Annotated in this window: 87 protein-coding genes, 3 tRNA genes and 1 pseudogene (1 of these 91 running past the window's edge); 37 read left to right on the forward strand and 54 right to left on the reverse strand. The window is 39.8% G+C overall.

Going from position 1 to position 115,343, the window contains the following annotated elements:
• Positions 1-161 precede the first annotated feature (161 nt).
• The 3 genes from BGO84_RS04695 to BGO84_RS04705 form a co-directional block, all read right to left on the reverse strand.
• A tRNA-Val gene (locus tag BGO84_RS04695) sits at positions 162-236 on the reverse strand.
• Between the two features lie 172 nt (positions 237-408).
• Positions 409-1,596, reverse strand: coding sequence for a DUF5009 domain-containing protein (locus BGO84_RS04700; RefSeq protein ID WP_291027997.1), 1,188 nt, complete (start codon positions 1,594-1,596; stop codon positions 409-411).
• A 115-nt stretch (positions 1,597-1,711) separates the two neighbouring features.
• Entirely contained in the window at positions 1,712-3,994 is a 2,283-nt protein-coding gene (locus BGO84_RS04705; RefSeq protein ID WP_291027999.1) for a GH92 family glycosyl hydrolase, read from the reverse strand.
• Between the two features lie 487 nt (positions 3,995-4,481).
• Between BGO84_RS04705 and BGO84_RS04710 the strand changes: the two genes are divergently transcribed.
• The 3 genes from BGO84_RS04710 to BGO84_RS04720 are packed head-to-tail and all read left to right on the forward strand — an operon-like array spanning position 4,482 to position 7,893.
• Positions 4,482-6,800, forward strand: coding sequence for a TonB-dependent receptor (locus BGO84_RS04710; protein ID WP_291028001.1), 2,319 nt, complete (start codon positions 4,482-4,484; stop codon positions 6,798-6,800).
• A gap of 5 nt (positions 6,801-6,805) precedes the next feature.
• Positions 6,806-7,615: a DUF4249 family protein gene (locus BGO84_RS04715; RefSeq protein ID WP_291028003.1), complete on the forward strand. Its 810-nt coding sequence runs from the start codon at positions 6,806-6,808 to the stop codon at positions 7,613-7,615.
• A 47-nt stretch (positions 7,616-7,662) separates the two neighbouring features.
• The gene (locus BGO84_RS04720) at positions 7,663-7,893 is read left to right on the forward strand and encodes a DUF4834 family protein (protein ID WP_291028005.1); all 231 of its coding nucleotides are present in this window, start codon (positions 7,663-7,665) and stop codon (positions 7,891-7,893) included.
• An 8-nt stretch (positions 7,894-7,901) separates the two neighbouring features.
• On the opposite strand, the gene BGO84_RS04725 is transcribed toward BGO84_RS04720, so the two are convergent.
• The 3 genes from BGO84_RS04725 to trpS form a co-directional block, all read right to left on the reverse strand.
• The gene (locus BGO84_RS04725) at positions 7,902-8,843 is read right to left on the reverse strand and encodes a glycosyltransferase family 2 protein (protein ID WP_291028006.1); all 942 of its coding nucleotides are present in this window, start codon (positions 8,841-8,843) and stop codon (positions 7,902-7,904) included.
• A gap of 7 nt (positions 8,844-8,850) precedes the next feature.
• Positions 8,851-10,203 (reverse strand): DUF4026 domain-containing protein, encoded by a 1,353-nt coding sequence (locus BGO84_RS04730; RefSeq protein ID WP_291028008.1) that lies wholly within the window; start codon positions 10,201-10,203, stop codon positions 8,851-8,853.
• Positions 10,204-10,369: 166 nt separating this feature from the next.
• Positions 10,370-11,359: a tryptophan--tRNA ligase gene (gene trpS / locus BGO84_RS04735; RefSeq protein WP_135104563.1), complete on the reverse strand. Its 990-nt coding sequence runs from the start codon at positions 11,357-11,359 to the stop codon at positions 10,370-10,372.
• Between the two features lie 276 nt (positions 11,360-11,635).
• Between trpS and BGO84_RS04740 the strand changes: the two genes are divergently transcribed.
• From BGO84_RS04740 to BGO84_RS04755, 4 genes are all read left to right on the forward strand, one after another.
• Positions 11,636-12,520 carry an alpha/beta hydrolase gene (locus BGO84_RS04740; protein WP_291028009.1) on the forward strand — a complete coding sequence of 295 codons (885 nt, stop codon included), beginning with the start codon at positions 11,636-11,638 and terminating at the stop codon, positions 12,518-12,520.
• Positions 12,521-12,549: 29 nt separating this feature from the next.
• The gene (locus tag BGO84_RS04745) at positions 12,550-13,776 is read left to right on the forward strand and encodes an isocitrate dehydrogenase (NADP(+)) (RefSeq protein ID WP_006843862.1); all 1,227 of its coding nucleotides are present in this window, start codon (positions 12,550-12,552) and stop codon (positions 13,774-13,776) included.
• Positions 13,777-14,191: 415 nt separating this feature from the next.
• Positions 14,192-15,316 carry a DNA polymerase III subunit beta gene (dnaN, locus tag BGO84_RS04750; RefSeq protein ID WP_006843861.1) on the forward strand — a complete coding sequence of 375 codons (1,125 nt, stop codon included), beginning with the start codon at positions 14,192-14,194 and terminating at the stop codon, positions 15,314-15,316.
• Between the two features lie 91 nt (positions 15,317-15,407).
• Entirely contained in the window at positions 15,408-16,178 is a 771-nt protein-coding gene (locus tag BGO84_RS04755) for a 3'-5' exonuclease (protein ID WP_291028011.1), read from the forward strand.
• Positions 16,179-16,326: 148 nt separating this feature from the next.
• Here BGO84_RS04755 and BGO84_RS04760 read toward each other — a convergent pair whose 3' ends face one another.
• The 8 genes from BGO84_RS04760 to BGO84_RS04795 form a co-directional block, all read right to left on the reverse strand.
• The gene (locus BGO84_RS04760) at positions 16,327-18,270 is read right to left on the reverse strand and encodes a glycoside hydrolase family 97 protein (RefSeq protein WP_291028013.1); all 1,944 of its coding nucleotides are present in this window, start codon (positions 18,268-18,270) and stop codon (positions 16,327-16,329) included.
• Between the two features lie 80 nt (positions 18,271-18,350).
• On the reverse strand, positions 18,351-20,999 hold the full coding sequence (locus tag BGO84_RS04765) for an alpha-L-rhamnosidase (RefSeq protein ID WP_291028015.1): 2,649 nt from the start codon (positions 20,997-20,999) through the stop codon (positions 18,351-18,353).
• 7 nt (positions 21,000-21,006) lie between these two features.
• Entirely contained in the window at positions 21,007-22,485 is a 1,479-nt protein-coding gene (locus BGO84_RS04770; protein ID WP_291028017.1) for a glycoside hydrolase family 125 protein, read from the reverse strand.
• A gap of 21 nt (positions 22,486-22,506) precedes the next feature.
• Complete coding sequence (locus tag BGO84_RS04775; RefSeq protein ID WP_291028019.1) at positions 22,507-23,694, reverse strand: glycoside hydrolase family 76 protein; 1,188 nt, start codon at positions 23,692-23,694, stop codon at positions 22,507-22,509.
• A gap of 6 nt (positions 23,695-23,700) precedes the next feature.
• Positions 23,701-24,852, reverse strand: a complete 1,152-nt coding sequence (locus BGO84_RS04780; protein ID WP_291028021.1) for a glycoside hydrolase family 76 protein — start codon at positions 24,850-24,852, stop codon at positions 23,701-23,703.
• 86 nt (positions 24,853-24,938) lie between these two features.
• Positions 24,939-26,066 (reverse strand): SusE domain-containing protein, encoded by a 1,128-nt coding sequence (locus tag BGO84_RS04785; protein ID WP_291028022.1) that lies wholly within the window; start codon positions 26,064-26,066, stop codon positions 24,939-24,941.
• A gap of 39 nt (positions 26,067-26,105) precedes the next feature.
• The gene (locus BGO84_RS04790; protein WP_291028024.1) at positions 26,106-27,734 is read right to left on the reverse strand and encodes a RagB/SusD family nutrient uptake outer membrane protein; all 1,629 of its coding nucleotides are present in this window, start codon (positions 27,732-27,734) and stop codon (positions 26,106-26,108) included.
• A 19-nt stretch (positions 27,735-27,753) separates the two neighbouring features.
• Complete coding sequence (locus BGO84_RS04795) at positions 27,754-30,879, reverse strand: TonB-dependent receptor (RefSeq protein ID WP_291028026.1); 3,126 nt, start codon at positions 30,877-30,879, stop codon at positions 27,754-27,756.
• Between the two features lie 373 nt (positions 30,880-31,252).
• On the opposite strand from BGO84_RS04795, the gene BGO84_RS04800 reads away from it, so the two are divergent.
• Positions 31,253-35,299: a two-component regulator propeller domain-containing protein gene (locus BGO84_RS04800; RefSeq protein WP_291028028.1), complete on the forward strand. Its 4,047-nt coding sequence runs from the start codon at positions 31,253-31,255 to the stop codon at positions 35,297-35,299.
• Positions 35,300-35,384: 85 nt separating this feature from the next.
• Here the strand turns inward: BGO84_RS04800 and BGO84_RS04805 are convergent, their stop codons facing one another.
• The 16 genes from BGO84_RS04805 to dut form a co-directional block, all read right to left on the reverse strand.
• The gene (locus BGO84_RS04805) at positions 35,385-35,888 is read right to left on the reverse strand and encodes an OmpH family outer membrane protein (protein WP_006843850.1); all 504 of its coding nucleotides are present in this window, start codon (positions 35,886-35,888) and stop codon (positions 35,385-35,387) included.
• Between the two features lie 55 nt (positions 35,889-35,943).
• Positions 35,944-36,459, reverse strand: coding sequence for an OmpH family outer membrane protein (locus tag BGO84_RS04810; protein WP_006843849.1), 516 nt, complete (start codon positions 36,457-36,459; stop codon positions 35,944-35,946).
• 89 nt (positions 36,460-36,548) lie between these two features.
• On the reverse strand, positions 36,549-39,224 hold the full coding sequence (locus BGO84_RS04815) for a POTRA domain-containing protein (protein WP_135104578.1): 2,676 nt from the start codon (positions 39,222-39,224) through the stop codon (positions 36,549-36,551).
• 67 nt (positions 39,225-39,291) lie between these two features.
• A complete protein-coding gene (locus BGO84_RS04820; protein ID WP_291028030.1) occupies positions 39,292-40,041 on the reverse strand; it encodes an isoprenyl transferase in 750 nt (249 codons plus the stop codon).
• Positions 40,042-40,058: 17 nt separating this feature from the next.
• On the reverse strand, positions 40,059-40,763 hold the full coding sequence (locus BGO84_RS04825; RefSeq protein WP_135104580.1) for a DUF6089 family protein: 705 nt from the start codon (positions 40,761-40,763) through the stop codon (positions 40,059-40,061).
• 87 nt (positions 40,764-40,850) lie between these two features.
• Entirely contained in the window at positions 40,851-42,233 is a 1,383-nt protein-coding gene (locus BGO84_RS04830) for a DUF6242 domain-containing protein (protein WP_291028032.1), read from the reverse strand.
• A 93-nt stretch (positions 42,234-42,326) separates the two neighbouring features.
• Positions 42,327-43,373 carry a bifunctional diaminohydroxyphosphoribosylaminopyrimidine deaminase/5-amino-6-(5-phosphoribosylamino)uracil reductase RibD gene (gene ribD, locus BGO84_RS04835; RefSeq protein ID WP_291028035.1) on the reverse strand — a complete coding sequence of 349 codons (1,047 nt, stop codon included), beginning with the start codon at positions 43,371-43,373 and terminating at the stop codon, positions 42,327-42,329.
• 74 nt (positions 43,374-43,447) lie between these two features.
• A complete protein-coding gene (locus tag BGO84_RS04840) occupies positions 43,448-43,825 on the reverse strand; it encodes a RidA family protein (RefSeq protein WP_291028037.1) in 378 nt (125 codons plus the stop codon).
• Between the two features lie 26 nt (positions 43,826-43,851).
• A complete protein-coding gene (gene rlmB / locus BGO84_RS04845) occupies positions 43,852-44,592 on the reverse strand; it encodes a 23S rRNA (guanosine(2251)-2'-O)-methyltransferase RlmB (RefSeq protein WP_006843842.1) in 741 nt (246 codons plus the stop codon).
• Between the two features lie 77 nt (positions 44,593-44,669).
• Positions 44,670-46,355 carry an amino acid permease gene (locus BGO84_RS04850; protein WP_291028039.1) on the reverse strand — a complete coding sequence of 562 codons (1,686 nt, stop codon included), beginning with the start codon at positions 46,353-46,355 and terminating at the stop codon, positions 44,670-44,672.
• An 87-nt stretch (positions 46,356-46,442) separates the two neighbouring features.
• The gene (locus BGO84_RS04855; RefSeq protein WP_291028041.1) at positions 46,443-47,378 is read right to left on the reverse strand and encodes a GNAT family N-acetyltransferase; all 936 of its coding nucleotides are present in this window, start codon (positions 47,376-47,378) and stop codon (positions 46,443-46,445) included.
• A complete protein-coding gene (locus BGO84_RS04860) occupies positions 47,368-48,096 on the reverse strand; it encodes an FdtA/QdtA family cupin domain-containing protein (protein ID WP_291028043.1) in 729 nt (242 codons plus the stop codon). Before BGO84_RS04860 ends, BGO84_RS04855 begins: the two co-directional genes overlap by 11 nt.
• Positions 48,097-48,101: 5 nt before the next feature.
• Positions 48,102-49,403, reverse strand: coding sequence for a peptidoglycan DD-metalloendopeptidase family protein (locus tag BGO84_RS04865; RefSeq protein ID WP_291028045.1), 1,302 nt, complete (start codon positions 49,401-49,403; stop codon positions 48,102-48,104).
• Positions 49,400-50,245 (reverse strand): DUF4292 domain-containing protein, encoded by an 846-nt coding sequence (locus BGO84_RS04870; RefSeq protein WP_291028047.1) that lies wholly within the window; start codon positions 50,243-50,245, stop codon positions 49,400-49,402. The genes BGO84_RS04865 and BGO84_RS04870 overlap by 4 nt, the downstream gene beginning before the upstream one ends.
• Positions 50,242-52,023 carry a tetratricopeptide repeat protein gene (locus BGO84_RS04875; protein ID WP_291028049.1) on the reverse strand — a complete coding sequence of 594 codons (1,782 nt, stop codon included), beginning with the start codon at positions 52,021-52,023 and terminating at the stop codon, positions 50,242-50,244. Before BGO84_RS04875 ends, BGO84_RS04870 begins: the two co-directional genes overlap by 4 nt.
• A gap of 19 nt (positions 52,024-52,042) precedes the next feature.
• Positions 52,043-52,477, reverse strand: coding sequence for a dUTP diphosphatase (gene dut / locus BGO84_RS04880; protein WP_006843835.1), 435 nt, complete (start codon positions 52,475-52,477; stop codon positions 52,043-52,045).
• Positions 52,478-52,677: 200 nt separating this feature from the next.
• Between dut and ribH the strand changes: the two genes are divergently transcribed.
• From ribH to BGO84_RS04905, 5 genes and pseudogenes are all read left to right on the forward strand, one after another.
• Positions 52,678-53,175, forward strand: a complete 498-nt coding sequence (gene ribH / locus BGO84_RS04885; RefSeq protein WP_291028051.1) for a 6,7-dimethyl-8-ribityllumazine synthase — start codon at positions 52,678-52,680, stop codon at positions 53,173-53,175.
• Positions 53,176-53,210: 35 nt separating this feature from the next.
• A tRNA-Tyr gene (locus BGO84_RS04890) sits at positions 53,211-53,293 on the forward strand.
• A 25-nt stretch (positions 53,294-53,318) separates the two neighbouring features.
• Positions 53,319-53,391 (forward strand) — tRNA-Gly (locus BGO84_RS04895).
• A gap of 743 nt (positions 53,392-54,134) precedes the next feature.
• On the forward strand, positions 54,135-54,572 hold the full coding sequence (locus tag BGO84_RS04900; protein ID WP_291028052.1) for a hypothetical protein: 438 nt from the start codon (positions 54,135-54,137) through the stop codon (positions 54,570-54,572).
• A gap of 263 nt (positions 54,573-54,835) precedes the next feature.
• A pseudogene (locus BGO84_RS04905) lies at positions 54,836-55,081 on the forward strand (hypothetical protein); the annotation flags it as partial.
• Between the two features lie 95 nt (positions 55,082-55,176).
• On the opposite strand, the gene BGO84_RS04910 reads toward BGO84_RS04905, so the two are convergent.
• Positions 55,177-56,427: a DUF5018 domain-containing protein gene (locus tag BGO84_RS04910; RefSeq protein ID WP_291028054.1), complete on the reverse strand. Its 1,251-nt coding sequence runs from the start codon at positions 56,425-56,427 to the stop codon at positions 55,177-55,179.
• 404 nt (positions 56,428-56,831) lie between these two features.
• Between BGO84_RS04910 and BGO84_RS04915 the strand changes: the two genes are divergently transcribed.
• On the forward strand, positions 56,832-58,094 hold the full coding sequence (locus BGO84_RS04915; protein WP_291028055.1) for an ABC transporter permease: 1,263 nt from the start codon (positions 56,832-56,834) through the stop codon (positions 58,092-58,094).
• 13 nt (positions 58,095-58,107) lie between these two features.
• Positions 58,108-59,373: an FtsX-like permease family protein gene (locus BGO84_RS04920; protein WP_291028057.1), complete on the forward strand. Its 1,266-nt coding sequence runs from the start codon at positions 58,108-58,110 to the stop codon at positions 59,371-59,373.
• A gap of 115 nt (positions 59,374-59,488) precedes the next feature.
• On the opposite strand, the gene BGO84_RS04925 is transcribed toward BGO84_RS04920, so the two are convergent.
• Entirely contained in the window at positions 59,489-61,156 is a 1,668-nt protein-coding gene (locus tag BGO84_RS04925) for a nucleoside kinase (protein WP_291028059.1), read from the reverse strand.
• 112 nt (positions 61,157-61,268) lie between these two features.
• Positions 61,269-62,306, reverse strand: a complete 1,038-nt coding sequence (gene asnA, locus BGO84_RS04930; RefSeq protein WP_291028061.1) for an aspartate--ammonia ligase — start codon at positions 62,304-62,306, stop codon at positions 61,269-61,271.
• A 748-nt stretch (positions 62,307-63,054) separates the two neighbouring features.
• Between asnA and BGO84_RS04935 the strand changes: the two genes are divergently transcribed.
• The 4 genes from BGO84_RS04935 to BGO84_RS04950 all read left to right on the forward strand — a co-directional run bounded on the left by BGO84_RS04935 (position 63,055) and on the right by BGO84_RS04950 (position 68,975).
• Positions 63,055-66,459 carry a SusC/RagA family TonB-linked outer membrane protein gene (locus BGO84_RS04935; protein WP_291028063.1) on the forward strand — a complete coding sequence of 1,135 codons (3,405 nt, stop codon included), beginning with the start codon at positions 63,055-63,057 and terminating at the stop codon, positions 66,457-66,459.
• Between the two features lie 18 nt (positions 66,460-66,477).
• Positions 66,478-66,687, forward strand: a complete 210-nt coding sequence (locus tag BGO84_RS04940; protein WP_291028065.1) for a hypothetical protein — start codon at positions 66,478-66,480, stop codon at positions 66,685-66,687.
• Between the two features lie 6 nt (positions 66,688-66,693).
• Entirely contained in the window at positions 66,694-68,385 is a 1,692-nt protein-coding gene (locus BGO84_RS04945; RefSeq protein WP_291028067.1) for a SusD/RagB family nutrient-binding outer membrane lipoprotein, read from the forward strand.
• A gap of 158 nt (positions 68,386-68,543) precedes the next feature.
• Positions 68,544-68,975: a hypothetical protein gene (locus BGO84_RS04950; RefSeq protein WP_135104601.1), complete on the forward strand. Its 432-nt coding sequence runs from the start codon at positions 68,544-68,546 to the stop codon at positions 68,973-68,975.
• 66 nt (positions 68,976-69,041) lie between these two features.
• On the opposite strand, the gene BGO84_RS04955 is transcribed toward BGO84_RS04950, so the two are convergent.
• From BGO84_RS04955 to BGO84_RS04970, 4 genes are all read right to left on the reverse strand, one after another.
• A complete protein-coding gene (locus tag BGO84_RS04955; protein WP_291028069.1) occupies positions 69,042-69,476 on the reverse strand; it encodes a copper resistance protein NlpE in 435 nt (144 codons plus the stop codon).
• Positions 69,473-69,802, reverse strand: a complete 330-nt coding sequence (locus tag BGO84_RS04960) for a heavy metal-associated domain-containing protein (protein WP_291028071.1) — start codon at positions 69,800-69,802, stop codon at positions 69,473-69,475. The genes BGO84_RS04955 and BGO84_RS04960 overlap by 4 nt, the downstream gene beginning before the upstream one ends.
• 164 nt (positions 69,803-69,966) lie before the next feature.
• Complete coding sequence (gene gcvP / locus BGO84_RS04965; RefSeq protein ID WP_291028073.1) at positions 69,967-72,819, reverse strand: aminomethyl-transferring glycine dehydrogenase; 2,853 nt, start codon at positions 72,817-72,819, stop codon at positions 69,967-69,969.
• Positions 72,820-72,836: 17 nt separating this feature from the next.
• Positions 72,837-73,478: an MBL fold metallo-hydrolase gene (locus BGO84_RS04970; protein WP_135104605.1), complete on the reverse strand. Its 642-nt coding sequence runs from the start codon at positions 73,476-73,478 to the stop codon at positions 72,837-72,839.
• 514 nt (positions 73,479-73,992) lie between these two features.
• Between BGO84_RS04970 and BGO84_RS04975 the strand changes: the two genes are divergently transcribed.
• Positions 73,993-74,295, forward strand: coding sequence for a hypothetical protein (locus tag BGO84_RS04975; protein ID WP_291028075.1), 303 nt, complete (start codon positions 73,993-73,995; stop codon positions 74,293-74,295).
• Between the two features lie 184 nt (positions 74,296-74,479).
• The gene (locus BGO84_RS04980) at positions 74,480-75,529 is read left to right on the forward strand and encodes a methylated-DNA--[protein]-cysteine S-methyltransferase (protein ID WP_291028077.1); all 1,050 of its coding nucleotides are present in this window, start codon (positions 74,480-74,482) and stop codon (positions 75,527-75,529) included.
• 66 nt (positions 75,530-75,595) lie between these two features.
• On the opposite strand, the gene BGO84_RS04985 is transcribed toward BGO84_RS04980, so the two are convergent.
• From BGO84_RS04985 to BGO84_RS05005, 5 genes are all read right to left on the reverse strand, one after another.
• On the reverse strand, positions 75,596-76,249 hold the full coding sequence (locus BGO84_RS04985; RefSeq protein ID WP_291028079.1) for an NAD(P)H-binding protein: 654 nt from the start codon (positions 76,247-76,249) through the stop codon (positions 75,596-75,598).
• A gap of 70 nt (positions 76,250-76,319) precedes the next feature.
• Positions 76,320-76,730: an Rrf2 family transcriptional regulator gene (locus tag BGO84_RS04990; protein ID WP_135104609.1), complete on the reverse strand. Its 411-nt coding sequence runs from the start codon at positions 76,728-76,730 to the stop codon at positions 76,320-76,322.
• Between the two features lie 155 nt (positions 76,731-76,885).
• Entirely contained in the window at positions 76,886-77,326 is a 441-nt protein-coding gene (locus BGO84_RS04995) for a hypothetical protein (RefSeq protein ID WP_291028081.1), read from the reverse strand.
• 43 nt (positions 77,327-77,369) lie between these two features.
• Positions 77,370-77,990 carry a 16S rRNA (guanine(527)-N(7))-methyltransferase RsmG gene (gene rsmG / locus BGO84_RS05000; RefSeq protein ID WP_291028083.1) on the reverse strand — a complete coding sequence of 207 codons (621 nt, stop codon included), beginning with the start codon at positions 77,988-77,990 and terminating at the stop codon, positions 77,370-77,372.
• Positions 77,990-78,718 carry an RsiV family protein gene (locus BGO84_RS05005; protein ID WP_291028085.1) on the reverse strand — a complete coding sequence of 243 codons (729 nt, stop codon included), beginning with the start codon at positions 78,716-78,718 and terminating at the stop codon, positions 77,990-77,992. The genes rsmG and BGO84_RS05005 overlap by 1 nt, the downstream gene beginning before the upstream one ends.
• Before the next feature lie 513 nt (positions 78,719-79,231).
• Here BGO84_RS05005 and folD point away from each other — a divergent pair.
• Positions 79,232-80,113 (forward strand): bifunctional methylenetetrahydrofolate dehydrogenase/methenyltetrahydrofolate cyclohydrolase FolD, encoded by an 882-nt coding sequence (gene folD / locus BGO84_RS05010; RefSeq protein WP_291028087.1) that lies wholly within the window; start codon positions 79,232-79,234, stop codon positions 80,111-80,113.
• Between the two features lie 111 nt (positions 80,114-80,224).
• On the opposite strand, the gene BGO84_RS05015 is transcribed toward folD, so the two are convergent.
• The 4 genes from BGO84_RS05015 to BGO84_RS05030 all read right to left on the reverse strand — a co-directional run bounded on the left by BGO84_RS05015 (position 80,225) and on the right by BGO84_RS05030 (position 84,694).
• Complete coding sequence (locus BGO84_RS05015; RefSeq protein ID WP_291028089.1) at positions 80,225-82,126, reverse strand: carbohydrate-binding domain-containing protein; 1,902 nt, start codon at positions 82,124-82,126, stop codon at positions 80,225-80,227.
• A 169-nt stretch (positions 82,127-82,295) separates the two neighbouring features.
• Positions 82,296-83,168 (reverse strand): ribonuclease III, encoded by an 873-nt coding sequence (rnc, locus tag BGO84_RS05020; RefSeq protein ID WP_283686734.1) that lies wholly within the window; start codon positions 83,166-83,168, stop codon positions 82,296-82,298.
• Positions 83,169-83,173: 5 nt separating this feature from the next.
• Positions 83,174-84,436 (reverse strand): beta-ketoacyl-ACP synthase II, encoded by a 1,263-nt coding sequence (gene fabF, locus BGO84_RS05025; RefSeq protein WP_135104616.1) that lies wholly within the window; start codon positions 84,434-84,436, stop codon positions 83,174-83,176.
• 21 nt (positions 84,437-84,457) lie between these two features.
• Positions 84,458-84,694 (reverse strand): acyl carrier protein, encoded by a 237-nt coding sequence (locus BGO84_RS05030; RefSeq protein WP_135104617.1) that lies wholly within the window; start codon positions 84,692-84,694, stop codon positions 84,458-84,460.
• 154 nt (positions 84,695-84,848) lie between these two features.
• Here BGO84_RS05030 and purN point away from each other — a divergent pair, with 154 nt between their 5' ends.
• On the forward strand, positions 84,849-85,421 hold the full coding sequence (gene purN / locus BGO84_RS05035; protein ID WP_291028091.1) for a phosphoribosylglycinamide formyltransferase: 573 nt from the start codon (positions 84,849-84,851) through the stop codon (positions 85,419-85,421).
• Here the strand turns inward: purN and BGO84_RS05040 are convergent.
• The gene (locus tag BGO84_RS05040; protein ID WP_291028094.1) at positions 85,418-86,425 is read right to left on the reverse strand and encodes a hypothetical protein; all 1,008 of its coding nucleotides are present in this window, start codon (positions 86,423-86,425) and stop codon (positions 85,418-85,420) included. The genes purN and BGO84_RS05040 overlap by 4 nt on opposite strands.
• Before the next feature lie 220 nt (positions 86,426-86,645).
• Between BGO84_RS05040 and BGO84_RS05045 the strand changes: the two genes are divergently transcribed.
• On the forward strand, positions 86,646-88,286 hold the full coding sequence (locus tag BGO84_RS05045) for a fumarate hydratase (RefSeq protein ID WP_291028096.1): 1,641 nt from the start codon (positions 86,646-86,648) through the stop codon (positions 88,284-88,286).
• A 102-nt stretch (positions 88,287-88,388) separates the two neighbouring features.
• On the opposite strand, the gene BGO84_RS05050 is transcribed toward BGO84_RS05045, so the two are convergent.
• A complete protein-coding gene (locus tag BGO84_RS05050) occupies positions 88,389-89,468 on the reverse strand; it encodes a hypothetical protein (RefSeq protein WP_291028098.1) in 1,080 nt (359 codons plus the stop codon).
• Between the two features lie 228 nt (positions 89,469-89,696).
• On the opposite strand from BGO84_RS05050, the gene BGO84_RS05055 reads away from it, so the two are divergent.
• Positions 89,697-90,140, forward strand: coding sequence for a carboxymuconolactone decarboxylase family protein (locus tag BGO84_RS05055; RefSeq protein WP_252638358.1), 444 nt, complete (start codon positions 89,697-89,699; stop codon positions 90,138-90,140).
• 80 nt (positions 90,141-90,220) lie between these two features.
• On the opposite strand, the gene BGO84_RS05060 is transcribed toward BGO84_RS05055, so the two are convergent.
• Both BGO84_RS05060 and BGO84_RS05065 read right to left on the reverse strand, forming a co-directional pair.
• Positions 90,221-92,644, reverse strand: a complete 2,424-nt coding sequence (locus BGO84_RS05060) for a sodium-translocating pyrophosphatase (RefSeq protein ID WP_291028099.1) — start codon at positions 92,642-92,644, stop codon at positions 90,221-90,223.
• Between the two features lie 425 nt (positions 92,645-93,069).
• A complete protein-coding gene (locus BGO84_RS05065; RefSeq protein WP_291028101.1) occupies positions 93,070-93,831 on the reverse strand; it encodes an amidohydrolase in 762 nt (253 codons plus the stop codon).
• Positions 93,832-94,001: 170 nt separating this feature from the next.
• On the opposite strand from BGO84_RS05065, the gene BGO84_RS05070 reads away from it, so the two are divergent.
• The gene (locus BGO84_RS05070; protein ID WP_291028103.1) at positions 94,002-94,874 is read left to right on the forward strand and encodes a helix-turn-helix transcriptional regulator; all 873 of its coding nucleotides are present in this window, start codon (positions 94,002-94,004) and stop codon (positions 94,872-94,874) included.
• A gap of 164 nt (positions 94,875-95,038) precedes the next feature.
• On the forward strand, positions 95,039-95,428 hold the full coding sequence (locus BGO84_RS05075; RefSeq protein ID WP_291028105.1) for a nuclear transport factor 2 family protein: 390 nt from the start codon (positions 95,039-95,041) through the stop codon (positions 95,426-95,428).
• A 94-nt stretch (positions 95,429-95,522) separates the two neighbouring features.
• On the opposite strand, the gene BGO84_RS05080 is transcribed toward BGO84_RS05075, so the two are convergent.
• From BGO84_RS05080 to BGO84_RS05095, 4 genes are all read right to left on the reverse strand, one after another.
• Positions 95,523-96,755, reverse strand: a complete 1,233-nt coding sequence (locus BGO84_RS05080) for a TlpA disulfide reductase family protein (RefSeq protein ID WP_291028107.1) — start codon at positions 96,753-96,755, stop codon at positions 95,523-95,525.
• A 74-nt stretch (positions 96,756-96,829) separates the two neighbouring features.
• A complete protein-coding gene (locus BGO84_RS05085; protein WP_135104628.1) occupies positions 96,830-97,942 on the reverse strand; it encodes an Mrp/NBP35 family ATP-binding protein in 1,113 nt (370 codons plus the stop codon).
• Positions 97,935-98,696, reverse strand: a complete 762-nt coding sequence (trmB, locus tag BGO84_RS05090; RefSeq protein WP_291028109.1) for a tRNA (guanosine(46)-N7)-methyltransferase TrmB — start codon at positions 98,694-98,696, stop codon at positions 97,935-97,937. Before trmB ends, BGO84_RS05085 begins: the two co-directional genes overlap by 8 nt.
• Positions 98,697-98,786: 90 nt before the next feature.
• Positions 98,787-100,628 carry an ABC transporter ATP-binding protein gene (locus BGO84_RS05095; RefSeq protein ID WP_291028111.1) on the reverse strand — a complete coding sequence of 614 codons (1,842 nt, stop codon included), beginning with the start codon at positions 100,626-100,628 and terminating at the stop codon, positions 98,787-98,789.
• Positions 100,629-101,166: 538 nt separating this feature from the next.
• Between BGO84_RS05095 and BGO84_RS05100 the strand changes: the two genes are divergently transcribed.
• The 10 genes from BGO84_RS05100 to BGO84_RS05145 form a co-directional block, all read left to right on the forward strand.
• A complete protein-coding gene (locus tag BGO84_RS05100) occupies positions 101,167-101,736 on the forward strand; it encodes an RNA polymerase sigma-70 factor (RefSeq protein WP_291028113.1) in 570 nt (189 codons plus the stop codon).
• 130 nt (positions 101,737-101,866) lie between these two features.
• Positions 101,867-102,826, forward strand: coding sequence for a FecR family protein (locus tag BGO84_RS05105; RefSeq protein ID WP_291028115.1), 960 nt, complete (start codon positions 101,867-101,869; stop codon positions 102,824-102,826).
• Between the two features lie 145 nt (positions 102,827-102,971).
• Positions 102,972-106,319: a TonB-dependent receptor gene (locus BGO84_RS05110; protein ID WP_291028116.1), complete on the forward strand. Its 3,348-nt coding sequence runs from the start codon at positions 102,972-102,974 to the stop codon at positions 106,317-106,319.
• A gap of 48 nt (positions 106,320-106,367) precedes the next feature.
• Entirely contained in the window at positions 106,368-107,945 is a 1,578-nt protein-coding gene (locus tag BGO84_RS05115; RefSeq protein ID WP_291028117.1) for a RagB/SusD family nutrient uptake outer membrane protein, read from the forward strand.
• Positions 107,946-108,275: 330 nt separating this feature from the next.
• Positions 108,276-108,701, forward strand: coding sequence for a Holliday junction resolvase RuvX (ruvX, locus tag BGO84_RS05120; RefSeq protein WP_006843792.1), 426 nt, complete (start codon positions 108,276-108,278; stop codon positions 108,699-108,701).
• Positions 108,702-108,708: 7 nt separating this feature from the next.
• Positions 108,709-109,272 carry a peptide deformylase gene (gene def / locus BGO84_RS05125; protein WP_283686754.1) on the forward strand — a complete coding sequence of 188 codons (564 nt, stop codon included), beginning with the start codon at positions 108,709-108,711 and terminating at the stop codon, positions 109,270-109,272.
• An 11-nt stretch (positions 109,273-109,283) separates the two neighbouring features.
• Positions 109,284-110,096 carry a polysaccharide biosynthesis/export family protein gene (locus BGO84_RS05130; RefSeq protein ID WP_006843790.1) on the forward strand — a complete coding sequence of 271 codons (813 nt, stop codon included), beginning with the start codon at positions 109,284-109,286 and terminating at the stop codon, positions 110,094-110,096.
• A 1-nt stretch (position 110,097) separates the two neighbouring features.
• Positions 110,098-110,841, forward strand: a complete 744-nt coding sequence (locus BGO84_RS05135) for a polysaccharide biosynthesis/export family protein (RefSeq protein WP_135104636.1) — start codon at positions 110,098-110,100, stop codon at positions 110,839-110,841.
• Between the two features lie 49 nt (positions 110,842-110,890).
• Positions 110,891-113,287: a polysaccharide biosynthesis tyrosine autokinase gene (locus BGO84_RS05140; RefSeq protein WP_291028118.1), complete on the forward strand. Its 2,397-nt coding sequence runs from the start codon at positions 110,891-110,893 to the stop codon at positions 113,285-113,287.
• A 109-nt stretch (positions 113,288-113,396) separates the two neighbouring features.
• Positions 113,397-115,343: the 5' portion of a tetratricopeptide repeat protein gene (locus BGO84_RS05145; protein ID WP_291028120.1), read on the forward strand. It continues 114 nt past the right edge of the window; 1,947 of the gene's 2,061 nt are visible here — the first part of the coding sequence; the start codon lies at positions 113,397-113,399; the stop codon falls past the right edge of the window.

Raw genomic sequence — 115,343 nt, forward strand, 5'->3', positions numbered from 1 at the left:
ACGAATATTTATGCCTAGTCCACAACTTTTAGGGAAGAGCCGTTTCTTTCTCTGACTTTTATAGGCTTGGATGAAAAAGAAAAAAGTCTGCTAATCTACTGACTAACAGACTTTATGTCTTTGTTTGGCATTTTGTGGCTTTTGACCTTTTTACCATTTTGTGGGCGTTGACGGATTCGAACCGCCGACCCTCTGCTTGTAAGGCAGATGCTCTGAACCAGCTGAGCTAAACGCCCTTGTTGGGGTTACATTTTCTCTCAAATGCGTGGCAAAGGTATGCAATTTTTTTATTCTACAAAACAATTTCCATACATTTTTTAGAAAAAGTATCTAAATTTTGATGCGCTATTCAGAGGCTGCTTTTTATTGCTCTATTTTCCAATTATTTACTAGAAATACAACGAATGACTATATTTTTAATTTTATATGTATTTTTCCCAATAGAGCAGTAATCCCGATAGTCAAAAATGAAAAAATGATACATTTTACTAATCCGATAGGAGAGGTTGTCAGCGATTCGGGAAGAGAAAATGGCGTTAATACGAAAATAGCATATAAAAAATAAGGGATCAGATAGCAGGTAAGCGTGGCAGTCCCTGCCGGTTTTATAATGCCAAACCAAGATGCTTTGTTCTCGATGTCTGTCAACCAATACATCAATACGTATAAAAGAATGGAGATTCCTGTGCACAAGAATAGCCATGTAGGTGTCGCTTGTATTTTGGAGATGATCCAAAAGTTGTGAGCTGCAAATCCGCCTAGAATGAATATAATACCGATAAAGGTCGATGTTAGCATTTTTTTCTTTATACCGATACCCAGTTCAGATTCATTGAAAAGCAGAGATATGAGCATCCCACTCATCGTAAAAGCATGAAAGCATCCATTGCCTGGGATAATTCCATCAAAGATACCTAGCCAATGATTCGACCCGCCAATGCATAGTAGTATAAAAGCAAAGAGGGCAACAATGAGGTAACCTTTATTTTTGTTTAGGAATAGATATACAATAGCACACAGCAGGTATGTCCATCCGATAAGTCCCAGTATGCCCCACCAACGAGGTTGAAAAACTCCTCCATCCGCATCTCTAAATATAAAAGCTAATATAGCCAGAATGACTATACCTATAATTTTCAATCCGGAATATAAATTTTGTCTTGTTCTATTCTCTGTTTTGGGGTATACATTCCAGATAAAGAAAAAAGCCAGAAGCATGATCAATGTAAATATAGGTTTGCTGATGCCTATGCTCGCCGCTACGCCCGATTCAAGGTTTACGGTAAACATACCCATCACCAAAAGAGCGATAGAACGAATAATGATGTGCTTCAAAATTCCTCTGTTCGAATCACCTTTCTTCTTCCTTATCTCAATAGCCAAAGGAATAGACATTCCTAGAATGAAGAGAAACGAAGGAAAAACAATGTCCGAAAAGCCGAGCATGTCTTCATTCGCTGCCGCATGTTCGAGCCAGTGGGGTACATTGCTTACACTCCATAGGTCGTTCACAAAAATCATAAAAAACATTGTCAAAGCTCTGTATACATCTATCGATGCTATACGTTTGGGTTTTTCTGTGAGCGCAGAAGTCATAAAGTGGTCAGATTAGATTATTAAGATTCTATTTTGCTAAAAAACAAAGATATAAAAAAAGAAAAGCGAAAGTTTATACTTTCGCTTTTCTGATATAAATAATTATCGTATTTGCTTATTTCGCACTTGCTTGTATAACATCTACAGTTGTACCCCAAGTTTCGGAAGGTTTGTCACCCATTGTAAACTCTAGTGTACCACCATTGATAATATCATTGAAGTTGATATAATATTTGTCGTAAGGCTGTCCGTTAAGAGTTACGCTCTGGATGTACTTGTTTGCAGCACTGTTGTTTTTTGCTATAATGTTCAATACCTTGCCATCTTTAACCTTCACAGTAGCTTTGTCTACAATCGGACTACCGAAGATATATTTTCCTCCGGCAGGCTCAACCTGATAGAATCCAAGAGCAGACAATACATACCATGCCGACATTTGTCCAACGTCTTCATTTCCTGAAAGACCTGCAGGTTGATCATGATACATTACAGACATCACTTCACGAGCTCTTTCTGCTGTTTTCCATGGTTGACCTACGTATGGATACATATAGATTACGTGGTGGCTCGGTTCGTTTCCGTGAGCGTATTGACCGATCAATCCACTGATGTCAGGAGAAGCATCTTTTCCTAGCGACCCTTCTACGATGAATAAAGAATCCAGTTTTTGTACAAATTTTTCCTTGCTTCCAAACAGGTCTACAAGTCCTTGTACATCATGAGGAACTAACCATGTATATTGCCAAGCATTTCCTTCTGTATAGTCGTTTTCGCGATGAATAGATTCGAACGGATTAAATGGTGTTCTGAATTTACCATCAGAAGAAAGACCTCTCATAAAGCCTGTTGACTTGTCAAAAAAGTGAGTGTATGCTTTACTGCGTTTCAAGAAATATTCGTAATCTTCAGTTTTTCCCATTTTTTGAGCTACCTGAGCAATAGTCCAGTCTGCAATAGCATATTCCATTGTTTTAGCAACACTTTCGTTTCCTTTATCGTAAGGGATATAGCCGTACTGCTTTAGATAGTTCAAGCCTCTTTCGTCCAGCATAGCCGACTTTTTCATAGCTTCATACGCCAGGTCTTTATCAAACCCGTCATAACCTTTCAAGATAGCATCTGCCACAACAGATATACCCGGGTTACCAACCATACAGTCTGTTTCGCAACCCATCAAGTGCCATACAGGAAGCTTGCCTTGTTGCTGATATATTGTAAGCATTGTATTGATGATATCGCTCATCTTTTCAGGATGAATAATAGTCATCAATGGGTGAGCAGCTCTGTAAGTATCCCACAAAGAGAATGTAGTGTAATTTTTGAAAGCTCCCTTCTGGTGCATTTGCCCGTCAGAACCTCTGTAATCGTTATTTACATCGCAAAATTCGGATGGAGCAATCATTGTGTGATAAAGAGCTGTATAGAACACACGTTTAGCGGCAGCATCGTTTGTTTCTATCTGTATCTTGCTCAATTCTTCGTTCCATGCTTTGTCTGCATCTGTAATTGTTTGCTCAAAGTTCCATCCCGGTAGTTCGGCTTGCATGTTTAATTTTGCATTTTCGATGCTTACCGGAGAAATAGCTACCTTAACATATACATTTTCTTTATCCTTTGTATCGAACAATACCTGTCCATATGCTTTTCTCGCATTGATGCTATTTCCCGCTTTCACCTCTGTAGAATCTGATACTACAAATTGCTTCATTGGTTTAGAGAATACAGCTGTGAAGAATATGCGTTGGTCTACAGCCCATCCTTTCGAATAGCGGTATCCTGATATTACAGAGTCGTTTTCTTGAACAAGGTATCCTTCCATTGGGGTGTCCCAACCGATACCATGTTGTAGGTCGATGATTACCTTTGCTGAGTCTGATTGAGGGAATGTATATTTGTGGAACCCAACTCTTTTGGTTGCGGTTAATTCCACATCAACATTAAATCTGTCGAGATGAACAGCATAGTATCCAGCTTTTACCTTTTCGGTCTCACGTCTGAATAAAGAATATATTCCTGATTTAGGGTCTTTAAGATCTCCTCTTTTTAGAACTACATTACCTGTTGCAGGCATAAATGATATATCTCCCAAGTCGCCGATACCGGTTCCACTTAGGTGCATATGTCCAAAACCGATAATGGTAGAATCTGAAATATGATATCCCGAGCACCAATCCCATCCTTGCGAATAGTTTGTTGGTCCTAACTGAACCAATCCGAAAGGTACATTCGCTCCTACAAATACGTGCCCATGGTCGCCGGTTCCGATATATGGATCGACAAATTGAGTAAGATTAGGTGTCGCATCCAATTGTTTCGTCCCCTCGCAAGAACTTAAAAATCCACACAAAATAAGCCATATTGAGATGGCCTTCGTCATTCTGATTAAATTAAATGTCATTGTTCTATTAGATTACTATATTAAATTATTTAATTATTAACATATTGTTTGCCTGTAAATACAGACAGAATCATTAGGCAATTTATTTGAGATTGTAAAGTTATTTATTTTAATTAAAAAATATTCGAATAATCGATTTATTGCTTTTTTTTAACCAGTTCTTAGGCTTATTGAGCCGAATTAACTATTTGAAATAAATCAGAATTGTATTTAGAACATGTTATTCTCCATCTTTGATTGCTTATGAAGTAAAGATGAAAAGTATTTCATTTTTGGTACATATTTTTTAAATGTTAAAAAGGGGCAAGGGGTGAGAGAAAATTTTGATAATTTTAGAAAAAATAAAAGTTTGTTCGAAATGAAATAAACAGGTTCTTAATAATTTAATTTTATCTTTGTGTTATTCCGGCCTCAAAATATGTCATTGGAAAATAAGACAGTTTCTGTTCCGTTTGATATATAAATTCCACGGATGAAGTAAGCTAATATGAAGCATCTCTTTACTGTCATTATATTGTTTACTAGCATTGCCGCTTTTTCTCAGAAAAAATATGTGTTTAGTGGCAAAATATATAGTGAAGGAGATAATACTCCGCTCGCCGGAGTTGCCATCGCTGCAAAAGAACATACTCAATCTGCCGGTTTTAGCGATGCTGCCGGCAGCTTCTCTCTGCAATTACCTTCGGGCGAGTACAGTATTATATTCAAGCTGTTAGGCTATGATACCAAACACTTTAAGATCAGAATAGATAAGGATCTCTCTCAGGATATTGTTTTGACAAAAGACATTGTTTCTCTCAAAGAAATAGAGGTGCTGGCTGTAAAATCGGACGATAACGTGAAGCGGGTGCAGTCGGGTGTCGAAAAATTGGAAATAGAATCGATGAATAAAATCCCTGTGTTATTTGGCGAAAGAGATATCTTGAAAACAATTCAGTTGTTGCCCGGCGTACAAACTGCGGGAGAGGGCAATATCGGATTTTATGTGCGGGGAGGAAGCAGTGACCAAAATCTGATACTGCTCGATAATGCAACAGTGTATAACCCTTCTCACCTTTTTGGGTTTTTCTCAACATTCAATTCCGATGCTGTAGATAATATGACTATCTATAAGGGTTCTATGCCTGCCCAATACGGAGGACGACTGTCTTCGACACTCGATGTGAGCATGCGTGATGGTGATTTGAAAAACTATCACATGAATGGAGGCATTGGGCTTATCTCCTCCCGGCTTACATTAGAAGGCCCCATACAGAAGGAAAAATCATCTTTTATTGTTTCTGCCAGACGTACTTATGCTGATGCCTTGGCTCGTACGGTCGGCGTAGAGCAGGTAAAAGGGTCGACATTATACTTTTATGACCTGAATGCAAAGCTTACTTACGCTTTGTCGAATAAAGATAAACTGATACTGACAGCTTATCATGGAAAGGACAAGCTAGGTCTTGATCAGATAGCAACAATGGATTGGGGGAATACAATCGCCGCTCTGAAATGGAATCATATCTTTGATTCGAAAAAGGTTTCGACCACCACTCTTTCGTATACCGACTATAAATACAATGTAAGTGTAGATCTCACGACAGGGCTTAATGTTATGTCGCGGATAAGGGATATCAATTTCAATCAGGATTTTGTGTTCTATCCCAACGAAAAGAATTTGATACGCTTCGGCTTCAACTCTATCTATCACCAGATTGTACCCGGAGAATTGGTAAGTAAAGACCCATCTCAACTAAAAGTATCGCCGTATGCCCATCGTTATTCATGGGAGAATACACTGTATGCCTCTAACGATATGAAGCTTAGCGATAAACTGGAATTTAGTTATGGTGTTAGGCTGTCTTCTTTCAGTGTGCTGGGCGGAAGCGACTATTATACTTTCAACGAAGAAGACCAGTCTATAAAGGATACAATTGCCACCAAAAGGGGAGAGTTTCTGAAAACATATTGGAGTATAGAGCCACGACTTTCGGTGGCATATCAGCTAAACGAGTCGTCGTCTATTAAGGCTGCTTATGCGCTTACAAGGCAAAACCTGCATCTGCTCACTACATCGAATATGTCTAGTCCGATTGATCGCTGGATATCGAATACCGATTATATAAAACCCGAAGTGGCGAATCAAGTTTCGTTGGGTTATTTTCGCAACTTCCAGAATAATATTTTTGAGTTTAGTGCAGAGGTGTATTACAAAGATCTGAAAAATCAGATAGATTATAAAGATGGCGCAGATGTAAGGGCTAAAGAAGTTATAGAAACCGAACTCTTGTTTGGTAAAGGAAGAGCCTACGGATTGGAGCTTTTCCTGAAAAAGAAATACGGTCGTTTTAATGGTTGGGTAGGTTATACCCTGTCTCGCAGCGAACGCAAAATAGATAAGATAAATGACGGTAAATGGTATGCAGCCAATCAGGATAGGACGCACGATATTTCTGCTGTCGGTATTTATGAACTGAGCAAAAAGTGGACATTGTCGGCTACGTGGGTTTTTGCTACGGGCAGCCCTATGACATTTCCTTCGGGTAAGTATGTTATTGATGGGCATGCTATATATTATTACGAAGGCAGGAATCATTATAGAGCCCCTTCTTATCATCGGCTCGATTTGGGAGCTATGTGTGTCTTGAAGAAGACAAAGAAATATACATCCGAGCTTTCGTTCGGCTTGTATAATGCATACGCCCGTAAAAATCCTTATATGTTTGGCTTTAGACAAAACGAAGATGACAGGTCAGCGTCAGAGTCGTATATGATTTATTTATTTAGTGTTGTACCCTCAATTTCGTGGAACTTTAAGTTCTGAAAATTATGGTTATTGTAAATAAATGTCTTTATATAATTTTTCTTCTCACATTGCTCACGGCATGTGAAGAGGTTGTTCAGCTAGACCTTGCTCAGGCTCCGCCCAGAGATGTAATTGATGCTTCTATAAAAGAAGGGGCTCCGTGTTTTGTGTTGTTGACTCAAACAAAAGGTTTTTATGATAAAGAATCTTATAACCGTTTGTCGGGGGCTAAGGTTGAATTGACTGACGATAAAGATAATGCTGATATACTCATAGAAAGCCAGCAAGAGGCCGGTTTCTACGTTTCTTCAATTGTAGGCAGGGTAGGACGCGCATATAAATTGAAGGTTACCATAGGAGATAATATTTATACATCAGAGGCTAAAATTCCCAATATCGTACCCATCGATAGTGTTTATATTTATAAGGTTACGGTAGCCAACGAGGCTATTTATTCGCCATGTGTGGTTTTTTATGATCCTGTAGATGTAGAGAATTATTACTATACAACACTCTATGTAAACGAAAAGGCGATGAAATCCTTATACTTAGATAGCGATAAATACCGCAACGGGCTGAAAGTCGAAAATATTCTGCTGTTTGATAAGGAAGATAATAATGACGAAGCACTCAAGGCAGGTGATAAACTAAGAATTGAGATGCAAACATTGGATAAGGGAATGTATACTTTCTATAGATCATTGAGCAGTGTTGCCGCCGGAGGGGGGACAAATCCTCTTACGAATATTGTTGGCGGTGCATTGGGTTGCTTTAAGGCTTACAATTCAGTTTTTGTTAATTATACAGTTACCGAAGACGATATGAATAAATAATAATTTCCGTATCTTTGTTCTCATAGTCTATAAATATTGGTAACTATATGTTTAAATTTCTTGGATTCTTATTACTTATCGGACTTTTCGGTTTCCTTATTTTAGGAATATTTTTGGGCAGGGTTATTCGTTTCTTTGGTTCATCTTCGGATAGGGCTAAGAGTAATCGTCGTCAGACCAATAACAATTCACGGTCGGCTGCTGAGGATACCACTCAAAAGAAATTCTCGAAAAATGAAGGCGAATATGTCAATTACGAAGAAATAAAAGAAGAATAACCAATTGGTTATTCTTCAAAGTTTATTTTTTCATCTATAATATACTCCGGCCTGCTTTTTACTTCATCAAAGAGTACCCCGATATACTGTCCCAGCACTCCGATTGTTATTAGTTGTACACCACCAAAGAATATAATTATAATTATCGTAGAAGTCCATCCTGTAATCACATTCGTGAAGCCCAAAAGATGCCCGAGCCACACCCACAATCCATAAATAATTCCGATAAAGAAAGCGATGGAACCCAGACTGATGGATAACATCAAAGGCTTTTTGGAAAAATAAAGAAGAGCTTTTTTTGCGAAAGAGAGCATTTTCTTGAGTGGATATTTTGTTTCTCCGGCAAAGCGTGCGTCTCTGTTGTAATAAAATGGAACTTGCTTGAATCCTATCCAGCTGATAAGTCCACGAATATACTTTCCTTTCTCTTTTAGTCCGTTGAAGGCATCTATCGCTTTTCTGTCTACGAGTCGGAAGTCGCCTGTGTCTTCCGGGAATTCTACTTCCGATAGATTATTCATTGTTCTGTAAAAGAGTTTGGCTGTCGCTTTCTTAAAAGCAGTTTCACCCTCTCGTTTTTTCCTTACACAGTAAACAACGCTGGCTTCTTCCTTGCGTTGCGTTTCAATGAGATCAGGAATCAATTCGGGGGGGTCTTGCAAATCGGCATCAATAATTACTGCGAAGTCCGTCTTACAGAGATTCATTCCGGCTGTTACAGCGGGTTGATGCCCAAAGTTGCGAGAGAAATGAATAACTCTCGCTTTATCATCTTGCGATGCTATATGATCGAGTATATATCTCGTATTATCTTTGCTACCGTCATTTATAAAAATTATATATCCCACTACATCATCGAGTGAGTTTAGAACCTCTTTTGTTCTCCTGTAAAACTCCTGTATAACTGCCTCTTCGTTATAACAGGGGACAATAACGGATAGTGTTTGCATCTTTTATCTAATCTATTAATAAATATATTGAATCTGGGGTATATGTATTATCCGGAGAATAGATAACCCAATCGGTGAGAAGATCCAGTGGGTATGTTTTTATGTCGCCTTCGTTGAGGGCTGCAATCCAATAAGGCTGATTCAGTAGCTTTCCTTCTATCTGATTACCTGCTATAGATATGACTTCGTACCACAGATGCTCTTTATCCGTTTCCGAGTCTGAATTATCTACAATGAGTCCCAGCTTAACAAGGAATGTCCAACCCGCTTCATCCTCTTCTTTCTTTGAGTTGAACAGGCTCTTTAAGAATGATTTCTTTTCAGGCTGCTTATGTTCTTTGCTGAACACGTTGGCAAATACTCCGAAACGTTCTTTAGCCAAAGCACTCATCCTGTTTGTTTCTTCTGTAGTTATATAGTAAATTGGATTCTCGGCAAGTGTAGAGGTATATATCTCGGGTGAAATCATATTGCCGTCTTCTACTGCAAACAGTATGCCCGAAGGTTCAGCATGTACATTGTCCACCTCGTCGCGGTCGCCCGCACCTCCAAGTATATTTTGGGGAAGGTCTTTCAATGCCTCTTCCCATCTTAGCCAGCAGAGGTTTATGCCCATGCCGTCGTAGCCGATGGTAAATCTCTCTTTTTCTTTTGCCGGGTCGGTCAGGAATTTCTTTACTGTCATATTTATCAGCGTATTCATTTGCTCAGCACCCTGACTGAAGTTGAGCATTTCCAACTCTACCGACCCGCAACGATGCAGGCCATGTGTATGGAACCAATAGCGTCTGTTTCCGTTTTCGCCGTCTTCGTCATACACACAGTGCAGCGTGTATAGATAGTCGGGTGAAGGGGGTACAGGTGATTTTGCTGTGATGCTTAACCATTTAGCCGATAATAGTCTGTACGACATGAAGTCAAGAACCAGACTGGCATCAGGAGCAATGGCGTTCATTATTTTTAATTGCAGATGAAACGAATCCAGTGGGTTTAGTTCGAAGTATAGAGAAGTCTCCAAGAAGTATTCCTGCTCCATTGCTACCTGTAGCGATTCTTCGTCTATTGCATTGGCAAAACCGTAATCGTTTAGATTTATATTTTTTGTGTCGCTGATATATAGATCGACATTAAAAATAGCTTCTTTGTATTCTATTTCGGCATGAAAACTCATTATTGAGTATTCAATATCTACTTCTACCTTGTTGAAAGATTTTAAATTGAAATCTGAGTTTTGTGCTAAGGATTTTTCTATCTGCGCAGCATCGAACTTGAAGTCTTTGCTTCTGGGGTATATACCCATTGCCGAGGCTAACCCCGTTTCGCCTTCTGCCAGCAGATTATATTTTTCACTATTATCCATGTTAGTAAGTTCTGTTGAGTATTCTTTTCGTATTCTATTTATATAATATACAAACTTAATGAAAAAAATAGTAGGTGTATGCTATTCAAAAAGAATATGTGACGTCTAAAAAATAAAAGTCTGAGAGAATTATCCTCAGACTTTTATTTTTTATTTCGCAGAAATCTTAGAATTTCTTAAATCCCATTATTTCACGTACTTCTCTAACTGTTTTGCGTGCGCTTTCACGTGCTTTTTCCGCCCCTTCGGTTACTACTTTGTGCAGATAGGCATCATCATTTTGAATATCCTGTATGCGCTCACGTATCGGTGTCGTTACCTTGATAATATCTTCGGCTAATTGTTTCTTAAGATCACCGTAACGAATTTCGCATGTATTCCATTTGTCTTCGAAATGTTGCACCACTTCGTCAGTAGAAACCACCTTTAATATGGTGAACAGGTTTTCGATATAGTCCGGTTTTACTGAGTTCGGTTCTTTTGGTCCCTCGTCGGTAAGTGCACGTTTCACCTTTTTCTCGATGCTTTTAGCGTCTTCGTCCAGATAGATGCAATTTCCTTCCGATTTTCCCATCTTGCCGCTACCGTCCAGTCCCGGTATTTTTATCAGCTCTTCACCAAAGTTGTAAGCTACAGGCTCTTTGAAGTACTCTACACCGTACATATTGTTGAAGCGACGGGCAAATTTGCGTGTCATTTCCAAGTGTTGTTCCTGATCTTTTCCTACAGGTACTTTGTCTGCATTGTGCATCAAGATATCGGCAGCCATCAGGGTAGGGTATGTCAATAGTCCGGCGTTTACATTATCGGGATGTTTGCGGGCTTTTTCTTTAAACGAAACGGTTTTCGAAAGTTCGCCCATATAGGCGTGCATGTTCAGTAGCAAATATAGTTCGCATACTTCGGTCACATCGCTTTGTACGTATATCGTCGATACTTCAGGATCGATACCTGCCGCAAGATATTCTGTCAATACGTTCTTTACGTTTCCGTGTAGTATTTTCGGATCGGGATGAGTTGTCAGCGAATGATAGTCGGCTATGAAGAAGAAGCATTTGTTTTCATGTTGCATTCTTGTGAAATTCCTCAAAGCACCGAAGTAGTTTCCTAGATGCAGTTTTCCGGTAGAACGGATACCGCTTAGTACTGTTTCCATGTTTTAAATATTTTTTTAAGGCACAAATATAGTCAAAATCTATAAATGGGTTGGTATATATTCACAACTTGTGCAATACAAATGGATGAAATATTCCACGGTGAAATTTTCGTTCTTAGTACCTCGGAATGGCAAAAGAGCGCTGAAAGGAGAAGTTTTGGAAAGAATTCTCAAAAATTCCTTCCGTAAAAAATCTAAACAGGCAGTCATGTGTATTTGATTTAAAACCTAATTTCTTTATCTTTGAACAATGTCATGTCATTAATCAAAAGATATATGTTGAAGAGCAAGAGAATATTCGTGTTTGGGGGCATCCTGTCTCTGTTTTTATCCGTGTCTGTGAGTGCACAAAGAGTAGTGAAACTATGGGAAGAGAATCCGCCAACAGTTAATGGTATCACCGAACCTGAGAAGTATGACAAAGGTAGCGGGTGGCTTACCAATGTTTCTGTTCCCGAGCTTCATATCTACTTGCCTGATGGTGCGAATAACACAGGTGCTGCAGTCGTTATCTGCCCCGGAGGAGGATATGCAGGGCTGGCTTTCGATCACGAAGGGGTACAATTTGCCCAATGGCTCAACAAACAGGGTATTGCAGGTATCATACTCAAGTATCGGATGCCGAACAAGCATAAAGAAATTCCGTTAGATGATGCATGGCAAGCAATGCGCTACGTAAGATCGCATGCTGCTGAATTGGGAATAAAATCAGATAAAATCGGTATTGCGGGGTTTTCGGCCGGAGGACATCTTGCGGCAACGGCTTCTACCCATTTTGCAACATCGGGAGTAAGTACACGCCCCGACTTTTCGATTCTTTTTTATCCCGTTATTACCATGCAGGTAGCCACACATGGCGGATCTAAATATAATCTGTTGGGAGAGAATGCTTCACAAGCGGATACTTATACTTTTTCGAATGAGAAGCAAGTGAATGTAAATACCCCTCCTGCAATATTGTTGCTTAGCGACGATGACGATAGTGTGCAACCGGCAAATAGCATCGGCTATTACGATGCTCTGAAAATGAATAATATTGCGGCTACAATGTACATATTTCCCGAAGGAGGACATGGTTGGGGAATGAGAGAGAATTTTAAATATCATACACAGATGCTCACCTTGCTGCAAATGTGGCTGAAAGATATACAAGCAAAATAAATAATAATATCACTTAAATAAATATCAATATGCAAAAGATAAAAGTGACGAATCCCGTTGTGGAGATGGACGGGGACGAAATGACCCGTATTATATGGAAATATATAAAAGATAAGTTGATACTCCCGTATGTGGATGTAGATCTCAAATATTTTGACCTGGGTATAGAAAACCGTGATGCGACAAACGATCAGGTGACAATAGACAGTGCAGAGGCAACTAAGAAATATAATGTAGCTATCAAGTGTGCTACAATTACTCCGGATGAGGCTCGTGTAGAGGAGTTCGGATTGAAAAAAATGTGGAAATCTCCGAACGGGACAATCCGTAATATCTTGGGCGGAACAGTATTTCGTGAACCTATTATTATGAGTAACATTCCTCGTTTGGTGAATACATGGGATAAGCCAATTATTATAGGGCGTCATGCGCACGCCGATCAGTATAAAGCGACTGACTTTGTTACAAAAGGAAAAGGGAAGCTTACTATTACTTACACACCCGAAGGGGGAGAGCCTCAAACCCATACTGTGTACGATTATAATGGGGATGGTGTAGCCTTGGCAATGTACAACACCGATGAGTCTATCTATGGATTTGCTCATTCGTGTTTCAAACTGGCGTTACAAAAGAAATATCCATTGTACCTTTCTACAAAGAATACTATATTGAAAGCTTACGACGGACGCTTCAAGGATATTTTTCAGGAAGTATATGAAAAAGATTATAAGGAAGCATACCAAAAAGCAGGCATTACATACGAACATCGTCTGATAGATGATATGGTTGCTGCTGCCTTGAAGTGGAACGGCGGTTTTGTTTGGGCATGTAAGAATTACGATGGAGATGTTCAATCCGATACAGTAGCACAGGGCTTTGGCTCGTTAGGATTAATGACTTCCGTATTGCTTACCCCTGACGGCAAGACGATGGAGGCTGAGGCTGCTCACGGAACAGTGACACGTCACTATCGCCAACATCAACAGGGGAAAGAAACATCAACCAACCCTATAGCCTCAATCTTTGCATGGACAAGAGGATTGTCTCACAGAGGAAAACTGGATGAAAATTGGGCGCTTGTTGATTTTACCAGAAAACTGGAAGAGGTCTGCATAGAAACTGTAGAGAAAGGGAAAATGACAAAAGACCTTGCTTTGCTAGTATATGGCGATACCATGCACAGAGGCGATTATCTGAATACAGAAGATTTCTTAGATGCGATAGCTGAAGGCTTGAAAGAAAAGCTGGGAGTGTAATCCTATTAATAAATAGGAAGTAAATTATCTTAATGTAGATTAAGTGGTATAAAATGTTTACACTCGTCCCTTTGAATTTGCAATCCGAAACTCGTCCCTTTGGATTTGCAATCTGAAGGATAATGAAAATAAATAGTATTGCGATTGCAAATCCCCTAAGACGATGAAAAAATACGACAACTATTTTCATTAAAGACTTAGTTGTGGCCAACAAAAGAAAAAGTGACAGTAGAAAATATATAAAATACCTGTCACTTTTGTCACCTTTTAATAAAGGAAGGAAAATAAGTCGGTAGTTTTACAAGTTCATTTTTATGGTGATTATAACAAAATAAAGATGACAGAAGTAATAAAAAATAACTATATTTGCTCTATTAATATTATTAGAAAATAAAACTTTAAACATACTGAAAATATGAGATTTGTTGTTTCCAGTACAGCATTATTAAGTCACTTGCAGGCAATAAGCAAGGTGATCAATTCAAAGAATACATTACCTATTTTAGATTGTTTCTTGCTCGAGCTCGAAGGTTCTACCCTCTCTCTTACAGCAGCAGACTCTGAAACACGTTTGGTTACTTCTCTTGAAGTGAACGAGGCTGACGGTAATGGAAAGTTCGCAGTGAATGCAAAGAATCTGTTGGATCCATTGAAGGAATTGCCTGACCAACCGCTTACATTTGAGATCAATAGCGACAATCTGGAGACATTTATTTTCTTTCATAACGGTAAGTATAACTTTATCGGACAAAACGGTGAAGACTATCCTCAACCTAAACAGTTGAAAGAAACAGCCGTTAGCCTGACTATCGAGCCTCAGGTTTTATTTTCTGGTATCAACCGCACACTGTTTGCCAGTGCTGACGATGAGCTTCGTCCGGTGATGAATGGCGTTTACTTCGATATTAGCACCGAAGATCTTACTTTCGTAGCATCTGACGGACACAAGTTGGTACGTTGCAAAACATTGTCGGCAAAGGGAGCTGAACGTGCTTCGTTTATTCTACCAAAGAAACCGGCAAACTTACTTCGTGCTATTCTGCCAAAAGAATCGGAAACAGTAGAAATCAAATTCGATGAGAATAATGCCTATATAAAAATGTCGAGCTATACAATGACTTGCCGTTTTATAGAAGGTCGTTATCCGAACTACAATTCGGTAATTCCACAGAATAACCCGAACAAAGTAATTCTCGATCGTTTGTCGTTCCTCAATGCTTTGAAACGTGTTTCGGTATTCTCTAACCAGGCAAGTAACCTCGTCAGATTGCAACTGTCCGACAAGAATATTATCGTTTCGGCTCAGGATATAGATTTCTCTACAGCAGCCGAAGAAACTATTTCGTGCGATTATACAGGAACACCGATGAGCATAGGTTTCAAATCAAGTTTCCTTATCGATATTCTGAATAATATCCCATCGTCTGATATCTCACTCGAACTGTCAGACCCTTCACGTGCAGGACTTATTATCCCTGCCGAAAATGAAGAGAACGAAGATTTGTTGATGCTGCTTATGCCAATGATGCTCAACGACTAAGGAACGTTATAAATAACAAATATAGATATATGACAACTTTATCATTCTTCTGTAAAAGAGAGGGATGATAAAGTTTTTTAATAAAAAGCTTATGGAACTAAATCTGAGGAATCCGATAATATTCTTTGACTTGGAAACCACCGGAACGGATACGGTGAAAGATCGTATTGTAGAACTATCCTACCTGAAGGTATATCCGAATGGGAAAGAAGAGATGAAGACCAGACGTATCAATCCTGAGATGCCAATCCCCGCAGGTGCAACTGCTATACATGGTATATCCGACGAAGATGTGAAAGATTGTCCGACCTTCAAGCAGATTGCCCGATCTTTGGCCGATCAGATGGAAGGTTGCGACTTGGCAGGGTTCAACTCGAGCCGTTTCGATATTCCTCTCCTTGCGGAAGAATTTCTTCGTGCTGATGTGGATATCGACTTCTCCAAACGTAAAATGATAGATGTACAGATCATCTTCCATAAGAAAGAGCAACGCACGCTCGAGGCTGCATATAAGTTCTATTGCGACAAGGATTTGGATAATGCTCACTCGGCTGAGGCAGATACACTTGCTACTTACGAAGTGTTGAAGGCGCAGTTGGATAAATATCCTGATCTGGAAAATGACATGGAAAAGCTGGCTGCGGAATTTTCTTTCTTTAATAATAATGTAGACCTTGCAGGACGTATTATAAGAGACGAGAATGGCATAGAGGTGTTCAACTTTGGCAAACATAAAGGAAAGCCGGTAGCTGAAGTACTCAAGAAAGAGCCTAGTTTCTATGCGTGGATGATGGATGCCGATTTTCCATTAAACACCAAGCAAGTATTAACGAAGATCAAGTTGAGGGAAATACAAAAGTAATCGCCTCATTCAATGATATTAAAAAGGCTGTCTCTTCTAACAGGGACAGCCTTTTTGATCGTTTAAGCATGGAGCTATCCTTTTAAGACAGCTCCTTAAATAACCAATATCGCTCTTTATTTACAAAGAGTTACCTAAATAACTCACCTTATTCTATTACGGCGGCAAAACCTCCGTTTCTAGCCATCTTTATCTGTATCTTATCACCCGATTTTACGTGAGATTCTTTTCTGCGATAGTCCATAGCCTGACGTCCGGCATTGATTCCGTCTTCGAACGAAGTCATATTATATGATGTTCCGGCATTGAGGAAGTCAAGGCTTATCTCAAGTTGTCTTTCTGTGTTATTTGTCATACCGCCTATATACCACTTATTGCCTTTGCGTTTTGCTACAAGCGCATATTCTCCCGCTTTGGCTTCCAGTGCACGAGTTTCGTCCCATGTAACAGGCACATCGGTGATAAATTTGGTGCAATCTTCATTTCTGTAATAAAGAGTAGGGTTGTCTGCCAACATTTGAAGTCCGCTTTCGAAAATAACGAACAGTGCCAACTGGTAAGCTCTGGTTCCGATGCTTGCCGAGTTCGGGCGATGACCACAGTATCTTTCGGGTTGCATGCTGATCATTGCTCCCGGTGTGTAATCCATAGGACCTACCGCATTGCGCATGAATGGGAAATAAACACTGTTTTCAGGGGTGCAGCCTTCCATTTGCTCCATGCCTCTTACTCCTTCGTAAGAAAGGATATTCGGATACTTGTATTCGATTCCCGCAGGCTTGAACGAGCCATGATAATCAACCAGAATATTATATTTTGCGGCTTCTTTGGCTATACGTTCGTAGTAGTTCACCATCCATTGGTCGCTTCTATCCATAAAGTCGATTTTAACACCCTTAACACCCCATTCGCTGAATGTTTTGAATATATCGGGATTGTTTTCTACCACTAACCACGTTAGCCATAGTATGATGCCTACATTCTTTTCTTTTCCGTAGCGGATAAGTTCGTGTACATCTACTTTCGGATTTGGAGTGTAAGGGTCGCGTGTGCTTTTTGCCCAACCTTCGTCCATAATAATATACTCGATACCGTATTTGGATGCAAAATCGATGTAATATTTATAGGTGTCGAGATTGAATCCGGCTACGAAATTCACATCCGGGCCATAAGGTGATGCTTCGTTCCACCATTCCCAACTAACTTGTCCCGGCTTGATCCACGATACGTCTTGCAGTTGGCTTTTGGTAGCCAGCCTGTATGTCATTGTGTTTTCTATAAGCTGCTTGTCGTCTTTTGTAATGACGAAGTAGCGCCACGGAAAATTTCTTTTTCCTGTTGTTTTAGCTATATAATCCGCTTCCTTCACAATCTTCAAGCTACGGTCTCCATCTTCTCCAAATTCGAGTGGAGCTTTTGGAAATGTAGATTGTACTCCGTTTGCTCCATTCCCTTTAAGGAACATGCAAGGATAATCCGACAGGTCTGATTCGGATATCAGTATTTTGTATTTTTTCTTTGTATCTATCAATACCGGCAATACAGACATTCGGTCTGTTGCTTTCCACTCATTGCTCTCAACGTGTGTATATGGTTCTTCGTAGGCCGTTTTAAATCCACCGGGCTGCTGTAAATGAAGTAAATAATTTGCAGGGAAATTGATAGTAAAATCTTCTCCTAAAACTTCTACATCTCCCTTTTTATTGGTTATGAAACGGTAAGCAATACCATCATCAAAGGCTCTGAATTCGACAGAATAATCTCCTTTGAAAGTGAGCAAGAGCGAATTGTACTGATTTTTTACAGATGAATATTTTAAGGGAACAACAGGAGTAAGAACCTCGTTTACTTTGTTTGTTTTTTGCCCTGATAGTTTGGGATTGAGCCCGAGCGTTTCATTTCCGAGGTTTAAACTCAAATGATTCTTTTCTAATAGCACATCATTGTTATAAGATATTGTGTAATATATCTTATTTGAAATACTAAGGGATACTTTTATCTCTCCGTTAGGCGATTGTAATTCAGCTTTTTTCTGAGCGCTTAGGCTGAATGCAATACTTAGAAATAGTAATAACAATAGGTTGTGTTTCATGTTTATTATAGATTAATGTTTAGTTTGTTTTATTTGTTCCAACAAGGGATTCGAACGGGCATTTATCTCCTGCTTATATCTTATTTATTTTCTTTTATTGTATATTGGTGAACGCCTGAACCTACAGTATATTCTTTGTCTGCATATATCGTTGCAGTAGATCCGGCAGGAATGGTTACCGAAAGATTTATCTTATCTCCCTCTCTCTTCCACTCCGATTTTATCAAACCTCTCACAGAATTATATTCGCCTTTAACCCATTCCAAGTCTTTCACAAAATGAGGTCTGATGATTACGTTCTGAAATCCGGGTTGGTCTCTATCGAGATTGATCCCCGCTAACGTGTTGTACATCCATGCACTGATATCTCCCATAAATACATGGTTGATAGATGCATCGCGAAACTCAGGGCTAAGTGTCCATGTTTCGGCAAGGGTGCTGTATCCCTGTGTTTCTACCCAGTATCCCCACGATGGAGCTTCGGTCTTGGTTGCCATTTTGTATGCATCTTCTACATATCCGTATTTGGTAAGCATAGCAGGAACGGTTTTGCTGCCCAATAGTCCAAAGTCGAGGAAGTAATTATTTCCTGAAACGGTTTTGTGCAAATTGTCGGCAACGAGCTGTTCTTTTCCTTCGGGAACTATTCCCATATACAGAGCTACCGCCTGAGCTGTTTGAGTACCATTGGCATAAATACCTGTTTCGGCATTGAAGAACTTGTTGTTTATCAGTTTTTTAAGCTGCTCTGCTTTTTGTTGATATGGAGTGGCATTTTTTCCTAAGAGTTTGGCAAAGCGTGCCATCAATACATAGTCGTGATAATAGTAGAGTGTCGATGTATACTCATTCGGTGTTTGAGCTTTATAAAACACCCAGTCTCCCAATCCAAAGTTCAGGTATCCTCCGTCTACTTCTTTTGTTTTCAGATAATCCAGATATTTGACCATAGTAGGGTAGAGGTGTTCTATGCTTCGGGTCTCGCCATAGTAGTCGTACAGCGCATTGGGAATGATAAACATCGCAGCATCCCAAACAGGTCCCGGCCAGTCGCCGAATCCCCATCCCGAAGATGGAATAATACCGGCAATCACACCGTCTTCACGTTGGTTGTCGATGAAGTCGTTCATCCATTTTTCGTATAAGGTGATTCCATTAAAGTTGAGTAATGCCAAGTCGATAGCAACATGTGCATCTGCCGTCCATCCGTTCTTCTCACGCTGAGGACAATCGGTAGGAATACTGTGTAAGTTACCTTGATAACTTTGGTTTGTTGCAGCCCATATCTTGTTCAACAGGTTGTTTGAACTGCTGAAATTACCCACCTGTGGTATATCTGTATGTAGGAACAATCCTGTTAGGTTATCCACTGTAAGTGTTACAGGGCGATCACTTTCCACTTCTATATACTGGAAACCATGATAGCTGAACTGAGGTGTAAATTCTTCTTCTTTTCCTGTTCCTTTCAGGATGAAAACATCTTCTTGAAATACTTCTCCTTTTTTCTCAGGGTGATAATAAACATTGATGTTGCCTTGCTCGAGTCGCCCGTCTGCTTTTAGGAGTTCTCCGTGGCGTAGTTTGAATGTTGTGCCTGCCTCTCCTTTTACCGAGAAACGGCAAACCCCTGCAATGTTTTCTCCCAGATCGAAGAGGTATATCTTATCTCCGAATGATTTTACCGATTTAGGCTTGATTTCTTTTACAGCACGGATTCCCGGCATTTGCTGAGCAACCAGTATAGGAGCCTGTTCTTTTGACGCTTGTACTTTGTTCCACTTAGAGTCGTCAAATCCGGCAGTGTTCCATCCTGTTTCTTCGAGGCGGGCATCGTACCTGTCGCCACTGTATATGTTGTTATATGTGTAAGGTCCTGTGTTGGTTTTCCACGTTTCGTCTGTGGATATGATATCGGTAGAACCGTCATTGTATACAAGCCTTAGTTCGCTCAACAAACTAGGACGTTCACGCCAGCGGGCTCTTTCGAAGTCCCATACGGCTTTGCTCTGGCAATTGTAAAAACCATTTCCGAGAACTGCCGCAATGGCGTTGTCTCCTTCGGTGATAAGTGATGTTACATCGTGTGTAACATATAATATACGTTTGTCGAAATGTGTGTAACCCGGATCAAGGAAGTTTTCACCTACTCTTTTTCCGTTTATAAACATCTCGTAATATCCTGTGCCGCTTACATAGACACGGGCTGATATTAATTTCTTTGCAGTCTTAAATTCTTTTCTGAATAATGGCGCAGGTTCAAACTCTTTGTCGTGCGAATCTGTGATCCATTTTGCCTGCCAATCCGCTTTCGACATTTTAGCCATTTCGAAATAGCTGACAGGTGATGTGTGGGTTTTTCCTTTCTTGTCCCATACTGTCACAGTCCAATAGTAACGGGTATGTGAAGATAGTTTTGTACCTCCGTTGTATATGGTACGGGGAGTTGTGCTTTCTATTTTGTTGGAAGTCCATATATCCGCTTTGCCCGAAGCAAGTAGTTCTTCGCTGCTGGCTATCTGTATCTGGTAAGCTTCTTGCCTGAAATTTTCAGTATCACTACCGAACACCCATGTGAAGCGCGGATGTTCGGCATCGATACCTATAGGGGAATCTAAATACTCGCATTGAGTTTTTACTATCTTTGTACTTTTTGAAAAACTGCCACAAGCACTTGCCAAAAAGGCTAAAATAACGGAAACTGCAATCAGGAGCTTTAGATTCTTTTTCATTAAAGGTTTATTTTATTGCGTTTAACATATCAATTCTGCCTTCGTTTACCTGCTTTAAGATCAATTCACCAAAAAGTGTATTTTGCCATGCAAACCATGCGCGGGTAAACTTCTCAGGGTTGTCTTTATTGAACGATTCGTGCATAAATCCTGTTCCGGCATCGGTATCCATAAGCATTTTTATACATGTCTGAATTTCTTTTTCGTCACGGCTAGTGAATGCTTTCATCATGATACTCATAGGCCATATCATATCATATCCGATATGGGGACCACCAATACCTTCCCCTGCTGTTCCTTTGAAGAAATATGGATTATCTTTACTCCACACATATTTTCGTGTGTTCTGATAGATAGGGTCATTAGCATCCATATCTCCTAAATAAGGCATTGCCAATAAACTGGGCACATTGGCATCATCCATAAAATACTGGTTTCCAAATCCATCTACTTCGAAAGCATAGATCTGACCGTATTTAGGATGGTTAAAGATAGCATATTTTTTTAAGGCTGTCTCAACTTCCTGTGCCAAATTTCCACATTTTTCTGCTAACTCAGGTTTCTTGTTTACTGTTGCCAATATTTCGGCTGCTTTTCTTAACGAAGTAACAGCAAAAAAGTTAGATGGAACTAAAAACTGAAATGTTGTGGCATCGTCCGACGGGCGGAAAGCCGATGCAATAAGTCCTACAGGTTTGACAGGGTTGCCCCATCCGTCGTTATTCATTGTATCCAGTTGACGCTCTGTTTTGCGTTGGAATTTGTACGGGCCATTATCATTCTTACGTTGTTGTTCGTGAAACGTTTGTAGTACCAGTTCGATCGCTTGCAGCCATTCTTCATCAAAAACGCTTGCATCTCCTGTTGTTTTCCAGTAATGGTATGCCAGGCGTATCGGGTAGCAAAGTGAGTCGATCTCCCATTTGCGCTCGTGTAACTCCAGCTTCATATCCGTCATGTCGCTCATCCATTGGTGATCGGGATTCGGGTCGTGCGGATCAAGAAAAGCATTGGCGTATGGGTCGATAATGATACATTTAAATTGTCGGCGGATAACTCCGGCAAGCATTGCCTTCAGTTCGGGATCACTGTTTGCCAATTGCACATAAGGCCACACCTGAGCACCTGAGTCGCGAAGCCACATGGCGTGTATATCTCCGGTGTAGACAACCGTGTCGTCTTTGCCGTTGGTCTTGCGATAGCGGACAGTGGTGTCCAGCGTGTTTGGAAAACAGTTTTCGAACATCCATGCCAGTTTCGGATTTTTAATCATTTTCTTAATCCGTACTATCTCACTTTCTACAGCCTTCGATTTGAATAATCTTTGATCAACGGGTGGGCGGTTGCTTTTAAAGTCGGTAGGAACGTTATAGCTTACCACGGTATTATCCTTTCGGATAGTCATGTCATGAGCCGTTGCTTTTCCTCCCATTAATAATGTTGCAGCCGCTACGGCGCATAATCCAATGTTTTTCTTTCTTTTCATATCTTCTTTATGTTGATTTTTTCATTTATTGATAGATGCAAGCTTGCCATACATTTCTACCATTGCGGCTTGTGTAAGCAACCACTTTTTCTCATCTTTTTGCTTTCCGCTCCAGTCTGTATTGAACAGTCCGTTGCCTTCACGCATGTTGCTCCATGCATAATCCATATTTTTTTGGAAAGCATCTATATATGTTTTGTCATTATCCAAATGATATAATTCAACAAATCCCCTCAGCATAACAGCAATAAACCATACATCACTTTTCTTCAACAGCTTGAATTGTTGCCCGTCAGAAGTCGTAAAATCTGTAAAGAAATAATTATATGCAGATTTTGCTATGTTCTGGGCATCGGTAAGATAAGCTTTGTCTTTTGTGAGCTTATATAACAAAGATGCAGATTGTAGCATCTGCCCGCTATTGTATGGAAATTTAGCCTCACCTATTTTTCCGTCCAGCCTTATGTTGTCAAAGTACAAATAGTCGGAAGGGTCTTGCAGGTGTTTTTTTGTCCATTCATACAGACTTTTACCTTGTTGAAAGTAAGTGCTGTCTTTGGTAGCTTCAAATAATTTGAGAGCAAAAACTGCTCCGGGTGCATTCGAACATGTGTTTTTTGATTCTCTTTTTTGTTCGCACCAATAGATTCCGCCACCCAGATTGTCATCGATACCACTGGCTACGAATTCCCATATCATTTTAGCTTTTTGCAGATATTTGTCTTCTTTGGTTAGCATGTAAGTATCAGTAAAGTCGATCCCCAACCATACATTATCATCATAAAACCGGTCGGACTGAGGTGCCGTGTTTATGTATGATGCATACGCCGACGGATTCCGCTTTTGGTCGAAATATTCTTCCAGTCCGGGCAGTACTTTCGAATCAAGGATTTCCTGATATTTCTTATCCTTGGTTGTTTCAAACAAGGCGTTTACAGCAGAGAATGTTCCTGAGTAAGGCCATAGATACGAATATTGGTTTGGAATATTCGCTTGCTCTTGCGATGCCAGATACGTAGCCGTATACTTGTCATCGAAAGGATAGTTTTCACGCAGCAACTTGGTATCGGGTGCCGAATAATTTTGATACAGAGAGTCCAGCGTTAGCCGGGCTCTCTGTAGGTTAGAACTCGTATTGCCTTTATCTTTTGGGCTACAGCCTATTGTGGCAACACTAATTGCAAATAAAAAAATGTACGTAAGTTTCATTATCTTTTACTTTTTCAAATTCTCGTATGCAGCTTTTGCCTCTATCAGCATACAACCACTGGCCTGTGATGTAAGTTGGGTAAAGCTTACCGGAGAAGAATCCCACGAAGAACCAAACAGAAGGTTGTCTTCATATTCTCCTTTTTTGTATACACCGGTAGTCCAAAGTACATAGGCATTGTTGTTTAAGAAAGTGACAAATTTATGACGGTATGCTTCATCCAAGTCGTTCACTTTGATAAGCTCGAGGAAGTAGCGGATGAATATTCCTTTAAACAGACCGTTGTCTCCTGTTCCTTCGTCTCTCAATACATTGCTGCTTGAGTTTGTAAGGGTAGAGATGGTATAATTGGCTGCTCTTTTTGCATCATTCAAATATACTACATCTTTGGTGATATTATATAATTCTACTCCTGCTCCCACGTAGGTACCTTCATTGTATGTAAGAGCCGAGCCTTTTACTTCTCCCGATTCTACAATGATATTGTCTTTCACCTCACCTGTCGAAGATACTACCAGCGTTTGTTTTTGCCAGTCGTATATTTTCTTCGCCCATTCGAGGTCTTCTTCGTTCTGAGTTATTTGATACAGACGTGCTCCGATGATAGCTGCGGGAGCATTTGAGCAGGCATTCTTTGTAAATTCTACCCACGATCCGGTACACCATCTGATACCACCGCCTACATCTTCAGACCAGGCATCTTTGATCCAGCCCCACAACTGCTGAGCAGCATCTAAGTATTTTTGATCTTTTGTGATATTGTATAGGCGGATCATAGTCAATGCATTCCACTCCATATCGTCAACATAGGCATTCTCATAAGTATTTCCGTTTTTTATCTTAATGCCTGCAAACCATTTGTCGAAATAAGCACTGTATTTGCTATCGTTTGTGCGCAGATAAGCATCTATCACTACATCCATAGCATGAGCATTGGGCCAATAGTGGAATGTAAGTTCCTTGTCGTCGTTTCCGTAGTTGAAATAGTTGCCTGTTTCGTTCCAGAATTTATTTATCAAAGCATTCGATGCGCTATCAGCTGCGGCATTCCAATCGTATTCTATCAAAGTTCCGTACGAATACTCATCCTTGGGATCGCTGCAAGATGATAGGGCTAGCAAAACAAATGCTATAAATCCGAAATATATATTTTTCATAAGCTTCATATTCTTTATATCTAAGGAGATTGACCCTACGGTTTTCTTTCGGGTCAATCTTCCCGATTAATATCAGATTTTATTTATCAGAGAGAAACCTCATGTGTATAAGTATCTCCTGTCATTTTTACAGTAAGATTAACGGTTTTTCCGTCAAAGTCGCTTGCAAATTTCCATTTGTGATCCCATTGAGATATAGAAGTGTATATAGCCAAGTTGTAATAGCTGGCTGTTCCCGAAGGTGTACCATCTTCGTTTGCATTAGCCGGACCCCAGTCTTCTAAAGATTCTGTTCCTTTCGTATCTTTGAGTGATACCCTGAATTTGTAACGTTGGTCTCTACCCCACGATTCTTGTTTGAATGTAACAGGACCTGCTCCTTTCCAAACACCTTTTCCTTGGTAAGACAGTTTCCATTCAACACTATTTGTTGGGCAGAACCAGAATCCTACTTCTGTAATTTCCACAGGGGTAGAAGCTGAAGCCGATCCGAAATCAATTTTGATGCGATATACTCCATTCAATGTATTGGCTGTACCTTCAGCACCTTCTTTTAACTTACCGTCTGCAATATAATATTCAGCAGGACTTCCCGATTTGGAGTCTACAAATTTGTATGTGCCGCCCGCAACAAGCTTAACATATACTTCGTATTCACCTTCTCCCAAACGGTGCATTGGCAAAGCATTGCCCAAGTCGCTTCCTGCCTCAGAACCTTCTCCTGTGATGAAAACCTGTCCCGGATCTTCCAGTCCTTCGATTCTTGTAACTGTAATCTTATTGCTCACTTTGCTTATTTTCTGGTTAATACCTCTCGATGAAGCTACAGTCCAAGCCAAGGTTATTGTTTCACCCGGTTCGGCTCCTGCTAATGCTGCTACCTTGTTTAATATTTTGTGAGAGATATCTGCTCCGCTGGAATATCCATTAAGATCTGATGAAAGTACGAAAAGCGGACTCGAAAAATCTCCTCCATCTTTGTCAAAGTATACTTCGTACAAAGGTGCGCCGCCGTCTTGGGCAATGGCAGGCTCCCAAGAGAAATAAAGAGAACCGCTTGATGTAAGGTTTATTGCTTTTTCGGTAGCCGGCTCATATAGCTTTTTGACTTCGGTAACATCTGCGTTTTTAAATTCCATGTCGTCCGTTCCGCAGGCAGTCATTAGCATAACAAATGAAAGCAATACGAATATGTTGTAAAATATCTTTTTCATAATAGTATGTTTTTTCTATTTAATTAATCTTTAGGTTATTTATTCGGAGTAACCGGGATTGTTTGGTTTTAGGTTCGGGTTCTTAACTATTTCTTCGATAGGAACCGACCATAGATAGTCTTTTCCTTCATTGAATTTTCTTGAATCCAATGTTATATACGAAGAATTGTTATTGGCGAATTTAGCTCCGTTCACTACTCCATTCAGATATTTTGTTCCTTCTTTCCATCTTACGATGTCGTAGTAGCGCAGTCCTTCGAATACTAGTTCTATGCGGCGTTCACGATGAATTAATTCACGCATTTCGTCTGTAGACAATGTTGAAGGGTAGTTTAGAGCACTCGCTGCTGTGAATCCTGCTCTTGTGCGTATTTTCTTAATGGTAGCATCCCATACCGATTGGTTCATCTTGTTTTGTTCAAGCATTGCTTCTGCGTACATTAATAAAACGTCGGCATAACGGAACATGATAATATTGTTCTCTTGTGCATAGTCTCTTAATGTCTTTCGGGATTGCGGATCAAAATACTTACGCATATAATAACCTGTAACCGACTTGTTGGAGCTTACACTTTCCCAAGAGTCTTTCGTTCCTGTTCCATAAGCAGTACGTATCGTTGATACCTTTCCATTCTCATCTACCCATTTGAAACCATCGTAAACAACACTGGCTGTCAGGCGTGGATCTCTGTTGGTATATGGAGAGCTTGGGTTGTAAGCAGGGTCTTTGCTGATTGCATAACCATTGATTGTCCAATAGTCGTCTACAAGAGCTTGTGTCGGTGCACATGAGTTTAAGAAAGCTCCCAAAGTCATCGGTACACGTGCATACATCTCAGTCCATGCGCGGATTGTCGTTGCATAGCCATAGTCGAGGATAACCTCATTGTTATATTTGTTTTGAGATTGGAACAAGCTTTCGTAATCGCCAAACAGTTCATAAATACCATATTTACCTTGCTGATTAATAAGCATATCAGTATATTTTTCGACCATTGGCCAATTGTTTTCATACAGATAAGCTCGTGCCTGAAAAGCAACAGCTGCAGCATTGGTTATACGTCCTTTGTTGGTGATTGCACCTTTTGAAGGCAATATGTCTCTGATTTCATCGAGCTCGTCGTGCACAAATTGCAAAACAACAGACTTTTGTGTGCGCGATATGGTCTTTGCCTGAGCCAGCGTAATATCTTCTGTGAAAAAAGGAACGTCACCGTAAAAATAAGCCAAGCGGAAGAATAGAAACGCTCTGATGAAGCGAATCTCAGCTTTTCTTGTTGCTTTAAGATTTTCGTTCATTTCGGGGACACGGTCTATGTTCTCTAAATATTTATGGCATGTTTTTATTCCTTCATAAGCCCATTTCCATTCGCTGGCAAATAGCCCAAGAGAAGGTGTTGCCATGCCATTACGGATTTTTCGTGGATCATTATCATCTCTGGCCTGAATTACATTGTCAGTCAAGGCTTCGTCTGTCCACATCTTTTCGGAGTTATACATTTGGTTGTATGCCATATTGACCAATAGTTCTGAGTTTTCAACTGATTGCCAGTATGTTTCATCTGTATGCTTGTCGTAAGGCATTTGGTCGAGGTTGTTACACCCTGTGAATATAAACGCTCCTATTGACAATAAGAACAGATATTTTATTGTATGTCTTTTTTTCATTTTTGTATCGTTTCTTTTGTTAGAATTCAATGTCTAATCCAAAGCCAAAATACTTGAGGGCCGGGTAGTTACGTGCGCTATTAGCATTGCCTTTCATATTTGAGTCAAGCTCGGTAGATTCGGGATCGATCCAAGAGTTTTTACTTAATGTAAACAGATTTTGAGCATTTACATATGCACGTACTTTTTGCAGCATCAGTTTATTTGTCAAGCTTTTAGGAATTGTATATCCTAGCTGTATATTTTTCAGTCTTAGATATTTTCCATCAAATCGATTGATTTCTGACCCCATGCCATAATTATTCGAATTGGAAACTGAGCCTATTCCTGCCAAACGAGGGTAAGTGGCATCGGTATTCGTTGGAGACCAGAAGTCTAGTTGATGTTTGTAGATCGTATACGAATAGTTGGAGTGGAATGGTTCTACCAGCTCACCACGTATCATCATATCACGTTTTCCAACACCTTGGATAAAGAAGTTAAAGTCAAATCCTTTCCACTCAAGGTTATAAGTGAAACCGAATGTGTAACGTGGAAATCCATTTCCTATAACAAAACGATCTTTCTCATCAATCACTCCGTCGTTGTTGCGGTCTACATATTTTACATCACCCGGGCGAAGATCTGAAGCTGAAATACCTACTGGCAAGACTGATGCCTGGATTTCTTCCATTGTTTTATAGAGCCCGTCAGTTTTATATCCATAATATGAATGGAATGGTAGCCCTACTTCATTAATAAAGAAATATTCGTCAACTTTTATAACTTCTCTTCCTCCTACAAGCTTTGTAATCTTATTTTGAGTATCTCCTATATTTCCTGAAAAATCATGGGAGAATTCTCCTGTTTTCAGGTGATAGTTTAATGTAACTTCCCAACCGTGATTTTTCATTTCTCCAATATTTTCCGAGTTAAGAGTTGTCCCGAATACTGTTGGAACCTGTGGTGGTAATAAGATATCTGATGTTGTTTTATTGAAATAATCGAATGTTCCGGATAAAGCCCCTCTTAGGAACGAGAAGTCTGCTCCGATGTTGAATGTTTTTGATTTTTCCCACTTCAGGTTCTTGTTTCCAAATTTATATCCGGCTCCACCAACAACGTCATTGTCGAATGCGTATGTGTTTGAATATAACTCGTAAGTGACGATGGTCTGATACGAAGGGATATTCTGGTTTCCTAATATACCGTATGATCCACGAATTTTAAGATCTCCCAGTTTGTTTTTATAGAAATCCATAAATGACTCATCGGATATTCTCCATCCCAAAGATAAAGAAGGGAAGAATCCCCAACGGTTCGCTTTCGCAAACTTTGAAGAACCATCTTCTCGGAAACTGAATTCAGCATAATATCTTTCCAAATAATTGTAAGAAGCACGTCCGAGTATTGAAGTAATACTTTCTTTGCTTCGATTTTGTAGTGAAGAACTTCCAGATTCAGGAGTTTCTGTCGGAACACCTAAAATAGGATCTGTATTAATGAATTTTACTTCATTGTTTTTGAATGTATATGACTCGTTAGTTGCTCCGAATAACAAGGATAGATTGTGAGAATTGTTGAATGTCTTTTGATAATCCGCCAAAAGCTGATAGTTCATCAATCGTTTATTCTCATTGTAATCTTCTGTATTCCTCTTAGCGTTCATTTTCATGTCGGGGATTGTATTGTTCTCGTTGTTATACAAATCCACCTCTTTTCTTCTAATGAAACGATGATAAGCGTATATATCAGCTCCCACAACTCCACGCAACTTCAATCCGTCGATGATTTTTACTTCAAGATTAATGTTTGCATTAATGTAGTCGGTATTTCCTTTCTCGTATCCCGATTCTTTTAATCCTGCCAACGGGTTCTGGTCTGTAAGCAAGCTGTTTACAAGATATTTTCCATTGTCGGCTTGCATTTTAGTCCAGTAGTATGAAGGTATACGCGATGAGTTGATAATTGCATTTCCATCAACCGATTTCTTTCCGTCGTCGCGGGTATATGATAAAATTGAAGAAAGCTTGAAGCGTCCTACTTCTGTCGAAAGATTTGAACGCAGATTGTAACGTTGTTTTCCATAGTTAGGCCCAACAAAGTTACTCTTCTGATCAAAGTACGCTCCAGAGAACAAGTAAGTCGTATTCTCGTTACCACCCGAAACGCTCATATTGTACGACTGTTGCATTGCCGATTGTATAATCTTGTCAAAGTTCCAGTACTCTTCGCTTCGGTGATCGTATAGGTCACGTACTTCTGCAGGTGAATACATTGCGCTTTGCCCTACATTTGTCAATGACAGGTTCTTCAATATCGCATTTTGGTATCCTTCTACGGGTCTGTACAGAATGGTAGGGTCTTGTGTACCAAGTTGCATTCCGAGACGAACGGTAGGACGTTGATTTTTCTTTCCGCTCTTGGTTGTAACCAGTATGACCCCATTCGCTGAGCGTGATCCATAGATGGCAGCTGTTCCCGCATCTTTCAGTACCGAAACATTATCAATATCGCCGGGGCTTAGTTTGTTCAAACTGGCATTATCGGTTACTAATCCATCAATAACGATCAAAGGAGAATTGTTATTCATTGTAGATAGTCCTCGAATGTTGATATTCAGATTATTGTCATTCGGGTCCATGCTGCGTTGTTGGATTGTCAAACTAGGTGAAGCTCCTTGTAAGGCTTGAGTAACATTGGCCACAGGGCGTTCTTCTATCGTTTTTGCCTTTACCTGATCAACGGCTCCCACTGCGCTTTTGCGGGTAGTAGTACCGTAACCGATCACAATAACTTCATCCAGAACCTTTTGGTCTTCCTTCAGTTTTATCTGAAAGTTGGAGTTGTTTCCTACTGTAATATCTTGTGTCAAAAATCCGACATAGGATATTTGTAATACATCATTTTTGTTACACGAAATAGAAAAATTACCGTCCAGGTCGGTCATTGTTCCATTTGTTGTCCCTTTTATTACTACACTAACACCAACAAGAGGCTCTCCTGTTTCATCTTTCACAGTTCCTTTTACTGTGTTTTTTGCAGAAGGTGATTGTTGATGCTCATTAATATTGCCAGTCTGGGCATTTAAGATGCATGGCGTCCCGATGAATAACAGGGACAAGACTAAACTGACAAAGTTTTTTTTGTACTTTCTCTTAATCATACCATAGTTAGATTTAAATAAAAGATTGTTTTTGATTAATTCGCTTTAGGTCTAAATTTGAAATAGACATTCTGAGCATTTTGATTAAATTAGATTCGGATTAGGTTGATCACTCTTTAGGTTATATTTTTCATTTTTACAGGTTTTAGAGGTTAGTGGTATTAGTCATCTTTTCCGAAAGCAAATATATCTTCTTCTTAAAACTTGCAACAATAGTACAAAAGTAATTCTGTGGGCATGTCTTAAATATATACTACATTGTCTCAAATCTATATCCGTGGCTTCTGTTAATACGGATTTGTTTCTCGTTTACTATATGTAAGATATTTATCTTTGTCATAATCTTATATCAGAATTAGGACAAAATACATCCATGAAAAAAATCGTATTAAACGCTTCATTTTTTCTGATCGGTCTTATATTGTGTCAGAATATAAATGCATATAATCTCCGCCAGATATCCAATCATGATGGATTGTCAAACAGTGCGATACTCTCTATTTGTCAGGATAAAGACGGCTTCTTGTGGTTTGGCTCTTGTGATGGGCTCAATATGTTTAACGGTCTTAGCATTCGGGTATACAAACCAACGGATGAAAAGAACAACTTGTCGGGTAATCTTATCGAAAATGTATTGGAAACAGAGGATGGTATCCTTTGGGTGTACACAAACTATGGGCTCAACAGGTTGGATAAACGCACTAAAAAGATTGATTCATTCAATCAGTTCAAAGGGCGCTATCTGATACAAAAAGATAAGAACAATCATATCTTTATTATAAAAGAGGATGATTGTATCTATTATTATAAAAAGGAGACCAAAACCTTTGAGAAGATAATATTAAGAGGATTGAAATACAATGATATTCTCAATTTTGTGATCACTTCCGATAACAAGCTTCAGGTATTTACAAAAGATCAGTCTAATCCCGCATACGTTATAAAAGAGAGTAGAGAAGGAGATATAAATCTGGAAAAAGAAAAGCTGTTTTCTCATAATGAAAATCTCTTGTATTGTTTCTACGAAAGAGGCATCTCGGATGTTGTGTACTTTATAGACAATGCCTACACCTTGTATGAATATCATTTCGCCGATAAGAAAAAATACTATGTCAGGAATCTTAAAGAGATTATACAGAAGAATGGTGAGATATCTTCGGTAATAAAACATCATAACGATTACTTTATCGGATTCAAGACCAATGGGCTGTTGAGATTGAAATATGTATCCGATAAGCTGGATAATTACCAGCCTGAAGATATAGGAATCAAATCGGGTATTTTCTGTTTGATAAACGACCGCTATCAGGACTTGGTTTGGATAGGTACCGATGGACAAGGGGTGTATATGTATTCGAATGATATGTACTCGATCAGGTCTGCGGTGTTCAATACATTTACGGCGAATATAGAAAAGCCGGTGAGAGCTTTGTTTTTGGATAAAGAAAAAACATTGTGGATAGGAACAAAAGGGGATGGGATTGTGAAAATAAAGAATTATGATTTCAATCAGGCTCCTTCTAAATTCTCACTCGAATATAGTAATACAGGAAATTCTGCCCTGACCGATAATTCTGTATATGCCTTTGCAAAGAGTAAGAAGAATATATTGTGGATTGGTTGCGAAGAAGGACTGAGTTACTATTCGTACAGCGACAGATCGATAAAGCGAGTACCGCTGATAGCGAACGGAGAACCCGTAAAATATATACACTCTATCTGTGAACTTAACGACTCTACGCTATGGCTGGCGACAGTGGGTACGGGGATTGTAAAAGTATCAGTCTCAGGAACTCAAAATGCTCCTGTATTCAAAAATGCAAGCCGTGTTACGATAAGAGACGGCAGGGACTCTCAGAATTATTTTTTTACAATCTATCAGGAAAACGATTCCATATTATGGTTCGGAAACCGAGGATATGGTGCATATAGCTTAAATACAAATCAACATAAACTGGATACGCTTGTGCCCGATAAGGGGATAAATCAAACGTTGAATGATATATTCTCTATTATTAAGGATTCGAACAATGCATTTTGGTTTGGTACTAGTTTTGGTCTGGTTAAGCACGTTTCAGGTAGAAGTGACAAGATATTTAATGAAAGAAACGGCTTTCCGAATAATACGATTCATGGTATATTGGCCGATGAGAGAAATAATCTTTGGCTGAGTACCAATAGAGGAATTATCAAATTTAATATAGAACAAGATAATTTTCAAACATATTCAAATCTCAATGGCTTGCAGATTATAGAGTATAGCGATGGAGCTTATTTCAAGGATGAGGAATCCGATATCTTATTCTTTGGTGGTATCAATGGTTTTGTGGCTATCTCGGAGACGGGTATGGCTCAGCCTGAGTATTTTCCTCGCATTCAGTTTGACAATCTGATGATTTTCGGTCAGGAGAAAAACATATTCGACTTTTTACAATCGAATGGAGAAAATGAGACGCTTGAACTTAATTACAATCAGAACTTCTTCTCTATATCTTTTACTGCACTCGACTACGTAAACGGGAATAATTACACCTATTATTACAAACTGGATGACCTGAGTAAGCAGTGGATTGATAATGGAACGTCCAATAATATTTCCTTTACAAGTTTATCGCCCGGAGAATATACATTGTTTATAAAATATATGAACCGCCTTACCGGAAAGGAAAGTCCTGTATATTCGATAACAATAAAGATAACACCTCCGTGGTATCTTTCGCCATTGGCGTATGTGTTGTATGCAACAATGGTGATATCTGTTATATATTTGCTTATACGGGCAGCTATTATAAAAGACAAGAAGAAAAAATATAAGGCGATGATGAAAATAAAGCAACGTCATCAGGAGGAAGTACACGAGTCTAAGCTGCGTTTCTTTACCAATATCGCCCATGAATTTTGTACTCCGCTGACGTTAATATATGGGCCTTGTAACCGTATCTTGTCGCATGCCGGTTCCGATAGTTTTGTGAGGAAATATACACAGCTTATACAACGGAATGCCGAGCGTCTGAATGACCTGATTCAAGAACTTATCGAGTTTAGGCGGATCGAAACCGGTAATAAATCTCCTCAGATAGAGCCGCTCTCTATAACAGATATAGCACATGATATAAGCGACTCGTTCAACGACTTGGCCGAGTCCAAAAACATACAATTCAGCAAGGATATTGAAGACTCTTTGGTTTGGAATTCAGACCGGGGATTTATATATACGATCTTGTCTAATCTAGTGTCGAATGCATTCAAATATACGGCTATCAATGGATTTATAGAGGTTGAAGTATATCAGGAGAACGATGAGCTGTTGATGATTATATCCAACACGGGGAAAGGGATTAAAGCAGAAAATATAACAAGGATCTTCGACCGATATAGTATCCTCGACGATTTTGAAAATCGAGAAGGGAAGAGAGAATTCTCCCGCAATGGTTTGGGATTGGCCATTTCTTATAGTATGGTGAAGTTGCTGGATGGTACAATTGAAGTAAACAGCATACTCGATGAGCGTACCGACTTTATTGTGAAACTACCGCAAAAGGAAGTCTCCGATGTATTGATTGATAAGAATCAGGCTTTACCCGAAATCACGATAAGAAAGGATTATGAGCCAATGATGGAGCTCCCCAAATATGCCTTTGATAAGTTGAAGCCAACCATTTTTATTATTGATGATGATGTGGAAATTTTATGGTTTATCAGTGAGATATTTGCCGATGAGTATAATGTTATTCCTATAGATAAGCCATTGCTCGTGGATGAGATGCTGACACAGATACATCCCAATATTATCATTTGTGATGTTATGATGCCCGGCAGGGATGGAATCTCTCTTACGAAGGAAATAAAATCGGATAAAAAGACAGCACACATTCCGATGATATTGGTTTCGGCAAAACATACAATTGAGGAACAAATAGAGGGATTATCGTCGGGCGCAGAGATGTACCTTGCTAAGCCTTTTAATGCAGACTATTTGCGCACATCTGTAAAGCATCTTATTTCGCGCAAAGAAACACTGAAGGACTATTTCAGTTCACCGTTGAGTGCATTCGACCTATCGGAAGGTAAGATGACTCACAAGGAGAATACAAAGTTTATTCAGGATATCTACAATATCATCGAAAAGAATATAATGAATAGCAAACTCTCGGCTCAGTTTATTGCCGCAGAACTGAATATGAGCCCACGTCACTTGTATCGTAGGTTGAGCGAAGTAGAAAGCGATAGTCCGGCAGATATGATAAGGGAGAGCCGTTTGTACATAGCCCGAAACTTACTGTTAAATACCAAAATGACAATTGATGAGATAATTTATAAATCGGGATTCTCCAACAGAGCGACCTTCTTCAGGCAGTTTGCTCAAAAGTATGGTTGTACACCTAAGGAATATAGAGATAGGGAAATGTATGATGTGTAGTGTGAAAATATAAAGTAAAGTCACAATAAAAAAGCTCTGATAATTTTATCAGAGCTTTTTTTGTATGATTTATAACTAACGAAGATTAGTTAGTAATGCCTAATTTAGCTTTTACTTTAGGTGAAGCATCTACAGCAGTTGTAGGGCTTGTATAAAGAGTTGCCGCAAAATTAAAGATATAAGTATAGCCATTTTCGTCGCCAACATCTTTGATCGCTTTTCTCAATTTTTCTTGCAATGGAGTGATCAATGCTTGTTGTTCTTTTTCGTATTCTTGTTGGCTTGTTTGCAAGAATGTTTGATATCTGTTTTGCAGATCTTCCAACTGTTTTTGTCTGTCAAGTACGATTGATTCGGTAAGTCCGGTTGTGTCTCCCTTGAAAGCCTCAACTTTATCGTTGTACTCTTTTTCTAAAGCTGTCAGATTTTTTCTTATCGTTTCGCTTTTTGTTGCAAGTTTAGATTCAACTTCTTTTAGTTCCGGCATTTTAGAGAACACCTCTTCTGCATTTATAAATGCCAATTTATCTTGTGCAAATATTGAAACCGGAGCAACAATCAGCAGCAATAAAAATAGTTTTTTTAACATAGTGTATAAGTCTATTTGATTAGTTATTCTTTATTTAGGTGACAAATATAAATAATTATTTTGAATATCCGAGCTTTGCTAAAACTTCATTACTTATATCTATTCGGGGGGAAGCAAAAATAACACTTTCGGCTGATGATCTGTCCATCACTAGCTGATATCCTTTGGCTTCCGATATCTCTTTTATTGCGTTGTAAATGTCGTCCTGTATGGGTTTTACAAGGGCTTCTCTTTTCTTGAAAAGTTCGCCTTCGGGTCCGAAATATTTACGATTCAATTCTTGTAAACTCTTTTCTTTTTCTACAATTTCGTTTTCTCTTTTAGTCTTTTGCTCTCCCGATAGAAAAACAAGGTCAGACTGGTACGACTTGTACATGTTTTTTACTTCCTGCTGCACCTTGTCAACTTCTCCCTGCCATTTTTTAGACATTACGTTTAGTTGTTCCTGAGCAGTTTCGTACGTGCTTATATTTTTTAATATATATTCCATATCTATCAATGCAAACTTCTGAGCATAGCTTCCGGCTGCAATTCCGATAAATAGAGCAAATAGTAATAATAATCTTTTCATAACTGTCAAATTTAATGTATTATATCTATTAGACGCACAGTTAATCTTTTAGTTTAGTAACTTGCTTATAAATAATGTTAAAAGGCTTTTTAGAACTCTTGTCCAATGATAAAGTGGAATTGGCTTCCGCTGTTATCACGAGATCCATTGATCGGGTCGAATCCGTATGCCCAGTCTATACCCATTAGTCCAATCATCGGTAGCATGATACGTGCTCCAAATCCTGCCGAACGTTTAAGATCGAATGGATTGAATTTATTCAGATCGCTCCAAGCGTTACCTGCTTCAACAAAACCCAGTAGATAGATCGTAGACGATGGTTCGAGGATAAGCGGATATCTCAACTCAAGAGCCAGACGAGAATATGCACTGGCCTGTGTGCCCAACGATCCGTTTTCATATCCACGAAGTCCGATTGTTTCTGTTGCGTATGTGCTCGAATATCCCGACATACCATCACCCCCCATATAGAATGTTTCGAATGGAGATTTCTTATTCTTGTTGAAATAACCCACAAATCCATACTCGGCACGAGTCATCAATACAGGAGTTTTCACCACATCAGATAATGATGTATATGTTCTTGCTTTAAATTTCCATTTGTGATATTCTATCCATGTGAATTTTTCGCTTGGCTCATAATAACCATCGATTTTCTTCATCGACGCATAGTCTTTGCCATCCCACAACGAGAATGGAGGTGTTACCTGTAAGCTAAGAGATAGATCTGTTCCGCGACGTGTGTATATAGGATTGTCGGTAGATCTTCTGCTCAATGTAAGATTCAAGCTTAGGTTGTTTGCAATACCATCTTTAACGATGAAGTATGCCCAATCTTTCATGCTATATCTTTGATAAGACAACTCTGTTTGGAATGTAAAATAGTCATCAGGCCATGTCAAACGTTTTCCGTAGCCTACCGATAGTCCGATCATTGTTATCGATTTGTTCGGGTCGGCTGCAAAGCTGTAATCTCCATAACCACTACCATAGCTACTACCATAGCCACCATAATAGCTGCTTAGAGCAGAATAACCATAACTGTTGTTTATGTAGCGGCTGTTTATATCTGTTTGACGAGAATAGTAAGCACCTACAGATAAGGAGTTAGGACGTTTTCCTCCAAACCAAGGATCGAAGAATGAAACGGAATATGATTGATAATACTTAGCATTTGTTTGAGCACTAAGAGTCAATGTTTGTCCTTCACCTTGAGGAATAATTCCTTTGTATGTACCCGGGTTGAATAAGTTTTTCAAAGAAAAGTTTGTAAACTTCAAACTTAATTTACCTATAATACCTGTTTGTCCCCATCCCGCAGAAAACTCTACCTGGTCGTTTGCTTTAGATACCAAAGGTAAGCCTACATCAACTGTTCCTGAATCTTGATCCGGTTCTATTTTCGGATTATTTAATTGCTCAGGGTCAAAGTGTCCCATTTGAGCTATTTCACGTATCGAACGGATAATGTCATCACGACTGTATAGAGCTCCCGGTTTTATTCTTAATTCGCGGCGTACGATATCTTCATATACTCTATCGTTACCCGATATTGTTACTTTACGGATTTTAGCTACAGGGCCTTCTGTAATACGTATCTCCAGGTCAATAGAGTCATTCTCTATGTTCACCTCTACAGGGTCGGCATTAGAGAATAAGTAACCATGATTTTGATAGAATACATTCATCACAGCTCCTTCGTCTACCGAAAGACGTTCGGTTAGTTTCTTCTGATTGTAAACATCACCCGGTTTCATATTCAACTGTGTTTGCAATTGCCATGTTTGATACACGGTATTACCTACCCATTTGATGTCTTTAATGAAGTATTGTTTACCTTCATCAACTTTTATGTCGATGTTTACCTTGTCAGGTTTACCTTCTGCATCAGCCGTATATACTGTATCCCAAAGGATTGTAGCATCACGGTAACCCAACTCGTTATATTTGGCTATCAAGTTGTTCTTGTCTTCTTCAAAGCTTTCAGGTACATACTTTGTAGAACGGAGGAAGTTGGCAAGCCAAGACTTAAAATTGCTTTTATGTCTGGTCTTTTTCATCGCTTTTTCGAGCGTTCTGGTGGCTACCTCTTCATTCCCTTCTATGGTGATTCTGTTCACTTTGGTCTTGTTTTTCTTAACTACATCTATGTTAAGAATAACATGATTTTCTTTCGACAAGTCAGGCGTTTCAGTCAGAGATATTTCTGCTTTGTTGAATCCTTTTTCGTCAAAGTATTTTTTTATGATTGTTTTGGCTCTGTCCATTTGGTATGGCGTGATTTGCAGATTTTTCACCATACCTACCTTAGCGGCGATATCCTGACGTTCCGACTTTTTCATTCCTGTATACACGATATCAGAAATACGAGGCCTTTCTTTCAGGTTGATTTCGAGCCATATTTTATTACCTTCTATTTTTGTAGCGGCAATTTTCACATCCGAGAATAATCCTTGTCTCCAAAAGCGGCGAACTGCATTTGTTACTTCAGGGCCGGGTACCTCTATTATATCTCCGACTTGTAGCTGTGCAAAACCAAACAATGTGTAATCTTCATACATCGGATTCACTAAACCGGTGAGTTTAAGGTCGGCAATTTCATACTTCTTACTGGAGTTGTATGTAATTAGCGGTAAATCCTGAACATTTGCTTCAAGAGCCTTATTCACATTTTTGATTTCGGTGCTGTCTACCCCTTGTGCTTGTATTCCTGTGGATACAAGGCATAGAATAACAGTCAGAAAGAATAAACCTTTATTTAACATATTTGGTCTAAGAATTATTATCGAATAATATTTTTATTAGTATTAATGTTACTCTTGTTTTGTGAACTTATGGTTTTGTTGATACCTGTTCACTGGTTTTACCAAAACGGCGTTCCCGATTTTGGAAGTCTACAACGGCCTTAAATAACGATTCTTCGTTAAAGTCGGGCCAAAGCTCATCTGTGAAATAAAGTTCGGAATAGGCTATTTGCCAAAGAAGGAAATTGCTGATGCGTAGCTCGCCTCCGGTTCTTACTAATATATCAGGATCGGGAATTCCTTTCGTAGACAAATACTGTGGAATTAGAGATTCTTCGATGTCTTCCAATTTTATTTTTCCGGCTTTCACGTCACTCGCTATTGTCTTCATGGCCTTTGTCAATTCCCACTTCGAAGAATAACTCAGAGCCAGCACAACTGTGGTGCCTGTACATACCGATGTTTCATTCAAGCAGAAATCCAGCGCTTTCTGTGTGTCCGCGGGCAAACGGTCTATATCACCTATCACCTTTACCCGTATATTGTTTTTTATCAGATCAGGGGTTTCGTTGGCTACAGCCTGTATCATCAATGCCATCAGTGCCTTAACCTCTTCTTCGGGTCTCTTCCAGTTTTCGGTAGAGAATGTGTAAAGGGTTATATAGGCTATCTCGGCTTTGGCCGCTGCCTCAATTGTTCTGCGTACAGCAACAATGCCTTCTTTGTGCCCAAAAGAGCGATCCAGATTTTGACTTTTCGCCCAACGCCCGTTGCCATCCATGATTATGGCTACATGTTTGGGTATTTTAGTTTTATCTATTTGGTCAAAATATGACATTTATATTTTATTTTAAATTAATCAGAATTTAAGCAAGGACATACTCTACGTCCGAAATCCCATGTTATAGTAAACATTGTAAGGGAATACCAATCGTTGTTTTTGAATATGCTACCTTTTATCCCATAAGGGCTATCGAGGTCAAATTTACTGTTTTTCTCGGTCACGTCAAATGAGTCGCTGAATAATTTCCTGAAAGAGAATTCAAATCCTATATTCAAGCGATCTTTCATTTTGTATTTCAGCCCGATGCCTATAGGTATATTTGCATCTAAGAATTTCTTCTCTCCCGAAGCAAAAGTTATTCCTACACCTGTAAACACGTATGGTGTTATCCGTTTGGTGCCAAGGTAACTGAACTTATCACTATAATTAAATAAATTGAACTCAATCTGGCTTCCTAATTCGTAAAACATCCTGCTGAAGGATGCTTGCTGATCATGCGGAAATTTATTTCCCATGTTTTTGGTGTCGCCCGATACTTTGCCTATTACAAAGTTGTTTTTTACAGACCATCTTAAGTCTTTATTATATCTGAAAATAACGCCGGCCGATAATCCCGGGTTCTGATATAATTTTGTCTTATTGGCATCTCCCATATAGAAAGATGTGCCTGCCATTCCGCCAATCTCATATTTGTAGTCGTCTTGTGCGTTGAGTGTGATAGACGAGAAGAGAGAGGCTGAAATAAGTATAAAAATTAAAAGTATCTCTTTTCTCATTATAAATTTATTATTCAATATCTATCTTTATCTAACGCAAAAGTAAGACAATAAGTATATCGACTGCCAGTTTTAATCTGGGAGAACTTACGGATTAAGACGATTTAAGCGACCTCTCCAAATCTCTTTGACTGGTGTAGATCCTGTTTTTGGTATTCCGCCGAATATCCAAATATAGTTCTCACTATCTACTATTACCGATTGCCCCGAGGCTTTAGGTATACTTGTACTTAAACTTTCTTTGGATGGAGCTAAAATCCATTTAACGCCCATGCTGTCACTTTTATATAGTATATTTCCGGTTAGCGCAAACAAGTAGGTGTCGTATGAGAAACAACTGATACCGTCATTCGCACCGAATAGTAAGTTAACTTGATTTGAACCTAGTTCCAGAAGATTGTCATCTCCCGCACGTAAAGACCATGTAAGGTTCGATTGCTGATTGTTGAACCCTCTACCTCCTGTGATTGTCAGCACATTGCTGCTCAGATTTGCCCTGTTGATAAAAGTAACCGGAGAGAAATCTGAAACCGGAAAGCTTTGGCTTATTTCGTTCGAGAATGGATTGCTGCTTAAGTTCTTCACAAGAACCAACGTTTGCATGTCTGCCGTTTTAGCGAAGTAGTATTTACCGCCTTGCTCCGTAGCTACTAAGAGTGAATCTTTTGCTGCAGTGGCTCCCGGTAATACGCCATAAATAGCTTTTACTTCGTTATTCTTGGCTGTCCAATTGATACCGTCGTTAGAACTGTATGATTGATTGTTCTTGTCTACAACATAGAACGTATTGTTGAATAGTGTTATACTTTCTATTACAATATTTGCAGCCGAAGGCCCTGTTGTTATTGGATTTTTAGACCATGCAAGAGCTCCTTTTGATGCTTTATATACAGCTAGATTACCGTCTGCAATAGTAAATGTATAGAAATCGTTATCTTTCAATACTGTTTTTTGTTGTATTCCAACTGCATCTGGTAGTGTGGCTACCTTGTGCCATATAATTGTATCGGGGTCTATCTTGTGTATTCGTATATCGATTGTATATTCTCTGCTGTCGAGACCATTTGCCGCATATACCTTGATTTTAGGATTTAATGCATAGTTTATAGAATCTGTACCGTTCCATTCTGCAATAGAATCGGGATATACAAGCTGAAGCTTACCGATACCGTAAGACGAATATGTGAGCGTTGTGGCAAATTTCTTTATTTTTGTTTTGTATGGCAATGAGTCTATGTTGTAAATGAGATTTCGACTCTGATCGATTGAAAATTTGGTGCTTGCCATTATAGGATAGTTGACAGAGTCGATAGAAGATACCGCTATGGCTGACAACTTGAACGAATAAATCTGAGCATCGGCAGAACCGCCTTCAGTTGTAGTAGTCGTATTATTATCATTACAAGAACTTAATGCAATGAGTGAAAAAGTTACGAAAAGTAGTAGGTAAGAAAATTTCTTCAACTTCATTATTTTAATCAGTTTTATTCAATATCAATGTGCAAAAATAGAAAGAATTTCGGCTTATGCGTCAACAAATCTAATATTTATATAATTTTATGGTTAGGCTAAACGTATATGAATGTGTTTAGAAGCCCCCCAATTTATCTCATTTAAGATATGCCCCGCAATGATGGGAGCTCGTACTCCATTGTTGAACGTAATGCCCGAAATTTCAATGAAGGCTTCATCCCACAATCTTTTATCTATAATACTTTGAAGCAGTTCTTGTCCTCCCTCAACGAGTACCGAAATGATTTTCCGCTTTTTGAGTGTCGTGAATATATTCTCCAACAGGTTTTCGTCGAATGGAATTTGGATGAAAGTAACTTTCTCCAGCTTCGGAAAAGACTCTTTTTCGGTGAATACAATCGTTTCTACTTTTCCATCAAAAATCGTATAATTGAGCGGTATGCGTCCTTGCCTGTCGAGTATGACACGTACGGGGTTTTTTCCATACCAATGTCGTGTTGTGAGCGACGGATTGTCTTTTATTGCCGTATTTGTACCTATCATAATTGCAGGAACAACTGCTCTTTTCTTATGTACAAGCATTTTCGAAAACTCATTCGATATCGGCGTTGGCTGAGGAATGTCTTTCTCGTCTCTGGCTTTGTCTATAAAACCATCCTGAGTCTGTGCCCACTTGAGGTATATATATGGTCTGCCTTTTGTTTGTATGGTAAAGAACTCTTTGTTTAGCTCCCATGCTTCCCGCTCTAATATTCCTACATCAACCTTTATGCCGGCATCTTGCAGCATTTTTATTCCTCGTCCCGAAACAGCAGGGTAGGGGTCGAGGCATGCGATTACTACATGCGGAATCTGGTTGTCGATAATCAGTTGTGCACATGGAGGTGTTTTTCCTTGGTGTGCACATGGTTCGAGTGATACATAGATGGTAGACTCTTTGAGTAATGATTTGTCTTTCACGCTGGCGATGGCGTTCACTTCGGCATGGGCTTTGCCATACTCACGGTGGAAGCCTTCTCCTATTATCTTATCGTTGTGAACTACCACAGCACCCACCATCGGATTGGGACTTACAAATCCTTTTCCATTGAGCGCCAGTTGCAGGCAACGATACATATATTTTTCGTCAACAGTCATTCTTTTGAGTTTCTACAACAGAGAAACGCAATTATTACGAGGTTATTTTACTGTAAAGATTTTTTTATAAAATATTATTTGGCTGCGATTACTTCTATCTCCACCAATGCTCCTTTTGGCAGGTCTTTGACAGCAAAAGCCGAACGTGCGGGGAATGTTCCCGAAAACTGTGTAGCATACACCTCGTTCATTGCCCCAAAGTGAGCTATGTCGTTTAGCAATACGGTAGTTTTTACGATATTATCGGTTGTAAGACCTGCTTCGGCAAGGATTGCTTTAATGTTTTTGAAACATTGTTCGGTTTGTTCCTTAGCGCCGCCTTCGGGAAAATCACCCGTTGCCGGATCGATAGGAAGTTGTCCCGAAAGAAATACCATCCCATTTAATTCTACAGCCTGACTGTATGGCCCTATTGCCGCAGGTGCATTATTCGTTGAAATTATTTTTTTCATTGTACGCTGAGTTTGAATGATGAATATTATTTTATGCCCTTCTGGCGTATCACTTCATAGATCAGTACTCCGGCGGCAACAGATACATTGAGTGAACCTATTGTGCCGAATTGAGGTATTTTTACAAGATTGTCTGCTATTCGCAAGTTGTCGTTCGATACTCCGGTGTCTTCCGCACCCATTACAAAAGCTATAGGACCCGAGTAATCAACAGCTGTATAGTCGTCAGCACCACGTTCGGTGGCTGCAACTACTTTTATTCCGCTGTTTTTCAGGAACTGAATTGCATTGGTAAGGCTTTGCTCCTTGCATACAGGGATTTTGAGCAATGCTCCTGCTGATGTCTTTATGGCATCGGCATTTACGGTTACACTACCCTTTGCCGGTATAACGATTGCATCTACACCCGCTACTTCACACGTACGTGCAATGGCTCCGAAGTTGCGCACATCGGTGATTCCATCCAGCACTAGAATGAAGGGGTCTTTCCCCTGCTCATACAAGAAAGGAATAATATCTTCGATATGCTCGTATGTGATAGCCGAAAGGAAGGCAATTACCCCCTGGTGGTTTTTGCGTGTAAAACGGTCGAGGCGTTCGTTGGGTACACGTTGCACCGCAATGTCTCGTGATTTTAGCAAAGCAAACAATTCTTTCGAAAGGTCTCCTTGAAGTTCACGTTTTACAATTACTTTATCTATTTCTTTTCCGGCTTCTATGGCTTCTATTATAGCACGTATGCCGAAAATCATTTCTTTCTCTTTCATTCTGTTATATTTAGGGTCGCAGACCTATTTGTTATTTTTGTATGTGTGGCAACTACTATTCGTTGATAATGATAATGTTATACTAAATTTTTCGGGTTGCCTACCTCTCGTCTTTGCAATGCTAATTTACTTTTTTTGTATCCATATCCAAAATATATAATCAATCCGATTGCAAGCCATATAAGGAACATTACCCAGTTTGACCATCCCAACTCTGTCATCAGATATAAATTGGTAAGGATTCCCAATACGGGTAGCAACGAAAACTTATACCTGAATGCCGCAACAGACAATCCCAGCCATATAGCCCAAAAGACTATCAGTAAGGGTTTGCTGACAATAACTTCTGTATAATCGGTTTTACCAATAAACAAAGATACTCCAACTATGAATAATATAAAAATGATATATTGCCCATTTATGTAGGGAACCTTAAATTTAGCCTTTTTACTTTCCCCTTTATGATCGAGAAACAGCACTCCCGAACACACAAGGATAAATGCAAAGAATGTACCTACGCTGGTAAGATCGACTACAAATTGCATGTCGAGAAACAATGAAGGTATACAGACTACAATTCCTGTAATAATAGTGGAGAAGGACGGAGTCTTATATTTGGGATGAATTTTCGAAAATTTAGGCCATAGCAATCCGTCGCGGCTCATTGTCATCCATATACGAGGCTGTCCGATCTGGAAGACGAGTATTGCGCTTGTGATAGCAATTATCGCCGTGAAAGATATTACCCCTGCCACAAAATCCATATTTACCAATTGGAATACGTATGCTAAAGGGTCGTCTACACCCAAGTTTTTATAGTTTACCATTCCCGTGAGTACAAGTGCTATTGCAACATACAATATGGTACATATACCCAAGCAGTAGAGCATTGCACGAGGCATGTCCCGTTGTGGATTTTTGCTTTCTTCGGCTGTGGTAGATATCGAATCGAAGCCGATGAAGGCAAAGAAGACAGCAGCCACACCCCCGAGAATGCCTTGTATGCCATTTGGTGCAAAAGGAGACCAGTTTTCGGGTTTTACAAAAAATGCTCCGATAAGGATTACGGCCAGTATTATTCCTATTTTGAGATATACCAATAAATTGTTGAGCGTTTTAGATTCCTTTATTCCCAAAAAGACAAGAAAAGTAAGTGCGGTAACTACAAGTCCCGCAGGCAGGTTGATCAATATTTTTGAGCCGAAAAGTTCGGGGGCATTCTGATATATTTGGGCAGCCTTTAGTATGTGTGCAGGCAGGTCTGTACCTCCATGCAGTACTGCATTATGGGCTTTGTATGCCGTGGCGTATCCTATGGCAAGCCAGTCGGGCCACTGTATGCCAAACCCTTGCAGCAGGGTGGTGAAATATTCCGACCACGAAATTGCTATCACCATATTCGATACGGCATATTCGAGTATCAGTGCCCAGCCTATTGTCCATGCAAATATTTCGCCTAACGACACATAGGTGTATGTGTACGCACTTCCGCTCACTGATATCATAGATGCAAACTGAGCATAACACAGTGCTGTGAAGATACAGGCTATGGCAACAAAAACAAAAAGGAGTGACACTGCCGGTCCTCCATGAAAAGCTGCACGTCCTATCGTGCTGAAAATACCTGCGCCCACAATGGCAGCAATACCGAAAAGCGTCAGGTCTCTCACGCCGAGTACTCTTTTCATTCCCGAGCCGATAGAATCGCCCTCGCCGGAGATACTATCGATGCTCTTTTTTCTTATAAAAGAATTTAAATTCATCTATGTAAATATTCTTTTTCTATATTATAAAGAATTTGCAGATATAACAGGAAGCTTAATATATATCACTAATTATAATTTTGATCTTTATAAATTGATTGTATAAATGTCATATACTGTGGCTCTTGCTCCGAAGCCTTCTTTTTGTTCTATGAGCCCCTCGTTGAGATACAATCCGTTGTCTTCGGTGGAAACCCCATAGTCGAAATATTTCTTGTCAGGGTACGCTTCACTTATTATATGGTCTACCAGCAAATCTGTAGCTCCCTTTTTCTTTCCCTCGTCTGATGCTGCAATGTATTGGATATGTGCAACTGTTTTGGTTTCGAAAATAAGGCAGCCTGCAACTATATCCTTATCCGCATTTTTTACGGTAAAGAGATGTATGTTTTTCGGGAATTTCTTTTTCAATAAAAGAATTTCTTCCAAAGAATGCACCGGCTGTTTGTTGTATCGTGTTTGCAGATTGTGTTCCAAGATTTTCCAAAAACCTTCCCAGTTATCAGATTTCTTTACTTTCAGATCACTCTTTTCTGCTTTTTTTATTCCTCGTTTTCGGAGTTCAGAATATTTTATTTTTTCGGAGATAAGTATCGACGATGATATATTTCGTTCTGTAAGCTCCGCTTTGTTGCGAAAGAGGGCATACAGGTCTTCTTCTGCGGGTTGCTGATGATAGATATGAGGAATAGTTTTGTAAACAATCTTCTTTATCCCTTGCCTGCAAAATGTGACGGTCAGGTATTCAAATGCAGATAATATGTTTTTTGCTTTTGTATCCTTACTCATTATCATACCGCCGTATGTCAATCCCTTGTGAGAATAAAACACTTTGTTTTCGAGATGTCCCGGCAGAAGAGCAATCAATTTCCCTTTTTCGAAGAAGAGTAGAGAATAGTCTTTAAAGCGGTTGCCGTGATATTCTATAAAATCCCGATATAAAAGAAATGTGCCATTTTTCGAATTGCGAACAAAATTATCCCATTCGAGCTTGAAGTCGGGCGTGTATATTTTAATTTCCATCCTGACGGTATTTGATGAAATCTGAATAAGAATGAATGTAATTCATAGGATCATACTCGTCGGATGCTAATGCCATACATCTTGCATTCGGCGAATACTCTGTCTCTACCGCCCATATACCCGGAGGAATATGAAGCCCGTAAGAAGAGCTATCAAGGGTGACTGTTTTTTTATTTATCCCGTCATTCAACTCTACTTCGAAATTGCCATTTATTGCAATCAGTATTTCGTGACAAAGCTTATGGGCATGCATCCCTCTTCTTTCTCCTGCGGGGATATCATAGATATAGAAAACCCGCTTTACGGTAAAGGGGATATAGTTTGCTATATTTTTATTCTCCTCCAGAGGGATAAGCGCACAATCTGACACTGTATATTTTTTTGACGAAGAAGCCTTTTTAGTCGAAGTTTTAGATTCCTTATCGGATGATATAATCAAACCTATTGCATTTTCCGATATGTATTTTATCTCGCCTTTGTCTTGAGTATATAATGCTTGGTGAGGTTTATCGAGTGTGTATCTTTTATTGTGAACGGATATTTCTACAACGCCTTGCAAAGCAATCAATATCTGTTCGTTCTTTTCTAAGTCTTGCTTTTGCGTAATCAGCGAAACACAAGAGATATCGAACGGTATATGCTGCTCTATTTCGGCAAAGGTAAGTTTGCCCCGATGGTCTGTGATGGTTGGTAATTCGATAAAACTGTCTCTCTCCATATCCATTATCTTAGCCAAGGTTCAGGATTCATCTTGTTTGTACCTTGCCAGAGTTGGAAGTGCATTTGAGAGTAGCCCGTGTCGGGATCGGTATATACTTTACCCAACGACTGACCTGTTTTTACGGTATCACCTTGTTTCACATATATGCTCTGTATATTGCCATAGAAGGTATAATAGTTTCCATGACGGACAATGATACAGGTGTTATATCCCGGAATTGCGGCTACATAGGTTACTTCACCATTAAATACGGATTTGGCATCGGCTCCCGCCTGAGATCGGATGTCTATACCTCCGCTCGAGGTGGTTACATTCCATTTGCTGTGCTGGTGTGTACCAAAACGTGTGGTAATGGTTGCGTTTCCAGATATAGGGTAAGGAAGTCTACCTTTGTTTGCCGCAAAGTTGTTTGACAATGTTATATTTTCGGGAGTAGAAGTGGCAACAGGAGTACGTGTCGTTGTTCTGCTTTCGCTCGATCTAGTCCGAGTCTTACTCTTATTATTCGTTGTCGCATTATTATTTTTCGCTGCTTCTGCACGCGCTTTTTCTTCAGCTATTCGTTTTGCTTCACGTTCCTGACGGGCTACCTCTTCGGCGATGAGCTTCGCTATCTGTCTGTCGAGGGCTTCGGCTTGATTTCTCTTCTGAGTCAGTATTTTTTGGAGGTCTTTCTGTTTGCTTTGTGCTTCGCTAACCTCTTGCTGATAATTTGTTTCTTCTTTCTTTAGCTTGTCTTGTTCCGAAGAGCGAAGGTTGATTAGCGTCACCTTTTCGGTCTTTACTTTCTTCAACGCTTCTTTTCTTTCTTTGAGCGTTTCGCTCTTTTCTTTTATCTCGTCAGCCTGCTGGCTTCTCCACTCCGAGTATTCTCTCAGATAACGCATTCTTCGGTACGACTCGGTGAGTGATTTGCCCGATAGGATAAACAATAATTTGTTTTCTCCTTGCCTGTTGCGCTGCATGGCATCGATTGCTTTGGCGTAATTGGCTTGCTTTGCTTTCAGCTCGGCTTCGAGGATTATAATTTCCTTCCCTATCTGTATTTCTTCGGCAGAGATACCGCTCACCTCCTGTTCGAGAAGTCCTAATACTTTTTGGCGCGAAAATATTTGGTTAGAGATCAGTTTTATTCTGTCTAGCAGGTTTGTTGTCGTTTTCTTTGTTTCACGCAATAGCTTGTCTGTATTTGAAATCTCACGCAGGGCATCTTTCCTTTGCTGCTCCAGTTCTTTTATCTTGGCTGTTTGAGCAAAAGAAGAAATACTAATGACGAGTGTGAGTAAGAGAAGTGTTTTTCTCATTTCAATTTTATGTAAGCTCCTATAATATCCGAAAATCCAACTTTTTTGTATTTAGAAGGAATCGATGTATCTACACTAAAGTCTTTATCTATATCCAGATTGTCGTATGAAATATTGATGTTGGCTTGTTTTTTTGCAAAGCTAACCTTTGCTTCCATATTTGTCGGATATACATGGTTGTTGTCTTTGATAAAGTTGCTGTAATCCCATTGGATGGAAACATTCTTTTTCTCCTGACTGATAAGGGTAGATATAATTCTGTCGGACGCATCAACCTCGAAGTTATACAACAAATCGCTTTTACCTTTTGTTTGCATCAGGTACGTATCGTTTGTTGAGGTAACTTTAAATTTTCCGAAGTCTTTATTTACGACCTCTTTATATCCGGGAATAAATAACCTGTTGGTAAACAGTGCCTGAAGGTTGTAGTAATTGAAGTCGAAGCCTGCAACTACTTTCGAGTCTTTGTATCGTTCCGCCATGTATTGTTTTTTTAGGCGGTCTATGATAACTATACTGTCGGGCGTGAAGTTGATGCGCATAGCCTCTCCTCCTATAAACGGTATTCGTACCGAAGCCTGAAGTATACTATCTTTTATTATTTTAAATACCGCAGGAACTTTTTGTGACGATTTGCCCGATTTGAACTCGATGCTGCCCTTTGTGGTCAGCGTTTTATAATCGAGTTCCGATTTCAAGGCGTCGGCAATCACTTCATTATTGTTCTTCTCGGCCAATGTGCCCCCTGTAGTCAGTGTCTTTTTCGATCCGCAACTGCTGATTGCAAAAGGTATTGCCAGAGTGACAAGTACTATAAGTATATATCTGTTGGATAGTTTCATTTTTCGACAAAGTAAGTTTTTGTTTCAATTTTTTTGTCCAGCGTTTTCGATTTGCTGTCACCTTTCTCTTTTGCCTTTATCCAGTATTCCAGTGCTTTTTCGGTCTCTCCGGTTTTGTATAATACATCGCCGTAATGCTCGAGTACTTCACTGCTGATTTCTGTCTTTTTTTCTTCGCTATACTTTATGGCGTTTTCGATATATATTTTTGCCATCGTGTAAGCTCCTTGCTCAAACAATACCCATCCGTAGGTATCCAAGTAGGTAGGGTTTGTTGGTTCTGCTTTTACCGTAACACTACTCATTCTCTCTGCCTTGTCCAAATTCTTTCTGGCTACGGAAAGGAAATAGCTATAATTGTTGAGCACACCCATGTTGTTAGGGTTATACTCTATCGCTTTGTCGTAGGTAAGGAATGCGCTGTCGAGCTTGTTTAGGTGGTAATACAAGTCACCTATTTGCCCGTAGAAGTCGGATAGAAGAGATACGTTTTCTTCGTCTACATATACCACTCCTTTTTGCAGTGTTTCCAGCGCAGTATTATAATCATCTTTCATATACTCCGAAATACCCAAGTAGAAGTAAAACTGAGGTTGTTCGGGGTTGTATGATATGGCTTGCTTACAAACTCTGATTGTCATGTCCAGACTGTCTGGAAATGCTGTGCTCAGCAGTTGTTCCCATCCTACCGGGTTGGTTGGGTTGGCTTCTGCAAATACCTGATATTGGAATCGAGCTTCTTCTTTTTTGTTTTGCATCATCAGCAGATTGCCATACATGAGGTTCAGCTTCGGCTCTTGTGGATGTTGTACCATCAAGGAGTCGAACAGCTGATTGGCTACCTTTGTGTCCTGTCTGTTTTGCTGCAAAGTGCCTACATACTGAGCCAGAATAGCCAACTTGGTGTCGATCTCCATCTTGCGGCTCATAAGGGCTGTGTGAAGTTCTTCTTCGGCTGCCTCTTTGTTGTTTGTTCTTTCGTAATATTCAGCAAGTGACGATATCAGATAAGGATCTTCGGGGTCGATGGATTTTGCTTTACTGTAGACCATGTACGCCTCATTATTTTTCCCTGCTTGTAAGTATAAGTTGGCAAGCAATATCTGATATTTTATTTCGTACGGATATTTGTCTATATACTTTTGTATTTCTGCAAAAGCCTTGCTCTCTTGTTTTATGGCTGTATAAAGTTGGTACTTATGCAGGCTGATCTTCTCGTTCAGTCCTACTATTTGCTCCAGCTTGTCGAGGGTAGATATCGCCTTGTGTATGTTTCCATCCTGGCGATAGGCTTCCGACAGATATACATATAAGTCCGAGTTGTCGGGGTTGGATACAAGAAGCTTTTCGAACTGTTCTATAGCGTCGCTATATTGCTTAAACTCTAAGCAAAGGCTTGCATAGGCCATGTTGTAATAGAAGTTGCTTCCGTCGTAACTTGTAGCCTTACGATAAAAATCCAATGCCTTATTTTTATTATCCAGCGAATTGTAATAGTTACCCAATTCGTAATACACATTGGCATTGGTAGAGTCGATAGCCAAGCAGTATCCCAAAAGATCGAAAGCCGAATCAAATTTACTTGTCGCTTTGGCATTCATAGCCTCGTGAAAGTAATAGTCAAACTTGCGCTTATCATCTTCCGACAGTTTAGCCATCGGCAGGTCTTGAGCTTGAGATACGACACTGTTTTTGACAGTCTTCTTCTGTGCCGATAGATCGCAGAATGCTGAGACAACAAATAAGAAGAGAAGGACGCTGTATATAGTTCTTTTCATATAAGAATATAGTTCTTTTTTATTTTTTTCCTGTGTGCCCAAATCCTCCGTCGCCACGCTCAGTCTCACTGATCGAGTCCACTTCTTCCCATACTACTTGCGCATGCTGGGCTATAACCATCTGGCAAATTCGTTCACCATTGTTTATAACAAAGTTGTCGTTGGATAAGTTGACTAAGATAACGCGGATTTCGCCCCGATAGTCGGCATCTATTGTCCCCGGAGAGTTCAGTACGGTCAATCCGTGTTTAGCTGCCAATCCGCTGCGAGGGCGTATTTGCGCTTCGTAGCCCTGTGGTAGCTCCAGATAGAGACCTGTAGGAACCATTGTTCTTTCGAGGGGTTTTAGTGTAATCGGATTTTCTATATTAGCCCTGAGGTCTACTCCTGCTGAATAAGGGGTGGCATACTCGGGAAGGGGATGTTGCGATTTATTTATGATTTTTACTTTCATTGCAATGATTTGTAATACCTTATTATATAGTGTGCGAAATTAGTTAAATCTTTGCAATCTACTTCGCTAATTGATAAAAATTAAGAATTAAAGAAGTTGTTTAAAGTTTTTAGATAAAGCTTTTGATCGATAAAGCTTTTTTGAGTTTTGGATATTTGTTTACAATCGGTATCTTTGCAGCCTAACAAAATATATAAAAAATGGCAACAGCATACCATAATTTATCATCGTACGATCCGGCTACAGTGCCCAATGGAGCAGAAATGACAGTCGGTATCGTGGTATCGGAATGGAACGAGAATATAACAAAGCCTTTGCTTGACGGAGCGTATAGCACATTGAAGAAGCATGGGGTGAAAGAAGAAAATATTCTGATCGACTTTGTTCCGGGAAGTTTTGAGCTTGTTTTTGGCGCAAAACATCTGGCAGAAAATAAGCCGGTGGATGCCGTTATCGTTATCGGATGCGTAGTAAGAGGAGATACTCCACATTTTGACTATGTATGCAGTGGCGTAACTCAAGGTATCGCAGATATGAATATTCGCTATGATATTCCATTCATATTCGGACTTTTAACTACCGACGACATGCAGCAGGCTATAGACCGTGCCGGAGGCAAGCATGGTAACAAAGGGGATGAATGCGCAATAACTGCGATAAAAATGATAGATTTTTACCGCAGAAATTTGGAGGAATAAATAAAAGTATTACCTTTGTATCCGCAAAGCAAAAAGGGCAGTTACCAAAGCGGCCAACTGGGGCTGACTGTAACTCAGCTGACTTACGTCTTCGGAGGTTCGAATCCTTCACTGCCCACTTTTTGAGATGCAAATTATACATTGCGGAAGTAGCTCAGTTGATAGAGCATTAGCCTTCCAAGCTGAGGGTCGCGGGTTTGAGCCCCGTCTTCCGCTCTGATAACAGAAAAGCAATTACAGAAATGTAGTTGCTTTTTTTGTCCTAAAAAAATACTGCTTTTAGGTGTAAAGTTAGCAGGGTATTGTAAGAACGTTAACACAACCACGATTATGGGTATTGAGATTGTACATTGATTTTACAAAAAGCAGATCGCTTACTACAGAAGTGTGAATAAAGTTGTCAATGTTTCTGTCTACAGAAATTCTTCCAATATATCAAATTCAGTATTTAAATAAGGGGGGGTATGTCTTCTGTTTGAAGATATGGCTTTTTGTGTGAAATAACAAGCAAAATAAAGAATTATAAGGAAGCGTATAGCCAACTATTTGTTCATTAGTGAATATTGATATGATAATTTAACAAATTCGTTTTTTATCGAAACTATTGATTTGAAATATTTTGAAGGGTCGCGCATTTCGTCTAAATTTGTGTTAATTCTAATCTGTCAGCGGATTGTATTGGGATTATATAGATTTTAAACGAGAAGTGTTAAGGTATTATCCCATATTCGGAAAATCGCCAAATTTTAATCGCATAGGGGTAGTAGCAATTGGCTCTCACGTTCATTTGGTTTATACGTTTTTTAGTATGAATTATATATGAGCGTGGGGTTAGTTGTCTATCTATGCGATGGGTGTTTGGCGATACCTCTGAATGTGATAGTACGGCTGATTCCCACGCTTCCATATATATTTATCCTGTCTTTCGATGGGAACAGAAAGACGTAAATAAAATAAAAATGGACATTAAAAATGAATTCTACAATTGTTTACAAGAGAGAGGTTTATTTCCTGAGTGTCATGTTGATCGCTTTATCACTTTTATTTATAACGGAAATACATTTAGTATTCGTCCGCTTCATAATGTTGTTGGAGCCGATATCGAGAATGTAGTTTGTATACCTTTAGAGACTGAAATGTTTAGTCTGATCCTTTATAACCTGCACAGCTACGAACTACCCGAAGACAAGAGAGGGGAGATGCTTAATATTGCAGCAAATATTAATTTGAAATATAAAGGTATTAAAACAATTCTGGGTATCGATGACGATTGTCATGTTGAAATTCATCTGCAATTATTGAATAGTTTTTCGCGAGAATTGAAGAATAATTTGGAGATAATTCTTGATAACATGATATTGGCGAATAATGAAATTTCCGGATTGTTAGAATCATAATAATATAATCCCAAGAGGGTTTGTTATATCTTATAAGAATCAAAACAAACTGAAAGGATAAATTCTTGTTTGTTGTTTTTCTTACTATATTTTTAAAACTTTTACATTTAAACCTTTTCTTCGTATTTTTGTCTTAATAACAAGGATACATCATAAAAATACATACTATGAAAAGGATACTACTGAATAAATTCTTCCTGTTTATTTTATTCTGTACGGTTGCTCTATGTTCTTGTGGAGTGTGAAGTTTAGACTCGAAAGTAAAACAACTCAGATTGGGTATGACCAAGCAAGAGGTTGTGAATGTGTTGGGTACGAGCTATACACACCTTGAGGCTGTTGCGGTTCCCGAGGGTGACTTGGAGACAATTGCATACTCCGACAACTTGTATGGAAATAGCTATACAATTCGTTTTCTGAATGATAAATTAGTAGAATGGTTTGCCGGTACTCCCAATAGGACACCTGTACCTGTTGTTGTGCCTGTACCTCATGCCGGGCATAATTAATTGTATGCGATGCGGATTTAGCTTCAATAGCTAAGTGTTAAGGACGTATCAAAAGCGATTACATTTTTGGTTTGCAATCGCTTTTGTTGTATTTATTATTCGTAGAAGAAACTGACGCTTGTTTTTATACCTTCACTTGTATAAGAATAGTGGTAGAGGTTGTATGTGATGTTATATTGGTTTTTATAATTAATTGTTTCTTTGAGTTGCCCGTCTTTGGTGTATGTAGTTACAGTTGTAATCTGCTGAGGATTTGCTTTGGCTGGTGATACTGTAAACAGGGATAACCATTGTTGCTTGAAACTGTCTTTGAATGCACCGTTTCTGTTTTCGAAAGTCATTGTTTCGAAGTCTCCGTTTGCGTGCGTATACTTTATTATATTCCCCTGTTTGTCATATTCAAATTTTTCGGTATCTCCATTACTTTTTGTATACTCGGTTACTTTTCCCCAATCATTCAATTTTATTTTAGATACCGCATTTGTTGCTTTATCAGTGAGGTTAACCGTCTTATTGTCGGGATAGGTAACATTTAGATCGGATATAACACTTATTACTTCCGGCTCGTTTTCTTCAGTAATGAGTATCTCACTTACTTTTCCCTTCTCGTAGATAAATTTGGTTATAAGTCGTGGTGCTGAATGCCCGGTGGCATACTCTTGTATTTCTCTTGCCCAGTTGTATGAAAAATAATAGCGAGTTGACTCTTTATCCACTGTTTCTATCATTGTAGTTACTGCAACGGGCGTGGCTCTTGAAATAGCATCATATATTGTAACCACATACTCAACCTTGCTGCCGTCTTCTGCTGTAACAGTATATTTTACGGGATTCGTAAAGTCAACTTCTGTTCCCGAAACAGGATATATCGTCGCACCTTCCGAAACGGTTATTGTAGGCGTTATTTTAGTCCAATCTGTATCCACAGGAACTTCGGCGTCTACCGTATTTTTTTGCCAATCTATGTCGCCCGAGTTCTGACCGATCTTGAAAACAAGGATATATTTATCTGATGATTTTGCCGTGGTTATCGTCACAAGATACTCTTGCTGAGAGCCATCCTCTGCCGTTACTGTGTATTTTACAGGATTGGTGAAATCCAGTTCCATATCTGAATTCGGGCTGACGGATGATTTGGGCGATACTTTAATCGTCGGTTTTATCTTTTTTAAGTCACTTCCCTTCGGCAGTGCTAGTCTTACAGTTTTATTTGTTTGGTCTATTGTAGCCTCTATAGCATTTACACTAAAAGCTCGGATCTCTTTAATGTTACTTTGGGTATCGTCATCGCAGGCTGTAGCTGTTGCAATCAATAATATCAGATACAAGATTTTTTTTAGTCCCATGATTAGAAAATTTAAATTTTAGAAGTATTAGGCTCTGCTAATTTCTATATGCTTAATTCTCAATTAGCGGTTAGGTTGTCGGGTACTTTTGTGTATCTGACATGAACAATGGTTATGCAAATTTAAAGCTTTAAGGTTGTTTAGCGAACTATTTGTGTATTTATTTTTATTGTAATTTTCGAATTTGATAAAGCATAATCGTACAAAGTGTCCGAAATCGAACACTGATTTATTGATTATTTATTTGTTTATTAGGTATCTATGTTTTTGGCAGGACGTTTGATTATATCCTTTGAAATAAATATATCGACCGATGATTAAGTAATAATGTATGAGGATAAATATAAGCAACTCTATTTTGTTGTTCGTTTTACAGAGCAGTAATAAAATAAAAAGTATTGAGTATGTATAAGCAGTATTTTAAACAAGCAATCGCCGGGCTGAGGGAAAATCCTCTAGTAGGCTTTTTTACTATTTTGGGTACTGTTTTAGCTGTAGCCACAATGATGATTTTGGTCTTGACTTATCAGATAAAAACGGCTTCTTTTTCACCGGTTTCGGAACGAGATAGAATGCTTTATATAGATGTAATAGAAGGTCTTAATAAAGATAATGTAGGGTATAGTGGAGGCGGAATGGGATATAATATCGTGCAGCAGTGTTTTTATAAAATGACAATTCCGGAGGTAGTGACAGCCGTTACCTCTAGTGTGACACAAAAGCAAGCCTCGGTTCAGGGCAATAAAAAGATCAGGGAATGTGATGTAAGAGGAACGGATGTAAACTTTTGGAAAGTATTTGATTTCCATTTTATAAACGGAACCTCTTATACAGAGTCAATGTTTGCTTCGGCTATGCCGGTAGCCGTGATAAGCGATAAAGTGGCACGAGAATTTTTCGGAACAACGGATGTTGCCGGTAAAACCATACAATTAGACTATGTCGATTATAAAGTCTTAGGAGTTGTAGCTTCTGTAAGTGATGCCGTAAGTGAAGCCTATGGTGAAATCTGGACTCCTTATTCGCTGAATGATGAGGTGATGAAGGCTGACTTTACCGAAGGGATAGGTGGTGAGTTTCACGTATTTATATTAGCTAAATCTAAGAGTGATTTTGATGCCATACGTCAAGAAGCCCAAAGTAGAGTGGCTACTTTTAATTCGGGGCAGAAAGAATTCAAAGCCAATATATGGAAACAACCCATTACGAGTATTCAGCGCATGTTTTACTATGTGCAGGGCGACCATCTGGATGGCAATTTCTCGGGAATGCTCTCGCTTGCTGCTTTATTTCTTTTCTTGCCTATATTTAACCTCTTGGGTATTATGTTTTCTCAAATAAAAAAGCGAAGCCCCGAGATTGGCTTGAGAAAGGCTTTTGGTGCAACATCTACAAAGATTATCGGGCAACTTATTATAGAGAATTTTGCAATCACCTTTATCGGAAGTGTTATTGGGGTGGGGGTGTCTATCTTATTCTTATATATGGCAAAAGATAGTTTGTTGGGGTATCCCGATGTTAACGTGCATTGGTCTATGATTCTGAAACCTACTCTTTTTGTTGCCGCCATATTAGTTTGTCTGCTCATTAATATCCTGTCTACCATCTTGCCTGCATGGAGAATAGCCAAAGCAGAAATCGTAGAGTCATTAAATACTGAGAATTAAAAAACAATTAACGATGATAAAGAATCTTTTTAAACAAATATGGATAGAGCGTCGGCATAATGGTTGGCTGATATTGGAGTTGATTGTTGTGTTTCTCTTTCTGCTGCTTATGTCCGACTTTTTGTATGTCAGGGCTAAAAACTATCTGGAACCTAAAGGCTTTGATATAGATAATACTTATGTGCTGAAACTAAAAGCACTATCCCCTATTGCCCCTAATTATGTTGCGCCCGAGCAGATTACACAAACCCCAACGGAATCATTACTCAGCTTGCTGGATAGGATAAAATTATATCCCGATGTAGAAGCTGTGGCAATATCTTTTCATTCGGCGCCTTACTCGATGGGAGGTGTGTGGGCCTCGTTGAAAGTGGATTCTGTTATCACAAAAGCTATTCGCAATAGGTATGTCACTCCTTCTTACTTTGATGTATTTCGTATCCGTACAGCTGATGGTAAGCCTATTCGGGTTCAAGAAAGCGGGCAGAATCAAATTATTCTGACACAGGATATTGCAGAGCAGCTCTATGGGAGCGCAGATGCTGCCATAGGAAGGGATGTTTTTTTCCCCGAAGAGGGAGGTCGAGGAACGAATCCCAACCGGGTTATAGCTGTTAGTAGCATAATGAAGCGTCAGGAGTTTTTCCCATACGAGGGGGCTTTCTTTGAGATTATAACAAATTCAAGGCTCGAAGATTGGAGCAAAGACAATGATGTAACCAGAGTTGATATTTCTATTCGTGTTAAGTCGGGGAGTGCACAGCATTTTCAGGATAATTTTCAGAATGAAATGGGCGACCGTCTGCGAGAAAATAATCTTTATGTAGCGTCTGTTACACCTTCTTCTAAGTTTAGAGAGGATGTTGTAGGAAAAGAAATCAGGGAGTCTATCCTGCCTATGGTTTATGTCGTCGTTTTTGTGCTTATTACTGTGTTTCTGGGTGTTTTCGGTACATTCTGGTTGCGAACATATCAACGTCGAAGTGAGATTGGTATCCGTATGGTGGTAGGCGCAGATAAGGGAAAAGTGCGTCTCCATATGATACTGGAGGGGTTGTGCCTGATGTCTTTGTCTATTGTTCCCGCATTTATTGTATATATAAATATGCTTATCGGTGATGTTTTAGACGTTTGGCGAGTTCCTGTTTCTATCGAGCGTATATTGATTGCATTGGTGGTTGCACTGATGGTGATGATATTAATTATTGTAGCGGGGATATTGTGGCCCGCCAATCGAGCAGCTTCTATACAGCCTGTTGAGGCTTTGAGAGCTGACTAGATATTGGGATTTAGATTGCATTGATTATAAAAATAGTCGCAAAAGAGAATGTATTCATTTAAAATGACAAAGTAAGTAATACTATCCTTCCTTTTGCGACTCTTTATTTTATATCCTAATACTTGAAGCTGCTTCCTCCAAGAAACTCTCTCAATAAAGATGTAGGAGGTAATTCTTTGTCGTTGATGTAGTTGAAGTATCTCAGGAATTTAAGTAGCCGGTGGGCTTCCGCATATTCGGGTGCGCTGTTGGGTACTTGCATCAATACAGGTTCGGCATGGCGGCGCAGTGCTGCCAGTTCGTACATCATAGCCGAATTGAACATTACATCAGCATTTTCCTGATATGGGAAAATCCATTTATCCTCACCTCTGCGTACGCTCTGCCAACGCGAAATAGTGTCGATTGCCGAATAGCTTCGGTATTTGTAGTCGCGTATGAGTCTGCGCAATAGTCGGTTATCTGCCGTTGGTATCCAGTTGTGGTTGTCTAACGAAATGGTAGTGAGGGCAGATACATATATCTTGTATTTCTGGTTGTCAGGTATATCTCTTGTCAGTTCGGGGTTAAGTCCGTGAATGCCTTCGATCACAAGGATTGAGTTTTCTTCAAGCAGGAGTTTGTCTCCTTTATACTCTCGTTTTCCCGTTGTGAAGTTGAATGTCGGTAAATCTATTTCCTCCCCTTTCAGTAATTTCTGAAGGTCTTCATTAAACTTAGCTATATCTAACGCATATAGCGATTCGAAGTCATAATCTCCATCTTCGTCCAAAGGGGTTAATTCCCTATCTACAAAATAATTGTCGAGCGATAGTCCTACCGGTTTTAAGAGATTTACCATCAGCTGTACTTCCAGTCGCATTCGGAATGTTGTTTTTCCCGACGATGAAGGACCGGATATAAGTGCTACTTTGACACCCTCTTTTGCCCGTGCTGCTATTTCGGTAGCTATATTTGCTATCTTCTTCTCCTGATAGGCTTCCGATACCTTTATAATATTGGGCATTGTACCCATCTTATTCGCTTTGTTCATATCGCCCACATTGTCGAGCCCAATGATATTCAGAAACTTGAGATGCTCTTTGTATACATTGTACATTTTATCTTGCGAAATGACAGGTTCAAGTTCAATCGGGTTGCTTCGGTTTGGTACACGTAGCAACAAGCCATCATTGTAGAGTTCGAGCCCGAAGAGGTGAATGTATTTTGTAGAAGGTACGAGGCATCCGTAAAAATAGTCGACCGATCCGTTGAGCCTATAATACTTGGAGTACAATTCTCCCGAACTTTCGAGAAGCAAGGCTTTGTCTTCAAACCCTCTGTTTCGGAACATTTTTACTACCTTATCGGTTTCTTCCTCAACGGCTTCGAAGCGCATATCGGCCTCGATATATTGTTGCATTTTTGTCTTTATGGCCACTATTGCTTTTTCGTCGATCGTGCCCCGGTCACTGATCTTGCAAAAGTAACCCAGCGATATGGGATGCTCGATATAAAGCTGAGCTTCGGGGAAAGTTTCGGAAACAGCTTTTGCCAGCAGAAAGCAAAGCGAGCGTACATAAGCCCGCATGCCCGATGGGCTTGTTAGGTCTACAAAGGTTACCGTTTTGTTGTGATACACGCAATAGTCGAGAGGCTCGGTTTTATTATTGACTTTTGCGTTTACGATGGTAGATTCTGACTTGACCTCAAAGCCTTCCAGTATTTTTATAAGATTGCTTCCTGCAGGAAAGTCCTGATATGTATTTGTGTTTGTACAAAAAATCGTTACTTTTTTCTCCATAATCTGAATGTAAGTTATAAACATATCGAAGGATGTTCTTCGTTATAAAAAACATCCTCCAGATTATAAAGTTAAGTAAAAATATTTATTAAAAAAACATGCCTGTGCAGAACTATATTAATGGCATGCCCAGCTTTAGTGCTTCAGAGCACATTTCTTTAGGCCATAGTCCGGCTTGTATCTCTCCGATATGTCCTTTTCTGAGGTAGAACATGCATAGTCGCGATTGTCCTATTCCTCCACCTATCGATTGTGGAAGCTCTCCGTTTAGCAAACGCTTGTGGAAATAAAGTTCTTTTCTCGATTCCTGACCTGATATTTGAAGTTGCTCCAATAGTACTTCTCTATTTACACGTATTCCCATCGATGACAGCTCCATGCCTTGTTCCAAAACAGGATTCCATACGATAAGATCTCCGTTCAGTCCTTTATATCCGTTTTCGGATTTGGTAGTCCAGTCGTCATAGTCAGGGGCTCGTCCATCGTGTGGTTTGCCGTTGCTTAGTGCTCCGCCAATGCCAATGATGAATACGGCTCCGTATTCTTTTGCTATTTTGTTTTCTCTCTCTTTTACAGGGAGGTCCGGATACATTTGCAATAACTCTTCTGCATGTATGAATTTTATGTTGCAAGGCAAAATAGGAGTGATAGTAGGGAATATCTCGTATACTAAATACTCTGTTCTTACCAATGCTGCATATATTCTGTTTACAATTTGTTTCAAGAATTCTAAGTTTCGGTTTTCGGGAGACATAACCATTTCCCAATCCCACTGATCTACATATAGTGAATGCAGGTTGCCCAGCTCTTCGTCTGCCCTGATGGCGTTCATGTCTGTATATATGCCAAAGCCTTCATTTATATTGTAGTCGGCTAGGGTCAATCGTTTCCATTTGGCTAATGAATGAACTATTTCGGCACGCTCGTCACCCATGTCTTTTATCGGGAAATTTACAGCTCTTTCTACGCCGTTGAGGTCATCGTTGATGCCCATCCCTTTGAGAACGAACAAAGGAGCTGTAACCCTTCTTAAGCGTAATTCGGAAGATAGATTTTGTTGGAAGAAATCTTTAATCTGCTTGATGCCCATCTCTGTTTGCTGTAAATCTAAGAGAGCACGATAGTGTTTGGGTTTAATTAAGTAGCTCATTTTTATTAATTTGCCTATTTACGTGTTAAATGATTTGCAAAGTTAGGCTTTTTGTGTTAATGTGAAAATTTTATGGGCTTAAAATATGCATTTTGATCGTTTTGATGATCTGTTATTATTTTCTTTGTGAAGAGTTTATCGTTAAATTATCTTACACTATTTTCTATATATTCTTAATATTGCGTCGAATAGACAATCCTGTCTTATGTCGATATTGTCTTTGTTTTTGCTTGTTCACTTACTTTATATATTATGCGTTAGTAATCTTGTGTATATTTGTTGTTTGAACTTTATTTAGATAAATTTGTTTAATTTTTATACTATATACGAAGTCGATATAGTGCTATCAACTTGTCGAAATCTTGTCAGTTTTAATGAAATTTAACTTCTATTTTTGTGATTGTAAGTTGATCTTAAATAATTGTCTCAAAATGTTAAGATGCTTTATTTTTGGTAATTAGCTGTTGTATTGTTTTTTATGCAGGAATAAGCATTGGAGAGGTGGTTTAGGAAAGTTATAGAGTGAATTTAGAGAGTTATACCAAATGTAGTATAGCTTTATTTTTAAGAAGACATTGTGACTAGTAGTTTTATTAAATATGAAAACAGCATGTGGGTGAAATTGTTTTCGTTAAATAAAATCGGATAACCTTTTTTGTATTGCTTATTAAGAAGCTTACTCAGAGCTTTTGAGCAATCAATTTTATTACTTCTTTATTATTAGTGAGGAACTTTAATTTTTTTTATTATGAATGATTACCTAAAGGAAAGGAAAGTTGGTAAGGGCATATTCAAAATATTGCTTTTGTGCAGTATTTTATTTTGTTCTTTTACCATTGTTCAAGCTCAGACAGTTACGGGTGTCGTAAAAGATGCTAACAATGAGCCTATTATTGGTGCTAGTGTAGCCGTGAAAGGTACTACTACAGGTACTTTGACGGACACAGAAGGGAGCTATAAAATATCAGCAGGGTCTAACTCTGTTTTGGTATTTTCATTTATTGGTTATACTTCGAAAGAGGTACCGGTAGGTTCTCAAAAAGTTATAAATGTAACTTTGGAAGAAAGCAGCCAGCAGCTGGATGAAGTTGTTGTGACAGCTCTTGGGATGAAAAGATCTACAAAAGCTTTAGGGTATGCGATGACTGAGTTGAAAGGGGATGATTTAGCGAATAACTCAAATAATCCGATCGATGCTCTTCAAGGTAAGGTTGCCGGACTTGAAATTTCAGGATCCGACGGTGGTATGTTTGGATCATCTAAAATCCAACTTCGTGGTATTCCAACATTAAATGGTGTTAACAGACCTATTTATGTTGTGGATAACGTTATTTTGAGTAACTCAAATGCAGACGCAGGTGACGCAGACTGGAGTTCAGGCGCTAACGACTGGGGTAATGAACTAAAGAATCTAAATCCAAGTGATTTCGAGACAGTATCTGTTCTGAAAGGAGCTGCTGCTACTGCTCTTTATGGATCTAGAGGTTTGTTTGGTGCTATCGTTATCACTACAAAAAGTGGAAAAGCATCAAAAGGATTTGGTGTTACATTCAACCAATCTTTTGGTATAGATCATGTGTATAAACAACCGGATCTTCAAAATGTGTATGGTGTAGGAGCTTTATCCGGTTATGTAGACTATGGTAAAACCAACTCAAGTGGTGGTTACTACGGATGGGATAACCAACATCAATTTAAATACAATGGAGATGGAAAGGCTATGTTCAATGACTGGGGTATGGGATATGGACCTCGATTTGACGGAAGCGCTATCCTTGGATATGACAATGAGGAAACTACTTACAGAGCGATAAAGAATAACTATAAAGATATGTATAATTTAGGTTTCACTACCAACTCTAACCTTACAGTGCAGGGTGGTAATGATAAGACAACATTTTATACATCTCTAGCCTACAGACATCAAACAGGAACATTGCCTAACAATGAGTTTAACAGGTTAACTTTATTGACAAAAGCATCTCATAAGATTTCTGACAAAGTAATGCTTGATGCTTCTGTAAACTTTGGAAAATCAAATCCTAAAAATGTTCAGCCAAACGTGGGTGAATACTTTGCTAGCGGAACATTTACACGTGAATATGATCCTTCTTATTATCGTAACAAATATAAAGGAACACATGGCGGTTTGGCTAATTCTTCTTACGATGATAAATATGGAAATGTACCGGGACGCGACTTATGGTGGAGTATTTATGAGAATAATACGACACAGGAAGAGGTATCGATCCGTCCAAGCTTAGCATTAACTGTTGACATCTTGGATTGGTTGAAGTTCAAAACTGAAGGTAATTATAATTACTATTATACAAACCGTGAAACAAAAAATCCTAACTCAGGATATGCTAGAACTTATGACGGCGGTAACGGTTACTATGCTATGACTAGCACAAAGAAAAGACAAACAAACCTGAATGCTAGCGTACTATGGGATAAGCCTCTAAATGCAGATTTCAATTTTACCGGATTTTTGCGTGGTGAGTACTATGACAACTGGCAGAGCTATATGACAACCAGTACAGATGGAGGTTTAGTTGTTCCGGATCTTTATTTTATCAAAAACTCTGTAAAAGCAGCTAAAACTGAAGCTTATACATTGGGCACAAAGAGAATGTTCTCTGTAGCCGGGCAAGTTGGAGTGAGCTGGAAGAACAAATTATATTTAGATGTAACAGGACGTAACGACTGGTCTTCTTCATTGGTTTACTCTGATGGAACAGGTAACTTCTCTTACTTCTATCCGTCAGTAAACGGCTCAGCTATTCTTTCAGAATTGTTGACCTTACCTGAATGGGTTTCGTTTGCAAAAGTTCGTGCATCATGGGCACAAGTAGGTAATGATACCGATCCTTATAGTTTGAATAATGCTTATTTCTTGAGAACTACAGTAATGGGCGACAGATATATAAGCTCTTTACAGATAGAAAATCAGGACGGTGTTGATATTCTTATCTCTAAAAACTTGAAGCCGGAACGTAAGAATGCATGGGAAGTAGGTCTCGATTGGCGTTTTTTCAACAATAGAATAGGTGTTGATGCGACATACTATAAAGAGAATACTAAAAACCAGATCATGACAATTGCAGTGCCTGAGGTATCAGGTATCTCTCGACAAATAGTAAATGCCGGTAATATTCAAAACTCAGGTATCGAGTTAGCTCTTCACACTGTTCCTATCGAAAGCAAAGACTGGCAATGGGAAGTAGACTTCACTTATACACGTAACCGTAATAAAATAGTATCTCTTCACGAGAATGTGGCAGACTATATTAGCCTTAAAGGAAATACTAACTATGGTAACTACCGTGTTGGTTCAGTTGCAAAAGTGGGTGCTGAATATGGTTTGTTGATGACAGACTCTAAACCTAAAATTGATGAGGCTACAGGCTTAGAAGTTTTAACTTGGTCTAACGGTAGACGTATGGCTTATGCACAACGTAGTGGAAAAGAAGAAATAATAGGTTCTGTTAATCCGGACTTTTTAGGTTCAGTTTCTACAACATTGCGTTACAAGAAAATGTCTTTGAGAGTAGGTTTAGATATGCGTTTTGGTGGTTATGTGGCTTCTTATAACTCTCGTTATGGTACTGCATACGGGTTTACAGAATCATCTCTAGCTTATTCTGATGCTAGCCATGGTGGTGTATCTTGGCAATCGAAATTTGATGGAATGACTTACACTGACGGATATATACCTCAAGGTATTTTCCCTGCAGGAACTGTAATCAATCAACCGAATGGAGGTACATATACTGTAGCTGCAGGAGGAGAAACATTCCAAGACCTATATGATAGAGGACTAGTAGAGCCGGTACATGCTTCAGCGTGGACTTATTTCAGAAACAGCTGGGGACAAGGTGTGGTTAACGACGATTGGTTCAAGAAGCTTAATTATATAGCACTTCGCGAGATATCATTCAATTATGCATGTCCTACAACTTTTGCGAATAAATTAGGAGCAAGAGCTTTGTCAGTTGGAATTACAGGAAGAAACTTAGGTTACTTATTGAACAGTATGCCTAATCATGAGAATCCTGAAGGGCTTCGTGGTACATCAGCTGCTGAATTCCGTTATCGTTCTTTCGCTGGATTTACAGCAAGTTATATGTTGAATATATCAGCCACATTCTAATTTTTAAAAAGTACAGATATGAAATTTAAATCTATTATATTTATTTCAGCTATAGCCGCCTTATCCTTTGTTACATCAGGGTGTAGAGATGATTTTGCTACAATCAATACAGACCCTCAAACGGTGGCTCAAGGTGATGTTAACTTTTTGTTGACAGAAGGAATACGTAAATTTGAACCTTCGGGGTATCTTTTATGGTTCTATAATGCTCCTATGATGGTTAAATGAGCTCAATTGGGAGCTGCTTCTGGAGGGTTTTCTTCTAACTATCATCTAACTACAGCTACTGGAGATCAAGGTCAGATGGCATATAGAGTGATGAAATATCTTCGCGATGTAGAATATATTCTTTCTAAAAAATCAGAAACAGAAGCTGCTACTTATAAACAACATGTGGCTGCTTTGAATGTTCTTACTATCTATATGGGTATATTCGATACCGATATGTACGGAGATATGCCTTATAAAGATGCTGTGAAGGCTCGTTATTCAGATCCTATTATCCTTACTCCTGATTATGATAAGGTAGAAGATCTATATAATCTTTGGTTGACTCAGTTGGAGGAAAATATGGCGACATTCGCCGATCAGGATATTACAAATAATAGAAACAAATTGTTTAGCCAACAAGACCTTATTTATAGCGGTGATGCTGCAAAATGGGCTAAATTGGCAAACTCTCTACGTTTGAAAATAGCTGTTCGCTTATTGTCTCAAAACAAAGCAAAAGCACTCGAAATTGCTGCTTCTGTAGCTAAAAGCCCGGTGGGTGTACTTGATGGATCAGGTGATAACTTTATTCTAAACAAGGGTACAACTGCTATTTCTGACAATGATAAAGATTTTGTATACCACTTTGGTAATGGCGTGTTTGGAAGTTCTTTATGTCCTTCGGCAACCGTTTTAGACTTTATGCTTTCTAACCAAGACCCTCGTGTTCGTTTCTTCTATAAGAAAAACGGTTACAATTCTAAAGTTGTACAGGCATTCTTCGATCAGGGCAAAGACCTTCCTAATTTTATAGCAGCCAATGTAGAATATACTACAGTGGACGGTAAGAAGAAATTCTCTAAATGGAAAGGTCTGGGTGAACCATGGGTACGTTACTATGGATTGCCGGTAGTATTAGATGCAAATCAGAATAGTGCTTATGATGGTTATTTCAAAACAACTCCATATACATTAACTTCTGCGAGCGGTACTCAATATACATATAATGCTGTTGCTCAGTATAATGAAGAAATGGTAAGAGGACGAGTGGATTATACTATTCCGGTAGCTCCTGGAGATACACCTCCAACAGATACGAACGATAATCCTTGGTACGGAATGTATATGTCAACTGCAGAAGTAAACCTTTACCTAGCTGAGTTTGCTTTGCTGGGTGCTAATTTACCTCAATCGGCTGAAGTATATTACAATAAGGGTGTTAGAGCTTCGGTAGAAGAATATAACCGTTTGGCCTCATTGAATAAGATTCCATATTATGGTACAACTTATGGTTATGACCCTAATGAAAAGGTAATTGATCTACAAAGTGGCGAAATTGATGCGATGATGGCTAATGCTGGAGTTAAGCTGGAAGGAACAACTGCAGAAAAACTTGAAAAAGTTTATATACAGGAAATTCTTCACCTTACATTCTTCCCTTCAGATCAGTTTAGTGTCGTGCGTCGTTCGGGTATACCTGCAAGAAATAGCTCATTGTTCAAATGGGTAGATTTCTCAGAGCCGAAAGCTACAGAAATACCACGACGCTTCGAAATTGCTACACCGTCTGTTACAGACCTCATGTACAACAAATCAAAAGCTGCTTACGAAGCTCAAGGATTTACTACAGGAACAAGTATCTCTACATCGTTACTAAACAGCGAACGTGTATGGCAAGATAAAGGCGCTCCAAACTTTGGAGATGGCCCTAAGTAAGTTGTTCAAACACTAATTTTAATAGAATGACCCTAGGCTCTGAGCTTAGGGTTATTTTTTTAGAGGGTATTTTTTCAGAAATAACTTGTGAAGTAATTAGATTTTGATATATGTTTTTACTATATTTAACATTGTGTTTAACCTATAAATTTTGTATCATGAAAAAGTATAAATGTTTTTTGTTCTTGACCATTTCCTTCTTGTTTTTTTCATTAGGAAATATGTCATTGTCTGCTCAATGTAATGGATCTTATGATTGTTTGGGAATTATGGATACAGGCTTTAATTGTCCTGAAAATTCTCGATATTTAGTTGACTATACATTTCGGTCTCCATACAAAATATTAAATGTGGATATTCCATTTATGCATGAAGTGAGGATAACTAATGACAAGGATTTAAATATTAAATTGCTTAAATCGAAGCCCTTGTGGGTTGATCTTAATTCTTTTTGTGAGAACCTTCAAAAGCCAACACCGCTTGTCGTGGAGGTAGAGGTTGATAAAGATGCACCTTTTGGCGGAAAAATGAGATATTATATTAATATTCATTGGTCATGTGCTGATTCATTTGTAACAACAGGAAAATAGGATTTATCATAACGAAAAAAGCCTCTTGAAAATTTCCAAGAGGCTTTTTTTATTGAAATATTTACATTATTGTTTTTTCAGTACATACAGCTCTGCCATGTCTCCTGTTATTTTTTTACCCTCCATATCCAATTGGGTCAAGGTATTTTCACCAACAAAATATTTGCTCGGAGCATCTTTTATTCCTTCCAAGATTACAGTATTGCCTTCATTGTTCCAGCTATACTTGCCTTTTTCCTCAAAAGTTTCTTTCTTCCCTACATACTGAGTCTTTTTAACGAAGGTGCTGTCACCTAGCTCGATGGTTACGTTCATGCCTTCTCCGCTGGCTGTAGGGAGCTTACCTGTGTATGAGCCCATATAGTCTAACGAGGTTCTTGCATTGTGCGTATCAGCTATCAGCGTGCTGTCAGCTTTGGGTTCTTCCTGTGGTTTTTGGGAGCTGCCTCCGCAACCGTACATTAGTCCCACTACTGCAATGGCAATTAATAGTTTTTTCATTTTTTCGCTTCTGTTTTCTTATCCGTCTTTACTGCTACTTCATATCCCAGCTTCTCGATAGCTGCCTTCAGTTTATCAACAGTGGTTTGGCTATTCTTAAATTCGATAGTCACTGTTTTATCATCAAGGTTTACCTTCATATCGGTTACACCTTTTTCAAAAGCAATATTCTTTTCGATACGCTTCTGGCAGTTTTCGCAAGTCATCGACACCGTGAAAACTACTGTTTCTTTGTCACTCTTCAAACCTTTCTTATCTTGTGCATTTAGTGTAAAACCGGCACTAAGCATCAATATAAAAGAGATTACAAAAATTTTAGCATTCATAGTTCTAAGTTTAGTACTCTGTTATAAAACAGATGTTTATTTATAAAGTTTAAAATAATAATACTTTTTAGAGTCTGTTAAAATTTATACAGACTCTTCGTCGCTGATAAATATATTATCTTCTTTGCCTATGCAGCGGTTACAAAAAGTATCTCAAATATCTTTTATCCCATGTCGCAAAGACATGTCACCAGATTTCTATCACCATACGCATTGTCTACGCGTGCCACGTTGATCCAGAATTTGTTTTGTTTTACAAATTCGAGCGGATAAGCAGCCTTAGAGCGTGGATAAGCATGTTTCCATTCGTCGGCACATACTTCATATTCGGGGTGAGGTGCATTCACAAGAACATTGTCTTCTTTCGAGTATGTTCCGTTTTCTACCTCCTTGATTTCTTCCCATATCTGGTTCATGGTATCCACAAAACGGTTTAGCTCCGATAAGCTTTCACTTTCGGTAGGTTCTATCATCAATGTGCCATGTACAGGGAACGAAAGAGTAGGAGCATGGTAACCATAATCCATCAATCGTTTTGCGATATCCGATTCTGTAATACCTGATGTTTCCTTCAGCTTACGGCATTCAAGGATAAGCTCGTGACCTACTCTGCCTGTTGTACCTCTGTATACTATTCCATACGTATCTTTTAGGCATTCTGCCAGATAATTGGCATTCAATATAGCAATTTTTGTGGCATGCGTCAAACCTTCTCCACCCATCATACGGATATAGCCGTAAGTAATAGGTAATATTCCTGCGCTTCCGTATGGTGCCGATGCTACCGTATTAACGGTGCTGCCATCTACTTCGGGATGATGAGGAAGGAATGGTATAAGGTGTTCTGCAACGCAGATAGGGCCTTCGCCCGGGCCGCCTCCACCGTGAGGGATAGCAAATGTTTTATGCAGGTTCAGATGACAAACATCGGCTCCGATAAAGCCCGGATTGGTAAGTCCTACCTGTGCATTCATATTCGCCCCGTCCATATATACCTGTCCGCCTTTTTCGTGTACAATTTTGCACATCTCTCTAATCTCTTTTTCGAAGATACCATGAGTAGACGGATATGTGATCATACAACCCGCCAGATGATCTTTATGCTGATCAGCCTTTGCTTGCAGGTCTTCTACTGCTATATTTCCGTGGCTATCGCACTCTATCGTTACGGTTTCGTATCCCGCCTGAATTGCTGATGCCGGGTTTGTACCATGTGCCGATGCCGGGATAAGGATAATATTGCGATGCCCTTGTCCGATACTTTCCAGATATTTGCGGATTGTCATTAATCCTGCATACTCTCCTGCTCCACCCGAATTAGGCTGGAAGCTTACGCCTGCAAAACCTGTGATTTCTTTCAGATATTCGCCCAACTCTTCTATCAGTTCGTTGTATCCCTGAGTCTGCGACTTAGGAGCTAGAGGGTGAATGTTTTGAAATCCGCCCAACGAAAGAGGGAGAAGTTCAGAGGCTGCGTTCAGCTTCATTGTACACGACCCCAGAGAGATCATCGAATGAGCCAAAGAAATATCTTTCCTATCGAGGCGTTTGATGTAACGCATCAATTCTGTTTCGGTATGATAAGAGTTGAAAACCTCGTGTTGAAGGAATTCGCTCTTACGAAGGAACTGATCATTTATTGTTATTTTTTGAGGAAGATCGTCTATCATAAACACTTCCATACGTCCTGCTGCCATAGAGAATACGGCGAGCAATTCGTGAGCCTTGTACTCTGTTATTGTTTCGTCTATGCTGATACCTACTTCTCCCGCTTCATAATAGCGCAGGTTGATGTCACGCATTTCGGCAAACTCACGAACTGTATATTGAGATACTCCGCTCGGTAAGCCTATTTTGAGTGTGTCGAAATATTGTTCGTTCAGTATTGTATATCCCAGTTCTTTCAACTCGTCTGCAATAAGTGCTGTAGCCGAATGTATCTGAGTAGCTATGTTCTTTAAGCCTTTTGGTCCGTGATATACAGCATAGAATCCTGCCATTGTGGCCAACAGTGCTTGTGCTGTACAGATATTGGATGTCGCTTTTTCACGTTTGATATGTTGTTCACGAGTTTGCAGTGCCATGCGATAGGCCGGTTTGCCATAGGCATCTTTCGATACGCCGATGATACGTCCCGGTACATTGCGCTTAAACTCCTCCTTCGTTGCGAAGAACCCTGCCGAAGGACCTCCGTAAAACATAGGAACACCAAAACGCTGGCTGCTGCCGAATGCGATATCCGCACCCCATTCTCCGGGAGGAACAAGCAGCGTAAGTGCCATCAGGTCTGTAGCTACAGATACCTTACAGTCGAGGCTGTGTGCCTTTTCGGCAAATGCTTTGTAATCTACAATATTCCCGTTTGAGTTAGGATATTGGATAATTGCACCAAAAAATCCGTCTGAAAGATCGACGGTATTATAATTGCCAACTACCACCTCAATGCCCTGTGGTTCCATGCGTGTCCTGATCACAGCTAAGGTTTGCGGGAATATATTTTTATCAACAAAAAGTTTATTTACATTATTCTTTATCTGGTCGCGTGTACGGAGATTAAACATCATTGTGGCAGACTCAGCTCCGGCTGTTGCTTCGTCAAGTAGCGAACAGTTAGAAAGTGGCAATCCGGTAAGATCGCTTACAGTGGTCTGGAAGTTCATCAACGCTTCGAGTCTTCCCTGCGAAATCTCCGCCTGATATGGAGTATATGAAGTGTACCATACCGGGTTTTCGAATACGTTGCGGAAGATAGGGGCAGGGCATACGGTATCGTACCATCCCATGCCGATGTACGATGCGCAAATACGATTCTTCGAGGCCATCAGAGCCATTTCCTCAGCATATTCGTGTTCGCTTAATGCTTCCGGCAGATTAAGACCGTTCTGCAATCTTATATTTGCAGGGATGGTTTGATCTATCAGTTCATCCAGCGAATTGACGCCGATTTTAGACAACATTTTTTTTTCATCTTCTGCATTGATGCCGATGTGGCGGTGTTGAAATTTTTGGGTCTCCATGGATTCTAAGTATCGTTTTATTGTAAATAAAAATTGTTTCTAGCTTCTTCTCTGATTGTGGTCAACGGCCCGTGACCCGAATATACCACTGTGTCGGGTGGTAGTTTCATCAATTTCTCTTTTATGCCGTCTATCAGTTGTTTGTGGTTGCCTCCCGCCAGGTCGGTACGTCCTACACTACCTCTGAATAATACATCGCCTACAAATACACAACCGGCTTCCTGATTGTAGAAAACAATGCTGCCCGGCGAGTGTCCCGGTATTTGCATTACTATGAGCCTTTGATTACCAAAGGTTACAACATCATTTTCGTTCAGATATTTTCCCACCTTGGGTATTCTCGTGTCTTCATTTGTGAAGCCAAACATTTGTAATTGGGTAGGGAGTTGTTCGAGTAAGAACTCATCACCCTTGTTGGCCATTGTTTCCAGTTTGAATTGTTCGTAAATAAAATTATTTCCGAATACGTGATCGAAGTGTAAGTGTGTATTTAGTAGATGTTTTACAACTAACTCATTGTCTAAGATGAAGTTCAGCAAAAGCTCTTTCTCATCTTGAAAAAAACAACCCGGATCAATGATAACGCACTCTTTTGTTTCATCATATGCAATATATGTATTCTCACTGATGGGGTTAAATTCAAATATTTTTACTTCCATATATATATTAGTAACTGTCTGTTAAAAAAGATTCTACAATGTATAGTCATTGCTCTCGCAAAGTTACCAGTTTTTACTCAGAACTAATATTGTAGGCTTGACTTTTTATCAGTTTGATAGGAAGTTTACAAGTTGTTAACTAATTTATTATCGTCATTCCTGAAATTAGATGTTATGACAAATGGTTTAGGTGTAAAATGTTTATATTCATTTGTTTAGATCAATTGTAATTAAGTGCTGTCTTTTAGAGCTTATCCTTATCCCTTTTATGAAGGCGCAGTATATTATTTCTGTTTTATTTTGTATGCAACGGCAGCGATTATTGTATTAATAGTTGTTTGGTTATACGCTCAATTTATACCTAAAGCAAGAATGTTCTATAAGTATTAAATAAATGCGTAATGTGAATTTTGTTTAAAAGGAATAATTTCTTAAAATATTTTTTATCCTCAGTAGTCTACATAAATAGAGCGCTCTTAATAAATAGATTGTAAAATGTAAAACTGAATAAATTATGAGAACAAGAGGTTTTGGAATGGGATTCTTTGGTGCAAGCCCTTTCGATAAAGATGCAAGAAAAGAATTTAAAGAATCATGGTCTAAAATGACAGATAGTGAAAAGTTGGAGCTTATGAACAAGCGTATGGAAGGTCTTGATAATCACGAAGACCATTTCTCTGTAGAGGCAATAGACTCTCGTTGTGAAAAGTGGATGAATATGTCGAGCGATGAAAAACAAGCATTTGTTGACGAAAAGAAAAAAGCTTTCGAATGTCGTATGCATGCTATGCACGGACATTTTGGCTTTGGACAATAATCAATAATTATATCAGAGAATCGGTTGTGATGGCATCATTGCAACCGATTTTTTTTGAAAACTAACTTCGATATCGAAACAATTTCAAAGTATTTGAATCGGTAAGGTTTTAATTAAAAATACATGTAAATTTATCGGTTGTAAAGAAATATATCTATTATTAGCTTTGCTATAAAAATAGAATATGAAAAAAGATGATATATTTTATGAGGCATTGGTCGCCAAAGACCCTTCATTCGAAGGAACATTCTTTGCGGGAATAAAGACGACGGGTATATTTTGTCGTCCTACATGCACAGCCCGCAAGCCAAAAAGGGAGAATGTAGAGTTCTTTGCCTCAGCAAAAGACGCCATACTCAAAGGTTACAGAGCCTGTAAGGTTTGCCATCCGATGGAGAATGCAGGGAGCACCCCCGAATATGTAGACCGTGTATTAAGGCTTTTGGATGAAGACCCATCTTTGAAGCTCAAAGATTATGATCTGTTGAAGTTGGATATAGAGCCAAGTAAAATCCGTCGTTGGTTTCTCAAGAATCATGGTATCACTTTTCATGCCTATCAGCGTATGTACAGGATAAATACAGCATTTAAAAAATTACAGACCGGAACATCTGTCACCGATATTGCTTTCGATTCGGGCTATGAGTCTCTCAGTGGCTTCAACGATTCGTTTAAGAAGGTGTTTGGTGTATCTCCCAAAAATAGCAAAGAAAAGCAGGTCATAGACTTCACCCGTATAGAAACAGATTTGGGTACAATGGTAGCTTGTGCTACGGATAAAGGAGTCTGTTTACTCGAGTTTTCGGATCGGAAAGGATTGGAAACCGAGCTGAAACAATTAGCCAAGTATCATAATGCTAATATTGTGCAGGGACAGAACAAATATTTCAAACAACTGAAAGAAGAATTGGACGCCTACTTTGAAGGGAGACTGAAAGAGTTTAAAGTTCCGTTGGATATATCCGGCACAGATTTTCAGAAACAAGTATGGCAAGCACTCGTTGAAATTCCCTATGGCACTACTTCTTCTTATCTCAGACAGGCGGAAGTACTAGGTAAGCCATCGTCGGTAAGGGCTGTGGCTAATGCAAACGGAATGAATAAAATTGCAATTATCATTCCTTGTCATCGGGTTGTGGGTTCCGACGGGTCGTTGACAGGCTATGCAGGAGGATTGTGGCGCAAACGGAAGCTTATCGATCTGGAAAAAGATAATAAACAAAAATTATCCTGACCGAAAAGGAATGTCTCTTTAGCGAGAGAGTCCTCAGTACGCTCAGGATAATGAAATTATATAGGATTAATATGCTGCGGTAAAGCGTTGGCGGGAAAATTTGTGGTTCTCAATTTCGTCAACAATAGCTACAGACAGATCCTCAACAGACAGGATAGATTCTCCGTCTTTGTCGAATACAGGTTCGTCTGTTCCCAATCGATACTTGCCTGTTCGTCCTGTTTTGATGCCTTGGTGCATATTGATGGCAGGCGAAAACATTGTCCAATCCAATTCAGTTTCTTTTTTCAAAATATCCAGATAGTCTCTTGCTGCGGTGGCTCCCGGTTTTATTTCTTCGGGAAAACCTTCACCGTCTACAAGTTGTTTGCCGTCTATGTAGAGGCTGCCTGCTCCTCCGATTGTGATATAACGTTTTACACCTGCTTCTTTTACAGCTTTCTGTATTGCTTCCGATCCTTTAATAAAATCGTCGTATATATTCGGGTTAGTCCATCCGGGATTAAATGCGCTTAGCACAAGATCGTTGCCTTTAAGTGCTTCTACCAATGCTTTTGTATTTGTAACGTCTAAAGCAACTGTCTTGGGGTTTCCGTCTTTTACCGGAATTTTATCTGTAGAGCGTGCAAATGCTGTTACTTCATAACCTCTGTTTGCTAACTCTGTCAACAAGTGTGAACCTACGAAGCCTGTGGCTCCTATTAATGCTATTTTCTTCATAACTTTCTTTTTTATTGATTAATTCTTCTTATACTGTATACTCTTGCGTTACAGTTTTGTTTAAATTTTTTTATTCAAATCTATTACTGAAATCAGCTAACGTTTGGTTAGCCAATCGGCTTATCATTATATCTTCGGCTTCTTTATTCAGGTCGTACAAATGCTCATTGATTTGTTTGCCAACAGGGCACTTCGGGTTGGGCGATGCCAGTTCGTTGCCCAGAATGGAATGTGTGCTTACAATCTTATATACGTCCGAGATGAATATTTCGTTGGCAGGTCTGGCAAGCATACACCCTCCGTTTTTACCTTCCTTACTTATAACAATATTATGCTTGCGGAGGTTTGATAGCTCTTTCCTTACCAATACAGGATTGATATTCATACTCCCCGCCAAAAAATCGGAAGAGAGCAGCTCGTCCGGAAACTTGGAGAGTAATACTAATATATGCATTGATATGACAAATCTGCGATCGTTCATTCTGTAATTATATTTATTACAGTACAAAGGTAGATAAAAATTTTACATAACAATATAAAAGTGAAGAAAAATATACTTTTTTCTTATAGGGAAGAGATGTTTCCTTTGTCGGTATGACAGGCAACGATCATTCGTGTAAATACTGGAGAAAACGCTTAAAATATTTTAATTGCACGGGTCTCTTGCAATTCCATCTTTACTATTTTCTCATTTAGGAATGTAATTACAAAATCTTTGGTAGGTGAATTTGTTCCGTCTGTATATGGATATATTACGGCAATAAACTCTTGTGTGCTTCCGATGCTTTTACTTACGGTCTTTGATACTCTGATATTCGATTTGTCGGGGAAAATATACTGGTTGAATGTGGGTTTCCATATTTTTAAAAACGGTTTAATCGCTTTTTCGCTCACATTCGCACTCTTGTCAAACAGGGTTAATAAACTATCAATCTGATCTGATTCCGCAAAGCGTAAAGCTTTTCTGCCTATTTCCACTTCATTTCCCGGAGCAGAGTCAATACTTCTTGTTGAAGTCTGATTGAATTGGCATCCGACAAAAAAGAGGCATAGAAAAACAACGAGTAGATTTTTCATCGCCTATAAATTTAAGGTTAGTCGTAAGAAGTATTTTCTTATCTCAGATCAGCACATAAACGATCTTCTTTGTCTTAAAGTACTCTTCTTCGAAGTACATCGACAAGTCGTCAGCTTCGGCTATTTTCTTGAATGGTTTTAGTTCCCCTTCCAAGTTTCCTCCTTTGAGACATATCAGTCCGTTTGGCAGAGCATTTTGCTGTTCTTTCGATACGTTTTTCCGTATGATTTTCACCAAATCGGGTAGAGGCATTACTGCGCGGCTTACCACAAAGTCGAATTGTTCTTTTACCTCTTCGGCACGACAATGGCGAAATTGAATGTTTTCTAATCCGATGGCGCTCGAAACTTCTGTGGCAACCCTAATCTTCTTCCCAATACTGTCTACCAATAGGAAGTTACACTTAGGAAACAATATGGCGAGGGGTACTCCCGGAAAGCCGCCTCCTGTACCTACGTCCATAATCTTCGAGCCGTCTTTGAACTGAATCAGTTTGGCTATCCCCAACGAGTGAAGTACATGGTGAGTATACAAATTTTCGATGTCCTTGCGTGAAATTACATTTATTTTAGAATTCCAATCCGCATACAGATCGTATAGAGCAGCAAATTGTTGTTTTTGCTTTTCTGTAATATTAGGGAAGTATTTAAGAATTATATCCATTATTTTCCTGAGAAGCTAGAAATTGGAGAATTGTCTTTTAATATCGGGTACAACTCACTGTATGTAAACGGAACTTTGATCGTGCCCAACGATGGTGCTGAGTATTCGCCCTGATTGAATAGGTAAGTTATTCCTTTATCGTCTATCGAAAAATTATTGTTGGCTGCTATGTCTTCTATTCCCCAATATCCAAATTCAAGAAGGTCTTCGGCTGTCTTCACATTGTTCTGTGCCACGATCTTATCGGTAAGCATTGTGTTGAGCAGCTTTTTATATTCGGGGATAAATATGTCTTTCTCTGTAATTACATTTCCTGTCTTCAGGTCTATATTCACATTTTTGTAGAATGTAGACGAATTAGCACCGCCTTTAAAGTCCATCGATGATGTTTGGTACGATATGATACCTCCTCTATCGAATATCACTTGAGAGTTTAGCGTTTTATAGAATGAAAAATAATCTTCGCTATCTTCCGAGCTTTCCCAGTCGGGGAACTGCACTTGTGCCGCTTCCTTATAATTTGCAATGTAATTGGTTACATATTTATCTACCGCATTTGCCGGCGAGAGCGATTCCGAAGACTCGTCTTCAAACAGAGCATAGTTAAACTCTTTTTGTATCTTGGCGAGCATAATACTGTCTTCATATTTTGCAGGGAAGATATAATTTATTTTTATAGAACACGAAGGCTTAGTGGAGTCGTTATCCAAATGGTAAATCTTTGACACACTAATAGAATCGTACACTATATTGTTTACTGTATCCGTTTTTTTGTTTTCGCATGAAAAAAATAAAATGGAAAATATAAATAATAAACTGATATGTGTAGAGGTGAATTTCATATGAACATCATTTAGTTTCTACTGCTGTATATACTACTAACGTTAAATCTGTGCTAATAGTTTTTTATTTCTTTTCATGAAGCAAATATACGACAAAAAGGAAAAGGGATACCTTTTTTTGTTAATCTTTTATGAAGTAATTTTTCAATAGAGTGCCTCTAAGGCGTATTTATATTAACTTTTTGGTAGTATGAAGTTTCTCTCAATTAACAGCTATTTGCTCCTATTTTTATATCTTTGTGGCATCTAAGTAGTCAGTAATAATTATTGACGTATCTTGTAGGGGTAACCCTTGTGGTTACCTATTATTGGTCGGGCAGGGACAAGCCCAGCCCCTACATATAGATAAATATGGCTGTAAATTTTACAACTTAATAATTCTTATCTAAAGCAATTTATATGCAATTAATCGATGGTAAAGCCATATCGGCTCAAATGAAAAAAGAAATAGCCGAAGAGGTCGCAAAAATAAAAGCCGCAGGAGGTAAAACCCCTCATCTGGCAGCAGTATTGGTGGGGCACGACGGCGGAAGCGAAACTTATGTTGCCAGCAAAGTGCGTACATGCGAAGAGGTAGGCTTTAAGTCGTCTCTTATACGTTTCGAGAATAACGTAAGCGAAGAAGAACTTCTGGCTTGTGTAGATAAGCTCAACAAAGATGCCGACGTTGACGGGTTTATCGTTCAATTGCCATTGCCAAAACATATATCGGAACAGAAAGTAATAGAAGCGATTGACTACCGCAAAGACGTAGACGGATTTCATCCGATCAATGTAGGGCGTATGTCTATTGGTTTGCCCTGCTTTGTGTCGGCAACTCCGGCGGGGATACTCGAATTGCTGAAACGATACGATATTCCTACTCAGGGTAAACACTGCGTAGTGCTCGGTCGTAGCAATATTGTAGGAAAACCGGTTGCGAACCTGATGATGCAAAAAGGCTATCCGGGCGATGCCACAGTAACCGTATGCCATAGCCGCACACCAAATATAAAAGAAGTTTGCCAAAGTGCAGATATTATTATTGCTGCATTGGGCGTTCCCGAGTTTCTGAAAGGAGACATGGTGAAAGATGGCGTTGTAGTGATCGACGTGGGTACTACCCGTGTGCCTTCTGCTGAAACTAAATCAGGATTTAAGCTGAAAGGGGATGTTGCTTTCGATGAGGTAGCCGCCAAAGCATCGTTTATTACACCTGTACCGGGTGGGGTAGGGCCTATGACAATTATTTCCCTGATGAGAAATACATTGCTGGCAGGGAAAAACGAAATATACAAGTAATATTTTTCTGAGAAGAATGATCTTATAGAGTGGGGCGATCGTTTCACTTATAAAAAAATAAAGGCTGCTTTTCACAAAGCGGCCTTTACGATTATTTATCCAATAGTAAAATCACGGACGACCTCCGTTCCCTCCTGTTGAGGTTCCGATGCTGGTAACCATCGAACTTGGTGTGAAAGTTATAGCTGTCGTTCCTTTTGAATATGTTGCCGATGAATACAGTCCGTGGAAATTGCTGCCGCCTGACACACTGCCCCCTTTGTAAACCGTATACGTTACATCCGACTTCATATCGGGAGAGCTGAATAATAATGTCATTTGGTTGTATGTTCTAGGTACTTTGTAAGTTAATATTCCCGTACCATCAGATGCCTCTATATGTATCAGATCGCCCGAAGTGCCCGTTGTTCCGTAAATAACAGATCGCTGAGTACTTACACCTGACGTAGGAGTACTGGTTGCTCCACCCGTACCTACAAGAATACCACCTGTGATTTTGAACGTATTGTTGTCGCAGTCAAAACCTTCTTCCGGTGCAGTTGTCCCCGAGGATATGATGGTGCCACCTGTTATAGTCATTGTTCCGTTCGAGTCTATACCATCATTTGAGGTGCTGTAGCAATATATGTTTCCTCCGTTGATGGCTATGTGATTGGAGGCATTGATACAATCGTCATAGGCTTCAATTTCGATTGTACCATTGTTGATTGTCAAAATTTTCTTGCTTTCCAATCCCTCGGCTTCTTCTTTGGTTGTTTTGATGATTATAGTACCACCGTTTACGGTAACATTGCCGTCGCTTTTTATGGCTTTGGCTGCCGTATCGTCCGAGCCGTATTTGAATAGATCCCCGGTAGTAGATACATTTATAGTTCCATCGTTAATAATGAGGTCTCCATCTACACTGATGCCTTTTCCCCCTGCGCCGGAGGCTGTTATATTTATTACACCTTTATCTATTGTGAGGGCGCCATCGCATTTTATGCCCGCCGCAGATGATATGTCTTTGTCGTCGGTATCGTAATACGCACTGCCTGTTGTTGCCAGTGTAAGCTCACCGCCTCCTATTGTCATATTGCCTCCGGCATTAAAGGCTTTTGCTGCAAGCCCCGAAGTGCTGATGTTAATTGTGCCTCCTGTGACGCCGATTGAACCGATGTCGCTTTTTATACCTGCCGCTTTTTGTCCTGTGGTAGTGATATTTATAGAGCCTCCACTGATGGCTATAGACGAGTCTATCGATGTATCTGTGTCTTCGTAAGAAGCTACAATGGCATCGTCGTCGCTTTTTATAGTGATACTTCCATCATAAATTTTGATGTAACCTTCGTCGCAGTCTATACCATCGCTCGAGGCTTTGATGTTGAGTGTACCTCCATCCATTCTGAAATAATCTTTGGCATGGATACCGTCACTTACTGCGCCTGATATGGTGATATTCCCTCCTTTTATACGGATGTAGTTGTCACTGCTGATTGCGTGCTTGTATCTTCCTATAACAAGTAGATTTCCATTTCCCTGAAAATTGAGCTGTCCTTCGCTGAAGAAAGCCCCTTTCATGTCTTCGTCGTTGTAGGCTGTGTAAGTGCTGCTGTCTACCAGTCGGTTAGACGTTCCTCCCACTAACATTACGGTCACTTTTTTGCCTGATTGTACGTTCAGTGCAGGGCCGTCTGTGCTTATTATACTGACTCCATTGAGTCCCAACCCGAACTTGTAATCGCTATAAATTTTGAAAGAACCACTCTTTATCGTTCCCGAAAGTACATAGTTGATTTCTGTGGTTGTATTTGTAGATGTTACCACTACATTTCCGTTCGATTGGGTTATGCTTACCCCTTCATTTTCGTAAGGGTTTGTAATCGTTACAATGTTGTCGGTATAGGCAATAGTTACGGCATCCACAAAGGTTGTATCCTTTGTGTTGGTGGCGAAGTCTTCATCAATAACGATTTCTTCATCATCATCGTCATTAACAGGATCATTGTCGTTACTACACGCTATTAGAAGCATGCAACATGTTGTAAAAAATAAAATAAAGATTTTTCTAGAATTCATATTATTGGTCTTATGTGAATTAAGACAATAATATTATAATCTTTACGAAGAAAATACAAGCAAGTTCGACAAACAAGACGATTTGTTCGATGAATATTGCTAAAATGAAGGATGAAATATAGAGTTACTTTTCCGAAACCGCTTCGGATTCGGTTTTGGCTTCCGTCTCCACTTCCGTTTCCGCTTTGTCTTGCATATTCACATATACTTCGTTTTGCAATTGCTGTTGTTTCTCGTACAGTTGCAGTATGTGGTTGCGGAAATTGTTGTCACGTTGAAGCTTGTTGAAAGCTTCTTTTGCTGCCTTTTGTTGCGATTCTTTCTTCGAGTAGCCTGTACCCAGTCCGGCTTGCTCGCCGAGTATCACAACGGCAGTTTTGAAAATAGGGGTGTTATTTTCGTCTACAAAGCTGTCGACGAGATCGAAGCTGACCGATATTTTTTGCTTTTGGCTCCATTCTATCAGTCGTGACTTATAGTTTGCCTCCTGCTCGGCTACTGTATCTATATTCAGGTGTTCTTTGATGAGGCGTTCGAGAACAAACTTCTTTGACACCCTATATCCCTGATCTAAATAGATAGCACCTATCAATGCCTCCAGTGCATTGCCATACATGTGGGTATTGGGTGTTGTATTGCGGGCAGATGTTTTTATCAGCTTGTCGATACCCAGTTCGAGTGCTAATTTGTTTAAAGTTTCACGTTGGACGATCTTCGAACGCATATTGGTAAGGAATCCCTCTTTCTTGTATTCAAACTCCTTGAATACAATATCGGCAACAATAGCATCGAGGATGGCATCGCCCAAAAACTCGAGCCGCTCGTTGTTGATCCATTTGCCGTCTTTCAACTTTATAGAAGACGATTTGTGCAAAAGGGCTTGCTCATAGAGCGTTATGTTGTACGGATAGAACCCAAATATTTTGTAAAAAGAAACATAAGGCTCCTTCCCTCTTTTAGGAAGAAGCCTTATTCCACGATATATCTTTCTAAGCACGCGACTTATTTCTTGAACTTCTTTACTATTATACAAGCATTATGTCCTCCAAAACCGAATGTGTTTGAGAGTGCTGCGTTTACAGTCCTTTTCTCAGCCTTATTAAATGTTAGGTTCAGCTTATAATCAATTTCAGTATCTTCGTCTCCTTCGGTGAAATTGATTGTTGGCGGAATTATATCATTCTGTACCGACAGTACGCAGAAGATTGCTTCCAATGCTCCCGCAGCACCTAAGAGGTGACCTGTCATGGATTTTGTAGAACTGATATTCAGGTTATAAGCATGCTCACCAAATACCTCTTTGATTGCTTTGATTTCTGATGGGTCGCCAACCGGAGTTGATGTTCCATGTACGTTTACGTAATCAAGCTCACTTGGGTTCATGTGGGCATCTTCAAGCGCATTTTTCATTACTAGTTTCGCTCCCAGTCCTTCGGGATGTGACGCTGTGAGGTGATAAGCGTCGGCAGACATTCCGCCTCCTACAACTTCAGCATATATTTTTGCTCCACGTGCAAGTGCATGCTCCAATTCTTCGAAAATAAGACATGCCGAACCTTCTCCTATTACAAACCCGTCGCGGCTCTTGCTGAACGGACGAGATGCTGTTTGAGGAGAATCGTTACGTGTAGACAAAGCTGTCATTGCATTAAAACCACCAACACCCGCTGGAGTGATTGCTGCTTCTGCTCCTCCGACTACCATTACATCTGCCTTGCCCAAACGGATTTGGTCGAATGCGATGATAGAACTATGTGTAGATGAAGCACAGGCAGAAACAGTTCCAAAGTTAGGTCCACGAAGACCGTGACGTATAGAAATCAATCCGGCTGCAATATCCGAAATCATCTTAGGGATAAAGAACGGGTTGAACTTAGGTCCCATATCTTCGTGAGTATAGTAGTATGCAACTTCTTCTTCGAAAGTCTTGATACCACCTATACCTGCCGAAAATATAACACCGATTCTGTCACAGTTTTCATTTTCAAAATCAAGTTTTGAATCTTTTATGGCTTCTTCGGACGAACCGATAGCCAGTAATGTATATCTGTCACACTTGCGGATTTCTTTTCTATCCATCAATCCTGACGGATCGAAATCTTTAACTTCGCAAGCAAACTGTGTTTTAAATTTTGACGCATCAAAATGAGTAATAGGTCCAGCCCCACTCATTCCTTTCAAAGCATTCTCCCAAGTAGTTGGGACATCGTTGCCTAACGGAGTTACCGAGCCTAGACCTGTTACTACTACTCTTTTAAATTCCATAAATGACTATTGGAAAAAAGATTATTTTGCATTTGCTTCAATGTAAGAGATAGCATCTCCCACTGTAGCGATTTTTTCAGTCTGATCATCTGGAATAGAAATACCGAATTCTTTTTCAAATTCCATGATTAATTCTACTGTGTCAAGTGAATCTGCTCCCAAGTCATTTGTAAAGCTAGCAGTATCAGTAACTTCAGACTCTTCAACACCTAACTTATCAACAATGATTGCTTTCACTTTTGATGCTACTTCTGACATAATTTTTAGTTTTGATTAATAATAAATTTTTTATTTTTAATTTTGTCGATGCAAAGTAACAGTTTTTTATCTATATGTTACAAATATTTTATGGATAAAATAGTTAAAATTGCACATATTTTTTACTTGTGTGCATAATCGCTAAAAAACACTCATGATTAAAATCGCTATTTTTGCCTCAGGTTCAGGGTCTAATGCCGAGAACATAGCAAACTACTTCGCAGAGAGTAATACTGTTTCCATTCCGCTTATAATATCAAATAAGAAAGATGCTTATGTGCACGAGCGTGCAAAGAAGCTGGGAATACAATCGGTTACCTTCTCCAAAAACGAGTTCGAAACATCTGATAATGTGCTCGATTGCCTGAAAGAGAATAAAATAGACTTTATTGTTCTCGCAGGTTTCTTGCTCAAAGTCCCCGACAATATATTAGAAGCATATCCCGGTAAGATAGTGAATATCCATCCCGCGCTTTTACCCAAATTCGGCGGTAAAGGGATGTATGGCGACAATGTTCATAAGGCTGTGGTAGAAGCCGGAGAGGCTGAGTCGGGCATTACGATACATTATGTGAATGAGAATTACGATGAGGGGGCTATTATTTTTCAGGCAAAATGCCCTGTGCTGAAAAGCGATACCTATGAAGATGTCGCAAAAAAAGTGCATACACTTGAGTATACGCACTTTCCTGTTGTTATTTCCAGTGTCTTAGATCAGACCTTCTAATTCGATTGATTTTCTGTATTGCCTTCAGGCTCGTTTACTTTCACCTCTTCGTTGTTCACCGTTCTGGCTCTTACGATAGTCCGGCGGTCGCCACTAAGTACTGAGGTGTTATCTTTTTTTGTTTTAATATTCTTATCTGCTGCACCTTGTGTCGGTTGCTGAGCAGGATTGTTCGTTTTTTGCTCTGTCGTTGTCGGTTCGGGCTGATATACAGGCGATGTTACAGTCTGTTGATTGTCGTTATATTGCTCTGCTCTGTCTGCCTTTATTCTTCTTACAGAACGTTTAGGTGCTTTTTCCTCTTTTCTGTCTGTTGTTTTCGTTTCCATCGTTGGCGTTATCGGTGACGGATACACGTAATTGTCGGAGCTCTTTTCGGTTGCCCACAGATTAAGCTTATTGATTGCCTTGTCGGTAACGGTAATCCATACTTCGCCATTCGGATTGCCCGATGCTGCATTTTGTATTATAAAATCACGCTTAATTACATCGTTAGGTGATAGTCGATCTACAACTTCGGACTGCACTCTTGTACCATTGATAAAGTATAAAGGTTTGTTGCCATACTTAACATATTCCTGAGCCAACTCGTCGGCAGATTTTTTCAGCATCTCCTGCTGGATGCTATCCGCTATTATGCGTGCTCTCTTTTCTTTGTCGCGGCTATCTATATTTGCTCTCGATAGGCGATAAGCTAAGCTTGTGTTGCCCGTTTTCAATAGAATCTGGTCTTTTTCTATTTGTCCTATCAGCCTGTCGATATCCATAAGTGCACCTTCCAGCGAGTTATAGTCTGACTTTAGGATAGCTGAAACGGAATCTGCATCCGCTCCCATTTTATTAAACAAAAATTTGTTCTGGGGGTCTTTTTCGCCTCTGTTGCTAACGATCAGCGTTGTGTCTTTTGTAGTCACTATATATTTGTTTCCTTTTTTCTGGGCATAAGCTAAAAAAGGAAGTAATGATGTTATCAAAACGAGTATGATATATTTGCTTAAATTCATTTGTTTGTGTTCGCTTTTGAAATTTATATATACGTCAATATTCTTTTACTTAAGTATATAATGCGCAAATATACAAGATTTTTCGTGAATGATAATGGGTCTTACATTTTTTAGTATAAATAAGGTGGCTTTTTAATTTTTTATAAACTTCTTATGCTTGAAACACTGCCTTTATTTTCGTACTTTTGCGTAAAATAAATCAACTATTAAAATATTAATCATGGCAACACCATCATTTAAGTACCAAGAGACGTTTCCATTAGAGAAGGATACCACAGAGTATTATTTACTCTCGAAAGATCATGTTTCTACAGCTAATTTTGAAGGACAAGAGATATTGAAAGTACAACCTGAAGCTCTTACTTTACTGGCACAACATGCTTTTCACGATGTAGAATTCTTATTACGCCCTGAGCATCAAGAGCAAGTGGCAAAGATATTGTCTGATCCCGATGCCAGCGACAATGATAAATTTGTGGCGCTTACATTCCTGCGCAACTCCGAGATTTCGGCAAAAGGGGTGCTCCCTTTCTGTCAGGATACAGGAACAGCAATCATTATGGGTAAGAAAGGACAAAATGTATGGACAGGCGGCAACGACGAGGAAGCCTTGTCGAAGGGTGTGTATAACACATTTACCGAAGACAATTTGCGCTATTCGCAAAATGCGCCTCTGGATATGTACAATGAGGTGAATACAGGAACGAACCTGCCTGCGCAAATAGATCTGTATGCCGTAAACGGAAATGAATATAAATTCCTTTTTGTAGCTAAGGGTGGAGGTTCTGCAAACAAAACATATCTCTATCAGGAAACAAAAGCATTGCTTACGCCTGAGAAACTAGAGCCGTTCCTGATCGAAAAAATGAAATCGTTGGGTACAGCAGCATGTCCTCCTTACCATATCGCATTTGTTATTGGAGGTACATCAGCCGAAACCAATCTGAAAACCGTTAAGCTGGCTTCTACTAAATATTATGATGGTCTTCCTATTTCGGGTAACGAGGGCGGACGTGCGTTCCGTGATTTAGAAATGGAAACCAAACTATTGAAGGCTGCTCAGGAGCTTGGACTTGGAGCGCAATTTGGTGGTAAATTCTTTGCTCACGATATCCGTGTGGTTCGTTTGCCTCGTCACGGTGCATCTTGTCCTGTGGGCATGGGTGTTTCTTGTTCGGCCGACAGAAATATAAAAGGAAAGATCAACAAAGACGGTATATGGCTCGAAAAAATGGAAGATAATCCAACAAGGCTTATTCCCGAAGAATTGCGTAATGCCGGCGAAGCAGGAGGTGTGAAAATAGACCTCAACCGTCCGATGAAAGAAATACTTGAAGAGCTGTCTAAATATCCTGTTTCTACACGTTTGTCACTCACCGGTACAATCATCGTAGGACGTGATATTGCCCATGCTAAACTTCAAGAGCGTATCGATAAGGGCGAAGGGCTTCCTCAATACATCAAAGATCATCCGATCTACTATGCAGGGCCTGCAAAAACGCCTAAAGGATATGCAAGCGGTTCGATGGGACCAACTACAGCGGGACGTATGGACTCGTATGTAGACGCATTCCAAGCTAATGGCGGCAGCATGATAATGATTGCTAAAGGTAACCGTAGCCAACAGGTAACAGACGCTTGTCACAAGCACGGCGGATTCTATCTGGGAAGTATTGGCGGTCCGGCTGCAATACTTGCTCAGAATAGCATAAAGAGCCTTGAATGCCTCGAATATCCTGAATTGGGAATGGAAGCGATATGGAAAATAGAAGTAGAAGATTTCCCTGCATTCATCTTGGTAGACGACAAGGGTAACGACTTCTTCAAACAATTGAAACCAATTAACTGCTCTATGAGCTAATATATATACTATAAGCAAGCAGTCTATGTGTATGAATAAGCGGATATCAAATGAATGATATCCGCTTATTCTTTTATATGGAAGATGCCATTTTTACATAACTTAATATCTTGTTTTAAGGGCTATCTTGTCCAATTCCTTTATTTCGTCTTGCATGGTGAAAAATACTTTTCCGCCTTTCGATACCACTTCCCATGCTATATCGCTCACAATATCATCGATTACGTCCGGCTGATTCGCCTCTTTTGCCAGTTCGAAGTTCCGCTCATCTATCATCCTCACGGGTTGCGAAAATTTGTCGTATACGATCAGCATCTCGCCATTTCCATCTATTGCAGCCCGATAGATTTCCTGCAAATCGGTAAGAACTTTATGCTTCGATATTGCTTCTTTCATTTCTACAATGGCTTCCGACCTGTGTTCATGCATATACTGTTTCATTATCTCCCAGCCGGGTTTGACTACATCGTGCGGCTTCGAGTTGTTGTAGTCTATCGATGTGTATCCTATATAGATGTCGGACTTATCGGCTACCTGCATCAGTTTGCTGAAGTTGTCTTCGGTAGAAACAACGACACACTCCAGCTCGGTTTCCTGATTCACTTTCACCACTGCTTTATCAACCTGATTGAAGAACTCACGGATGAGGTCGTCTACACGTTTAGCATTGCTTCTCTCTGCCCTGTTGGGTATGTAATACGGCGATCCTTCAAACGGAAATCCATCGCTCTTTACTTCTTCTTCAATTCCGTCTTCTAATGCTTTATATAGCTGTACCCCTCCTTGCGATAATACAAGTATCAGGTACTCTTTGCTGCGGTTGTACGCTTTTATTAGAGGGCGCAGATTGAACGTGCTGCGAATGTTTAACCTATCTTCGGGTACAGTCCACGACGTTCTGATAATTTCTTCCGTATCGTTCGATAAGAATACATGAAGGCTATCAAGATTGTTGTTCTCGTTTACTCTATTTTCTACAGTCGCTATCTTCTCCAGAAGGGGAGTTACTGTTCTTTTTCCATATTCGGCAACTATTTGCTTTTCTGCTTGCGAAAGCAGGTTTTTCAACAATATTTTATCTTTATCGCTGGCAGGGCGTGTTCTGTGTGTATTAAGAGAGATACTAACACAAGGCCCTGCTGTTACAGTTGCCAGTTTTTTTATCTTTTCTTTTAATGCCATAATATATTTATTTTTTAATCACGCTAGTAATATACGAAAAAAAGCCGTTTTTTTCAATCTGTGAGATTGAGAACCCCTTTGAAATAGCTTCTTTTTCATAAGATTATGTTTTTTTAATCTCTTTTTCTGTTGATGGATAGAGAAAGATCTCTTTCTTAAACCAGTTTAAGATTCTAGTCTATCGGAATGGCTAATTTTGTATTACTAATTCAAAAAAAGATATCAAAAATGGAAAATAAAAGATTGAATATGTACAAAGCAGCTCCCGAGCTATACAAAGCAATGATGTCTCTGGAAAATGCTTTACAACAAACATCTCTGACTCCTATCGAAAAGGAGTTGATTAAAATAAGAGCTTCGCAAATCAATGGTTGTGCCTTTTGCCTGAACATGCATACCCGTGATGCTCGTAAAATCGGGGAAACCGAACAACGTATCTATTTGTTGAACGCATGGCATGAAGCAGGCAACTTATATTCTGAAAGCGAGAAGGCAATACTTCGCCTGACAGAAGAGGTTACCCTTATAAGCAAAGGCGGTGTTTCTGCTGAAACATATCAACAAGCAGAAAAGATATTGGGAGTATCTAAACTAGCTGAGGTAATAATGGCTGCGGTGGTTATCAATGGCTGGAACAGGATTGCCATATCCACAGAATTACCGATAGACTAATCGCCTAAACAAACAATAGGGATAATCCGTAAAGATTATCCCTATTTTATATACAAACTTCAATATTTTACATCAAACTGTTATGCAGTCTTTATCGGAATCCTCATCCGATAGAATGAGCGCCAAACAAATACCAAGCCCAGAATTAAGAATGGTATAGCGATAAATATAGAATAATCGCTGTCAGGGTTGGAGCGCATTTCTATACAAATTTCTGTAGCCAACAAACCAAATAGGGTAGAGAATTTGATGATAGGATTTAGTGATACGGACGATGTATCTTTAAATGGGTCGCCCACTGTGTCTCCTATTACTGCCGCTTCGTGCAGATGGGTATTCTTTTCTTTTAGGTCTACTTCTACTACTTTCTTGGCATTATCCCAGCTACCTCCCGCATTTGCCATGTAGATGGCTTGGAACAATCCGAATACGGCGATAGACACAAGGTAAGCCACAAAGAAGTTAGGGTCGAGGAATGCAAACGCCAATGTAAGCGAAATAAGGGCGATAAATATGTTCCACATCCCTTTTTGTGCATATTGGGTACAAATCTTCACCACGGCGATAGAGTCCTTTATATCGGCTTCTTTTTTTGTGATGTCGAATGTGCGTTTGATGAACTCTACAGCACGGTAAGCTCCTGTGGTAACGGCTTGCATAGAAGCACCGCTAAACCAAAAGATAACAGCTCCACCACAGATCAGCCCGAGAAGTACCGGAGCATCGGTTAGGGACAGTTTCAACAGTCCTACTTTTTCGAGTAGTAGAATAATGGAGAATATCATCGTTGTAGCACCGACTACGGCTGTTCCGATCAATACGGGTTTGGCTGTAGCCTTAAAGGTGTTACCTGCCGAGTCATTTGCTTCGAGAAAATGTTTTCCGTTTTCGAAATTAGGCGTAAAACCATATTCATTCTTTATCTCTTCAGATATATTCGGAATGCTTTCTATTTGCGACAATTCGAATACCGATTGGGCATTGTCTGTTACAGGGCCATAGCTGTCTACGGCAATGGTTACAGGGCCCATGCATAAGAAACCGAATGCAACCAACCCGAATGCGAAGATAGAGGCGTGAGGGCCTAATATGGCGTCCAATCCCATCTGTGCGGTAAAGAATGCACCTGTCATCAGAGCTGCGATGAGTAATCCAGTCCAGAATGCTCCGAAATAACCGGCTACAATACCCGATAGGATATTCAGGGATGGGCCTCCTTCGCGTGAAGCGGTCACAATTTCTTTCACATGTTTTGATTTGGAACTGGTAAAGAACTTCGTAAACTCAGGAATCAATACCGCAGCAAGTGTACCGCAGCTGATAATAATTGCCAGTTTCCACCAAAGGCTGCCATTTGCCGGGTTGCCTGTGATTTCTACCATATCGCCTAGCAATAGGTGGCTCATAAAGAAGCTCGCCGAGATACAAAGAACAGCAGCGATAATGATGAGGCGCATCAAAGGAGATTCGAAGTCGAATTCCTTTTTATTTCCGTATAGTCTTTTCGATATAGCCTGATTGATAAAGAATGCACAGCCCGATAAAAAGTCCATCAAGAAACGCATTCCGAATATCCATACTATCAGTTTAGCCTGAATATGCGGATCTTCTACGGCTAATGTGATAAATGCAATCAGAGCAACGCCTGTTACACCATATGTTTCAAACCCGTCGGCTGTAGGGCCTACACTGTCACCGGCATTGTCGCCCGTACAGTCGGCTATCACACCCGGATTACGAGGATCGTCTTCTTTTACCTTGAAAACAACCTTCATCAGGTCGGAACCGATGTCGGCAATCTTAGTAAAGATACCTCCGGCAATACGCAAAGCACTTGCTGCAAGCGATTCGCCAATAGCAAATCCCAAGAAACAGATACCTACTATTTCACGAGGCACAAAAAGAAGAATAATAACCATAAGTACCAGCTCAAGAGAGATGAGGAACAGACCGACGCTCATGCCGGCCTTCAACGGTATATTAACGACATCCAACGGACGTCCTTTTAACGAAGCAAATGCGGTGCGTGCATTGGCATAGGTATTTACACGAATACCAAACCAAGCTACAGTATAAGACCCTGCCATACCCACAACCGAGAATAACAAGACTTGGATAACAACTCCGAAAGACTGCCCGATCAATCCGAAGAAGTAGATGCATAGCACAAGGGCAATCAATCCAAACAACATCAGAAGGAATTTACCTTGCTGGATTAGATATGTCCGGCAAGTGGCGTAAATAGTAGCAGCTACTTTGAGCATAGAGTCGTGAGCAGGTAATCTCTTGACCTGACGGAACAAGAGAAGACTGAAACATAATGTTCCAGCAATGATCAGTGCACCATAAAATAAAAAATCCCATGAAGTAATCGCAGTTCCAAAGATGTGGAAGGTGCCCTCATGGAGATCAGGAATCGCCAGGTCGGCTTCGCTTGCAAACGTAGATAGGTTAACACCAAGAAGCAGACCAATCAGTAGACCAACATTTTTTAGTTTTTTCATGATAAAAAATTGTATTTAGATAGACAATAACAAACATACTCTCTCCCTAAAATACCAACTGAAAATATGTTTGTTTATCAGTTTCCGCTCCGAACTAAAAATTGTTTTGAATTTACAAAATTTAATCCTTTTACTATCTATTTTTTGTTGATTTTCTTACCGTTAAAAAAACGTTTTAAGTAAAAATAACAATGGGGGAGTTAAATTAACATTTAGCTCGTTTTTATGCTTGTTTTATGGTGTTTTTTATATGTTAAACAACATGTTTTGCTTAGTAATAAGCTAATTACCTTGATGAGGTGATGGATACCTTCAAAAATTATTGTTGCTTGAGATTGTTTCGATTTAACAAATTGCAGTTGTAAGAAATAAGGATTTTTTGCAATAAAGGGATGAGATGCTTCGTCCCTCCGCTTGACAAAATCTTATATTAGTTTAAATTGATCTGCGTCTTGTAACGCAGGAAATTTACTTCTGAACCTGATTAAATCCTGCATATTGATTGTTCCGCTTACAATACCTTCTTCTGTTCCACCTTCGGCGATGGTTTTTCCCATAAAGTCATAAAGGGCTGTTCCTCCGCTGTATTGTACATAAGGGTCGCTGCCTGTGCGGTTTGCGGCTGCTACATAACAAACGTTTTCTATGGCACGAGCCCGTACTAGGGTATTCCATGCATCCAAACGTACGGTAGGCCAGTTGGCTACATATATTATCATATCATAGTCACCCCTGTTGCGCGAATAAACAGGAAAGCGCACATCATAACATATCTGCAACAGAATGCGGAAACCTTTGTATTCTACAACGACTCTTTCTTCTCCGGCGGTGTATTCTTTATGTTCTCCCGCAAAGGTAAACAGATGTCGTTTGTTGTATGTCACATAGCTTCCGTCGGGTTTGACGAAATAAAGACGGTTGTAGTATTTTCCATTCTCTTCAGTGGCTACACTTCCTGCCAAAGCCATATTGCGGCGTAAGGCAATGGATTGCATCCACAGCAGAGTGTCTGTATCAGCCTTTTCGGCAGCACCTTTGGGCGATGTGCAAAAACCGGTGGTGAACATTTCGGGTAAAACGACAAGGTCTGTAGAATCTGATAACGAATCTATCAAATTCTCGACATGATCTCTGTTGGCTTCAGGCTTCTGCCATACGATGTCAGTTTGCAGCAATTTAATGTTCATGTATATCAGATATTTATTTGATGATATTAGCTTCGAAGTTAAAGATTTTCTATAAAAGAAAAAAGTTACATTTTGTAAAAGTCTATTTTAATTTCAGGCAGAAATGAATTTTGCTTTTGCTTCGTATCATCTGTAACGATTTTTTGTAGATTTGTATATTGTTAAAACGAATGAAATCAATACCGGCATATAATTTTCATAAAACAAAATACGGAGAAGAACTCCTTATCGATGTTGTCAGGCTTGCGGATATACAGAAGTATATACAAAAAGACCCTGTACACACATTATCTTATTATGACATTACTTTTATAGAGAATGATAATGTGGCGTTTGGTCTCAACAATAGCAAATACACGTTGGATAGTGGCGATGTCGTTTTTTCAAAGCCGGGAGATGTGCGTGCATGGATAAAAAGCGAAAATACGCCGGATGGCTATGCACTAATCTTTGAAGGTGAATTTCTACTTTCTTTTTTCAACGACCCACTCTTTCTGCAAAGTCTTTCTTATTTCGGAACACAAAGAAAGATTCATAAGATAAATATTGCTGCTATAAAGGAACGGATAGCATATCTTGTTGGCAATATAACAGCCGAAATACAAGACTATCAGTCGAAAGACAAACATATATTAAGGGCTTTGCTTTATGAAATACTCATGCTCCTCGACCGTGAATACAAAAAGCAAAATGAAGGTGAAAGCGAAATGCAAGTAACTCCGAGCAGGCATGTCGATTCTTTTGTAGAAGCGGTAGATAAAGATTTTAGGGAGTTTCACGACACAGCGTATTATGCCGGCAAGCTGTGTATAACACCCAATTATCTGAATGCAATCGTGAAAAAGGCGATGGGTGTAAATGCAAAGCTTTATATTCAGAATAAGATACTTGCGGAAGCAAAAAAGAAGCTGGCCTATTCCAGTTTGTCTGTATCTGAAATAGCCGAGCATCTTAATTTTGAGACTTCTTCTTATTTTATTCGCTTTTTTAGAAAATATACTCACTCCACACCGCTGCAATATCGCAATAGTGAAAAACGTTGAAAAGTGCTATTTTCTCCGTAGTTTATATCCTGATAAATAGGTAAACGATCTCTATTTTTGCCTAATAAATATCTCTTTTATTAAAATGAGTCGGGGTTCTTTCTTACACTCAGAATGACAGAGACGCGAAATGATAAAGAATACATAATCTAATAATAAAAAACATGGATAAAGAAATCATCAAGAACAAGATCATCGAAATGGAAGTTGCTGCTTTGGAATTGTGGAACAAAGGGAACCCTGACGGTTATCTGGCTATTTACTCTCCTGACTTTACTTATTTTGATCCGTATCAAGAAAAAAGGCTTGACGGCTTTGAGAGAATAAAAGAGTTGTATGAGAGTATGAGAAATAATTTTCAGGTAGAGCGTTACGAAATGATAGACCCTGTGGTGCAAGTATATCCGCAAACGGCTGTACTTACATATAATCTGATTTCTTATTCCGGCGAAGAGCTTTACCTATGGAATTGTACCGAAGTGTATCAATTGAACGACAAGGCTGAGTGGAAAATAATCCATAACCACTGGTCGCTGATAAAACCGTTGGGGTAATAATATTTCTAGTTCTCCTGAGTGTAGCAATAATCATTGAGATTCTTCGCTTCGCTCGGGAAGACAAAGAAGATAGACTTTTTATAGTTTACGTTTATTTTTTTAGTAAGAGTTTTTCCAGCATTGCACTTATCTCCTTATCATTTTCCTCACTCGTTCCTTTCCATTTTCCTATTATTATTCCATTCTGGTCGATAAGTAAATAGGTTGGAAAAGAGTCAATATAATATTTGTTTTTTACATCTTCTTTATTTGTATTCCCTTTTGCTGATTCTTCGAGATTTTGTACATCTAATATTTGAGGCCAGTCTTTCAAATTATGCTTTTCTACTGCATCTAGATAGGGCTCTTTTTTTGATTCTGATGCTATACCAATGATGGTAAGGCCTTTTTTATTGTATTTTTTGTGTATCTCTTTCAGAAACGGAATACCTTGCAGGCAAGGCCTGCACCAGCTACCCCAAAAATCGAGTAGCACATAAGATTTTCCTCTATAATCGGACAATCTTACCGTATCCCCACTAATAAGACTATAAGTAGAAAAGTCTACGGCTTTTTGCCCAATATTTGTTGTTTCTTTCAGAGCTTTTTCATCATCAATATCTTGTATCTGTTTCAGGGCGAGGAGTCCGAGTTGCGATTTTTTTACCTTGGCAGAGAGTTCATTATACAATAGTTTTGCACTGTCCGTAGGAGAATCATAGACTTCGGCTCGCTTTATAATGTAAAGCAGTTGTCCCGCCGCTATAAATGAATTAGGATGATTTTTTATATATTCTATATTTATCTTCTCTAATTTATTATTGAGAAGCAGTCTGATTGGATCTAGTTTCTCTCTCTCTTCTTGAAATACTTTGAAATTCTCTTCATTTGGGTTCTTCTCAAGCTGTCGCACCAATGGTTCAATCTTGTCATAGACTAAAACTCTGAGGCTGTCTTCCAAACTAGCTATTTGCTGTTTCAAAGGTTGGTATTCTTTTTCCGAATCGGTTCCTGTCAGCTTATAGTCGAATAAGTTTTTGGCAGATAGGGATAATTCCATCTGTTTGGGTTCTATGTATATAGATATGGCATGAAATGTATTAAATATAAGATCGGCTTTAGTCAAATCATTTATATGCAAATCGAATGAAAATTTTCCGTCAATTATAGAGCAGGTATCCTCGATATGCCTCCATTTGTCATTCTCGAGAGTCCAGTATGAAATGATAACAATATCGGAGATTGGATTGTCAATTTTGCCTACCAGAGTAGCTTCTTGCTTAGAAGAGGTGCAGGCGGAAAAAAATAGTCCGCAAAAAAAGATAAGGTATAAGAGTTTTCTCATGATAATAAATAATTAAAGCCTTACATAGCTCTAAATGTAAGGCTTTATTTGAAAATAAATAAATATTTTTTTTTTTATCTATTATGTATCTCTACTTTTTGAGTAGGGGCTTTTTCTGCATTACGTTTTTCTACCGAGCTGATAAAGTTGTCGGCAAGATGAGCAAACGCCATTCCCGTGATCGTATTTTCGTTCAATGCTACAGGTACACCTTTGTCGCCACCTTCGCAAATGCTTTGTACAATAGGTATTTGTCCTAGTAATGGTACATTCATTTCTTCTGCCAGATTTTTTGCACCTTCTTTGCCGAAGATGAAATACTTGTTTTCAGGCAGTTCGGCAGGAGTAAACCATGCCATGTTCTCTACCAGCCCGAGGATAGGCACATCTACCTTTTCGTTGGTAAACATATTGATTCCCTTGCGGGCATCGGCAAGCGCTACCTGCTGAGGGGTGCTGACTACTACCGCACCGGTTATTGCAAGCGTTTGCACCAGTGTGAGGTGAATGTCGCTTGTTCCGGGTGGGAAGTCGATAAGGAAATAATCGAGTTCGCCCCAGTTGCCGTCGTTTATCAGTTGCTTCAATGCATTTCCTGCCATTGCTCCACGCCATACCACGGCGTCGTCTCTGTTGACAAAGAAACCTATCGAAAGCATTTTTACACCATACTTTTCTATCGGAACGATGTATTCTTTTCCGTCAATCGGTTCAAGAAACGGGCGAGCTTCTTCTTCGTCAAACATTTTGGGTAATGAAGGCCCGAAGATATCGGCATCGAGCAAGCCCACTTTGTAGCCTTTCTTGGCAAGGGCAACCGCCAGATTTACCGATACGGTGCTTTTGCCTACACCGCCTTTTCCGGACGATATGGCAATTATATTTTTTACCTGAGGCAGTGCTTTCACCGGTTTGGGTGCTTCTACCTGTTGGGTTTTTACTTCAATGTTTCCTTTTATGTCGACATTGGGGTCGACGTAAGTCAGGATAGCTGTTTCGGCAGCTTTTACTATCGATTTGATAAACGGGTCGTTCGCTTTTTCGAAAAGTAGAGAAAAGCTTACTTTCATTCCGTCGATGTGGATATCGTCAGACACAAATCCCATTTCTACGATATCCTTCCCTGTACCGGGATAACGCACATTGCGCAGTGCGTCGATAATTAATTTAGGATATATATTAGCCATTTTTAGTTGATTGATTTAATATATTACTTCGCCCAAAGCTGCGATAGTCGTCTTTTTCGATCTCTATGTCGGGTTCTATCCAGTGGTCGCGATGTTGACATTCAAATTTTATATACTTGATATTTAAACCCCTTGCCAGCCATTGTTGTTCATAGTAGGTTTGTATTTTAAGTATATCGTCCACAAGCTGAGAGTGATACAGATCATCCGTTTCGAACAGTACAGGCAAAGCGTTTGCTTTCACCATCTCGCTGGTGTAGGTATACATAAAGTTGCTGTCTGTTTTGAGATGTACAATACCCTTGTCGGACAAAATCTCACGGTACAGCTTCATAAAGCGGGTAGAGGTCATCCGCTTGTTAACCTTGCTCATTTGTGGGTCGGGAAAGGTGATCCATATTTCCGATACTTCGCCCGCTGCAAAGAAGTGCGTTATCAGTTCGATGTGCGTGCGCAAGAATGCGACATTCTGCATATCGGCTTCGAGAGACTGCTTTGCCCCTGTCCACATGCGTGCGCCTTTTATATCTACTCCTATGAAATTCTTATTTGGATACAGCTTTGCAAGCCCTACGGTGTATTCGCCTTTGCCACAGCCCAGTTCGAGGACTATCGGGTTGTCGTTTTTGAAGAAAAGCGAGTTCCACTTTCCTTTCATCTCAAATCCTTTTTCCTGCAAAACGGCAAACGGATATTGGAATACGTGCGGGTATTCCTCCATGTTGGCAAATTTGGCAAGCTTATTTTTTCCCATTGATTATTAATTAATAATTGATAAATGTGCCGATGTGCCAATGGTATAAGAAATCAAAATTGGTAATTGGCATATTTTCACATTGGCATATCAAAACTGCTGCATGTCGCACAGTTTACGATAGTAGCCATTCTTTTCGAACAGCTCGTCGTGATGTCCACGTTCTACAATCTCGCCTTCGTGCATCACACATATTTCGTCAGCATTCTTTATTGTAGAAAGGCGGTGAGCGATAACCAGCGTGGTGCGGTTCTTCATCAGGTTGTCGAGAGCATCTTGTACCAGACGTTCCGATTCGGTGTCGAGTGCCGATGTGGCTTCGTCGAGAATCAGTATCTGAGGGTTCTTTAGGATGGCACGGGCAATGCTGATGCGTTGGCGTTGACCGCCCGACAGTTTGCTGCCCCGGTCGCCTATATTTGTGTTGTATCCTTCTTCGGTGGCAATGATAAAATCGTGGGCATTGGCTATCTTGGCTGCCTCTACCACTCTTTCCATTGTGGCATCATCTACGCCAAAAGCAATGTTGTTGTAGAATGTATCGTTGAAAAGGATTGCTTCCTGATTTACGTTACCCATCAGCGAACGTAGGTCGTGTATATCGGCATCCTTGATGTTTACATCGTCGATATAGATGCCTCCCTTGTTTACGTCATAAAAACGGGGTAGGAGGTCTGCCATCGTCGATTTGCCCGAGCCCGATTGTCCCACAAGGGCTACTGTTTTCCCTTTAGGTATGGTGAGGCTTACATTCTTGATAACCCAATGGCTGGTTTCGTATTTGAATTCTACATTTCTGTAGGTGATCGATTCCTTTAGCGATACTGGTTTCGGATTAGCCGGATTTTTAATGTTATTCTCTGCTTTCAGTATCTTGTCGATACGCTCAACCGAAGCCATCCCTTTTTGTATGGCATAAACCGATTTGGACAGGTCTTTGGCCGGATTGATGATCAGATAAAATATAGTCAGGTAATAAATAAACTTCGATGCATCCATCGATCCCGATCCGTCTAATATAAGTGTTCCTCCAAACCAGAGTACACAAACCACAGCAATCGTTCCCAAGAATTCGCTCATGGGGTGTGCCATCTGTTGGCGGCGAGCGATCTTGTTCGACATGTTTCTGAAAATATTGTTAGACGAGTCGAAACGGGTTTTCATTTTCGGCTCGGCATTGAATGCTTTGATGATACGCAATCCGCCCAGCGTTTCTTCTATCTGCGAAACAAGGCTTCCCCATTGGTTTTGTGCTGTCACCGACCTGCGTTTGAGGCTTTTGCCTACCTTGCCCATAATGTATCCGGCTATAGGTAATAGTATCAGTACGAAGATGGTAAGTTCCCAACTGATGAAAAGCATTGTACCCAGATATACGAGTATCATGATCGGGTTTTTGGTAACCATATCGAGCGAACTCATCACCGAGTTTTCCACCTCGTTTACATCCCCTGTCATGCGTGCAATAATATCGCCTTTGCGTTCTCCCGAGAAGAAACCGAGAGGCAGCGATAGTATTTTGTCGTTTATCTGTTTGCGGATATCCCGTACCACGCCTGTGCGTACATCTACAATATAGTGAGCACTGAGGTAGGTGGCGCCGGTTTTGAATAAGGTCATCACCACAAGGGTTAGTCCCAAGCCAAGCAATACTGCTCCGCCCGAGTGTGTGGCCATCATATCCGAGAGGTATGCGTAGAAGTTGTTTTCAAGAACCTTATAGTTGAGCATCGTGCTGATGCTTGAGGTATCCACAGGCATGTATTCGTATACCTTTTCGTCTACCTTAAACAATATACGGAGTATAGGTACTATCAGCGCAAAAGAAAATACATTGAGGATAGCGCTCAGTATGTTGAATACAAGATTTAGTACTACTTGCCTTTTGTATGGAGGTACAAACCTCCTTATCAGTGTTATAAAGTCTTTCATCAGAAAGTTTTTGGGTGAAAAAATGTCGGGGTTTACGTCCCGGCGAAAAACGGCTGCAAGTTAGCCATAATTCTTTATTTATAGAATAGCTTTCAGGTATTTTAGATAATTGGCATATATGTTGTTTTAATGGAAATGTTTTGTGATATTTGACACTTAATTGGGTGAAGCAAGGCAAATATAGAGTATGGTAATGATATACGGTACGCAGCAGTTGTGCCGACTCTTTTTATTGTGAGATTTTGTGTTAATATTTCCGTTGTGAAAGATTTACAAAAAAATGAAATCTTACAGTTGATATTTTAAGAGTCTGTTTGAATTTTGCTCGTTCCAATTTTTAGAACTATTTTCAGGATGATTTATTCTTTTGAGAAACGATAATAGCGGGCTATTAGAGTTAAACAAAAGGATAAAGCGGACAAAAAGACACTAAAAATGAACGAAGAAAATCGGAGAAATATTCATAGAAAAATATTCGTGGAAAATTTAAACAGGTTCTAAATAGTTCCTACTTTTGTATTGTCTAAATGATGTATGAATGGTTAACCCTGTAAATCCAAAGTTTAATAGTTTTTTCACGAAATACTATAACCGCTTTGTTCGTTTTGCTAATTCGTATGTACGTAGTATGGATGTTGCAGAAGACCTCACCACAGAGGCCTTCATGATTTATTGGGACAATAAGGATAACCTGAGTGCAGATTCTAATATAGAGGCATATATATTGACGATAATAAAAAACAAATGCCTCAACTACCTCAAACAAACAGAACGCAGAAGCCAGATACTTACCGATATGGGCAGCTACGCCCAATGGGAGCTCGATGTGCGTATCAGTTCGTTGGAAGCATGCGACCCCGAAGAGATATTCTCCGAAGAGATACAGCAGATTGTGAGAGATACACTGGCCAAACTACCCCAGCGAACAATCGATATATTTGTTGAGAGCCGTTACAAAGAAAAATCGCATAAAGAAATAGCCGAAATGTTTGGCATTACTACCAAAGGTGTTGAATTTCACATCTCAAAAGCCCTGAGCTTACTTCGACTAAACCTGAAAGATTACCTTTCGGCGTGGATTGCGCTTTTCTTTATTCTGAATAAGTAGCTCTTGTTTATAACCGAATTTTATTTTTAATATTTGTTAACAATATTTTGACTAGGGATGTACTGCCTTCGGTTGTTATTCTTATACACGACATTCTTATAGAAAAAATATAAATAGTCGCAAAAAGTAAATGGATTCAGAATTGTTATTTAGGTTTTTTGAAGGTTTAACTACTGATAGTGAGGATCAAGCAATAAAAGAGTGGTTTGATGCATCGCCTCAGAATCAGGAGCAGTTTTATCAGGAGAGAAAACTTTTTGATGCCTTGATCCTGCATCACGATCAAAACAGCATCACTGCCGATAGTAGCATATTGGTAGAAGAACCGTCGGCAGACCGTAAACGGATAATGTTCGGTACATTTATGAAAGTGGCGGCTGTTATTGCTATATTGCTTATGAGCGGATTGCTGTATATGCAAATAAAAAACAGTAATGAAGACTATGGAATGCAGTCTATCAGTGTTCCTGCCGGGCAATATGTAAACCTTTCTTTGCCCGATGGTACACAAGTATGGCTCAATGCCCGTACCAAAATAGAATATCCGGTATCTTTCAATAAAAAACAACGTATCGTAAAGCTCGACGGGCAAGCCTACTTTGAGGTGGTGCACAACGAGGATAAACCCTTTATAGTAGAAACATCGAAAGGAAACGTGAGCGTACTGGGAACCAAGTTTGATGTGATGGCGTATTCGGGTGAAGACGATTTTGTGGCCACACTGATGGATGGTAAGGTAAAAGTAGATCTTACGTCCGACCCTAGCCAGTCGTTGATCCTCAGCCCCAACACCAGAGCAGTTTTGAGGGATGGCAAGCTCGAGGTTTCGGGTATCGAGGACTATGATGCCTACCGATGGAAAGAGGGCTTGATCAGCTTCAACAACGCGTCTTTTGGTAGCATTATGCGCGACTTTGAAAAAATATACGGACTAAAAATCAATATAGAGAATACGCATGTAGGCAAATATTCGTACACCGGTAAGTTCCGTTTTGTAGACGGCATCGACTATGCGTTACGGGTTTTGCAAAGAGATATAAAATTTGAATACCAAAGGGATCCTGAGACCCATATCATTAATATCAAGTAAAAATACAATCACTCTAAAATGTAAGCCAATGAAAAATACCTGATCGTAACAAAAAGTGCCAAAAAATGCTGCAACATTTTTTGGCACGTGAAACCAATACAGTTTTAATAAAAAAGAGTATCAATCTCATTAACAAAACAAATCTATGAAAAATAATGATTTGAAGGATGTTTTTTATTTAAAATATCCGGAATTAAAACAATTGACAAAAATCATGAGGGTTTTTATTTTATGTCTATTATGCAGCATCCAATTTCTATTTGCTGAAAACTCTTACTCTCAGAGTGCAAGAGTGACAATGAACCTGAAAAATGTTAAGTTAGCCAAAGTCTTAAACGAAATCGAAAGCCAAACCAGCTATTTGTTTATTTATAACAACAAGGTTGGTGTAGATCAGACAACGACTGTGAACGTAAAAGACAAGCCCACTGCGGAGGTGCTTGATCATGTGTTGAAGAATACAAATATCAGCTATAGCATGGAAGGTGCGCATATTATCCTTTCGGCGAATGCAAATACCAAAGAAACCGGTGCAACTCAGCAAGACAGGTTGGTAACAGGTACTATAAAGGATAAGAATGGCGAACCGCTCATCGGGGTTAGTGTAGCCATAAAAGGTACTTCTACAGGTACAATGACCGACATTGACGGTAATTTCTCGATAAAAGTTCCTGCAGGAAAAACGTTGGAAGTAACTTATATTGGTTATGTTTCGCAAACGCTGAATGTAGGAAATCAAACGTCGTTCGATGTGGTATTGAAAGAAAGCGACGTGAACCTTGACGAAGTGGTGGTAACCGCTTTGGGTATCAAGAGAGCACAAAAAGCATTGAGCTACAATGTACAAGAAATAAAAGGCGATCAGCTTACAGGTGTAAAAGATGTAAACTTGATGAACTCCCTGTCGGGTAAAGTTGCCGGTGTAAACATCAATGCATCTGCTGCCGGTATCGGTGGAGCTACACGTGTAGTAATGCGTGGATCTAAATCTATAACAAAGGATAACAACGCATTGTACGTGATAGACGGTGTGCCTATCTTCAATGCTAACAAGGGCGGATTGAATCAGAACAATGAGTATGCCGATCAGCCTCGTGGAGAGGGAATCTCAGACCTCAACCCCGACGATATCGAAAGCATGTCGGTGCTTACAGGTCCTGCCGCTGCTGCCCTTTACGGGTCTAACGCTGCAAATGGTGCGATTGTGATCACAACCAAAAAAGGAGCAACAGGTAAACCAAAAGTGACAATATCCAACCAGACTACATTCTCTCGTCCGTTTGTGATGCCTGATTTCCAAAACAAATATGGAAACAAAACAGGTGAGTATAAGAGCTGGGGCGATGTGCAAAACAAATACGCTTACAATCCTTCAGACTTTTTCGATACAGGTGCTACTTCCCAAACATCGGCTACACTGTCGGTAGGTACAGACAAGAATCAGACATTTATGTCGTTGGGTTCTACTAAAGCCAATGGTATAATACCTGAAAACGATTATATGAAATACAATGCAACGTTGAGGAATACAACTAAATTCTTGAACGATAAAATGATCCTCGATTTCGGCTTTAGCTATATCAAGCAAAAAGACCAGAATATGATGGCTCAGGGACAATATTACAATCCGCTTACTGCAATATATACGTATCCGAGAGGTGAAGACTTCAGCTATGCTAAAAACTATGAATTATATAGCGATGCATTGGGATACAACGTACAACAGTGGAAGTTTGGAGACCAAGGCTTAGGGATGCAAAATCCGTATTGGATTATCAACCGCAACAGAATGGTAAACAAACGTGACCGTTATATGATGAACGTGAACCTGCAATACAATATCTTCGACTGGATGAATGTAATGGGACGTGCACGTCTCGACAATTCGCAGAATAACTTCACTCAGAAGAATTATGCTTCTACTCACCAATTGTTTGCATCCGAAACAGGACGTTTCAAGTCTACAAAAGAAGACTACAAGCAAGCGTATGCCGACTTGTTGTTAAACATCAACAAGTACTTCGGCAGCTACTCTTTGTCTGCCAATATCGGTACAAGTATCTCTGATATGCGTTCCGACGAAAGCGGCGTAGATGGTGCATCTCTGATGATCCCTAACTTCTTTGCGATAACAAATATAGACAAGAATGCTCCTAAAACCAGATTGATACAAGACGGCTGGCACGAACAAACTCAGTCGGTATTCGCCAATGTGGAACTAGGCTGGAAGAGTATGTTGTACCTTACTTTGACAGGTCGTAACGACTGGGCTTCTGCTCTTGCAAATACAAGCAACAGCTCATTCTTCTATCCATCAGTAGGGGTTTCGGGTGTGGTATCTGAAATGGTGAAATTGCCAAGCTTTATTTCATACATGAAAGTACGTGGGTCTTACTCTTCGGTAGGTTCTGCTATTCCTCGCAACCTGTCTATCCCGACATACGAATATGACGAGCAGGGCGGTTTCTGGAAAACCAACACATATATGCCGATTACAGACCTTAAACCTGAAAGAACAGGATCGTGGGAAGCCGGATTGAGCTCTAAATTCTGGGGCAACAGATTAAGCTTCGATATGACATGGTACAAGTCTAATACCAAAAATCAGACGCTTAAAGTACCTGTATCTCCTACCACAGGATATACTTCGATGTATATACAAACAGGTAATGTAGAAAACCAAGGTGTGGAAATCACATTGGGAGCCGACAACAAATGGGGTAACTTCAACTGGAACTCTACATTTACTGCCAGCTACAACAAAAATACGATAAAGCAGCTCGGTAAATATGCTGATCCTGTTACCGGTGAAATGGTTACACTTGAGTCTATTTCTCAGGGTGGTATCGGAGCTTCAGAATTCCGTTTGATGGCAGGCGGTACAATGGGTGACTTCTATGTTAAGAAAAAATTGAAATATGATGATAAAGGCGCTGTCGTTCTGAACGAAAACGGTAGTCCTGAACTCGAAAATACAATGGATAAAGTGGGCTCGGTGCTTCCAAAATGGAACCTAGGCTTTAGAAACGACTTCAGATGGAAAGATATCAATTTCGGATTCCTCGTATCGGCACGTTTGGGCGGTATCGTTGTTTCTCCTACACAGGCTATTTTGGACGGATTCGGCGTAACTAAAGCCACTGCTGTTGCCAGAGACAATGGAGGCGTAATGATCGGTAATACGAAGATCGACCCTTACAAATACTATTCTGTAACAGGACAAACCGAAGGCTTATTGTCAGATTATATCTACAAAGCCACCAACCTTCGTTTGCAAGAAGTATCGGTAGGTTATACCCTGCCTAGTAAATGGTTCAACGATGTAATGAAAGTAAATGTATCGTTCGTTGGGCGCAACCTGTGGATGATCTACAACAAAGCACCTTTCGATCCTGAAGCAACAGCTTCTACCGGAACTTACTTCCAGGGTATCGACTACTTTATGCAGCCAAGTCTTCGCAATTTGGGATTCAGCGTTAAGGTAGAGTTCTAATATTAATTCATTACGATTATTGTTCATACAATATTAAAAGTTAAAATTATGAATAACAATATATTTCAAAAGATAAAAACAGGACTTGCTTCAGCACTGTTGTGCTCACTTGTTTTGGTATCATGTACCGACAATTTCGAAGACATGAACAGAAATCCTGCTCAACCTACCGACAAGGAAATTCTTGAAGGTTACTACAAGCTTGGTGCATTTTTCCCTCAGATGCTGAATTATGCATACCCTGCACAGGAAAATGCTTACCAGATGGGCGAAAACCTTATCGGTGACCCATACGGACGCTATCTGTCTATTGCAAATACATGGTCTTCAAACTTCTCTACGTTCAATGCGCCTGCCGGATGGATCAACTCTCCGTTTAAGGATGCTTTCGAAAAAGTATACGGAGGATGGACACAAGTGAAGGAGCAAACCAAAGGCGAAGGACCTCTTTATGCATGGGCTCAGATATTGCGTGTTACATCTATGCAACGTATCACAGACCTGTACGGACCTATCCCTTACTCCAAAGTGGGTGGTGGAAGCCTTGGTTCGGCTTACGATAGTCAGGAAGATGTATACAAAAATATGCTTACCGATCTGGATGCTGCTATTGCCGAGCTTACAACATTTGTTGCTGCCAACCCGAACTATACGGCGATGGCTAAGTTTGACAAAGTATATAGCGGAGATTTTACCAAATGGATAAAATATGCTAACTCGCTTAAGCTTCGTATGGCAATGCGTATCGTATATGCAAATCCTGAACTTGCTAAACAAAAAGCAGAAGAAGCCGTAAAACATACGTTGGGAGTAATTGTAAGCAATAATGATATTGCACAGAATGCATTCCCTCAAAATCCAATCTGGACAGTAACGACATCATGGGGCGACTCGCGAGCTTGTGCCGATATTATCGCCTATCTGTCGGGCTATAGCGATCCCCGTTTGTCCAGATATTTTACAAAAAGTCAGGTGGCAAATGGTCCTGAATATCTTGGTTTGAGAACAGGTATTGCTGTTCCGGGAAAAGACTGGGCCGATAAATATTCGTCTGCTACTTATACCCAAACAGCACCAACATTGTGGCTTCCTGCTTCGGAAGTAGCATTCCTAAGAGCCGAAGGAGCACTAAGAGGCTGGGATATGGGTGGTACAGCTAAAGAGCTTTATGAAGAAGGCGTTAAGCTGTCGTTCTCTCAGTGGTTGGCAAGCGGTGCCGATGCATACCTGCAAGATGCAGTAAGCAAACCGGGCGACTACAACGATCCTGATCCTGCGTTGGCAGCAAAAGCCATAAGCACGATTACAATAAAATGGAATGATGCAGATCCGTTCGAAACCAAATTGGAGAGAGTTATCACTCAGAAGTGGATTGCAATGTATCCGCTGGGACAAGAAGCATGGAGCGAACAACGCCGTACCGGATATCCACGTTTCTTCCCTGTATTGTTAAATTCGAATACCGATGCAAATCTGAAAACAAGATTCGCTTCTCGTATTCCGTTCCCGCCTGATGAGCAGAACAATAATACACAGAACTACAACGAGGCTGTGAAACTGCTAGGCGGACAAGATAACTATAGTACAAAACTATGGTGGGATAAGAACCCGAACAAAGGATGGTAAAAGGTAAAAGAAAGATGATTGCCCTTTTATATGTAAATGCCCGTTTCGGCATCTGATAGATTTAATATTGGATTTCGGATTAGTACAGGCAGTAAGACTCGTTCTTGCTGCCTGTATATATTTTAAGAAAGACTTGTATTGTTACGATTTGCATGCCGACCGAAAACAATTGTTGTTTCGTGATGTTACAAATGTAGAGATGATTGATTAGTCGGTGTCTAAATTATGCTGCGAAAAAGATGAAGCAGTCAAAAGAAATGACACGCTTATTATATTTACTTCTTTATATTAGAGGGAAATAAATATTTTTTCTACCTTTGCCGAAATAATATGGGAAGATATTTAGCTCTGGATTATGGAACAAAGCGGACAGGTATCGCAGTATCGGATACACTTAAGATAATAGCTAACGGACTGACTACCGTGCCCACCCATACTCTTTTGGATTATCTGAAAACATATTTGCAGAAAGAAGATGTAGAGCGCATCATTGTGGGTTTGCCAAAACAAATGAATAACGAATATTCGGAGAACATGAAGCACATCCGCCCATTTGTTAAGAAATTGCAATCTCTCTATCCCGATATGCAGATAGAATATTATGATGAGCGGTTCACTTCAGCCTTGGCACACAAAACAATGCTGGACGCAGGATTAAAGAAAACAGACAGACAGAACAAAAGCCTTGTAGACGAGATCAGTGCAACTATTATACTGCAAGGGTATATGGAAAGTTTACGATTACAAAGCAAATAATTAAACAATGATATTACCAATATACTTATACGGACATCCGGTGCTTAGGAAAGTCGGAGAAGATATTACAAAAGATTACCCAAATCTGGAAACGCTTATCGGCAATATGTTCGAAACCATGTACAATGCCGATGGCATCGGACTGGCAGCACCTCAGATAGGATTGGCTATTCGCCTTTTTGTGATAGACCTCGAGCCGCTGGCCGAAGATGAACCCAAATACGCAGGATTTAAGAAAGTGTTTATCAATCCTCGGATAGTAGAAGAGTCAGGCGAGCCTGTGAAGTTGGAAGAAGGATGCCTCAGCATACCGGGAATCAACGAAATGGTGGAGCGTAAAGAGAGAATCCGCATTCAGTATCTCGACGAAAATTTTGTAGCTCACGACGAGGTGTATGAGGATTTCTTCGCACGTTGCATTCAGCACGAATACGACCATATAGAAGGCGTACTGTTTGTAGACCTTATCTCGGGCATCAGAAAACAATTGATAAAATCTAAATTAAATAACCTACTAAAGGGGAGGACAAATTGCCGATATAGAGTAAAACCGGTGCAAACAAAAAACTAAGACCTGTTATTATGAAAAGTGTGATCAAGGTATTTTTAATACTTGTTTCTATTTTTTACAGTCTTAGCTCTTGTGTAACAAACAAGGACACAGACTTTTTACAAGACATAAAACTTAAATATCCCGAAACGTCAGTCAAGCCCGATCAATATCGTGTGATACCGGGCGACCAACTCAGCATTGTTGTATATGCATGGGATGAACAAACCAAAGCCATGTTTTCGGCCTATACCCCTCGTTTTTCGGGGCAAGGTATCAGCGAGCGTACAGGTGTAGACGCTTACTCGCAGACAAGGGGTCTCGACGATGCAGCCGGAGTGCCTCCTGTAACCGTATATGCCGACGGAACGATAACATTTCCCTACATCGGTAAGGTGTATGTGCAAGGGCAAACGATGCTCGAAATAAGGAATGTTATATCCAACAAGCTGAATGCCTATGCCGACGGAACTACTGCCGAAGTGTCTCTCTACAACAGATACTTCAGCATACTTGGCGAAGCGGGGGCAAATCGCATACACATGCCCAGTACCACTATGACTATCTATCAGGCTCTCTCTATAGCAAGCACGATAGGGGCATACGCCGACAGATCGAAAGTGAGCATTATCCGCCAGACGGAAACAGGCTCTACCGTAAAAACATTCGACCTCCGAAGCAAGGATATCATAGATTCGGAATATTACTATATACAGCCCAATGATGTGTTGTATATCCCTCAGATGAAACGTAAGTTTCTTGGTACAACCACTTCTTTTGCCGGTTTGTTCGGTTTGCTGACATCAGTGGCCGGGGTTATTGTATTTACACTTAGAGTATTTTGATATGAAGGCTATAATATATTACATGTTATCCGGTTTGATGATGGTTGGTATATTCTCTTCCTGCATCTCGAGCGAAGAAATAAATTATCTGCAAAATATCAACTTGCAATATCCTCTACAGCCCTATACCGAATACAGGTTGGCTGTGGATGATAAAATATCATGCTCTATCTCTACCAGCGACGAAGAAGTATTCCGTGCTTTCAACTCGGTGGTGGGTCCCAATCAGAATGCTCTCAAAGCATATACCATATACAGCGACAGTACAGTTATTCTCCCTTTCTTCGGCAAAGTGAAGGTCGCAGGCCGTACGGTTCAGGAGGCAGAAGATATTATCCAGAAGCTGATACAGGAGTCTATCCTCGATGCACAGGTAAAAGTGACATTGTCAAGCAACTATTTTTATATACTTGCGTCTAACAAACAGGGCTTCTATTCTGTTTATAAAGATAATATGACCATTTATCAGGCATTGGCCATATCGCAGCAGACTACGGGTACGATGGATTTGTCGAAGGTAAGTATCATCCGTAGAGACGCTTTGGGAAATTCGATAGTAAAAACTTTCGACCTCAGAACCCAGGATGTGATTCAGTCCGAGTTTTACTATATACGCCCCAACGACCTGATATATTTCCCTACAAACAAGAATTCGTTCTTTAATATAGAATCGTTAGGCTCGTTTGCGGCAACGATGATGATCCCTCTTACATTCCTCGTGTATACGGTGATGTATCGCTGGTGATCGATATAAATACAAAAGCAACCCTTTCTAGCACAAATACTTTTTTACGATGGACATAAATAATAAACCTGGAGCTGATACGGATCCGTATTTCGAAGAGATAAAGGCCAAGACGACTTTGTCTTTCGACTTCGTACTTTGGTTTTACCGCATATTGAAATACTGGTATCTCTTTGTTATTTCTATAGCGCTGTTTATGGCATACGCATTTATAAAAAATAAATCGTGGGTGCCTTTCTACGGAATTCAGGCTATGATAATACTCGAAGACCGGGGGTCGAGTATGATATCGGGAGCAGTGCCGCTGGGAAGTATCTTGCGTAATACCGAAAATCAGCAGATTGTATTGGAATCGTACGGGCTTACCGAAAGAACGGTAAAGAACCTGTCGAAGAAGATGCATATCGACTACTTTATCCAGACAAGGTTTAAATATATCAGCCTTTACACCGATTCGCCTATCGAAATTGTTATCGACAGCCTCGAAACAGATATTACGCCTCAGGCGTACAGCAAAGTCTTTGATGTGGCATACGTTAGCGATAGCCAGATACGTGTGAGCTACAAGGATGGCTTGGACGGAGAACCCGAAGAAGCCTTCAATGTAGTGTTTGATAGTCCTGTAGAGAATAAATTCTTTAAAGGGACGATTCGTAAAACGAAGAATTTCAAGCACGACTTTCTGCCCTTTAGTTTCCGCTTCTTTACCAATAGCCAACTCACAGGGATGTATAGCGGACGGGTGTCTACTGCCCTCAAAACCGAAAACTCCACCGCTCTTACCGTCAGTATGTACGGAACAGATCCGGCTAAGGATATGGATTATCTGAAAGCTCTTTTGGATGAATTTCAGGATTATAATCTGGCTTTGAAAAATCAACAGGCTGATCTGACAATCAAGTTCCTTGATGCCCAGATAACCGTTATCAACGACTCGCTGAATATATCACGCCTCAAGCTCGAACGATTCCAGAAAGAGACGGGAGTATATGAGGTGTCTTCGGCTACTGTGAGGCGGGAGCTTGATGTTGCCGATGTGGATAGAGATCAGGTGGCGATGCGAGAAAAAACAGTACTGTTTACTACACAGAAGATCAAAGAAGGAATTATGGGTAGTGCAGAGCTGATAGATCCTATAAGTATAGGGTTGACAGACGAAATAAAATTGTCGAGATACGTTGAGGAATATAATCAGGAGCTTAGAAAATCGAAGAACTTAGGGCCTAAGAGCCCGATTTATATGACGGCTATCAACAAGCTGAACGAGAGCCGTGTGCAGATATTGAGAGAGCTGCAACTTATTCAGGTGAAGCTTCAGGATCAGAAAGACCTTTTGGTGAAGAAATATCAGAATCTCGATCTCAAGCTCGACAACCTGCCTCCTCAGGAGCGCGACCTGATAAAATATCAGCGAGAATACAATGTCAACGAGATGTATCACCAGTTTCTTACCCAAAGGCAGTATGAAGCCAAGATACAAAGAGCATCCAATACACCCGACAACTTTATATGGGAATATCCACGTATGGTTGGCGGAGCAATGAACACGGGCGAGAAGAGCAAAAATTATATGTACTTCCTGATGATAGCTTTGGTTATTCCGTTGATCTTTGTCGTAGTCAAAGAAGAGGTTCTCAACTTTGCGATCACTTCTAAAGAGGAATGTGAAAAAATATCAGGATTGCCTGTTATCGGGACTATCGAGAATATCTCGAAAAAGCTCGCCGGCGGTGTCGTGCTGGTGAAGAATTTCCCCAAATCGAGCTTTGCCGAATCGTTCCGCAATATGCGTGTACGCATAGAATATATGGCTCAGCGTGAAAATAAAATCACCATATTGGTTACCTCTACCGAGCCTGCCGATGGTAAAACGTTTATCGCTACCAATGTGGCTTCTGTATACCAGTTGATGGGTAAGAAGGTAATTATCGTCGATCTCGACCTCAGACGTCCTTCGGTAGGAAAAACACTACAGATCGACGCACAAAAGGGAATATCCAACTATCTGATAGGGCAAGTTACTTTGGACGAGATCATCATTTCGCACCCCGACTATGGATTCGATATTATCCCAGCCGGAACGCTGCCTCCTAATCCGAGTGAGCTGATCAAGACTGCCAAAACAAAGCAACTGTTGGAACACCTGAAAGAAGAATACGACTATGTTATTGTAGACTGTAGTCCGGTAGGTCTTGTTTCCGATGCCTACATTCTTTCTTCTATGGCCGATACAACGCTGTTTGTGGTGCGCCGAGCCAAAACCAACAAGGCGTTCTTCAAGAGCGTGATTACACAACTTGGGTTCGATGGTGTGGAAAACATAGCCTTGGTGTTCAACGATGTGAAGGGTAGGGAAGGTTATTATGGAACATCACGCTACTATGGTGACAAGACGTACTATCTGAAGAAGAATTCGTATTATCACGACGACTATTTTGAAAGTTAAATTTCGAAAAACTAAAAAATATAAAAAAGAGAGGCTCCAACGGTCTCTCTTCTTTTTTGTTAATGTATTATTCATATATTTGCCAATCGTTGATTAATACACTATAATCGTGAAAAAGTTTCTATTCTCAATATTCCTTTTATTCAGCAGTCTGTCTAGTTTTGCCCAAATAAATACGGATAGAGTAATCCTCATTGGCCGAAATTCGCTTTATTATGAAGATTACGTGCTTGCTATTCAGTATTTCAATCAGGTGATAAAAGCAAAGCCGTATCTTGCCGAGCCTTATTTTTACAGGGCAATCGCAAAATATTATCTCGACGACTTTAAAGGAACGGAAGACGATTGTACGCTGGCATTGGAGCGAAATCCGTTTATATCGAAGGCATATCAGTTGAGAGCCGATGCCCGTCAAAATCAGAATAATTACGACGGGGCGTTGGAAGATTATAAAGTGTCTTTGGATAACTATCCGAACGATAAGTTTACGCTCGTAAATATGGGTATTGTCAACATTCAGAAGAAAGATTATGACCAAGCCGAGAAATATCTGAACGAGCTGCTTCGCATATACCCGACATATACTCAGGGGTATCTGACACGTGGAGCCATGTATCAGGAAAAAGGAGATACCATTCAGGCCTTCGAAAACTACAATGAAGCCATCAAGCAGGATAAGTATATGGCTCAGTCGTATTCTATGCGAGGATTGCTCCATTACTATAAGAAAGACTATGATAAGGCTTTGGCGGACTTAGACGAAGCCATAAAGATAGAACCTCTCCAATCGGGAAACTATATCAACCGGGGGCTTATTCGTTATTCCAAAAACGACCTTCGTGGTGCTATGGCCGACTACGACAAGGTTATAGAGCTTGATGCAAACAATATAATTGCTCGCTTCAACCGAGGCTTGCTACGTGCACAGGTAGGTGATGATAACCGCGCCATTGCCGACTTCGATGTAGTACTCAAGTTTGAGCCTAACAATTATATTGCCTACTTCAACAGGTCTCTGATAAAGAGTAACATCGGCGACTACAATGGAGCGATTGCCGACCTCAATGTGGTGCTTGCCCAGTATCCCGAGTTTTATCATGGATTTTATAGCAGGGGCGAAATCAAACGGAGGCAAAACGACCTGAAGGGTGCGGAACGTGACTTCAATTATGCCCGAAACGAAGAGGCCCGAAAGAATAAAGAAATGGCTGCCAAGGGCATTACCGAAGAGGAGGCTAAGACAAGGGAAACATCAGACAAGGATATCGATAAATTTAATTTGCTTGTTGTTGCCGATAAAAAAGACGAAGAAAAGAGCAAGTACGAAAGTAACTCTCGTGGACGTATTCAGAATAAGCAAGTGCGCCTTGAGCTCGAACCTCGTTTTGTGATTACTTATTACGAAAAACCGAACGACATCAGACGTTTTGTATATTATAGCCAGTTGGTAGACGGTCTTAACCGCAAGTCTACATTGCCAAAAAAATTGAGGATAACCAATAGCGAGGCCGCTCTGAATGAGCCTCAGATAGCGGATCATTTCTGGTCGATAAACGAACTGTCGAAACGGATAGAGGAAAGCCCTGCGAATGCCGAGTTGTACTATGCTCGTGCATTGGATTACATGCTAGTCCAAGACTTTGGCAACTCTATCGAAAATTTCAATAAGGCGATTGCTCTCGATCCTCGATTTACGTTGGCTTATTTCGACTTGGCGGTGGTATATACCAAGCAATTGGAGTTGAAAGAGAACGTTCCTGAATATGATAAGAAATCGGAACAGCCCGATGCCCTTTCTTCTTTGACAGGAGCTAATGCGAAGAAAGATGCTACCTTGACAGGTGCAGGAGCATCGATGCTCGATCCGGGAAAGATGGAGTACGACCTCATTGTGAAGAACTACAGCAAGGTTATAGAACTTAACCCTGAGTTTGTATATGCTTACTACAACAGGGCGGAAATACGCTACAAGCAAAATGACTTCCGTGCGGCAATCTTAGACTATAACGAAGCCATCAGACGCGACTCTCAGTTTGCCGAAGCATACTATAATCGT

Source organism: Dysgonomonas sp. 37-18, from assembly GCF_001899125.1.
Lineage (GTDB): Bacteria > Bacteroidota > Bacteroidia > Bacteroidales > Dysgonomonadaceae > Dysgonomonas.

Excerpts from the sequence above, each read along its gene's own strand:
- BGO84_RS04755 (WP_291028011.1), top strand. The coding sequence starts at position 15,408 with ATGGAACTAAATCTGAGGAATCCGATAATATTCTTTGACTTGGAAACC.
- rlmB (WP_006843842.1), bottom strand. The coding sequence starts at position 44,592 with ATGAAAGAGAAAGAAATGATTTTCGGCATACGTGCTATAATAGAAGCC.
- dut (WP_006843835.1), bottom strand. The coding sequence starts at position 52,477 with ATGAAAGTAAAAATCATAAATAAATCGCAACATCCCCTTCCCGAGTAT.
- dnaN (WP_006843861.1), top strand. The coding sequence starts at position 14,192 with ATGAGATTTGTTGTTTCCAGTACAGCATTATTAAGTCACTTGCAGGCA.
- BGO84_RS04990 (WP_135104609.1), bottom strand. The coding sequence starts at position 76,730 with ATGAACGATCGCAGATTTGTCATATCAATGCATATATTAGTATTACTC.
- BGO84_RS05135 (WP_135104636.1), top strand. The coding sequence starts at position 110,098 with ATGAAGGCTATAATATATTACATGTTATCCGGTTTGATGATGGTTGGT.
- BGO84_RS05055 (WP_252638358.1), top strand. The coding sequence starts at position 89,697 with ATGGAAAATAAAAGATTGAATATGTACAAAGCAGCTCCCGAGCTATAC.
- BGO84_RS04975 (WP_291028075.1), top strand. The coding sequence starts at position 73,993 with ATGAGAACAAGAGGTTTTGGAATGGGATTCTTTGGTGCAAGCCCTTTC.
- BGO84_RS05075 (WP_291028105.1), top strand. The coding sequence starts at position 95,039 with ATGGATAAAGAAATCATCAAGAACAAGATCATCGAAATGGAAGTTGCT.
- BGO84_RS05095 (WP_291028111.1), bottom strand. The coding sequence starts at position 100,628 with ATGAAAGACTTTATAACACTGATAAGGAGGTTTGTACCTCCATACAAA.
- BGO84_RS04785 (WP_291028022.1), bottom strand. The coding sequence starts at position 26,066 with ATGAAAAAGATATTTTACAACATATTCGTATTGCTTTCATTTGTTATG.
- BGO84_RS04875 (WP_291028049.1), bottom strand. The coding sequence starts at position 52,023 with ATGAAAAGAACTATATACAGCGTCCTTCTCTTCTTATTTGTTGTCTCA.
- BGO84_RS04710 (WP_291028001.1), top strand. The coding sequence starts at position 4,482 with ATGAAGCATCTCTTTACTGTCATTATATTGTTTACTAGCATTGCCGCT.
- BGO84_RS04780 (WP_291028021.1), bottom strand. The coding sequence starts at position 24,852 with ATGAAAAATATATATTTCGGATTTATAGCATTTGTTTTGCTAGCCCTA.
- BGO84_RS04770 (WP_291028017.1), bottom strand. The coding sequence starts at position 22,485 with ATGAAAAGAAAGAAAAACATTGGATTATGCGCCGTAGCGGCTGCAACA.
- ribH (WP_291028051.1), top strand. The coding sequence starts at position 52,678 with ATGGCAACAGCATACCATAATTTATCATCGTACGATCCGGCTACAGTG.
- BGO84_RS04810 (WP_006843849.1), bottom strand. The coding sequence starts at position 36,459 with ATGAAAAGATTATTATTACTATTTGCTCTATTTATCGGAATTGCAGCC.
- BGO84_RS04815 (WP_135104578.1), bottom strand. The coding sequence starts at position 39,224 with ATGTTAAATAAAGGTTTATTCTTTCTGACTGTTATTCTATGCCTTGTA.
- BGO84_RS04935 (WP_291028063.1), top strand. The coding sequence starts at position 63,055 with ATGAATGATTACCTAAAGGAAAGGAAAGTTGGTAAGGGCATATTCAAA.
- folD (WP_291028087.1), top strand. The coding sequence starts at position 79,232 with ATGCAATTAATCGATGGTAAAGCCATATCGGCTCAAATGAAAAAAGAA.
- BGO84_RS04740 (WP_291028009.1), top strand. The coding sequence starts at position 11,636 with ATGTTGAAGAGCAAGAGAATATTCGTGTTTGGGGGCATCCTGTCTCTG.
- BGO84_RS05100 (WP_291028113.1), top strand. The coding sequence starts at position 101,167 with ATGGTTAACCCTGTAAATCCAAAGTTTAATAGTTTTTTCACGAAATAC.
- BGO84_RS04995 (WP_291028081.1), bottom strand. The coding sequence starts at position 77,326 with ATGAAAAATCTACTCGTTGTTTTTCTATGCCTCTTTTTTGTCGGATGC.
- BGO84_RS04795 (WP_291028026.1), bottom strand. The coding sequence starts at position 30,879 with ATGATTAAGAGAAAGTACAAAAAAAACTTTGTCAGTTTAGTCTTGTCC.
- BGO84_RS04745 (WP_006843862.1), top strand. The coding sequence starts at position 12,550 with ATGCAAAAGATAAAAGTGACGAATCCCGTTGTGGAGATGGACGGGGAC.
- BGO84_RS04970 (WP_135104605.1), bottom strand. The coding sequence starts at position 73,478 with ATGGAAGTAAAAATATTTGAATTTAACCCCATCAGTGAGAATACATAT.
- BGO84_RS04865 (WP_291028045.1), bottom strand. The coding sequence starts at position 49,403 with ATGAGAAAAACACTTCTCTTACTCACACTCGTCATTAGTATTTCTTCT.
- BGO84_RS04980 (WP_291028077.1), top strand. The coding sequence starts at position 74,480 with ATGAAAAAAGATGATATATTTTATGAGGCATTGGTCGCCAAAGACCCT.
- ruvX (WP_006843792.1), top strand. The coding sequence starts at position 108,276 with ATGGGAAGATATTTAGCTCTGGATTATGGAACAAAGCGGACAGGTATC.
- BGO84_RS04925 (WP_291028059.1), bottom strand. The coding sequence starts at position 61,156 with ATGGAGAAAAAAGTAACGATTTTTTGTACAAACACAAATACATATCAG.
- BGO84_RS04940 (WP_291028065.1), top strand. The coding sequence starts at position 66,478 with ATGAAATTTAAATCTATTATATTTATTTCAGCTATAGCCGCCTTATCC.
- def (WP_283686754.1), top strand. The coding sequence starts at position 108,709 with ATGATATTACCAATATACTTATACGGACATCCGGTGCTTAGGAAAGTC.
- BGO84_RS04920 (WP_291028057.1), top strand. The coding sequence starts at position 58,108 with ATGATAAAGAATCTTTTTAAACAAATATGGATAGAGCGTCGGCATAAT.
- BGO84_RS05050 (WP_291028098.1), bottom strand. The coding sequence starts at position 89,468 with ATGGCATTAAAAGAAAAGATAAAAAAACTGGCAACTGTAACAGCAGGG.
- BGO84_RS04960 (WP_291028071.1), bottom strand. The coding sequence starts at position 69,802 with ATGAATGCTAAAATTTTTGTAATCTCTTTTATATTGATGCTTAGTGCC.
- BGO84_RS04760 (WP_291028013.1), bottom strand. The coding sequence starts at position 18,270 with ATGAAACACAACCTATTGTTATTACTATTTCTAAGTATTGCATTCAGC.
- BGO84_RS05080 (WP_291028107.1), bottom strand. The coding sequence starts at position 96,755 with ATGAGAAAACTCTTATACCTTATCTTTTTTTGCGGACTATTTTTTTCC.
- BGO84_RS05030 (WP_135104617.1), bottom strand. The coding sequence starts at position 84,694 with ATGTCAGAAGTAGCATCAAAAGTGAAAGCAATCATTGTTGATAAGTTA.
- BGO84_RS05040 (WP_291028094.1), bottom strand. The coding sequence starts at position 86,425 with ATGAATTTAAGCAAATATATCATACTCGTTTTGATAACATCATTACTT.
- BGO84_RS04985 (WP_291028079.1), bottom strand. The coding sequence starts at position 76,249 with ATGAAGAAAATAGCATTAATAGGAGCCACAGGCTTCGTAGGTTCACAC.
- asnA (WP_291028061.1), bottom strand. The coding sequence starts at position 62,306 with ATGAGCTACTTAATTAAACCCAAACACTATCGTGCTCTCTTAGATTTA.
- BGO84_RS04730 (WP_291028008.1), bottom strand. The coding sequence starts at position 10,203 with ATGGATAATAGTGAAAAATATAATCTGCTGGCAGAAGGCGAAACGGGG.
- BGO84_RS04840 (WP_291028037.1), bottom strand. The coding sequence starts at position 43,825 with ATGAAAAAAATAATTTCAACGAATAATGCACCTGCGGCAATAGGGCCA.
- trmB (WP_291028109.1), bottom strand. The coding sequence starts at position 98,696 with ATGGGAAAAAATAAGCTTGCCAAATTTGCCAACATGGAGGAATACCCG.
- BGO84_RS04910 (WP_291028054.1), bottom strand. The coding sequence starts at position 56,427 with ATGGGACTAAAAAAAATCTTGTATCTGATATTATTGATTGCAACAGCT.
- BGO84_RS05065 (WP_291028101.1), bottom strand. The coding sequence starts at position 93,831 with ATGAACATTAAATTGCTGCAAACTGACATCGTATGGCAGAAGCCTGAA.
- purN (WP_291028091.1), top strand. The coding sequence starts at position 84,849 with ATGATTAAAATCGCTATTTTTGCCTCAGGTTCAGGGTCTAATGCCGAG.
- BGO84_RS04900 (WP_291028052.1), top strand. The coding sequence starts at position 54,135 with ATGGACATTAAAAATGAATTCTACAATTGTTTACAAGAGAGAGGTTTA.
- BGO84_RS04805 (WP_006843850.1), bottom strand. The coding sequence starts at position 35,888 with ATGTTAAAAAAACTATTTTTATTGCTGCTGATTGTTGCTCCGGTTTCA.
- trpS (WP_135104563.1), bottom strand. The coding sequence starts at position 11,359 with ATGGAAACAGTACTAAGCGGTATCCGTTCTACCGGAAAACTGCATCTA.
- BGO84_RS04950 (WP_135104601.1), top strand. The coding sequence starts at position 68,544 with ATGAAAAAGTATAAATGTTTTTTGTTCTTGACCATTTCCTTCTTGTTT.
- BGO84_RS04955 (WP_291028069.1), bottom strand. The coding sequence starts at position 69,476 with ATGAAAAAACTATTAATTGCCATTGCAGTAGTGGGACTAATGTACGGT.
- BGO84_RS04790 (WP_291028024.1), bottom strand. The coding sequence starts at position 27,734 with ATGAAAAAAAGACATACAATAAAATATCTGTTCTTATTGTCAATAGGA.
- BGO84_RS05110 (WP_291028116.1), top strand. The coding sequence starts at position 102,972 with ATGAAAAATAATGATTTGAAGGATGTTTTTTATTTAAAATATCCGGAA.
- BGO84_RS04800 (WP_291028028.1), top strand. The coding sequence starts at position 31,253 with ATGAAAAAAATCGTATTAAACGCTTCATTTTTTCTGATCGGTCTTATA.
- BGO84_RS04855 (WP_291028041.1), bottom strand. The coding sequence starts at position 47,378 with ATGGAAATTAAAATATACACGCCCGACTTCAAGCTCGAATGGGATAAT.
- BGO84_RS04715 (WP_291028003.1), top strand. The coding sequence starts at position 6,806 with ATGGTTATTGTAAATAAATGTCTTTATATAATTTTTCTTCTCACATTG.
- rsmG (WP_291028083.1), bottom strand. The coding sequence starts at position 77,990 with ATGGATATAATTCTTAAATACTTCCCTAATATTACAGAAAAGCAAAAA.
- BGO84_RS05105 (WP_291028115.1), top strand. The coding sequence starts at position 101,867 with ATGGATTCAGAATTGTTATTTAGGTTTTTTGAAGGTTTAACTACTGAT.
- BGO84_RS04825 (WP_135104580.1), bottom strand. The coding sequence starts at position 40,763 with ATGAGAAAAGAGATACTTTTAATTTTTATACTTATTTCAGCCTCTCTC.
- BGO84_RS04720 (WP_291028005.1), top strand. The coding sequence starts at position 7,663 with ATGTTTAAATTTCTTGGATTCTTATTACTTATCGGACTTTTCGGTTTC.
- BGO84_RS04765 (WP_291028015.1), bottom strand. The coding sequence starts at position 20,999 with ATGAAAAAGAATCTAAAGCTCCTGATTGCAGTTTCCGTTATTTTAGCC.
- BGO84_RS05045 (WP_291028096.1), top strand. The coding sequence starts at position 86,646 with ATGGCAACACCATCATTTAAGTACCAAGAGACGTTTCCATTAGAGAAG.
- BGO84_RS05015 (WP_291028089.1), bottom strand. The coding sequence starts at position 82,126 with ATGCTTCTAATAGCGTGTAGTAACGACAATGATCCTGTTAATGACGAT.
- ribD (WP_291028035.1), bottom strand. The coding sequence starts at position 43,373 with ATGACTGTTGACGAAAAATATATGTATCGTTGCCTGCAACTGGCGCTC.
- BGO84_RS05130 (WP_006843790.1), top strand. The coding sequence starts at position 109,284 with ATGAAAAGTGTGATCAAGGTATTTTTAATACTTGTTTCTATTTTTTAC.
- BGO84_RS04725 (WP_291028006.1), bottom strand. The coding sequence starts at position 8,843 with ATGCAAACACTATCCGTTATTGTCCCCTGTTATAACGAAGAGGCAGTT.
- BGO84_RS05060 (WP_291028099.1), bottom strand. The coding sequence starts at position 92,644 with ATGAAAAAACTAAAAAATGTTGGTCTACTGATTGGTCTGCTTCTTGGT.
- BGO84_RS05115 (WP_291028117.1), top strand. The coding sequence starts at position 106,368 with ATGAATAACAATATATTTCAAAAGATAAAAACAGGACTTGCTTCAGCA.
- BGO84_RS05085 (WP_135104628.1), bottom strand. The coding sequence starts at position 97,942 with ATGGCTAATATATATCCTAAATTAATTATCGACGCACTGCGCAATGTG.
- BGO84_RS04700 (WP_291027997.1), bottom strand. The coding sequence starts at position 1,596 with ATGACTTCTGCGCTCACAGAAAAACCCAAACGTATAGCATCGATAGAT.
- BGO84_RS04775 (WP_291028019.1), bottom strand. The coding sequence starts at position 23,694 with ATGAAACTTACGTACATTTTTTTATTTGCAATTAGTGTTGCCACAATA.
- BGO84_RS04820 (WP_291028030.1), bottom strand. The coding sequence starts at position 40,041 with ATGTCATATTTTGACCAAATAGATAAAACTAAAATACCCAAACATGTA.
- BGO84_RS04830 (WP_291028032.1), bottom strand. The coding sequence starts at position 42,233 with ATGAAGTTGAAGAAATTTTCTTACCTACTACTTTTCGTAACTTTTTCA.
- BGO84_RS04915 (WP_291028055.1), top strand. The coding sequence starts at position 56,832 with ATGTATAAGCAGTATTTTAAACAAGCAATCGCCGGGCTGAGGGAAAAT.
- BGO84_RS04850 (WP_291028039.1), bottom strand. The coding sequence starts at position 46,355 with ATGAATTTAAATTCTTTTATAAGAAAAAAGAGCATCGATAGTATCTCC.
- BGO84_RS04870 (WP_291028047.1), bottom strand. The coding sequence starts at position 50,245 with ATGAAACTATCCAACAGATATATACTTATAGTACTTGTCACTCTGGCA.
- gcvP (WP_291028073.1), bottom strand. The coding sequence starts at position 72,819 with ATGGAGACCCAAAAATTTCAACACCGCCACATCGGCATCAATGCAGAA.
- BGO84_RS04860 (WP_291028043.1), bottom strand. The coding sequence starts at position 48,096 with ATGGAGAGAGACAGTTTTATCGAATTACCAACCATCACAGACCATCGG.
- fabF (WP_135104616.1), bottom strand. The coding sequence starts at position 84,436 with ATGGAATTTAAAAGAGTAGTAGTAACAGGTCTAGGCTCGGTAACTCCG.
- BGO84_RS04705 (WP_291027999.1), bottom strand. The coding sequence starts at position 3,994 with ATGACATTTAATTTAATCAGAATGACGAAGGCCATCTCAATATGGCTT.
- BGO84_RS05140 (WP_291028118.1), top strand. The coding sequence starts at position 110,891 with ATGGACATAAATAATAAACCTGGAGCTGATACGGATCCGTATTTCGAA.
- BGO84_RS05070 (WP_291028103.1), top strand. The coding sequence starts at position 94,002 with ATGAAATCAATACCGGCATATAATTTTCATAAAACAAAATACGGAGAA.